The 96,415-nt window shown below is 70.5% G+C and carries 84 protein-coding genes and 2 pseudogenes; 66 read left to right on the plus strand and 20 right to left on the minus strand.

All coding sequences use genetic code 11. The features are described from left to right. Positions 1-500 (minus strand): hypothetical protein (locus AB0L65_RS55425; protein ID WP_364264496.1); only part of this gene is annotated, 500 nt, incomplete at its 3' end. A gap of 253 nt (positions 501-753) precedes the next feature. On the opposite strand from AB0L65_RS55425, the gene AB0L65_RS55430 reads away from it, so the two are divergent. From AB0L65_RS55430 to AB0L65_RS55445, 4 genes are all read left to right on the plus strand, one after another. Then, a complete protein-coding gene (locus tag AB0L65_RS55430; RefSeq protein WP_364264497.1) occupies positions 754-3,603 on the plus strand; it encodes an AAA family ATPase in 2,850 nt (949 codons plus the stop codon). Positions 3,604-3,651: 48 nt separating this feature from the next. Further along, complete coding sequence (locus AB0L65_RS55435; RefSeq protein ID WP_364264499.1) at positions 3,652-4,638, plus strand: alpha/beta hydrolase; 987 nt, start codon at positions 3,652-3,654, stop codon at positions 4,636-4,638. A gap of 104 nt (positions 4,639-4,742) precedes the next feature. After that, positions 4,743-5,699, plus strand: a complete 957-nt coding sequence (locus tag AB0L65_RS55440) for an alpha/beta hydrolase (protein WP_364264501.1) — start codon at positions 4,743-4,745, stop codon at positions 5,697-5,699. A gap of 40 nt (positions 5,700-5,739) precedes the next feature. Then, positions 5,740-6,465: an alpha/beta hydrolase gene (locus AB0L65_RS55445; protein WP_364264503.1), complete on the plus strand. Its 726-nt coding sequence runs from the start codon at positions 5,740-5,742 to the stop codon at positions 6,463-6,465. Between the two features lie 12 nt (positions 6,466-6,477). On the opposite strand, the gene AB0L65_RS55450 is transcribed toward AB0L65_RS55445, so the two are convergent. Both AB0L65_RS55450 and AB0L65_RS55455 read right to left on the minus strand, forming a co-directional pair. Continuing rightward, a complete protein-coding gene (locus tag AB0L65_RS55450; RefSeq protein ID WP_364264505.1) occupies positions 6,478-7,752 on the minus strand; it encodes a SpoIIE family protein phosphatase in 1,275 nt (424 codons plus the stop codon). A 110-nt stretch (positions 7,753-7,862) separates the two neighbouring features. After that, positions 7,863-8,069, minus strand: coding sequence for a hypothetical protein (locus AB0L65_RS55455; RefSeq protein ID WP_364264507.1), 207 nt, complete (start codon positions 8,067-8,069; stop codon positions 7,863-7,865). A gap of 599 nt (positions 8,070-8,668) precedes the next feature. Here AB0L65_RS55455 and AB0L65_RS55460 point away from each other — a divergent pair. The 6 genes from AB0L65_RS55460 (at position 8,669) to AB0L65_RS55485 (ending at position 12,872) form a co-directional block, all read left to right on the plus strand. Continuing rightward, positions 8,669-10,432, plus strand: a complete 1,764-nt coding sequence (locus tag AB0L65_RS55460) for a cellulose binding domain-containing protein (RefSeq protein ID WP_364264509.1) — start codon at positions 8,669-8,671, stop codon at positions 10,430-10,432. 65 nt (positions 10,433-10,497) lie between these two features. Further along, positions 10,498-10,623 carry a hypothetical protein gene (locus AB0L65_RS55465; RefSeq protein ID WP_364264511.1) on the plus strand — a complete coding sequence of 42 codons (126 nt, stop codon included), beginning with the start codon at positions 10,498-10,500 and terminating at the stop codon, positions 10,621-10,623. A 5-nt stretch (positions 10,624-10,628) separates the two neighbouring features. Then, a complete protein-coding gene (locus tag AB0L65_RS55470) occupies positions 10,629-10,853 on the plus strand; it encodes a hypothetical protein (protein ID WP_364264513.1) in 225 nt (74 codons plus the stop codon). Beyond that, positions 10,838-11,290 (plus strand): hypothetical protein, encoded by a 453-nt coding sequence (locus AB0L65_RS55475; protein WP_364264515.1) that lies wholly within the window; start codon positions 10,838-10,840, stop codon positions 11,288-11,290. Before AB0L65_RS55470 ends, AB0L65_RS55475 begins: the two co-directional genes overlap by 16 nt. Positions 11,291-11,398: 108 nt before the next feature. Beyond that, positions 11,399-11,758, plus strand: a complete 360-nt coding sequence (locus AB0L65_RS55480) for a family 43 glycosylhydrolase (protein ID WP_364264517.1) — start codon at positions 11,399-11,401, stop codon at positions 11,756-11,758. A 118-nt stretch (positions 11,759-11,876) separates the two neighbouring features. After that, positions 11,877-12,872, plus strand: coding sequence for a LacI family DNA-binding transcriptional regulator (locus AB0L65_RS55485; RefSeq protein ID WP_364264519.1), 996 nt, complete (start codon positions 11,877-11,879; stop codon positions 12,870-12,872). 654 nt (positions 12,873-13,526) lie between these two features. On the opposite strand, the gene AB0L65_RS55490 is transcribed toward AB0L65_RS55485, so the two are convergent. Beyond that, positions 13,527-14,996, minus strand: a complete 1,470-nt coding sequence (locus AB0L65_RS55490; protein ID WP_364264521.1) for an alpha/beta hydrolase — start codon at positions 14,994-14,996, stop codon at positions 13,527-13,529. Between the two features lie 829 nt (positions 14,997-15,825). Here AB0L65_RS55490 and AB0L65_RS55495 point away from each other — a divergent pair. After that, positions 15,826-17,643: a DUF1996 domain-containing protein gene (locus tag AB0L65_RS55495; protein ID WP_364264523.1), complete on the plus strand. Its 1,818-nt coding sequence runs from the start codon at positions 15,826-15,828 to the stop codon at positions 17,641-17,643. A gap of 92 nt (positions 17,644-17,735) precedes the next feature. Continuing rightward, entirely contained in the window at positions 17,736-18,260 is a 525-nt protein-coding gene (locus AB0L65_RS55500) for a hypothetical protein (protein ID WP_364264525.1), read from the plus strand. Between the two features lie 11 nt (positions 18,261-18,271). Here the strand turns inward: AB0L65_RS55500 and AB0L65_RS55505 are convergent, their stop codons facing one another. Together AB0L65_RS55505 and AB0L65_RS55510 are read right to left on the minus strand one after the other, a co-directional pair. Beyond that, positions 18,272-22,765, minus strand: a complete 4,494-nt coding sequence (locus AB0L65_RS55505) for a hypothetical protein (RefSeq protein WP_364264527.1) — start codon at positions 22,763-22,765, stop codon at positions 18,272-18,274. After that, positions 22,758-23,159: a hypothetical protein gene (locus AB0L65_RS55510; protein ID WP_364264529.1), complete on the minus strand. Its 402-nt coding sequence runs from the start codon at positions 23,157-23,159 to the stop codon at positions 22,758-22,760. Before AB0L65_RS55510 ends, AB0L65_RS55505 begins: the two co-directional genes overlap by 8 nt. A gap of 467 nt (positions 23,160-23,626) precedes the next feature. Between AB0L65_RS55510 and AB0L65_RS55515 the strand changes: the two genes are divergently transcribed. From AB0L65_RS55515 to AB0L65_RS55550, 8 genes are all read left to right on the plus strand, one after another. Next, a complete protein-coding gene (locus AB0L65_RS55515) occupies positions 23,627-24,493 on the plus strand; it encodes an amino acid ABC transporter permease (RefSeq protein WP_364264531.1) in 867 nt (288 codons plus the stop codon). Then, positions 24,490-25,251, plus strand: coding sequence for an amino acid ABC transporter ATP-binding protein (locus tag AB0L65_RS55520; RefSeq protein WP_364264533.1), 762 nt, complete (start codon positions 24,490-24,492; stop codon positions 25,249-25,251). Before AB0L65_RS55515 ends, AB0L65_RS55520 begins: the two co-directional genes overlap by 4 nt. A 19-nt stretch (positions 25,252-25,270) precedes the next feature. Continuing rightward, positions 25,271-25,969 carry a transporter substrate-binding domain-containing protein gene (locus AB0L65_RS55525; RefSeq protein ID WP_364264535.1) on the plus strand — a complete coding sequence of 233 codons (699 nt, stop codon included), beginning with the start codon at positions 25,271-25,273 and terminating at the stop codon, positions 25,967-25,969. Next, positions 25,966-26,442 carry a GNAT family N-acetyltransferase gene (locus tag AB0L65_RS55530; protein ID WP_364264537.1) on the plus strand — a complete coding sequence of 159 codons (477 nt, stop codon included), beginning with the start codon at positions 25,966-25,968 and terminating at the stop codon, positions 26,440-26,442. The genes AB0L65_RS55525 and AB0L65_RS55530 overlap by 4 nt, the downstream gene beginning before the upstream one ends. 51 nt (positions 26,443-26,493) lie before the next feature. Next, complete coding sequence (locus tag AB0L65_RS55535) at positions 26,494-26,652, plus strand: hypothetical protein (RefSeq protein WP_364264539.1); 159 nt, start codon at positions 26,494-26,496, stop codon at positions 26,650-26,652. Positions 26,653-26,716: 64 nt separating this feature from the next. Then, a complete protein-coding gene (locus AB0L65_RS55540; protein ID WP_364264541.1) occupies positions 26,717-27,262 on the plus strand; it encodes a hypothetical protein in 546 nt (181 codons plus the stop codon). Positions 27,263-27,448: 186 nt separating this feature from the next. Then, on the plus strand, positions 27,449-28,357 hold the full coding sequence (locus tag AB0L65_RS55545; RefSeq protein ID WP_364264543.1) for a glutathione S-transferase C-terminal domain-containing protein: 909 nt from the start codon (positions 27,449-27,451) through the stop codon (positions 28,355-28,357). Between the two features lie 144 nt (positions 28,358-28,501). Then, complete coding sequence (locus AB0L65_RS55550; RefSeq protein ID WP_364264545.1) at positions 28,502-29,035, plus strand: OsmC family protein; 534 nt, start codon at positions 28,502-28,504, stop codon at positions 29,033-29,035. Here the strand turns inward: AB0L65_RS55550 and AB0L65_RS55555 are convergent. Then, positions 29,013-29,183: a hypothetical protein gene (locus AB0L65_RS55555; RefSeq protein WP_364264547.1), complete on the minus strand. Its 171-nt coding sequence runs from the start codon at positions 29,181-29,183 to the stop codon at positions 29,013-29,015. The two genes, AB0L65_RS55550 and AB0L65_RS55555, sit on opposite strands and share 23 nt — an antisense overlap. A 191-nt stretch (positions 29,184-29,374) precedes the next feature. Between AB0L65_RS55555 and AB0L65_RS55560 the strand changes: the two genes are divergently transcribed. From AB0L65_RS55560 to AB0L65_RS55580, 5 genes are all read left to right on the plus strand, one after another. Then, positions 29,375-29,977, plus strand: a complete 603-nt coding sequence (locus AB0L65_RS55560; RefSeq protein ID WP_364264549.1) for a hypothetical protein — start codon at positions 29,375-29,377, stop codon at positions 29,975-29,977. A 150-nt stretch (positions 29,978-30,127) separates the two neighbouring features. Beyond that, positions 30,128-31,228 carry a histidine kinase gene (locus tag AB0L65_RS55565; RefSeq protein ID WP_364264551.1) on the plus strand — a complete coding sequence of 367 codons (1,101 nt, stop codon included), beginning with the start codon at positions 30,128-30,130 and terminating at the stop codon, positions 31,226-31,228. Beyond that, positions 31,225-31,902, plus strand: a complete 678-nt coding sequence (locus tag AB0L65_RS55570) for a response regulator transcription factor (protein WP_364264553.1) — start codon at positions 31,225-31,227, stop codon at positions 31,900-31,902. The genes AB0L65_RS55565 and AB0L65_RS55570 overlap by 4 nt, the downstream gene beginning before the upstream one ends. Positions 31,903-31,960: 58 nt before the next feature. Continuing rightward, on the plus strand, positions 31,961-33,439 hold the full coding sequence (locus tag AB0L65_RS55575) for a glycosyltransferase family 39 protein (RefSeq protein ID WP_364264555.1): 1,479 nt from the start codon (positions 31,961-31,963) through the stop codon (positions 33,437-33,439). Positions 33,440-33,448: 9 nt separating this feature from the next. Beyond that, entirely contained in the window at positions 33,449-34,276 is an 828-nt protein-coding gene (locus AB0L65_RS55580; RefSeq protein WP_364264557.1) for a polyprenol monophosphomannose synthase, read from the plus strand. On the opposite strand, the pseudogene asnB reads toward AB0L65_RS55580, so the two are convergent. From asnB to AB0L65_RS55605, 5 genes and pseudogenes are all read right to left on the minus strand, one after another. After that, positions 34,224-35,966 (minus strand): annotated as a pseudogene (gene asnB / locus AB0L65_RS55585) (asparagine synthase (glutamine-hydrolyzing)); the annotation flags it as partial. The gene AB0L65_RS55580 and the pseudogene asnB sit on opposite strands and share 53 nt — an antisense overlap. Beyond that, complete coding sequence (locus AB0L65_RS55590) at positions 35,963-37,162, minus strand: aminotransferase class I/II-fold pyridoxal phosphate-dependent enzyme (RefSeq protein ID WP_364264559.1); 1,200 nt, start codon at positions 37,160-37,162, stop codon at positions 35,963-35,965. The gene AB0L65_RS55590 and the pseudogene asnB, both read right to left, overlap by 4 nt. A 12-nt stretch (positions 37,163-37,174) precedes the next feature. Beyond that, a complete protein-coding gene (locus AB0L65_RS55595; protein WP_364264561.1) occupies positions 37,175-37,993 on the minus strand; it encodes a 2,3,4,5-tetrahydropyridine-2,6-dicarboxylate N-succinyltransferase in 819 nt (272 codons plus the stop codon). 2 nt (positions 37,994-37,995) lie between these two features. After that, on the minus strand, positions 37,996-39,219 hold the full coding sequence (locus AB0L65_RS55600; protein WP_364264563.1) for a diaminopimelate decarboxylase: 1,224 nt from the start codon (positions 39,217-39,219) through the stop codon (positions 37,996-37,998). A 21-nt stretch (positions 39,220-39,240) separates the two neighbouring features. Further along, positions 39,241-39,936 (minus strand): class I SAM-dependent methyltransferase, encoded by a 696-nt coding sequence (locus AB0L65_RS55605; RefSeq protein ID WP_364264565.1) that lies wholly within the window; start codon positions 39,934-39,936, stop codon positions 39,241-39,243. Positions 39,937-40,261: 325 nt separating this feature from the next. Here AB0L65_RS55605 and AB0L65_RS55610 point away from each other — a divergent pair, with 325 nt between their 5' ends. From AB0L65_RS55610 to AB0L65_RS55690, 17 genes are all read left to right on the plus strand, one after another. Further along, positions 40,262-41,098 carry a TauD/TfdA family dioxygenase gene (locus AB0L65_RS55610; RefSeq protein WP_364264567.1) on the plus strand — a complete coding sequence of 279 codons (837 nt, stop codon included), beginning with the start codon at positions 40,262-40,264 and terminating at the stop codon, positions 41,096-41,098. Next, on the plus strand, positions 41,099-42,697 hold the full coding sequence (locus tag AB0L65_RS55615; protein ID WP_364264569.1) for a GMC family oxidoreductase N-terminal domain-containing protein: 1,599 nt from the start codon (positions 41,099-41,101) through the stop codon (positions 42,695-42,697). Beyond that, the gene (locus tag AB0L65_RS55620) at positions 42,694-44,046 is read left to right on the plus strand and encodes a hypothetical protein (protein WP_364264571.1); all 1,353 of its coding nucleotides are present in this window, start codon (positions 42,694-42,696) and stop codon (positions 44,044-44,046) included. The genes AB0L65_RS55615 and AB0L65_RS55620 overlap by 4 nt, the downstream gene beginning before the upstream one ends. Continuing rightward, positions 44,036-45,538, plus strand: a complete 1,503-nt coding sequence (locus tag AB0L65_RS55625; protein WP_364264573.1) for an AMP-binding protein — start codon at positions 44,036-44,038, stop codon at positions 45,536-45,538. Before AB0L65_RS55620 ends, AB0L65_RS55625 begins: the two co-directional genes overlap by 11 nt. Then, positions 45,535-45,765: an acyl carrier protein gene (locus AB0L65_RS55630; protein ID WP_364264575.1), complete on the plus strand. Its 231-nt coding sequence runs from the start codon at positions 45,535-45,537 to the stop codon at positions 45,763-45,765. Before AB0L65_RS55625 ends, AB0L65_RS55630 begins: the two co-directional genes overlap by 4 nt. Beyond that, the gene (locus tag AB0L65_RS55635) at positions 45,762-46,685 is read left to right on the plus strand and encodes an amidohydrolase family protein (protein ID WP_364264577.1); all 924 of its coding nucleotides are present in this window, start codon (positions 45,762-45,764) and stop codon (positions 46,683-46,685) included. The genes AB0L65_RS55630 and AB0L65_RS55635 overlap by 4 nt, the downstream gene beginning before the upstream one ends. Continuing rightward, entirely contained in the window at positions 46,682-47,593 is a 912-nt protein-coding gene (locus AB0L65_RS55640; RefSeq protein ID WP_364264578.1) for a chlorinating enzyme, read from the plus strand. Before AB0L65_RS55635 ends, AB0L65_RS55640 begins: the two co-directional genes overlap by 4 nt. Next, a complete protein-coding gene (locus AB0L65_RS55645) occupies positions 47,586-47,864 on the plus strand; it encodes a hypothetical protein (RefSeq protein ID WP_350734068.1) in 279 nt (92 codons plus the stop codon). The genes AB0L65_RS55640 and AB0L65_RS55645 overlap by 8 nt, the downstream gene beginning before the upstream one ends. Beyond that, positions 47,865-48,779: a hypothetical protein gene (locus tag AB0L65_RS55650; RefSeq protein WP_364264580.1), complete on the plus strand. Its 915-nt coding sequence runs from the start codon at positions 47,865-47,867 to the stop codon at positions 48,777-48,779. Next, positions 48,779-49,234: a GNAT family N-acetyltransferase gene (locus AB0L65_RS55655; protein ID WP_364264582.1), complete on the plus strand. Its 456-nt coding sequence runs from the start codon at positions 48,779-48,781 to the stop codon at positions 49,232-49,234. Before AB0L65_RS55650 ends, AB0L65_RS55655 begins: the two co-directional genes overlap by 1 nt. Positions 49,235-49,238: 4 nt before the next feature. Further along, entirely contained in the window at positions 49,239-50,177 is a 939-nt protein-coding gene (locus AB0L65_RS55660; RefSeq protein ID WP_364264584.1) for a hypothetical protein, read from the plus strand. Next, a complete protein-coding gene (locus tag AB0L65_RS55665; RefSeq protein WP_364264586.1) occupies positions 50,177-50,737 on the plus strand; it encodes a cupin domain-containing protein in 561 nt (186 codons plus the stop codon). The genes AB0L65_RS55660 and AB0L65_RS55665 overlap by 1 nt, the downstream gene beginning before the upstream one ends. Beyond that, positions 50,734-51,969: an ATP-grasp domain-containing protein gene (locus AB0L65_RS55670; RefSeq protein ID WP_364264588.1), complete on the plus strand. Its 1,236-nt coding sequence runs from the start codon at positions 50,734-50,736 to the stop codon at positions 51,967-51,969. The genes AB0L65_RS55665 and AB0L65_RS55670 overlap by 4 nt, the downstream gene beginning before the upstream one ends. Next, entirely contained in the window at positions 51,966-53,192 is a 1,227-nt protein-coding gene (locus AB0L65_RS55675; protein WP_364264590.1) for an MFS transporter, read from the plus strand. Before AB0L65_RS55670 ends, AB0L65_RS55675 begins: the two co-directional genes overlap by 4 nt. Before the next feature lie 88 nt (positions 53,193-53,280). After that, a complete protein-coding gene (locus tag AB0L65_RS55680) occupies positions 53,281-53,733 on the plus strand; it encodes a hypothetical protein (protein ID WP_350734081.1) in 453 nt (150 codons plus the stop codon). Positions 53,734-54,041: 308 nt separating this feature from the next. Continuing rightward, complete coding sequence (locus tag AB0L65_RS55685) at positions 54,042-54,563, plus strand: carboxymuconolactone decarboxylase family protein (RefSeq protein WP_364264592.1); 522 nt, start codon at positions 54,042-54,044, stop codon at positions 54,561-54,563. A 263-nt stretch (positions 54,564-54,826) separates the two neighbouring features. Then, entirely contained in the window at positions 54,827-56,719 is a 1,893-nt protein-coding gene (locus tag AB0L65_RS55690) for a hypothetical protein (protein ID WP_364264594.1), read from the plus strand. 50 nt (positions 56,720-56,769) lie between these two features. Here AB0L65_RS55690 and AB0L65_RS55695 read toward each other — a convergent pair whose 3' ends face one another. Then, a complete protein-coding gene (locus AB0L65_RS55695) occupies positions 56,770-59,637 on the minus strand; it encodes an AAA family ATPase (protein WP_364264596.1) in 2,868 nt (955 codons plus the stop codon). A gap of 85 nt (positions 59,638-59,722) precedes the next feature. On the opposite strand from AB0L65_RS55695, the gene AB0L65_RS55700 reads away from it, so the two are divergent. Beyond that, positions 59,723-59,872 (plus strand): hypothetical protein, encoded by a 150-nt coding sequence (locus tag AB0L65_RS55700; protein ID WP_364264598.1) that lies wholly within the window; start codon positions 59,723-59,725, stop codon positions 59,870-59,872. Between the two features lie 506 nt (positions 59,873-60,378). After that, positions 60,379-62,547 carry a hypothetical protein gene (locus AB0L65_RS55705; RefSeq protein WP_364264599.1) on the plus strand — a complete coding sequence of 723 codons (2,169 nt, stop codon included), beginning with the start codon at positions 60,379-60,381 and terminating at the stop codon, positions 62,545-62,547. 45 nt (positions 62,548-62,592) lie between these two features. Here AB0L65_RS55705 and AB0L65_RS55710 read toward each other — a convergent pair. Then, a pseudogene (locus AB0L65_RS55710) lies at positions 62,593-62,946 on the minus strand (recombinase family protein); the annotation flags it as partial. Positions 62,947-63,246: 300 nt separating this feature from the next. Between AB0L65_RS55710 and AB0L65_RS55715 the strand changes: the two are divergent. The 13 genes from AB0L65_RS55715 (at position 63,247) to AB0L65_RS55775 (ending at position 79,933) form a co-directional block, all read left to right on the plus strand. Next, a complete protein-coding gene (locus tag AB0L65_RS55715; RefSeq protein WP_364264601.1) occupies positions 63,247-64,788 on the plus strand; it encodes a serine hydrolase domain-containing protein in 1,542 nt (513 codons plus the stop codon). A gap of 114 nt (positions 64,789-64,902) precedes the next feature. Next, entirely contained in the window at positions 64,903-65,685 is a 783-nt protein-coding gene (locus AB0L65_RS55720; RefSeq protein ID WP_364264603.1) for a MerR family transcriptional regulator, read from the plus strand. A 354-nt stretch (positions 65,686-66,039) separates the two neighbouring features. Beyond that, on the plus strand, positions 66,040-66,894 hold the full coding sequence (locus AB0L65_RS55725; protein ID WP_364264605.1) for an SGNH/GDSL hydrolase family protein: 855 nt from the start codon (positions 66,040-66,042) through the stop codon (positions 66,892-66,894). 158 nt (positions 66,895-67,052) lie between these two features. Continuing rightward, positions 67,053-68,222, plus strand: coding sequence for a cellulose-binding domain-containing protein (locus tag AB0L65_RS55730; protein WP_364264607.1), 1,170 nt, complete (start codon positions 67,053-67,055; stop codon positions 68,220-68,222). 29 nt (positions 68,223-68,251) lie between these two features. After that, positions 68,252-69,250 carry a LacI family DNA-binding transcriptional regulator gene (locus AB0L65_RS55735; RefSeq protein WP_364264609.1) on the plus strand — a complete coding sequence of 333 codons (999 nt, stop codon included), beginning with the start codon at positions 68,252-68,254 and terminating at the stop codon, positions 69,248-69,250. Continuing rightward, positions 69,247-70,266 (plus strand): LacI family DNA-binding transcriptional regulator, encoded by a 1,020-nt coding sequence (locus tag AB0L65_RS55740; protein ID WP_364264611.1) that lies wholly within the window; start codon positions 69,247-69,249, stop codon positions 70,264-70,266. Before AB0L65_RS55735 ends, AB0L65_RS55740 begins: the two co-directional genes overlap by 4 nt. Positions 70,267-70,406: 140 nt before the next feature. Next, on the plus strand, positions 70,407-72,002 hold the full coding sequence (locus AB0L65_RS55745) for a hypothetical protein (RefSeq protein WP_364264613.1): 1,596 nt from the start codon (positions 70,407-70,409) through the stop codon (positions 72,000-72,002). Next, positions 72,002-72,952, plus strand: a complete 951-nt coding sequence (locus AB0L65_RS55750; RefSeq protein WP_364264615.1) for an ABC transporter permease subunit — start codon at positions 72,002-72,004, stop codon at positions 72,950-72,952. The genes AB0L65_RS55745 and AB0L65_RS55750 overlap by 1 nt, the downstream gene beginning before the upstream one ends. Continuing rightward, complete coding sequence (locus AB0L65_RS55755; protein WP_350734098.1) at positions 72,949-73,848, plus strand: carbohydrate ABC transporter permease; 900 nt, start codon at positions 72,949-72,951, stop codon at positions 73,846-73,848. The genes AB0L65_RS55750 and AB0L65_RS55755 overlap by 4 nt, the downstream gene beginning before the upstream one ends. Further along, positions 73,848-74,483 carry a DUF624 domain-containing protein gene (locus tag AB0L65_RS55760; RefSeq protein WP_364264617.1) on the plus strand — a complete coding sequence of 212 codons (636 nt, stop codon included), beginning with the start codon at positions 73,848-73,850 and terminating at the stop codon, positions 74,481-74,483. The genes AB0L65_RS55755 and AB0L65_RS55760 overlap by 1 nt, the downstream gene beginning before the upstream one ends. Then, positions 74,480-76,393: a beta-L-arabinofuranosidase domain-containing protein gene (locus AB0L65_RS55765; RefSeq protein ID WP_364264619.1), complete on the plus strand. Its 1,914-nt coding sequence runs from the start codon at positions 74,480-74,482 to the stop codon at positions 76,391-76,393. The genes AB0L65_RS55760 and AB0L65_RS55765 overlap by 4 nt, the downstream gene beginning before the upstream one ends. A gap of 66 nt (positions 76,394-76,459) precedes the next feature. Then, positions 76,460-76,687, plus strand: coding sequence for a hypothetical protein (locus AB0L65_RS55770; RefSeq protein WP_364264621.1), 228 nt, complete (start codon positions 76,460-76,462; stop codon positions 76,685-76,687). Between the two features lie 129 nt (positions 76,688-76,816). Further along, a complete protein-coding gene (locus AB0L65_RS55775) occupies positions 76,817-79,933 on the plus strand; it encodes a BTAD domain-containing putative transcriptional regulator (protein WP_364264623.1) in 3,117 nt (1,038 codons plus the stop codon). Between the two features lie 34 nt (positions 79,934-79,967). On the opposite strand, the gene AB0L65_RS55780 is transcribed toward AB0L65_RS55775, so the two are convergent. Continuing rightward, the gene (locus AB0L65_RS55780) at positions 79,968-81,188 is read right to left on the minus strand and encodes a cytochrome P450 (RefSeq protein WP_364264625.1); all 1,221 of its coding nucleotides are present in this window, start codon (positions 81,186-81,188) and stop codon (positions 79,968-79,970) included. Between the two features lie 230 nt (positions 81,189-81,418). Here AB0L65_RS55780 and AB0L65_RS55785 point away from each other — a divergent pair, with 230 nt between their 5' ends. The 5 genes from AB0L65_RS55785 (at position 81,419) to AB0L65_RS55805 (ending at position 87,598) form a co-directional block, all read left to right on the plus strand. Beyond that, on the plus strand, positions 81,419-83,641 hold the full coding sequence (locus AB0L65_RS55785) for a helix-turn-helix domain-containing protein (RefSeq protein WP_364264652.1): 2,223 nt from the start codon (positions 81,419-81,421) through the stop codon (positions 83,639-83,641). A 100-nt stretch (positions 83,642-83,741) separates the two neighbouring features. Beyond that, positions 83,742-84,422: an alpha/beta hydrolase gene (locus AB0L65_RS55790; RefSeq protein ID WP_364264627.1), complete on the plus strand. Its 681-nt coding sequence runs from the start codon at positions 83,742-83,744 to the stop codon at positions 84,420-84,422. 298 nt (positions 84,423-84,720) lie between these two features. Beyond that, complete coding sequence (locus tag AB0L65_RS55795) at positions 84,721-85,596, plus strand: LLM class flavin-dependent oxidoreductase (protein ID WP_364264629.1); 876 nt, start codon at positions 84,721-84,723, stop codon at positions 85,594-85,596. A gap of 161 nt (positions 85,597-85,757) precedes the next feature. Then, complete coding sequence (locus AB0L65_RS55800; RefSeq protein ID WP_364264631.1) at positions 85,758-87,332, plus strand: choice-of-anchor I family protein; 1,575 nt, start codon at positions 85,758-85,760, stop codon at positions 87,330-87,332. 134 nt (positions 87,333-87,466) lie between these two features. After that, complete coding sequence (locus tag AB0L65_RS55805) at positions 87,467-87,598, plus strand: hypothetical protein (RefSeq protein ID WP_364264633.1); 132 nt, start codon at positions 87,467-87,469, stop codon at positions 87,596-87,598. Between the two features lie 60 nt (positions 87,599-87,658). Here AB0L65_RS55805 and AB0L65_RS55810 read toward each other — a convergent pair whose 3' ends face one another. Both AB0L65_RS55810 and AB0L65_RS55815 read right to left on the minus strand, forming a co-directional pair. After that, positions 87,659-88,063, minus strand: a complete 405-nt coding sequence (locus AB0L65_RS55810) for a hypothetical protein (protein ID WP_364264635.1) — start codon at positions 88,061-88,063, stop codon at positions 87,659-87,661. 32 nt (positions 88,064-88,095) lie between these two features. Continuing rightward, on the minus strand, positions 88,096-89,382 hold the full coding sequence (locus tag AB0L65_RS55815) for a DUF6745 domain-containing protein (protein WP_364264637.1): 1,287 nt from the start codon (positions 89,380-89,382) through the stop codon (positions 88,096-88,098). A gap of 193 nt (positions 89,383-89,575) precedes the next feature. On the opposite strand from AB0L65_RS55815, the gene AB0L65_RS55820 reads away from it, so the two are divergent. Both AB0L65_RS55820 and AB0L65_RS55825 read left to right on the plus strand, forming a co-directional pair. After that, a complete protein-coding gene (locus AB0L65_RS55820; protein ID WP_364264639.1) occupies positions 89,576-90,514 on the plus strand; it encodes a TIGR02996 domain-containing protein in 939 nt (312 codons plus the stop codon). Then, positions 90,511-92,394, plus strand: a complete 1,884-nt coding sequence (locus AB0L65_RS55825; RefSeq protein WP_364264640.1) for a hypothetical protein — start codon at positions 90,511-90,513, stop codon at positions 92,392-92,394. Before AB0L65_RS55820 ends, AB0L65_RS55825 begins: the two co-directional genes overlap by 4 nt. Positions 92,395-92,407: 13 nt before the next feature. Here the strand turns inward: AB0L65_RS55825 and AB0L65_RS55830 are convergent, their stop codons facing one another. The 3 genes from AB0L65_RS55830 to AB0L65_RS55840 all read right to left on the minus strand — a co-directional run bounded on the left by AB0L65_RS55830 (position 92,408) and on the right by AB0L65_RS55840 (position 94,687). Then, on the minus strand, positions 92,408-93,472 hold the full coding sequence (locus AB0L65_RS55830) for a class I SAM-dependent methyltransferase (RefSeq protein WP_364264642.1): 1,065 nt from the start codon (positions 93,470-93,472) through the stop codon (positions 92,408-92,410). Positions 93,473-93,660: 188 nt separating this feature from the next. Further along, positions 93,661-94,101 carry a cupin domain-containing protein gene (locus AB0L65_RS55835; RefSeq protein ID WP_364264644.1) on the minus strand — a complete coding sequence of 147 codons (441 nt, stop codon included), beginning with the start codon at positions 94,099-94,101 and terminating at the stop codon, positions 93,661-93,663. A 94-nt stretch (positions 94,102-94,195) separates the two neighbouring features. Continuing rightward, positions 94,196-94,687: a hypothetical protein gene (locus AB0L65_RS55840; RefSeq protein WP_364264646.1), complete on the minus strand. Its 492-nt coding sequence runs from the start codon at positions 94,685-94,687 to the stop codon at positions 94,196-94,198. Between the two features lie 240 nt (positions 94,688-94,927). On the opposite strand from AB0L65_RS55840, the gene AB0L65_RS55845 reads away from it, so the two are divergent. Together AB0L65_RS55845 and AB0L65_RS55850 are read left to right on the plus strand one after the other, a co-directional pair. Then, positions 94,928-95,371, plus strand: coding sequence for an ester cyclase (locus AB0L65_RS55845; RefSeq protein ID WP_364264648.1), 444 nt, complete (start codon positions 94,928-94,930; stop codon positions 95,369-95,371). A gap of 43 nt (positions 95,372-95,414) precedes the next feature. After that, complete coding sequence (locus tag AB0L65_RS55850; RefSeq protein ID WP_364264650.1) at positions 95,415-96,326, plus strand: aminoglycoside phosphotransferase family protein; 912 nt, start codon at positions 95,415-95,417, stop codon at positions 96,324-96,326. Positions 96,327-96,415: the final 89 nt, after the last annotated feature.

Consider the following 96,415-nt stretch of genomic DNA (forward strand, 5'->3'; position numbering starts at 1 on the left):
TCGTTGTTGTAGATCAGGACGGTGCCGTCGTCCTCCTCGACCTCCAGCATGCTGCCCTCGGGGGCGGAGATCGGGAAACGGTACTCGGTCGGCGCCGAGGCGTCCTTGATGATGGTCAGCGCGCGGGCGATCTGGCCGGTGCGCTGGTGGGCGAAGGCCACGCTGGGCTGCTTGGCGGCGTAGGTGACCAGGCCGGGCAGCGGCTGGCTGCCGGCGCCGTCGGCCTCCGGCAGGCCGATGCCGATGTCGGTCTCGCTGACGGTCGCGACCAGCGTACGGTCGGGGTCCGTCGCGATGGCGAAGGGCCGCTGGACGTCGCCGTCCGGGATCTCGGTGGGCGGGGTCGTCCGCGCCTCTTCGACGATCTCGGGCACCACCTGGCTGAGGGCTGCCAGGGCGGGGTCTTCCTGCGCGATGGCCGGGGTGCCGGCCACGGTCGCGCTGCTGAGTGCCAGGGCCGTCGCTAAGGTGACGACGAATGCCCGAGCGGAAATGCGCATGGATGTCCTTCCACGTAGGTGAGAGAACCGCACAAACGCCGCAAACGTAAAGATCATCGGCGACCAATTGGATGATCTTGAATGGCGGGACAGTAAACGTTTGCCGTCTTCCAGGTCGCGCCGGGTTCGGCGGCGGCCTGACGGTCCTTCCGTGTCATTAGCGGACGACGGGACGGCGAACCTCGATAAATCGCCCAAACCATCAGTAACTGGCAGAATAAGGTCGCCGGCATTGGTACGACGGGGGACACACATGGATGAGCCGATGGTCGCCGCCGCTCCGGGTTCTTCCTGGCCGGGGGCGCGCATCGACGGCGGGAGCGAGGAACGCGGGACCCCGCCCGGTCCCACCACCACGCTGACAGGCCGGGGGACCGAGCTCGCCCACCTCGTGGACGCGATCGACGGGCGCCGGAGCGGGCCGCGGACGATGCTGCTGCTGGGGGAGGCCGGAACGGGGAAGACGGCGCTGCTGGAGGCCGCGGCCGACCACGCGCGCGGGACCGGAAGCCTGGTGCTGACCGCCCGCGGCTGTGAGGCCGAGGTGGAGCAGTCGTTCGCCGCCCTGCACCAGTTGCTTCTTCCGCTGCTGCCCGAGACGGACGATCTTCCCGAACACCAGCGGGAGGCGCTGAAAGCGGCGTTCGGGATCGTCGCCGCCACCCGGCAGCACGACCCGATGCCGCTGCGCGTCGGAGTGCTGAACCTCCTGGCCCGCGTCTCCCGGAGCCGGCCCGTCCTGCTGATCGCCGACGATGTGCAGCACTTCGACCGCGACACGCGCGACGTGCTCGGGTTCGTGATGCGCCGCCTGGCGACCCACGCCGTGACGGTGCTGCTCGCGGCACGGGGCCAGACACCCCCGGACGGCCTCAATCCGGACCTGCCCGTGCTGTCCCTGGCACCGCTGAGCCGCCGGGCGGCCGCGCACCTGCTGGACGCCCAGCCGGAGCCGCCCACCGGCCGGGCCCGGATCGACCTGCTCGAACAGGCCGCCGGAAACCCCCTGGCCATCATCGAACTGTCCCGCGCCGTACGAGCGGGGCAGGCGGTGCCCGGCGGCGGGTTGCCGCAGACGCTGCGCATCCAGGAGATGTTCGCCGCCCAGCTGCGCGCCCTGCCGGCCGACACCCAGCGGCTGATCCTCTACGCGGCCGCCTCCTCGGACCACGAGGACCTGGAGACCATCATGGCCGCGGCAGGCGCCGGATCGGATCTCGGGGTGTGGGCGCCCGCGGAGGACGCCGGTCTCATGACCATCGCCGGCGGCCGGGTCGCCTTCCGGCATCCGCTCGTCCGTACGGCTTCGTACGACGGAGCCCCCGCGCACCTGCGCCGGCAGGTGCACACGGACCTCGCGGCCGTCCTCGACGCCGACCCCGCGCGCCGGGCCTGGCACCTGGCCGCCGCGTGCCCGCGGCAGGACGAGTCCGTCGCGGCGGCGCTGGAGGACACCGCGGAGCTCGCCGAACGCCGTGGCGGCTTCTTCGCGGCGGCACGCGCGCTGGAACGGGCCGCCGAGTGCAGCCCGGACGCCGCGGACCGGGCACGGCGGTACGCCAAGGCGCTGCGAGCCGCCCAGAACGCCGGCGACCCCTCGTGGGTACGCGAGCTGTACGACAAGGTCACCGCGCTGACCGAGGACCGGGACCTGCTGGGCGTCGCGGCCTGCGGCGCCGGCATCGCCCTGTCGCTGTCCGGCCACCAGCGGCAGGGGTTCCAGGTGCTGCTGAGCGCGCTGGAGCCGGATCCGCCCAAGGACGGCATGACGGTGCTCGCCCTGGCCGCCGTGCTCCAGGCGGTCGCCTTCCAGTCCGGCCTGCCCGAGGTGCGGCGGCCGATCGCGGCCCTGCTCGACGGGCTCGAGGCCGGGAGCCGCGAGACGCCCTACTCCGAGCTGACGACGAGCGACGCCTTCGAGGCGGTCCGGGCCGTGGCCCTGGCCGGGGCCGACCCGGTCAACGCCCCCGAGCTGCTGCGGCGGATCCGCCGCCGGCCCGGCACGCCGGAACTGCCGACCGGCCTCGCGGACGTGACCCGCCTGCACGCGGCCGGCGCGGTCGCCTGGTACGCCGACGAGTCCGAACTGTTCGTGGAGTCCTTCCGGCAGGCGTACACCCTGCTCACCGCGTACGGCTCCATGGGCAATGCCGCGCCCACGCTCGCGGCGATGGGCTCGGCGCTGATCGACACCGGTCGCTGGGCGGAGGCCGAGGAGCATCTGGAGGAGACCGCGACGCTGGCGGCCGTTCAGAAGCTGAGGCATCTGGAGATCGACGTCGAGGCGCTGCGGATGACCCTGCGAGCCCTGCGCGGGCAGCCCGCCGACATGCCGGCCGATCCCGCCTGGACGGCCGTCGGCCTGGAGGAGAACCGCGCCACCCACGCCCGCCTGCTGCGCGCCGCCGGCACGAGCGCCGCGGCGGCCGGCGACTTCGACGCAGCGTTCCGCCACTTCCGGCTGCTGTTCGGCGAGGACGGCGTACCCCTGCACTATTTCCTGTCGAACCGGTCGGTCGTCGACCTGGCCGCGGCCGCCCAGCGGACGGGCCGGCAGGAGGAGGGGGCGCGCATCGTCGCGGCGGTGCGCGCCGCGCTGGGCGAACGCCCGACCACCCGGATGACGCTGCTCGTGCACCACGCCGCCGCGCTGACCGGCGAACCCAAGGACGCCGAGCACCACTTCCGGCTCGCCACGGTGAACCCGGCGGGGGAGCAGTGGCCGCTGGCCCGGGCGCAGGCCCGGCTCCACTACGCGCAGTGGCTGCGCAGGAAACGCCGGCCCCTGGACGCCCGGTCGCTCCTGGCCACGGCGCTGGAGTCGTTCACCCGGCTCGGCGCCCGCGGTCTGGCCGACGAGGCGCGCGTGGAGCTGCGGGCCAGCGGCGTCGCCGCCGCGCCCGCCCAGGCGGACCCGCTGGCGGAGCTGACCGCCCAGCAGCGCCAGATCGTCCGGCTGGCGGCACGGGGACTGCGCAACCGGGAGATCGCCGAGCAGCTCATGCTGTCTCCCCGCACGGTCGGCTCCCACCTCTACAACGTCTATCCGAAGCTGGGCGTCAGCAGCCGGCACCAGCTCCGCGACCTCTTCGACGACCTGTGACCACCCGCGCGTACGATCGGCACACTCGGCGAGCGAAAGGTGAGGGACGTGGGAACTGACCCCGCCACGGACGGCGGCGCCTGCGAGGGGCCCGCCGTCGTCCTCGATCCCCTGGTCCAGAGGCTCGTCGACGCCTCGGCGGCACCGCCGTACCTGCACGAGCTCGGCCCGGTCGACGGGCGGCAGGCACTGCTGGAGACCCAGGACCACCAGCGCGACGACCTCGACGTGGCGGCCGAGTTCCTGGTGGCGCCGGTGGGGCCGTCCGGGCTCGCCGGCTTCTGGGTGTTCCGGCCGGTCCGGCCGACCGGCCCCCTCCCGGTGGTCGTCTACCTCCACGGGGGCCGCTGGATGCTCGGCGACGCGCGGACCCACGCCCGGATGATCTGCGAGCTCGCCGCCGCCGGTGAGGCCGCGTTCGTGGTCCCCGAGTACACCCGCACGCCCGAGGCGCGCTACCCGGTCGCCGTCGAGGAGTCGTACGCGGTGCTGACCTGGGTGGCCGAGCACGCCGCCGACCTGCGGCTGGACGGCCGGAGACTGGCGGTCGCCGGCGACTGCGCGGGAGCCACCATGGCGACCGCGCTCGCCATGATGGCCAAGCAGCGCGGCGGGCCACGCATCCGGGCCCAGCTGCTGTACTACCCGATGACCGACCCGCGTTGCGACACCGCCTCGCAGCGGCGCTTCGCCTCCGGCTACCTCCTGACCCGCGCCGCGCTGGAGTGGTACTGGCAGCAGTACACCGACGACGAGCACGAACCCACCGCCGCGCCGGCACGGGCGAGCACGGCGGACCTCGCGGGGCTGCCGCCCGCGCTGATCGTCTCCGCGGAGGCCGACGTCGTCCGGGACGAGGGCGAGCAGTACGCGCGCCGGCTGCTGGCGGCCGGTGTGCCGGTCACCGCCGTCCGATACCTGGGCACCGTCCACGACTTCGCGTCGCTGGACCCGTTGCGGGACAGCCCGCCGGCGCTGGCCGCCGTCCGCCAGGGGGCCCTCTTCCTCAAGGACGCCCTGGCCGCCCGGCGTTGACACCAGTCAACTTACTGATGCGTCCGGGGCGGTGGGATTGCGATGCTGACCTGCGTAAGCCGCCCACAGGTGGCACGTACGCGCATGGAAAGAGATCAGGCAGCATGTCCGATATCAAGCCCGTCCTCGAAGAGGCCGCACAGGCGTTCGCCGAGGCGACCAAGAACCCGCCGTTCCTCTACGACCTCGGCCCGGTCGAGGGCCGCAAGGCCGTCGACGGCGTCCAGGACGGCGACGTCCCCGTGCCGGACGCCGACATCGAGGACCTCACCGTCCCCGGCGGCCCGTCGGGCGAGGTCTCCATCCGGATCTTCCGGCCGGCCGGCGCCCAGGGCACCCTGCCCGTGATCCTGTACGTCCACGGCGCCGGCTGGGTGTTCGGCAACGCCCACACCCATGACCGGCTCGTCCGCGAGCTCACCGTACGGGCCCAGGCCGCGACGGTCTTCGTGAACTACAGCCTCTCCCCGGAGGCGAAATACCCCACCGCGATCGAGGAGATCTACGCCGCGCTCCAGTGGATCTCCGAGCACGGGGCCGAGCACGACCTCGACCCGGCCCGCATCGCGGTGGCCGGCGACTCGGTCGGCGGCAACATGACCGCGGCCACCACCATCCTGGCCAAGCGGCGCAACGGGCCGAAGCTGGCCGCGCAGCTGCTGTTCTACCCGGTCACCGACGCCGCCTTCGACACCGGCTCCTACGATCAGTTCGCCACCGGCTACTTCCTCAGCCGCGACGGCATGAAGTGGTTCTGGGACCAGTACACGACCGACCCCGCCCAGCGCGCGGAGATCACCGCGTCGCCGCTGCGCGCGAGCCTGGACGAGCTCGCCGGGCTGCCGCCGGCGCTGGTCATCGTGGCCGAGGCCGACGTGCTCCGCGACGAGGGGGAGGCGTACGCCGCCAAGCTGCGCGCCGCCGGCGTGCCGACCACGGCCGTGCGCTACCAGGGGATCATCCACGACTTCGTCATGGTCAACGCGATGCGCGACACGTACGCGGCGAAGGCGGCCACCCAGCAGGGCGGCGAGTTCCTCCGCGACGCGCTGCGCCCTTGAGCGCCCCGGACAGCCCACCCCTGATCAAGGAGCCCTCCCCATGACGGACAGCACCACTCCTACGGTCGTTCTCGTGCACGGCGCGTTCGCCGACGCCGCCAGCTGGACCGGCGTCATCGCCGAACTGCAGGAGCACGGCGTTCCCGTGGTGGCCCCGCCCAACCCGCTGCGCGGCCTGGCCTCCGACGCGGCCTACATCGCCTCGGTGGCCGCCCAGATCGACGGCCCCGTCGTGCTGGTCGGCCACTCCTACGGCGGTGCGATCATCACCGTGGCCGGCGCGACCGCCAACGTCGTCGGCCTCGTCTACGTCGCCGCGTACGTGCTCGAGGACGACGAGAGCCTGGGCGAACTGCAGGGACGTTTCCCGGAGTCGCCGCTGGGCGCCAACCTGCGGCAGTCGGCCTACCCGGTCGAGGGCGCCGACCCCGCGGTCGAGGTCACGATCGCCCCCGAGGCGTTTCCGGAGATCTTCGCCGCGGACGTCCCCGCCGAGGTCACCAAGATTCTCGCGGTGGCGCAGCGGCCGCTGGCCGCGGGGGCGTTCACCGAGACCGCGGCCACGGCGGCCTGGAGGACCAAGCCCTCCTGGGCCCTCGTCGCCACCGCCGACCAGGCGATCAACCCCGAGGTTCAGCGGTTCGGCGCCAAGCGGGCGGGCGCGACCGTCGTCGAGGTCGAGGGGGCCTCGCACGCCGTCGCGGTGTCCCGTCCCAAGGACGTGGCCGACCTGATCCGCGAGGCGGTCCGGGCCACCTCGGCCTGACATAAGCGGGTTTTACAGCCGGGTGACCAGCAGGGCGACGTCGTCGCCGGCGCCGCTGCTGATGCCCAAGGAGCTCAGGGCGACGTCGGCGAGACAGTCGGGGGTCAGCCGGCTGCACCGGGCGAGCGCGGCGGTCAGGCGCGCCAGGCCGACGTCGATGTCCTCCCCGCGGCGCTCGATGAGGCCGTCGGTGTACAGGACGAGGGTGTCTCCCGCGGTGTAGGGGAGCTCGGTCTGAGGGCGGGTGACGTGGTCGGGGCGGGCGCCCAGGGGAGGGTCGGTGGCCTGGTCCAGCAGCGCGCAGGAGCCGTCCGGGTGGAGCAGGACGGGCGGCAGATGCCCGGCGCTGCTGTAGGTGATGCGGCAGCCCATGGTGTCGATCACGGCCTGGACCGCCGTGGTGGCCAGCGCGCCCTCGAGGGAACGGGCGTACAGACCGACCACCTCCAGCGCCGGGCCCGGCTCCTTGACCGCGCGGATCGCCGCGCTGAGCGCGCTGCGGAGCATTCCCATGACCGTCGCGGCCTCCAGCCCTTGGCCCACGACGTCGCCGACCGCGACGGCGAAACGGCCGTCCGGCAGGTCGACGACGTCGTACCAATCGCCGCAGACGTTCAGCGTTCCGACGGCGGGCAGGTAGCGCACCGCGATGTCGTCGGGGTGGAGGTCCAGGTCGGGGGAGTGGAGCATGGCCTCCTGCAACGCGAGCGCGACCTGGCGTTCACGGGCGTGAGCATGGCGCAGCTCCTCGTTCAGCCGCTGCAACTCCTGCGCCCGTGCGTACAGCTCGGCCTCCATCTCCTGCCCCGCCGACAGGTGGGCGGCGGGCTGCCGAGCGGAGCAGGAGTGGACGAACTCGGTCATGTCCTCCACCTGGTGCAGGATCCACGACACCGTCCCGTCCGGCGCCAGGACAGGGGTGTTGATCGGGGACCACCAGCGCTCCTCGAACGCTCCGGGGCGGTCGGCGAGCGGGACGTCGTACTTCTGCAACACCATCGTGTCCGGTTCCCGGTGGGCCAGCACCCGGTGCAGCGAGGCGCGCAGGCTCTTCACACCCTCTGCGCAGGGGTCGTCGGGGAAAGCGTCGAAGATGTGCCGTCCGATCAGCTCCTCGGCGGTACGGCCGGTCGCGCGCAGGTAGGCGCGGTTCACGTCGACGATCATCAGGCCGGGATCCAGTACGAGGCACGGGCTCGGCGTGGCGGCGAACAGCGCCGCGTAATCGATCTGCGGCGTGCCCGGCTTGCGTGCGCCCTGCCTGCGCGGGCCGGCGATCCTGCCCACGCCATCCACTCTACGAGGTGTTCTGCCCGATCACAGCAAGAGGTTCACCCGTAGTGCGGGGCTTGCCGAGCGTGAAAGCGCCGGATCGCGGCGCTTTCACGCTCGGCTGGTCAATCGAAATAGCACGTGTGGACGGGGAAAGGCTTGTCCGCCGGGACGTCGCACTGGCGGGTGCCCAACTTGTCCCCGTTGTCGGCCCAGAAGTCCACGTCGATCGTGCCCTTCCACCACCATTCACGGAGCTTATTGCAGCGCTGCTGCCGCCGGTCGCCGTCCAGGAAAAGCTCTGGCGAAGCGGCATCGGAGACCTCCGTCATCTTGGGGGACAGGATGCCGAGGTTTTGTGCGCATCCCGTTGCCATTGACAAGAATGCGGGCCGGTCGTTGACGGCACGTGGACAATTGATTTACGCCGAGATCCACATGCCGAAGGCGAAGGTTGTCATGCGGTGGAGCCGGAGGGTCTGGCCTGGTGGCGATCGGCTCCAGCCGTACGTTCGACTGGAGCCGATCGACCCTCGTCCGTCAGCCCACGTGCAGGCTCGCGAGGAGCTGCTGCACCTGATGCAGCAGCGCGTTAAGAAGCGACGCCAGGGCGTTCATGACAACACCGCCTTTTCACTCAGAGTGATGATCTAGTTACTCTAAGCTACATTATGCAGGCCGGTTGTCCCTCGTACTGGATCAAGCGTGTAGGCGTGGCGCGCGCCCATCCTCCTGGCGGAAACCTTTCGGTGTCCTGTCTCTGAAAGTTTCAAGGAGGATGCCTACCTCATCCAGCGGTAAAGCTGGACTCCTGTCCGCCATGGCCGGCACTCGTTGACGTCATGGTTAACGCTAACTACTCTCTGCCGAGAAATTATCTCACCAAATCTCGGAAAACTTTCTCGCCCCAGGAGGGCTCATGAGAGGGTCCATGAGGAGACGCGTCACCCGTCTGATCGCTCTGGCCGGAGCCACGGTCGCGGTCACCGCCGGCTTATCCCCGCTCCCCACCCTGCCGGCAGCCGCCGCCACGACCGCCACCGTCTCGGTCGACGCCGGTCAGACGCTGGCCACCATCCCCGCCGTCGGCGTCGGCATGAACGTCGCCGTGTGGGACGGGCGGATGAACGATCCGGTGACATCCACGCTGCTGAAGGACGCGGGTGTCAAGGCCGTCCGGTACCCGGGCGGCGGCTACGCCGACGGCTACCACTGGCAGACGCACACGGTCGAGGGCGGCGGGTACGTGGCGCCCAACACCGGGTTCGACGCGTACGTGGCCACGTCCCGCGCGGCCGGCGCGCAGCCGATCGTCACCGCGAACTACGGCTCGGGCACGGCGCAGGAGGCCGCCGACTGGGTGCGGTACGCCAACGTCACCAAGGGCTACGGCATCAAGTACTGGGAGATCGGCAACGAGATGTACGGCAACGGCCACTACGGTGCCGAGTGGGAGACGGACAAGCACGCCAGCAAGAGCCCCGCCACGTACGCCACCAACCTGCTCGACTACGTCACCGCGATGAAGGCGGTCGACCCCACGATCAAGATCGGCGCGGTGCTGACGACGCCGGGCAACTGGCCGGACGGCGTCGTCGGCCCCGGCGACACGATGGACTGGAACCGCACCGTCATGTCCATCGCCGGCTCGCGGATCGACTTCGTGATCGTGCACCACTACCCGAACAGCGCCAACGAGGCCGAGCTCGTGACCAAGCCGCAGGCCGAGGTCCCGAGCATGACGAGCGCGCTGCGCGCGCTGATCAACCAGTACGCGGGCGGCAACGCCCCCAACGTCGGCATCGCCGTCACCGAGGACAGCTCCAACTACGCGTTGAACACCTCGCCGTCCGGTCTGTACGCGCCGGACGTCTACCTGACCTGGATGGAGAACGGCGCGTTCAACATCGACTGGTGGAACCTGCGCAACGGCACCGACTGCGGCAAGGTCACCACCATCCAGGGCGCGACGGACTTCAACGACGGCGGCGTGGTGTCCAGCGGGGCGTCCTGCGAACCGGCCGCCAACACGCCGTTCCCGCCGTACTACGGCATCCAGATGATGACCAAGCTCGGCGCCTCCGGCGACGCGCTGGTGCGGACGACCTCCTCCACCGCGATGCTGTCCACGCACGCGGTCAAGCGCGCCAACGGCGACGTCAGCGTCATGCTGATCAACAAGGACCCGAACAACGCCACGACGGTCAACCTCTCCTACAGCGGCTTCACCCCGTCCTCGGCGACGCCGACCGTGTACTCGTACCTGAAGAACGCCTCGTCGATCGGCTCGGCCTCCACCGGGAGCGCCGCCGTACAGACCGTGCCCGCCTACTCCGTCGTGGTCGTCCAGCTGCGCGCGGGAAGCGGCGGCGGGACCGGCGCCTGCCGGGTCGACTACACCAAGAACGAGTGGCAGGGCGGGCTCACCGCGAGCGTGACGATCAGGAACACCGGCGGCAGCGCGGTCGACGGGTGGCGGCTGACCTTCACGTTCCCCGGCGACACCAAGGTGACCACCGCCTGGAACGCGAGCGTGACGCAGAGCGGCGCGGCGGTGACGGCCACCAACGCGTCCTACAACGGCGCCATACCGGCGGGCGGCTCCCAGTCGTTCGGGTTCCAGGGCACCTGGACCGGCAACGACGCGAACCCCACCGGCTTCGCGCTCAACGGGTCCGCCTGCTCCGCCGGCTGACCTGACCACTCGGTGGTCTCCGAGCCGCCGCAGTACGCCTCGATCGGCCAGCAGGTCTCAAGGACGTGCGGTACGGCCGCAAGCCGATCGAGGCCTTCAGGTCCGCGGTCGACACCTGGCGCAAACAGGGCGGGGACCGGCTACGCGGCTTCTACGAAGGCATCCGTGACAAGCACGGCACGGGCGGGTGAGGCGGGTGGCGTCGATAACCAGGAATGACGCGGCCACCCCCGCCAGGAGGAGACCCGATCGCCGGCCCGCCGCCAACGGGATGAGCCGGCGGACGCGGTTGCGGCGCGACCGCACGCTGCTGGTGATGACGGTGCCGGCGCTCGTGCTGCTCATCGTGTTCACCTACGCGCCGATGATCGGCTCGGTCATGGCCTTCCAGTTCTACGACGTCTCGTGCCGCACGACCTGACGCTCGAGTCGTACCGGACGATCTTCACCAACTCCCGGATCGTTCACTCGCTGCTGGTGAGTGTGGTGGTCGCGCTCGCCGGCACCGCCGTCTCCATGGTCGTCACGGTGCTGTGCGCGTACGGGCTGTCCCGGCCGCGCTCCTTCGGCCACCGGACGATCCTCATGGCCCTGGTCGTGACGATGTTCTTCGGCGGCGGGATGATCCCCACCTCCCGCGTCGTGGTGGCGGTGATCACGCTGTTCTACGCGGTCGGCTACTGGAACTCGTTCTTCGACGCGCTGCTCTACCTGCCGGACAACGGCAAATGGCCGCTTCAGATGATCATCTACACCTACACCCTGCAGGGCAACTTCATCCCGGGACCGGGGTCACCAACGGGCAGCATCTGGGACAGCAGGCGCTTGCTCCGCTGTCGCTGCAGATGGCGGTGGTGACCCTCACCCTCATCCCCATCCTGGTCGCTTACCCGTTCGTCCAGCGGCACTTCGTCAAGGGAATGCTGATCGGCGCCATCAAGGGATGACCTCGAGAAAGGAATCCGGATGACCCTGGCCCGTGTACAGGCGACCGGCACCGACGGCTGGATCGACGGCGCGTTCACCAACTCCGTGATCGCCGGCCCGCACCCGGACCCGAGCGTGTGCCGGGTCGGCGACGACTACTTCCTGGCCTGCTCCAGCTTCGAGTACTTTCCCGGCGTACCCGTCTTCCACAGCCGGGACCTGGTGCACTGGCAGCAGATCGGCACCGCCACCGACCCCGCCGGCCCCTGGTCGGAGCCGGTCGGAGTGGGCTTCACCGGACGGGTGATCGGCATGTACGCCGCGTCCGGCACGGTGCCGTTCGACTACGAGCCTCTCGATCACGACACAGGGCCGGAGCAGGTTATCCTTGCGCCGTGAACGGCCCACGACGGGCGACCGGACGGGGCCGATGAGGAGGGGAGCCAGGTTGTCACACGCCGAGTCGGGCGAACCGGTGGCTGACCGGGAAGGCTCGCGAGGCGATTCGTCCAGACCCGTGACGATCTCCTACATCGCGGAGACCGCCGGAGTGTCGATCCCCACGGTCTCCAAGGTCATCAACGGCCGTTCCGGTGTGTCCGCGGACACGCGTGCCCGCGTCGAGGCGCTGATCAGCGAGTACGGATACCGCAGGACCAACCGCAGCAACATGATGGAACTCGTCTTCGACGAGCTCGAGCACATGTGGGGGACCGAGATCATCCGCGGGGTGGAGCGGGTGGCCCGCGAACACCGCGTGGCCGTCGTGCTGACGGAGTTCGGCCCGGAGCGCAACGCGGTCCACTATCCGAGCGAGGACACCCTGGCCCGCCGCCCCGCCTGCGTGGTGACGGTGGCCCAGCTGTCGGCGGAGCAGCGTAACCGGCTGCGCGCCAAAGGCATCCCGTTCGTGGTCTTCGACCCCGCCACCGAACTGCCGGACGACGTCCCCTTCGTCGGAGCGACGAACTGGTCCGGCGGGCGGTCGGCCACCCGCCACCTGATCGAGCTGGGACACCGCCGCATCGCGATGATCGGCGGCCCCGACCGGACCCTCTACTGCCAGGCCAGGCTCGACGGCTACCGCTCCGCCCGGGAGTCCGCCGGGCTCCCGGTGGAGGCCGACCTCGTCGTACGCACCCTGCTCACCACCGAGGACGGCCGCGCCGCCGCGCTCGAGCTGCTGAACCGTCCGGAGCGGCCCACGGCGATCTTCGCCTGCAACGACCTGCAGGCGATCGGCGTCTACCAGGCCGCGCGGACGATGGGGCTGCGGATCCCGGCGGACCTGAGCGTGGTCGGCTTCGACGATCTGCCCATCGCCGCCCTGGTCGATCCTCCGCTGACCACCGTCCACCAACCGCTCACCGAGATGGCCGCGGCCGCCACCGAGCTGGCGCTCGCCCTGGGGCGCGGGGAGGAGACGCCGCAGGCCGGGCTCGAGCTGGCCACCACCCTCACGGTCCGGGAGAGCACCGCTCCACCGGCCGACCGCGAGGGCGCCGGGGGGTGACGGAAGGCCTCACCAGTCGTGGACCGCGCCGTCCTGCAGCCGATTGACCGGCAGGTACGCCGGCTCGTAGGGGGCGCGGATGCCGGCTCCTTATCGAGCTCGTGGGGGAACACCTCATGGGTCAGCGCGGTGTGCCCGGCGTACTCCGCCGGCGGCGTACCTGGCCGACGGGCCGCTCACCATCGCCTGATCCCAGGCGTCCAACAGCCAACGGCTGTTCCTGGGTTCCTCGCCCCCGAGGATGGTCCGGACGCTGAGAGCATCCCCTCGGACGTCCCGCAGACGTCCCTGCCAATGCGGACATCCCCGGACCCGTAGGGCGAGCGGGAGGTGTGGCACGCTGTGATCGCCCCTTGGAGCCTCCCAGCGGCGACGGACGGTGATCGTCGCGGGAATGGCCGCCATGATTGTCTTGAGCACTGCGTGGGGGCCGATGCGGTGCCGTGGCCGACCGGGGTTCGACTGCTGCTTCCCTGCCGCGACGGTCGAGCCCGTGGCCCCGGCGCCCCCCGCGGGCGGCACTCAGGTCACCTCAAGGGCCGAACTCACGCCGGGCTCGACGCTGGTGGCGGCACGGCCGCGCGTCGTGCAGGCGGCGGCCGTGCCGAGCTGCCGGTGCTCTCGATCAGACAGGTGCAGCAGACGCGCAAAAGCTCAGTCGGAGCCTGCTCTTCGGGGCATGATCGAGGGCCGCGCCTCCGGGCAGCGGACGCCGTTGGCCGGGACCGACTGCGAGATCAGGTAGCGGTCGATCGCGCCCATGGTGCACGCGCTCCGGCCGTACACGCTGTGCCCCGAGCCCTCGTACGTGAGCACGCGGGCCTCGGCACCGATCTGCTCGGCCGTGCTGAGCGTCCACAGGTAGCCGGTGGCGGGGTCGTTCAGCGAGGAGGCCAGCAGGATGGGCGAGGTGGCGTCCACACGCAGCCGGTGCTGCGGGTTGGGAATGGGCGTGGGCTGCCCCAGGCAACCGGCGATCCGGCCCAGCGCGGGCGTGCTGTACCTCATGTCCCTGGCCCGCGGCGCCTGCCGGCGCAGGAGTGAGGCGTACTGCGTGTAGTCGGCGACCGGCAGGTGGAAGTCCTGGCAGAACACGGGCGTACTGACCTTCACCTCCTCGTCCTTCTCAACGCTCGCCGCCGGGTACGGGCCGCCCGTGTCGATGGCCACCAGCATCTGGGCGAGTTCCGCCCAATTGGGGTTGTAAAGTCCGGCGAACGCTGTGTCCACCAGCTCGTAGGCGCCCATGGGTACGTCCGGCAGACCCGGCTCGTGAAGCTCCCCGCGGTCGGCCCGCTCAAGAAGTCTCCTCCAGAACGCCCGGATGTCCTTGCCGTTCAGCGCGCACGACGCCGTTGCCTCACACCAGGTGACGAACTGGTCGAACGCCCCCGCCGTTTGGGTGGCCGTGGTGCTCAGGTAGCTCGCGGTGTTCACGCTATGGTCGAAGTTCGAGTCGAGCGCGAGCGCCCTGACCTTGCCGGGGAAGCGCTCGGCGTATGCCTGGCCGATCAGGGTGCCGTGCGAGACGCCGTAATAGGTGAGCTTGTCGTCGCCCAGCGCCGCCCGAAGAGCCTCCACGTCACGCGCGACGTCCAGCGAGCTCACGCGGTCGTACAGCGGTCCGGTGCGCGCCCGGCAGTCCTCCCGCAGCCGCTGGTTGAACGACACCCAGGCGTCCATGTCCGTCTGGTTCTTGATGAGCGGGTGTGGACGTTCACGCACCAGCGCCGCCGAGCAGACCACCGGGTGACTGCGTCCCACCCCGCGCGGGTCGAACCCGACAATGTCGAAGCGGCCGCGAAGTTCGGCGCTGAAGTAACCGCTGCCGTGCACCACGAAGTCGACACCGGAGCTGCCCGGCCCGCCGGGGTTGACGACCAAGGAGCCGACCCGGGCGTCCGGGATGGCGGCCTTGCGTCGGGCCACCGCCAAGTCGACGGTGGCGCCGCCCGGGGCGTCCCAGTCGATGGGCACCTTCAGCGTGCCGCATTCGGCGGTCGTGTCCTCGGGGCACGGTGCCCAGCTGATCATCTGCGAGGAAGCGGCGGCACTGGCGACGCCTCCTGGAAGCAGGCTGATGACCAGGGACGAAACGGCTGCGAGCAAGATGTAACTCTTCATACGATCCTTCGTGGTCGAGACGGGGCCGGTGACTTCAAGATCATGCGACCAGCCACATAACCCCGCCATAACCGTCGGCTCGCCCACCAGCCACCGCATCATCGCCATCAACTGCGGCAGACTCGAGCTCGACCAGTCCACGCCGTGACGCAGGCACTACGACAGGTGCAAGGCGATCCGGCCAGCGCAGGCCTTCTCGGCGTTGAACGCGCGGCCCGCTGCCCGTATGCGCACGCCTCGACATGCAACCCGAGGTCTTCCGCAAGATCGTCGCCGGGATGGCCGCCGACGCCATCAAGGGATGACGTGACCTTTTGAACGTCGGGGAGTGCCGATAATCAGGAGACGCACCTCGCATAGCCACCTGGGGGATGCCGCACGGGCTGCGCGTCTGACCTGCTGGGCGGGTCTGTCGGCCTTCGCGATTGGTCGGCGGTCTCCAGCAGCCGGGCTGCCGCTCATGTGCGGGGTCGCCTACGCCGCCACCGTCCAACCGCCTGGTCGGCGATCACGAACGGCTCCCACCTCGACGTCGATCATCAGTGCGTCCGACCGACTTCGCAGGCGGCCCCGGACAGCGGCGTGATCACGAGCCGATCGCTCTGCCACCCAATGCGGGCTGGCCGCAAGCGCGGCCATACACGTCTGACCAACTTCTACGCGATGTCGAACTTGAGGCGTCGGGCGCGCGTATCTCGTTCTGACGACGGCCGCGACCCCCTTTGTGGATGCCGCCTGATGAGTCTTTTGACCGGGCCGCATCCACAGACGGAGAGAGGGATTTATGAGACATCGACATGGTTCCCGCGTCCGCCGAAGGACGGCGGGTATGCTCACGGCGTTGGCTGTCATGAGCAGCGGTCTCACGGCCGGCGCCGCGGATGCGGCGGCAAGCGGGGCGTCCGGAACGGCTTTCGCGCCGGCCATCTCCTGCCCTTCTGTCGTGGACAGGCTGGGCCAGGTCCCCGCTCGCGCGCAGGCGGAAGTTGAGCGGAATCTGCAGCAGTTGGAGAGCCAGATCGCTGAGGCGAATCGGCGGCTGGCAAGCTCGGCGGGGCAGGGCGGCCCGAATTTCGTGCAGAATGCGATCCTCGGGCCGCTGCGGGACAAGCGGACGGCGACCCTTCAACGGATCCAGATCGCCTTCCAGCGCGCCGGAGCCCAAGCACCGACCGGCCTCCAGGGCTTGGCCGGCTGCACTGTGCAGGACGATGAGACTGGGAACAACAACGGCGATCAGAGCAACGGCGATCAGAGTGATGGTGGCCAGGACAACGGTAACCAGAGCGACGGTGGCCAGGACAATGGTGGCCAGGACAACGGCGACCAGAACAACGATGATCAGGGCAATGGTGACCAGGACAACGGTGGTGCCGCTGGTCAAATCTCCTGTCCTGATGTGGCGGACAGGCTGGGCCAGGTCCCCGCTCGCGCGCAGGCGGAAGTTGAGCGGAATCTGCAGCAGTTGGAGAGCCAGATCGCTGAGGCGAATCGGCGGCTGGCAAGCTCGGCGGGGCAGGGCGGCCCGAATTTCGTGCAGAATGCGATTCTCGGGCCGCTGCGGGACAAGCGGACGGCGACCCTTCAACGGATCCAGATCGCCTTCCAGCGCGCCGGAGCCCAAGCGCCGGCCAGCCTCCGAACCCTGGCGACCTGTGAGCTTCGGAACGGCAATCCGGGCAACGGGAACGGCGGAAACAACGGGAACAACGGGGGCGGCCAAAACAACGGAGATGGCGGAGATGGCGAGAACAACGGAAACGGCGGAGGCCAGGCCCGGGGACCCGTTCCGGAGGACTTCGTTGACATCCGTTCTGTGCAACCGAATGTGAGAACGCCCCGCACGCAGCAGGACGGCTCCAGCGGGACGTTCAGCGTGGACTGCGGACGCAACGAGAAGCGCATCTTCAACTCTGACAACGTCATCGTGGCCCCCGGCGTGTCCAACGGCGCGCAGCACACGCACGACTACGTGGGGAACGAGTCCACCAACAACCAGTCCACCAATGAGAGCCTGCTGGCGGCCAGTACCACCTGCCGCAACGGCGACAAGTCCACGCACTACTGGCCCGTGCTGAGGGCTCTGGGGCAGGAGGAATTCGACGCCAACCGCCGAGGCGGCGGGCTTGACCTGAACGTCGGCAAAATCCTCACCCCGGTCTCGGTGCAGATCACCTTCAAGGGCAACCCGACCGGCAAGGTGGTGGCGGCTCCGCAGTTCCTGCGCATCATCACCGGTAACGCCCGGGTCGGTGGAGCCGAAGCCAACGCCGGGTGGACCTGCACCGGCTTCGAGAACCGCCAATTGACGGACAAGTACCCGCTCTGCCCGCGAGGTAGCAGGCTGGTGCGGGTCTTCGATTTCCAGAGCTGCTGGGACGGCCAGAACGTCGACAGCGCCAACCACCGCACCCATGTCACCTTCCCGCAGGCCGACGGCAGCTGCCCGCAGGGCTTCCAGCCCATTCCCGCGCTGGAGCACCGGCTCGTCTACAACGTGCCGCAGGGCCCCAATTTCGCCGTCGACACCTTTCCCGAGGAACTGCACAAGCCGGTCACCGACCACAGCGACTTCATCAACCTGATGAATGAGCAGCAGATGGGGCGGGTCGTCGACTGCATCAACAGCGGCAGACGCTGCCGCTGACCCTGAATGGAGCAAGGCGTGGCCGGGCGACCGGCCACGCCGTCCTCATCGCCAGGGGCAAGACCACATCAGGCGCGAGAAAGGGCAACATCATGGCTGGCTTCTCCCGCCCGCGACGCGCTCAAGGCGCCGCCCCGGCGGCTGCGGCGCGTCTGACCGGCGCCACCAGGAGGCGAGATCACGGGGGCATCGTTCTGTCGCTGGTCATCGCCTCTGCGCTCATGCTCACCGGATGCGGTGTACAGGCCGAGGCGGCCGATGGGCCGAAATCGGCCAGGAGCACTGCCGCCTCCGGGGGGAACGCACCCCGCACGTACACCGTGGAGCAACTGGCGGCCACCATCGGCTGCACCGCCGAGATCACCCTCAAGGCACTGGACTACCGACAAGGGGAATGCACCAGCGACGGGATTCCGTACGTGTTCCTCGACTTCGTCACGGTTGACGGCCAGCGTGCGTGGCTTGACTACGCCGAGATGTACGGCGGCCTCTACCTCGTCGGCGATCGATGGGCGCTGTCGGCCAAGTCCAAGTCCTTCATGCAGGAACTGAGCACGAAACTCGGGGGCAAGGTCGAAGAGCATGGCCCTGGCGGCGCCGCCCCGTCCCCGAGGTGACAGCGCGCTCTTCAGCATCTGCTGGGATATGGCAGTTCCGGAGCATAGGAGGACCACAGCGCGCGCGTCATTCCCTCACCGTTCAACCTCTCGCACGCCAACGTCGCCACATTGTCGCGCACCCGTCCGACCATGGAGACATCCCACAACCAGAACGAGGAGTTCGTGTGCGCGACAAGAGTTCCGTCGCCGGGCAGGAAAACCAGGGAAACAACCAGCAGATCGTTGGTCGCCATGGCCGGCCCTATTCGATGAACGCGCCCGATATCGGAGATGTCCCACAGGATGATGCTGCCGTCCACACTTCCCGTGGCCAACAGGTCGGCATTCTTCGAAAAGGCCACCGCGGAAACGGGTCCGACCTTCCCGGTCAGGCCTGTGACGATCTTCCTTGGCGCTTCTGGCCTGCTGATATCCCACAGGCTGAACGAAGCGGTGGTGTGTCCGACGACAAAGAATCGCCCATCAGCCGAGAGGCCGACCGATGAACGGAAGGAGCCGATGAGGTCGGTGGGAACGGTCCCGACCTGCCGCGGCGAACGAGGATTGGAGATATCCCAGATCTTGGCGCTGTCATCCACGCCAACACTGACCAGAATCCGCTTGCTCGAGGCCAGCAGGACATCCCTGAGTTCGCCTCCATGGTGGATCGTCACCAACTCGGCAGGAGTCTCCACCCTCCGCATGTCGGTGAGACGCACCGCGCCACGCACGTCCGCGCTGGCAAGCATGGCCCCGTCACCGCTCCAGGCGAGGGACACGACAGTGCCCGTGTGCCCGGAAACCGCGGTGGGCAGTGGTACGAAGCCGCTCCGCCCGGAGGCTTTCCAAATCTTGACACCGAAGTCGCCTGGGCCGCTCGGCGTGGCAAGGAAGCGTCCGTCCGCCGAGAGGGCCGAAGCGTACGGACCGCCTTCGGAGTTCTTGTCCGGTGGCGTCCAGAACCTGATCGTCGGCAGAGCCACCGGCTTGCCCGGGTCGCCGACCTCCCACAGCATGGCCTGACCGTTCTCCGCGCCGTCGGCCAGGATGTCGCCTCCAGCGGACAGCGTCGCCGAAGTCGGTCCCAGAGCGCTTCCCGGCAATTTCTGCTGCCCGGGCAAGGGAACACCCAGGAGATGAGGGCGAGTCCGGGCGTCCGACATGTCCCACAGCATCACCGAACCGTCCTGTCCGGCGGTGGCCAGCAGCGATCCGTCCTTGGACAGCGATATTCCGAGGACCGGCCCGCGGTGGCCGGTGAGTGGAATGTCGGTTCGATCGGGGGACAGGAATCTTTGCTCGGAAAGCTTGACGCCGGCCGGAAACTGCAATATTTGAACCGTGCCGTCCTGGCTGCTGCAAATCAGGCGTGTGCCGTCCGGCGTGAATACCATGGATGTGATCTTGTCGGTCTGGTTGGTGGCCGACGTCGTGTCGCTGACCTTTCGCGGTGACGCCGGATCCGTCATGTTCCAGATGGTCAGGCCGACGTCCTCGGTTGCCATCACCAAGAGGTCGCCATCGGGAGAGAAGGCCAGATCGCTGATAAGAGAGGAGGGGGCCGGAATGGGTTTCCCGAGTCGATGTGCGGCTTGCGGGTCGGCCACGTCCCACAATTGTATTTTCTCTGAGCTGCCGTCCGCGACCACCAGCAGGCGGCCGTCCGCCGACATTGCCAGCGGCGGGTTGTCATGGCTCCCCGCTCGAGATCTGAAGTTGGCGGCGACTTTCAGATCCCCGTCGGGCCGGACCTGCAGGAGCGCGGCATTGGCAGGATTGCCGACCACGAGTTTCTGCCCGTCGGCCGCCCAGACGATGTCGGTCACATTGCTGCCGAGCCCCGGGATCTGGCCCAGCTTCCTTGGCTTGTCCCGGGTCGACATGTCCCAGAACGACACGGAATCCCGGTCTCCGACGACCAGCATCTTGCCATCGGGCCGCCAGGCCAGTGCGGATACCACGTCCTTGAACGTGGTGAGCGGCGAGCCGATCAATTGCGGACGGTGTGGATCGGAGACATCCCAGAGTTTGAGCGTGGCATTGTCGTCGCCGCTGGCCATGACGGCGTCCTTGGGTGACATCGCCACAGATTCCACACGACCCTTGAAGTCGAGAATGGCGCCTGCGTAGCGCGAGGTCGTCAAAGTCTGCAACAGGCTTCCATTCGTGGCCCGATTAGGGTCCAGCCGGTACGCGGCGACCCCCAATTGCAGCGCCAGGCGCGGGTCCGACTCCCGGACCGCCTCTGCGCCGGCGACCATGCTTCGGGCGGTCGCCACCTGTGCCTGGCGCTGTGCCGCCCTGCTCTGCGACCATGCCACGAACGCGCCCGTCGAAGCGATGAGAGTGAGTACGACCAGCGCCGCTATCGCACCGCGCCTGACCCTGCCGCGTTGCCGCTCGTATGCGACGGACGCCTCGAAGAACCGCTCCGAGTTCGATTCGAGCTGGTGGTGGTCGATCGCCTTGGCCACCCGTTCCCTGACCGCGTCGAGCCGTCCGCCCCGGTAGAGCAGAGAGGGATCACGGTCGACCATCCACGCTTTCGCGTCCTCGGCGAGTTCGTCGCGCAGGATCAGCCATTCTCGATTCTCCTTCACCAGGTCCTGAAGGAGTGGCCAGGCCTGCAGCAGCCTCTCGTGACTTATGCGGACGATCTCCCGATCGGTAGTGATCAATCGGGCCGCGTCCAGCGCCTTCACGGACTGCAACGCCGCCTCGGGATCCAGGCCTCGTAGGAGGTCGCCCTGGTTCACCGGTCGTGCTGTGACGATCGGCTCGGTGTCGATGTTCGAGACATCGCCACTGATTTTGATGAGCCTGAGCATGATGCTCTGCGTGGCCAGCTGCGCCGAAGGGGTGAGCGCCTGGTAGGTGTCATCAGCTGATCGCTCGATCGCCCGCTCTATGCCTCCGCTCTCCCGGTAACCTCGCACTGTCAGCCGTCTGCCCTCCCGCCGTTTCCACGTCTCCCAGAGCGAGTGTGAGAGCAGCGGCAGAGATCCGGGTTCAGGACCTTGTGGGCGAAAGGCGCCTAGTTCGTGCAGGACCAGATCCGCCAGCCCTTCGTCCAGTTCCAGGCCCAGCATCGTCGCAGGTTGCTCGATGGCCGCACGTAGCTCTGGCGGCTTCATCGGCTCGATCACGAATTGCCTGTCCTGAAGGGCTGCGGACAGTTCCGGATGCCGGGTCGCCTGGCTGTAGAAATCCGCGCGGAGTGCGCCGATGACGACTGCCGGAGGCCGACCGGTCCGGGGATCGGGAAGGGTCATGGCGTGCAGGCAGCGAACGAACCTGCTGCGCAGTCCCTCGTCCTCGCACAGGGTGAATATCTCTTCCAGTTGGTCGACCAAGAGGATCAGGCGCACGCCCGGGCGGTCGGCGAGCAGATCTGTGGCCAGGTGGCAGGAGCAGTCGGGGTCGGAGAACATCCGATGGAAGGCTGCCGGGTCATCGGGGGCCAGTCGCGCGGCCAATGCTTGAACGGGAGACGATCCCGGGGTCATGCTGATGCACGGCCAGCCGCTGGTGCCGGATACGTTGAGATCTCCACGACGCATTCTCGCGAGCAGGCCGGCCTGCAGCAGCGAACTCTTGCCACTGCCCGACGCGCCGACCAGCAGCATGACCCCGGCGGTGCTCAGCCGATCGGCGATCTTCTTGAGAATCGCGGAAGTCAGCTCGTCGCGTCCGTGGAAGATCTTCGCGTCCTCCTCGCCGAACGGCTGGAGGCTCAGATAAGGGCTGCGCCCCGGTAACTGGGCCTCCTTCTGCCCTGAAGAGATCTCCTGTGAAGCGGATCGATTTGACGACAGGATGATATGGCCGCTTCGTCCTCCTTCCTGCCGGTGAGGCAGCGGGCCGCTTCTCTCCCACATTCTGCGGAGGATGAAATGGTAGGCGTCGTCAAGGGTCAGGAAATTACCGGCGAGGGGATCGCCGTTGTCCAGCAGCGAGATCAGATCACCGGTGAACGTGGTGTATTCCTGGTCTTCCGGCGCCAGCGCGAGTTGTTCGGCGGAACCGAGGAGGTACAACCCATGGGTCGGGGACGGCTGAAAGACTGATTCCGGTGCCCAGGACCCCAGGTCCGTGCGTCCGGAGAAGCAGCAGTCCAGGACGACCACGGTCGAGGCGGTCGGCGAGCCGGCGATGGCCTGTCGCAACATCGATGTCGAGTAGGCCTGGAGTTCCGCGAGGCCAGGTGTGAGCGTGCTGGTGGAAGACGCTGCCAGGTAGAGCTGTCCCTCCGAGCTCCAGAGCCCGTGGCCGATGTAGTAGACCAGCAGTATGGTCTTCGCCTTTTTCGCCTCTTCGGTCACCGCGGATCCGATGGCCAAGGCATTGGGCGGATTCAGCAGCAGGCGAATATGCCCGTCCGGCACACCACACCTGTTCACCAGGCGGTCCCGTAGTGCGGTGATGGTCCGTTCGACGGCGGGCACCGCCGGCAGTTGAGAGTCGCTGTGGTCGGCGGTGCCGATCAGCAGGACACGCACACCCTCACCCGACAGGTCACTCATCCGTCGTCCGCCCCTGGTCGTGTTTCTCCTCCGCTTCGCGGAGTTCACGGAGGACCGACTCCACTTGCTGCCGCAATTCCGCGGGCGAAAGTGCTTTGACCTGAGTCGCGTCGACCTGGATTTGACGACCGTCGGGCAGGTCTACTCGGACCTTGACCGCACCGCTTTGTTGCCGCACCCAGGACAGCAGAGCCGAAGCGAATGCGGTGCCCGCCGCGCCAGAACTAAGAGCGACGACAATGCTTTCCAGAAACGGCCCCAAGGTGCCGGGAGGCGGCGGGGCCGTCACGTCATTGACGCGGCCTTTCAGCTCGGCCGTGCTTCCGATCCAGTGGCGCAACGACTCCAGGTGGCGTGAATCTTCTTCATCTTCGATCGATACGCGTACGTCCATGACGTCCTCCTGGTGGGTCACGTTCGCGTACCTAAGATAGAGCGAAAGTACCCGGAAATCATAAGATCAAATAACTTGAGTCCGAGGTGCGCAACTTACGCCCATTTGTATTATGCAGAAACACCAGGCGACTGAAATGTCAAGACGTCCGAATGGCCAACGCTGCAGGGCATCTCGACGAGCCGGTTGGCTGTCGCGACCGTATCCGTGGGTGGCGTTGCCGCTCGCCGACCTCACTGCGCCGGTGGGGGGTTTCCAGCATGGCCTCGCCCGCAGTGTGGGGCGGCGGATAACTATGTATATCAAGTAGGAAATGTTGACTTTGGGTGATCCGGCTCGTAGCTTCGTGGGCATGAGCCAGGCCGCGAACCTGACCCGGCGCCCGCGCGTGGACCACGGCCACGTCGCCGGCGCGCAGTGTCGCTGATCACAAGATCCCATCCGTCAACCAGAAGTGGAGGCGGCTCGTGACGTTGCCCGAGGTGCAGGAGGTCTCGCGCCAGGACGCGGAGCGGCCCCTGGAGGTGGTCACGGCCCGGCACCCGCTGCGGTGGCTGGCCGCGGCAGGCGTACTCGTCGTCCTCGCCATGGTCGCCAGCGCCCTGATCACCAACCCCGCGTGGGAGTGGCCCATCGTCGGGCAGTACCTGTTCGCGCCGTCGGTGGTGCGCTCCGTGCTGCTCACGCTGGAGCTGACCGCGCTGGGCATCGTGCTCGGGTTCGTGCTGGGCACGCTGCTGGCGCTGATGCGGCTCTCGCCCAACCGGCTGCTGTCGTCGGTGGCCTGGGCATACGTGTGGCTGTTCCGGTCGGTGCCGCTCATCCTGCAACTGCTGTTCTGGTACAACCTCGCGCTGCTCTACCCCAGGCTGTCGGTGGGGGTGCCGTTCGGGCCGGCGTTCTTCGACTTCGGCACGATGGACCTGATCGGGCCGCTGACCGCGGCGGCGCTCGGGCTGGCGCTGCACCAGGCCGCGTACGCCGCCGAGATCGTCCGCGGCGGCCTGCTGTCGGTGGACCACGGGCAGCGGGAGGCGGCGGCCGCCCTGGGGCTGCCGCCGGCGCGGCGGCTCTTCAGGATCATCCTGCCGCAGGCCATGCGGACCATCGTGCCCACCGCGGGCAACGAGATCATCGGCCTGGTCAAGGGCACCTCGGTCGTCTACGTCATGGCGCTGCCGGAGCTGTTCTACCAGGTGCAGGTGATCTACAACCGCAACGGCAGGGTCATGGCGCTGCTGCTGGTCGCGGCCATCTGGTACCTCATCCTGACCACCGCCCTGTCGATCGTGCAGTACTACGTGGAGCGGCATTACGGCAGGGGGCGCGGATGAGCGCCATGGTGAGGTTACGCGGCGTGCACAAGAGCTTCGGCGCCCTGCACGTGCTGCGCGGAGTGGACCTGGACGTCCGCCAGGGGCAGGTGCTGGTGATCCTGGGTCCCTCGGGGTCGGGGAAGTCCACGCTCCTGCGGACGATCAACCACCTGGAGAAGGTGGACCGTGGCTCGGTCCGCGTCGACGGCCAGCTGCTCGGCTACCGGCAGGCCGGCACCCGCCTGTACGAGCTGCCGGAACGCGAGGTGCTGCGGCAGCGCACCCAGATCGGGTTCGTCTTCCAGTCGTTCAACCTGTTCCCGCACCTCACCGTCAGGCAGAACCTCATGGAGGCGCCGCTGTCGGCCCAGGGCCGGCCGCGGGCCGAGGTGGCGCCGCTGGCCGAGCGGCTGCTGGTACGGGTGGGGTTGGCGGACAAGGCCGACGCCTACCCGCGCACGCTGTCGGGCGGGCAGCAGCAGCGGGTCGCCATCGCCAGGGCGCTCGCTCTGGAGCCCAAGCTGCTGCTGTTCGACGAGCCGACCTCGGCGCTGGACCCCGAACTGGTGGGCGAGGTGCTGGACGTCATCAAGGACCTCGCCCGCGGCGGCACCACGATGATCGTGGTCACTCACGAGATCGGGTTCGCCCGGGAGGTGGCCGACATCGTGGCCTTCATGGACGCCGGCCGCATCGTCGAGCTCGGACCGCCCGCACAGCTCCTGGACGCCCCCGCCCACGAACGTACCCGCACCTTCCTCGGCAAGGTTCTCTGATCCCGAAGGACACCATGACATGCGCGCTTCGCTCGCGCGGGCCCTCGCCGTGCCCGCGCTCCTCCTCCTGACCGCCGCCTGCGGCGCCGAGCGGATCAGCTCGTGGGAGAACCTCTTCCTCGCCGCCAGGTCCGGCAAGGACGAGGTGGTCTTCAACAACGTCACGGTCACCGAGGAGCGCAAGGACACCTTCGACTTCGCGACGTACCGGGTCGACCAGCTCGGCTGGCAGGTCCCCGGCAACAGCCCGATCAAACAGATCGCCAAGCCCGCCGACATCGCCGGGCTGCGCGTTTCGGTCGGGTCTGGCACGAACCAGGAGAAGATCCTGCTCGACTGGGACAAGCAGAACAGGGCCGCCGGGCTGAAACCGGTCGAGATCCTCTACTACGAGAAGTACGGCGACGTGCTCCTGGGGCTCAAGTCCGGCCGCGTCCAGGCGTACTTCGGCCCGAACCCGACCATCGCCTACAACATCGCCGTCAGCGGGGATTCCAGGATCGTCGGCACCTTCTCCGGCGCGGGGCCGGGCCTGCAAGGACTCATCGCGGTCATGACGAAGAAGGACAACGGCCTGGTCAAGCCGCTCAACGAGGCGCTCAACACCGTGATCGAGAACGGTAAGTACAAGGAGGTGCTCGACCGGTGGGGTCTGGGCAACGAGGCGATCCCCGAGTCGCAGATCAACCCGCCCGGCCTGCCTCGGCAGGAGTCATGAGCGAGCTCACCGCGGAGGTGCGGCTCGTCCCCATGTCGGACCCGGCCGCCGCGCCGCTGCTGGCCGGGCTGCAGCTGGAGTACACCTCCCGGTACGGGCCCAACGACGAGCTGGCGAGGTATCCGGAGTCCGAGTTCGCGCCGCCGTACGGGGCGTTCCTGATCGTGGTGTCCGGCGGCGAGACCGTGGCCGGCGGCGCGTTCCGCCGCTACGACGCGGCGACCGCCGAGGTCAAGCGCGTGTGGACGCACCCGCGCCACCGCCGCGAAGGGCTCGGCCGCCTCGTCGTACGCGAGCTGGAGCGGGAAGCGCTGCGCCGCGGGTACGGCCGGATCTACCTGACCACCGGGCCGCGCCAGCCCGAGGCCGTGCGCCTCTACCTGGCCAGTGGCTATGACCCGCAGTTCGACGTCGCCGACCGCCCTGCGCAGGGCCCGCTCGCCTTCGTCAAGGATCTGCGTGGATTCCTGTAAAGCGAGTAGGGAAAGTTGACTATCCGCGACGTGTGATCGTACATTACCGGCATGAACGAGGACCGCGACGTGGCCGTCCGCACGGACCTCACGGGGGATACGCACTGGTACGACCTCCCGGACGACGAGGCCGAGCTCGAGGAGCAGCCCTCCGCGCCGCGGCGGCCCTGGTGGCGCCGGCCGGCGTTCACTGACGCCGCCGAGGCGTGACGGCGGCGTTCAGAGGAAGGTCATCGTCCGTGCCCAGCCCCGAGCCGTCGCTGGTGCCGCGGACATGTCGATCGACGAGAACGCCCTGCTCCCCGACCCCGATCGCGCCGTGGTCGCGGTCGAGCCGCCGGTCGCGGTGCTCGAGGCGGCCGACCCGGCGGCGTTCGACGCGCGCTCGCGGGTCACCGTCCTGCCGGGCGATCCGAAGACCGGTGTGAAGGACACGGTGATCGTACGGCGCGACGGCGTCTGGCACCTGTGGGCCTCCTGCCACCCGCTCGCCGACCCGGACGAGGCCGACCAGATGGTCACGGACTACGCCACCAGCGCCGACGGCCTGGAGTGGACCTGGCACGGCACGGCGCTGAGCGGCCGGCCCGGGCTGTGGGACGCGCGCGGCGTCCGGATCGGCGCGGTGCGCTTCGACGGCGACCGCGTGGTGGCGTTCTACGACGGGCGGGTGAGTGCGGCGGAGAACTACGAGGAGCGCACCGGGCCGCGGCGCTGGAGCAGGGCCTCGACCGGCTCGGTCAGGGCGGCGGGACCGCCTCTGGCGGGCGGCCGGCCGTCGGTCAGGAAGAACTTCGGCTCCTTGACGGTGGACAGGTAGAGCTCCGGGTGCTGCCGCAGCGGGCCGCCGTCCCTGCTTTGGGCACACCGGCGATCAGGAAATCAGGCAGGGACACCGTGTTCCTCCTGGCGCTCGTCAAAGTAACCCCATTTTCCTACCAGAAGTATGGGATATCGATTACCCTATAAGCCGAGTAGGAAATAACTCTTGAAACCCGGAGAGCCCGTGTCCATCACCCAGACGCCGGTCTACGCAAGTCCCGTCGACCACGCCGCGTACGGTCATTACGGCCCCGGCCGTCTGCACCTCTCGCCTGACTGGAACCGCCCGATCTACCCCTTCCAGGGCCGCGTCACGGCCGACGGCTCCAGCGGATTCCGCGCCGAGCCCGGTCGCTACCACCTCTACGTCGCCTGGGTCTGCCCGTACGCCCAGCGCGCCGCCATCGTCCGCAAGCTCAAGGGTCTGGAGGACGTGGTCTCGCTGTCGTACGTCGACGACGAGCGCGACGGCCGCGGCTGGGCGTTCAGGGAGCGTCGCGGCCCCGACCCGGTCAACGGCTTCACCCTGCTGGAGCAGGCCTACGAGGCCACCGAGCACGCGTACGGCGGCCACATCTCGGTCCCCGTGCTCTGGGACCGGCGGACGGGCCGGGTCGTCGGCAACAACTTCCCCGACATCACCATCGACCTGGCCACCCAGTTCGAGCAGTGGGCCGACACCTCCGTCGACCTCTACCCGGACTCGCTCCGACCGGAGATCAACAAACTCAACGGCTGGATCTACTACGACATCAACGCCGGCGTCTCCCGGGTGGCCCGCGCCGCCACCGAGGAAGACCGCGAAAGCGAGCGCCACCGCGTCGTCGCGGCCCTGGAACGGCTGGACGAGCGCCTGTCCGGGCAGCGGTTCCTGGTCGGCGACACGATCACCGAGGCGGACGTGCGGCTGTGGGTGACGCTGGCCAGGTTCGACGCCGAGTACAACCGCGGCGACCTCATCAGCGAGCGGACGCTGACCGACTTCGAGCACCTGTGGCCGTACGCCCGCGACCTCTACCAGCGGCCGGCCTTCAGGGAGACGATCGAGGGGCTGCCCGCCACCTGGGACTCCCCGCACGGGCGCGGCCGATGACGCGCGAGCAGGTCCATCCGGCGGTGTCCGGCTCGACCTCCCACCAGGACCGAACCGGCGCCGCGCGCCGTCATCGACACCCCGCTCGACACCTGCTCGACCCCGCTCGGCCCCGTGACCAGCGCTGATCAGACGAGAAAGACCATGAGCACCCTACGCGAGTATCTGTCACACAAACGCACCGCCCTGCTGGCCCGCCGGAAGGCACCCGCCGCCGGGCCGGTCCCGCTGCATGCCCACGTCACCGCCGAAGGCCGCAGCGGGATCCGGCGCATCAGGATCAGGGACTTCCAGATCATCAGCGACAGCGGGTCCGACTTCGCCGGCTACGACCTCGGCCCTACCTCGCCCGAGCTGCAGGCCGGCGTTCTGGGCAGCTGCGTCACGCACATCTTTCTGATCAAGGCGGCCGAACTGGCGGTGCCCATCGACGCGCTGGAAGTGGACGTACAGGCCGAATACGACCCCAGAGCCCAGCAGCCGGGCGGCGGCGACATTCCCGTGTACCCGCACAACTTCACCTATGAGGTGCTGATCGACTCGCCCGCCTCGGACGAGGAGTTGGCGAACCTGCACGCCGAGGTCGAGCGGGTCTGCCCCATCCTCAACCTGATCCGCAACCCACAGCCGGTCACCGGAACGGTGATCCGGACCTCTAACACCGGGACCGCCGGCTGAGCTCGGTGGCGAGGTCGGTGAGGATCTGCACGTAGTCCTCATGATCGAAGGTGAACGGCAGCGCGAACGCGACCTCGTCGATCTCCCGGAAGGCGGCATGGCCGTAGAGCCGTTCGGCGGGCCCGGCGCAGTGCTCGAGGTGGCGCATCGCCGGTCCCATGGGCTTCTGCGGCGGGCAGGAGGCGGTCCCGGTGGGCGCCCGAGCCGCGCTGCCTGACGGTGACCGGTCGTGGCGTGCGCGGTCGCGTGGGGTCAATCGCGGTTGGGCGGGGAGTCCGTACCTCACGGCCGTCGGCGCCGAGATTGATCACGATCGTACGGGTGGTGTTGGATGAAGCGGTGAACCCTGGACCACTGGAGCTGCTGCACGAGGCCGTCGACCGCACCAGGGCCCTGACCCGCAGCCGCCCCGCCACCGGCCGCACCCACGATGACGCCGATCCCGTCGCCGGCAGCCTCGCGACCGACAGCGCGCAGCGCTTCGACCCCTTCCCGCTGCTGCGGGCTCTGGACGCGGCCGGAGCACGGGCCGTGGTGATCGGCCAGGTCGCCGGGATCCTGCACGGCTCAACGGAGCTGACCGGGGACCTCGACCTGCTGTGGGACGGAGCACCGGAGCAGGCCGACACCCTGGCACACGCCTTCGCCGCCGCCGGCTGCACGCTGCTGGACGACGAACAGCGCCCCGTCCCGCCCAGGCCGCAGGCGTTGCTGCGTCCCAAGGTGCAGTTCGACTCCCCGCAGGTGAGCGGCGACTGCTGCACGCCCGACCTGCCGTGGGGAACACTGCCGGTACGCCCTCTGCTCGACCGGGCGCTGACCGCCGTCGACACGGACGGTCTGCGGGTGCGCTACCTGCGCCGGGACGACCTCATCCTGATGCGCCGAGCCCTGGGACGCCCCAAGGACCTGCGCCGCGCCGAAGAACTCGAACGCCTTTGACAAGGGCGCCGACGGTGACCGCAGGCGTGGGGGACGCCACAGGCCGAAGCATTGTGCTCGCCAGGGGGCTCTGTCCTCTGACCGTGGGCAGATGGCGGGTACCACTCCGGGTGGATGCGTACGGAACCCGGCGGTTCCTACGATGGGCGGGTGGTGGTGACTCCCCGCTGGCTGTTACCGGCCGGCCTCGGGCTGCTGATGCTGCTGGTCGGGCTGTCGTGGGCGCAGACGATCACGCGTGGCTGCGGCTGCGGGTGGCCGTTCGCCGGAGGGGGCGCCTTCATCGTTCTCTGTCTCGTCATCGTGCGTACGGCGCCGGGCCGGCTCGCCGAGGTGGCCGGTCTCCTGGCCCCCGCGGCCATAGCGGCGCTCACGGGGCTCGCGGTCAACAGCATCGGCTGGTTCGTCCTGGTGATCTACATCGCGTTCGTCGCGCTGAACCTGCGGCTCTGGCCGGGCGTCGTCATGTGGCTCGCCTCGCTTGCCGTGGTGGTCGCGGCGGCGTTCACCACGCCGGACCCCGGGTGGCCCAACTGGCTGGCCGCCGTGACGCTCGTCTTCTGGAGCGGCTGGGCCGCGCGTTACCGCATCGAGGTCGGCGAGCGGCTGCACCGCGCGGAGAGCACCGCCGCCGCTGCCGCCGCCCTGGCCGAGCGGCAGCGGCTCGCGGCCGATCTGCACGACATCGTCGCGCACACGCTCGCCGTGACGGTGCTGCATCTGGGGGGTGCGCGGCTGGCGCTCGAGCACGATCCCGGGGAAGCGGCGGCGGGGATCGCCGAGGCCGAGCGCCTCGCCCGGCAGAGCATGGCGGAGCTGCGAAAGGTGGTCCGCGTTCTCGCCGAAGAAGGCTCCGACCCGGCCGTGGTCGCCCCCCAGCCCACCGCGCCCCGGCTTCCCGAGCTCTTCGAGGAATACCGGACGGCGGGCCTGGAACTCGAGTCGAGCGTCGACGGCGAGCTGACGGCGGTGAGCCCGACGACCGGGATGGTGCTCTACCGGCTGATGCAGGAGGCACTGGCCAACGCGAGCCGCCACGCGCCGCGGAGTTCCGTCGAGGTACGGCTGCGCATATCGGAGGAAGGCGCCGTACGGGCCACGGTCACCAATTCCCTGCCCGGCAGCCCACCTCGGCACAATGGCGGCATGGGACTTCGCGCGATGGCCGACAGGGTGCGCATGGTCGGCGGCCACGTCACCGCCGGTGTCGAGAACGACCGGTGGGTCGTACGGACGGAGCTGCCCGCATGATCTCGGTGGTGCTCGTCGACGACCAGGAGCTCGCCAGGGCAGGGCTGCGGACGATCCTGCGCCAGCCGTACGGGTTCGACGTGGTCGGCGAGGCGGCCGACGGCCAGGCCGCGCTGGCGGAGGTCGCGCGCGTGCGGCCCGACGCCGTGGTCATGGACATTCGCATGCCGCGCATGGACGGGGTCGAGGCCACCCGCGCGCTGCTGGCCGCGGATCCGGCGTCCCGCATCCTGGTGCTGACCACGTTCGGCGAGGACAACATTCTGGCGGCGGCGCTGCGGGCCGGCGCGTCAGGGTTCTGCCTCAAGGACGCTCCGGCCGAGGACATTCAGCGGGCCGTACGGGCGGTGGCGGCGGGCGACGGCTGGCTGGATCCCGCCGTCTGCGGGCGGGTCCTGCTGCGCTACCGCGCGGATCCGGTGACCGACCCCGACGCGGTCCGGCGGCTCGGCGACCTCACCGCCCGCGAGCTCGACGTGCTCAGGCTCATCGGCCGGGGGCTCACGAACGCGGAGATCGCCCACCGGCTCGTGATCGGCGAGGGCACGATCAAGACCCACGTCGGCCGGATCTTCACGAAGCTGGGGGTGCGCGACCGGGCCGCGGCGGTCGTCTTCGCGTTCGACCACGGCGTGGTCCGCCCCGGGGAGCCGCCGCCTATGCCTGGGGTCTGACTCCGGGTTCTGTTCCCGGCCAGACGACAGACAGCGGGCCATCGGAAACCGTGGAGGCATGCTTCTTCAAGCCCCCCGTCTCCGGGACACCGCTCCCTCGCTCCCGGCGATCGCCTGGCGGACCATCGGTCCCATCGCGGGCGTCGTCGTGGTCACCTTGCTGATGCTGAGCCCGTGGTACGGCTACCACCGCGACGAGCTCTACTTCCGCGTGCTCGGCCAGACTCCCGCCTGGGGGTACTTCGACCAGCCTCCGCTGACCCCGCTCCTCGCGCGGCTGTCCACGGGACTGTTCGGGGACACCATCGTCGGCCTGCGGGTCGTCCCCGCGCTGTGCGCGGGACTGCTGATCCTCCTCGGCGCCGCGATCACGCGGGAGCTCGGCGGCCGCGCGAACGCGCAGACGCTCGCCGCCGCCGGCCTCGGCACCGGGATGTTCCCCCTGCTCGTCGGGCACACCCTGCTGACCCAGTCGGCCGACTTCGTGTTCTGGACGGCCTGCATCCTGTGCGTGCTGCGGGCCCTGCTGCGCGGCGACGGGCGATGGTGGCTGGCGGCCGGCGCCGTCGCGGGCGCCGCCACGTTCAACAAGCACCTCATCGTCCTGCTGATCACGGGACTGGCCACCGGGCTGCTCATCACGGTCGGCATGGCGGTGAAGGGGCCGCGTGCCGTCTTCGGCGACAGGTGGTTCTGGTCCGGGGCGCTCCTGGCCGCGCTCATCGCCGCTCCGAACCTGCTCTACCAGGCCACCAACGGCTGGCCCCAGCTCACCATGGCCGCCACGCTCAGCGAATCCGTGAACCGGATCATGTTCGTGCCCATGCTGGTGGTGCTGCTCAGCATGGGAGCCTTCGCGATCGCCGTCGCCGGGTGGCTCTGGCTGCGCGGGCGGCCGGAGACCCGGCCGCTGGCCATCGCGTCCCTGGTGACGATCCTGCTCGGCTGGGCGTCAGGAGGGCGGGCGGACTATGTCGCCGGGAGCCTGATCTTCGCGTTCGTGGCCGGCTGCGTGCCCGCCGCCGCGTGGACGGAGAGCCGGGCCGCCCGGCGTCGGCTGGTGTGGTGGGGGCTGCTCGGCACCTCGGTCATCGGGATCGCCGTGGCGCTGCCGCTGCTCCCGCTGTCGGCGCTCGGCGCCTCGCCGAACGAGGTGTCCAGGGAGTCGGTGGGCTGGCCGCGCTTCGCCGCCCAGGTGGCCGGGGTGTACCGAACGCTGCCGTCCGGAACGGTCGTGCTCACCGCGAACTACGGCGAGGCCGGCGCGCTGGACCGGTTCGCGCCGGACATTCCCGTCTACAGCGGCCACAACGAGCTGTGGTTCCAAGGCCCACCGCCGGAAACGGCGCGAACGGTGGTCGCCGTGGGGTTGCCGCCGGAGCGCCTGCGGCCGCGCTTCACCCGCTGCGAATCCGCCGGGGCCATCGACCACGGCACCGGAGTCGCGAACGAGGAGCAGGGCCTGCCCGTCACGGTCTGCTCAGGACCGCGGACCTCGTGGAAGACCGCCTGGCCCGACTTCCGGCACGCGAGTTGAGGAGCGATCATGAACACCGTCCTGGTCATCACACCGACCTACAACGAACGGGACACCCTGCCCGGCATCGTCGGCAGGATCCGCGCCGCCGTACCCGCCGCCCACATTCTCGTCGTCGACGACAACAGCCCCGACGGGACGGGCCTGATCGCGGACGGGCTCGCGGCCGAGCTCGACGGCGTGCACGTCCTGCACCGGGAACGCAAGGAAGGGCTGGGCGCCGCGTACCTGGCGGGCTTCCGCTGGGGACTCGACCGGGGCTTCGACGCGCTGGTGGAGATCGACGCCGACGGCTCGCACCCTCCCGAGCGGCTGCCCGCCCTGCTGGACGCGGCCGAGCGGGCCGACCTCGTCATCGGCTCCCGCTGGGTGGCCGGCGGCCGCGTGGCGAACTGGCCGCGCAGACGGGAGCTCCTCTCACGGCTCGCGAACCGTTACGTACGGCTGGCGCTCCGGCTTCCCGTCGCCGACGCCACCGGCGGGTTCCGCGTCTACCGGGCCGCCGCACTCGAGAAGATCCTCCTCGGAAGCGTGGAGTCGCGGGGTTACTGCTTCCAGGTGGACCTCACGCTGCGAGCCGTACGTCACGGATGCACGGTGGCGGAGGTGCCGATCACCTTCGTCGACCGTACGAGCGGGGCGAGCAAGATGAGCTCCGGTGTCCTCTTCGAGGCGCTCTGGCGGGTGACCGTATGGGCCCTCAGGACAGGGACACCCGATACTCACGCACCCACGCGTTCAGCTCGACGAGCTGCACCAGCAGCTGCGCGGCGCTCGCCCCGCCCGGCAGCTGCGCGCGCAGCTCGTCGGCGCCGATCTGTTTCAGCAGGTCGTTGAGGCGCGGCGCGTCGAACATGGCGCGCAGCGGCGACTCGCTCGCGTTCACGATCCACGTCGCCTCGCGTACCAGAGCCTGATCGTGAGCCGGGTTCTGGACGTGCGGGTACGCGCTCTTCTCCCGGGCCAGCGTCGGCGGCGGGAGGATGTCGGCCATCGCGTCCTTGAGCAGGCTCTTCAACCCGCCCGCGCACTTCACCGACCAGGGGATGTTCCAGACGTACTGGACGAGGCGGTGGTCGCAGAACGGCAGCCGCATGTGAAGCCCCTGCGCCGCGCTCATCCGCTCCTTGCGGTCGAGCACGACGGCGAGCGGCCCCGCCATCCCGAGATACAGCACCTCCCGCATCCGCGCGTCCAGCCCTGCCTCACCCGGCAGGCGCGGCACCTCGCCGAGGAGTTGCGCGTAGCGCGCCTTCTCGTCGCCGTCCCGCGCGAGCTCCGGCACGAGGAAGTCGGCGAGTTTCGGTCCGTCCCCGAGCCACGGGAAGGTGTCGCGCCGGATCAGTTCGGCCTTGAAGAGGTACGGATACCCGCCGAAGAACTCGTCCGCCGCCTCGCCGGACAGCGCCACCGTCGTGTCCTGCCGCATCCGCCGGAACAGCAGATACATCGACGCGTCGAACTGCCCCCACCCGGGCAGGTCGCGCGCGCGGCGCGTCGCCGGGATCGCGGCGAGCAGGTCCGGCATCGTCGCCGTGAGCGTGGTGTGCCTGCTCCCCATGTACTCGGCCGCCGCCGCGGCGTAGGGTGCGTCCACGTCCGGGCGCAGCTCGGTCGGCGCAAAGTGCGCCTTGTCGCTGTCGAACTCGACGCAGTACGTGTCGAGCGCGTGCGGCAGCAGCCGCGCCGCCAGCGCCGCCACCGAGGTCGAGTCCACGCCGCCGGACAGCATCGCGCCGCACGGCCCCGACGCGGGCAACTGGCCCGCCACGGCGTCATGGAGCAGCTCCCGCACGCGTTCGGCGGTCTCGGCGGGCGTGTGGTCGTGCGGCTCGCTCGTCAGCCGCCAGTACGCGCGCGAAACCGGCCCGTGGTCGGGTGCGTACGTAATGACATGCGCAGGTTTGACCTCATGCACGCCGACGAGCGGCGTCTCACCGGCGAGCGTGAGGCGCGGCTGCAGCGCGATCGTCATCAGCGACCGGTCGAGAACCGGGGTGAACAGCGGATTCGCCATGATCCCGCTCGGCAGGGAGGCGAACAGGATCCCGCCCGGATAAGGGTGGTAGTAGAGCGGCTTCAGCCCCATGTGGTCCCGCGCCAGCAGCAACCGCCGGTCCCGCCCGTCCCAGATCGCGATCGCGAACGCGCCGACGAGACGGCCGACGAAGTCCGCGCCGTGCGTCAGGTAGGCGTGGAGCAGCACGTCGGTGTCGGTGGCCACGGGGGACAGGCCGAGGGACCGGCGGAGAGCGGCCAGGTTGTAGATCGCGCCGTCGTACACGAGCACGACGGTCCCGTCGTCCGGCGAGGGGCCGCGGCGCGTCGCGAACAGCGCCGGTTGACGGCCTTCGCCGGTGCCCGGGGCCGTGCGGCGGCGATGGCCCAGCGCCGCGTGCCTGGTGAGGTGGACCGCGCCTCCGTCAGGCCCGCGATCGTTCATCGTGTCCGTCATGGCGCGCACGACGTCCGCCCGTTCCATGAGGTCGCGTTCGAGGTCGATCCACCCGATGAGACCGCCGCTCATCTGGTCAGCTCCCCTGCAGTAGTAGTGGGTCTCAGCTCCGTGAGCGACCGCCGTACGCGGGTCAGCGCCTCGCGGGTGCGGTCCGGCGCGTGGACGAGCGCGATGCGCAGGTGACCCGCGCCGGGGTTGGCCCCGCCGTCGGTGGCCGCGCCGAGGTAGCGCCCCGGCATCGCCGTCACCGCTTCCGCCCGCCACAGCAGGCGCGCCGCCTCCTCGTCGTCCGGTACGGGGAACCAGAGGAAGAATCCCGCCTCGGCCCGCCGATAACCGGCGAGATCGCCGAACAGTTCGTCCGCGACGTCCCAGTTCGCGCGCACGGCCGACCGCAGGCGCGCGACGTGCGCGTCATCCGCCCACAACCCCGCCGCCACCGCGCACACCGGGGCCGCGAGCGAGACCCCGCAGGTGCGGTTGTGGTTCGCGTACGCCGCCACGCTCCCCGGATCCCCGATCACGAACCCGGACCGCAGGCCGGGCATCCCGGACCGCTTGGACAGGCTGTGGAGCACCAGGAAGCGGCCCGCTTCGCTCGCCAGGCCGGACGTCAGGAATCCGCCGCCCGCGGACGCGCCGTGGACGAGGTCGATGTAGCACTCGTCGACGACGAGCAGCGCACCGGCCGCCCGTGTCGCCGCGCTGATCGCGCGTACCGTGCCGGGGGTGTGCGTCTCGCCGCGCGGGTTGCCCGGTGAGCAGACGACGACCGCGGCGACGTCCCGCCGAGCGGCCACGGCGGCGGCGACCTCCGACGCGTGGCCGTAGAAGATCGCCCGGCCGCCGGCCGCCGACACCGCCGCGTGGTACGTGGGATAGAACGGATTGGGCAGGACGACCGCCGGAGCGGGAGAGCGGACGTCGGCGGAGACGGCGAGGGCGAGGGCGGCCGCGACGGCCTGCTTCGTGCCGGGGGACGGCTCGATAGCGAGCGACCCTTCACGTACGGCGGCGCCGACGTGGGTGCCGAAGCGGCGTTCGAGCCAGCCCGTGTAGGCGGCGCGGAGTTCAGGGGTGCCGCCGAGCGGGGGATACCGCGTCCAGCCGGCCACGTCAGCCAGGAGCCGGCCGTCCACCGGCGGCGTGACGAGGCGAGCCTCGCCGAGGTGGAGGGGGATCGGGGTGACGCCGGCGGGTGCGGGGATCCCCGCCAGGAGCGCGCGCAGCCGGTCGAAGGCGCTCGGCGATGAGGTTGACGGCATCGATGAAGGGGCTCAGTCGCGGACGAGGTCGTTCAGGGCCGTCTTGCCGCGGGTGCGGTCGTCGGCGTGCTTGACGATGATCGCCGCATACACCGATATATCGGGATTGTTGGCGTCGATGCGGGAGCCCGGGACGACGACCGCGTTCTCGGGGACCTCGCCGTACGTGACCTTTCCCGTGGCACGGTCGACGATGGGGGTGGATCTCCCGAGGAAGACCCCCATGCCGATCACCGCGCCCCGCCGTACGACCACGCCCTCGGCGATTTCCGAGCGCGCGCCGACGAAGACGTCGTCCTCGACGATGACGGGCTGCTCACCGATGGGTTCGAGGACGCCGCCGATGCCGGCTCCGCCGGAGATGTGGCAGCGTGCACCGATCTGCGCGCAGGAGCCGACGGTGGCCCAGGTGTCGATCATCGTGCCCGGGCCGATGTAGGCGCCCACGTTGACGAAACAGGGCATCAGTACGACCCCGGGCGCCACGTACGCGCCGTGGCGGACGACTCCGCCGGGGACCACGCGCAGGCGCGCGTCGCGGAAGACGGCGTCGTCCCAGGTCCCGAACTTGAGCGCGATCTTGTCGAAGCTCTTCGGCTGTCGCGGGCCGCAGGACCCGACCTCGTTCCGGCCGATCAGGAACGACAGCAGAATGAGCTTCTTCACGAACGTGTCGACCACCCACTCCGGCCCCTCCGGCCGCGCCGCGCGCAGCTCTCCACGGTCGAGGGCCGCGAGCCCGGCGGTGACGTGCGGCGCGAGGGCCGCCCGCTCGTCCGCGGACAACGACTCCCGCCGCTCGAAGGCGGTCTCGACCAAGCTCCTGTTCACGATCACGCTCCCCAGCGGACGGTCGCGATGTAGTCGTCGTAGGTCTCGGCCCGCCGGATCTCCACCACGTCGCCGCCGTCGGTGAGCATCAGCTCGGCGGGACGCAGGCGGCCGTTGTAGGTGAAGCCCATGGCGTGGCCGTGGGCTCCGGTGTCGTGGATGAGCGCGATGTCGCCGTCGCGCGGCTCGGGCAGCTCGCGGTCGACGGCGAACTTGTCCAGGTTCTCGCAGAGCGCGCCGACGACGTCGAATCTGCCGATCTCCCGGCCCTCGGCGTAGGGGAGGGAGATGTGGTGGTACGCGCCGTACATGGCGGGCCGCATCAGTGACGACATCGAGGCGTCCAGGCCGACGATCTCGTGACCCTTGCGGCAGCGGTTGATGACGCGGGTGACGAGGACGCCGTGCGGGCCGGTGACGTACCGGCCGATCTCGGTGAGGATGCGCGGCCCGCCGGGGCCGAAGAACTCCTCCCTGGCGGCGAGGATCTCGTCCGCGTACGCCCCGAAGTCGATGGGTTTGTCGTCCTCGTGGTATGGGATGCCGAGCCCGCCGCCGACGTTCACGTACTCGAGCTCGATCCCGACGGCCTCGGCGACCCGCGCGCCGTGCCGGATGACGTCGGCGGCCGCCCGCGCGGCACGGCTGGTGTCGAGCTCGTTGGCGCAGGTCATGCCGTGGATGCCGAACCGTCGCGCGCCACGGGCGACGGCGTCCGCGTACGCGTCGGCGAGCTCGTGCACGGGCACGCCGAACTTGCTGTGCGCCGCGTTGCCCATGAGCGCGCAACCGGCGGCCAGACCGGTGGGGGAGATGCGGAAGGCGACGGTCTCGGGAAGTTCATCGACCTTTTCCGCGAACGACCTGTCGTCGAACGTTATCAGCGCTCCCGCGGCGCGGGCCGTGCGATATTCGGACGGCGCGGTGTTGTTGGAGGTGAACACGATGTCACCGGCCTGCGCGCCGACCGTCCCGGCAAGGCGCACTTCCACCGCCGAAGAGCAGTCGAAACCACTTCCGGCGGCGCGCAGCAACGCCAGGATATTCAGGTTCGGCAACGCCTTCACCGCGAAATATTGCCGGTACGAGGTGTCGCCGAATGCTCGCGCCATCGCCTCGTGGGTGGCCACGATGCCGCGCGCGTCGTAGAGGTGGAATGGCGTGCCGTAATCCGCGACGAGATCGGGGAGCAGCGGCAGCAGTCGCTCGGCGAATTCAGCCGACATTGGCAAGGCGGGATCCGATCGTCAGGGTACGAGCGCGACGCAGATCGTGCGGTTGCGTATTCCGCTCACGGGCCGCAAATACGGGAAATAATAGCTTTCCACCGGCTCGAACCCGAAAGAAATCAGGCTCTTGTGCAGATAGTCCTTCGCGATGAACCAGAACCCGTCCACGTGCTGGTGCGGCGCGAAGTCGGCCTTGGCGTCGCGGGGCGCGTCGTTGGACAGGACCAGGTACGTTCCCGGCCGCAGGTCCAGGTCGCGCAGTTTGCCGAGGGCAGGGGCGAGTTCCCCTGTCGCGTCGAAGAGGTGGCCGAGCAGGCCGTCGGCGTAGACGGCCGAGACGTCGGCGGCGTCGGCGGGGCGCAGGTCGAAGTAGTCGACGGTGCGAGCGTCGACCCCCTTCTTCCTGGTCAGCTCGACGGCTTCGGCGTTGCAGTCGATGGCGCGCACGTCGCGGTCGTGCGCGACGAGGTCGCCTTCGACGAAGCCGTTGCCGCAGCCGAGCGACAGCACCGCCGCCCCGGGCGCGGTCAGCATCAGGATCTTGAGGACGATGTGCGCACGGTATTCGGGGACGTAGGTCGACGGGGTGATGGAGTCGTTGAAGGCGCCACCGCTCTCCCAAATGTCATAGATGCTCTGCGCGGCGGAGCCGACGGAGCGCGGCAGGCAGTAATAGTCGTGAATGCGCGCCAGCTCCGGTCTGGATTGCGGCACCCTTTCCCTCCCTGGGTTGACGGTGTCGAAGCCGTGCCGGCGGAGCGGATTTCTCGCCGTTGAGTTTCCGGTCGTCGGACGAGCGGCAGGAGCGTAACACGCGGCCGACGGCGGGCAAAGGCCTCTGTCCAATTCCGGCCGGAGCAAAGGCCGGCGCGCGATCATTCGTTGGGTGTGAGAAGTTTGTAACATGTAAACTCGCTGGTCGGCGCGGTGCATGGATTTTGTCACGACACTTATCGGGCTCGCTCGCCGGGCCGATTACGGAAAATGAAAGTTTCCCGTGTCCTTGCGCCGCGCGGTGGCCGGGTCGTATGCTCCCGCCGTGCTTGAGTTGATTCCCATCACGGCGGGTATTGGCACCGAAGTCCGCGGGATCGATGTCACCGGTTATATTTCCGACCATGATTTCGAGCGCATCTATCGCGCCTGGATCGACACCACCATTTTGCTGATCAGAGGTCAGGAAATGACCCCGGCCGAGCAGGTGGAGTTCAGCCGCAGGTTCGGTCGGGTGGTCACGTACACCCGGTCCCAGTTCAACGCCGACGACCATCCCGAGATCCTCGTCCTGTCGAACCTGACCCGCGACGGCAAGCCGATCGGCTCGGCGTACAGCGGCCGGGTCTGGCACAGCGACGGCGCGTACCTGACCGCCCCGCCGGCGGGGTCGATGCTGTACGCGCGCGAGGTGCCGCCCGTCGGCGGGGACACCTGGTACGGCAACATGTACGCCGCCTACGAAGCGCTCCCGGACCAGGTCAAGGACCGGATCGCCGATCTCAGGGTCGTCATCAGCCGGGTCCGGTCACGGCCCTACAACTACCCGGACCGGCCGCCGCCCACCGCGAAGGAACGCGAGGAGTGGCCGGACGTCGCGCACCCGATCGTGAAGGTGCACGACGTGAGCGGACGCAAGGCCCTGTACGTCGGCGGCAACGTGCCGTGGCGGATCGAGGGCATGTCCGAGGACGAGAGCCGGCCGCTCATCACGTTCCTCCAGGAGTTCGCCACGATGCCGCGGTTCACCTACCGCCACCAATGGCAGGCAGGCGACATCGTCCTGTGGGACAACCGCAGCGCCATGCACCGGGCCACCTCCTACGACCACGTCAAGCACCGGCGCCTGATGCACCGGACCACCCTCGCGGCGGCCGGTTAGATGCGGGCGGACTACATCATCGTGGGGGCGGGCGCGGCGGGGTGCGTGCTCGCGTCGCGGTTGTCCGAGGACCCCGGCACGCGGGTGCTCCTGCTGGAGTCGGGGTCGCGGCGGCGCAGCCCGCTGCTGTCGATCCCGGCCGCCGAGACCATCCTCATGGGCAACCCCAGATACGACTGGTGCTTCGAGACCGACGCCGACCCGACGATCGGCGGCCGGACCCTGCGCATCCCCCGCGGGCGCCTGCTCGGCGGATCCAATCAGATCAACGGCATGATCTTCGTCCGCGGCCAGCGCGAGGACTACGACGAGTGGGAGCGGCTCGGCAACCCCGGCTGGTCGTGGGCCGGCGTCCTGCCGTACTTCAGGAGCCTGGAGAGCACGGGGATCGGCGGGCCGAGCCGGGGGAGCGACGGGCTGATCAGCGTCGGCCTGCCGCGCGAGCGTGACGAGCTGTGCGACGCGTTCCTGCTGGCCGCGCAGAAAGCCGGATACCGGGACAACCCCGACTACAACTCCGGTGACCAGGAGGGCTTCGGCTACTACCAGGTCAACCACGACCGCGGCCGCCGCTCGTCGGCCGCGGGGACGTATCTCCGCCGTGCGCTGCGGCGGCCCAACCTCATGGTGCTCACCGAGGCGCATGTCACCGGGCTGCGGTTCGAGGGAACGCGCTGCGTCGGCGTCAGCTTCCGCCACCAGGGCCGGGCGCGGCAGGCCGGCTGCGGGCGCGAGGTGATCGTCAGCGCGGGGGCCGTCCAGTCGCCGCAGCTGCTCGAGCTGTCGGGGATCGGCTCCGCCGACGTGCTCGCCGCGGCCGGGGTGCCGGTCGTGCACCATCTGCCCGGCGTCGGCGAGAACTTCCGCGATCACTACGCGACCCGGCTGCGCTGGCGGGTCCGCCGTCCCATCACGTTCAACGAGCGCTCGCGCGGCCTGCGCCTGGCCCGCGAGGTCGCGATGTACGTGACGCGCCGCCGGGGGCTGCTCAGCCTGCCCATCGCGCTCGGCCATGGTTTCGTCCGCTCGTCCGAGGCCGAGCAGCGGCCGGACCTCCAGTTCCACTTCGCCCCGGCCAGCTACGGCGCGGGGGCGACCCGGCGGCTGGACACGGCTCCCGGCATGACCGTCGGCGTCTATCCGCTGCGGCCCGAGTCGGCCGGGTCCATCCACATCCGCTCCGCCGACCCGATGGCCCCGCCCGCGATCCGGCCGTGCTTCCTCGCCGCCGAGGCCGACCGCGCGCGGCTGGTCGCCGGGATGCGCATCGCGCGCCGCGTCGTCGAGGATCCCGCGCTCGACGCGTACCGCGAGTTCGAGCTGATCCCGGGCAAGGACGTCCGGACCGACGACGAGCTGGTCGCCTACGCGCGGGAGAACGGCGACACGTCCTACCACCCGGTGGGGACGTGCCGGATGGGCGCCGACCCGATGTCGGTCGTCGACCACCGGCTGCGCGTCCACGGCCTGTCCGGGCTGCGCGTGATCGACGCCTCGGTGATGCCGACCATGGTCTCCGGCAACACGAACGCCGCGAGCATGATGATCGGCGAAAAAGGCGCAGCGCTCGTTATCGCCGATTTCCTGGAGAACGCATGAGGTTCGACTACGCACGCAACCTGGCCGCCGCCGGGACCTTCCGTGACTGGCGCAGCTCCTTCTGGCCGCCGTCCGACGGCTACCAGCTGGCCTGCCTCGACCTCGCGGCCGAGACCCCGGACCTCGGCGGCGGCTTCCTCGCCGGGCTGGCCGCGCTGAAGGCGGCCGTCGACGCCGACTGGCAGCGGGTCAAGGAGGCGGCGGGGCCGCCCGAGGACGCGCGGGAAAGACGGCGCTTCCACGCCCCGGCGCTGGTCGCCTCCGCCATGCGTGACATCGCCAAGCACCTGCCCGGCGACGCCGACCGGCGCGCGCTCGCGCTGCGCGCCGACGCCGTCGAGCACGGCTACCCGGCCGAGGCCCTGTGCGAGCTGGCGGAGCTGCGGGAGGACGTGACGCTCGTCGCGGGCCATCTCGGCACCTGGTCGGGCAAGGACCCCGGCGGGCTGCCCACGGCGTTCGCCTGCCGCCGCGACGACGTGGGGCAGGAGTTCGTGGCCGCCGCGCTCGCCGAGCGGCACCGGGTCGAGCCGTACCTGCGCGCGCTCATGGCGGACCTCCGGCTCGGCGACCTGCCGGCGTTCGGCGCGACCCGGCTGTTCTTCATGGCCGGGGAGGGCAACCTGCACCCCAAGCACATCGCGTACTTCCTGCCGGAGGACGAAGGGGTCGACGAGTCGCCGTACAAGAAGACCTACTACTTCCGCAACACCCACCGGGCCGTCCTCGACACCGTGTCCGGGCCGCTCTCCGCCCGTTACGCGCGGGTGGGGAACGGGTTCGACCCGGCGGCCGAGCGGTTCGCGGGGATCCCGACGCTCGGGGTGCTCAGCCACGAGTTCGGGCACTTCGTGCACCGGCCCGCCACGGACTTCACGCCACTGTGGACGGCGGACCCGTGGGTCGTGGGGGTGCTCCAGGAGACGGCCGCCGACGTGTTCGGCATCCTCGTCCTCGCCGAGGTGTGGGCCGGGCCGCTCGGGCTGGACCAGGCCGACGTCATCGCGTACTACCTGGCCGAGTGCCTGCGCTACGTGGACCGCGGGCTCGGCGCGTTCCCCGACAGCGACGGCATGTTCCTCCAGCTGTCCTACCTCGCGAAGCTCGGCGCGCTCGCGCTCGACGGCCCCGCTCTCGCCGGTGAGCCGGACGCGGTGCTCGCCGGGCTGCGGTCGCTGGCCCGCGTCCTCGCCGAGACCCTGTTGCTGCCGGACCCCGGGCCCGCGCTCGCCTTCCACGCCGCGTACGGCCCCGCCGACCTCGGGCCTCTTGAGCCGCTGGTCGAGGAGTTACGCCGCAGGCCCATGCGGTCCGTCGAGTACGTCCAGGAACACCTCCATGTTCGTTGACTCCTTGGTGGACAGGCTCGCCGAGCACCCCGGGCAGCGGATGCGGTTCCTGTCGCGCGACGGGAGCACGCTGGTCAGGACGTACGCCGAGATCCACGACGACGCCCGCCGGCTGATGGCCGAGTTGCGCGACAGCGGCCTCGGCGCGGGCGACCTCGTCGGCGTGCTCGGCCCCAACTCCTACGAGTGGATCCTCGCCGACCTCGCGCTGCTCGCCCTCGGCTGCGTCCCCGTCGCCATCCCCGCGGAGAACCGTCACGATCCCGCGGAGATCGGCGCGCTCGTCGGCACGTACCGGCTGGCCGCGCTGCTGGTGACCCGGGCGCTCCCGGGCGAGGCCGGCCTGCCCGCGGCCACCGCGGTCCTCTCCGAGAGGCCGGTCAAGCTCGACCCGGTACGGCACGCCGACGCCCCGGCGCTGCCGCCCGGCGTGCGCACGATCGCGTTCTCCTCGGGCACCGCGGGGACGCAGAAGGGCCTGCTGCTCACCGACGACGGCATCGCCAACACCGTCGAGCTGTCGGCCCGCGCGTGGCAGGTCACGCCGGACGACGACATCGCGATCGTGATGCCGTACTCGAACTTCCAGCAGCGCTACCTCACCTACCTCGCGATCTGGGCGGGCTGCGCGGCCACCGTCGTCCCGCCGGAGATCATGTTCCAGGCCTTCAAGACCGTGGAACCCACGATCATCCTCGGCCCGCCGTCCTTCTTCGAGCTGCTCCACAACCGGGTCATGGCCGCCGCACCGGCCGAGCGCATGGACAGGGGCCGCGGGTGGCTGTCGATGTACGGGTCGCGGGTGCGGCTCATGTACACCGGGTCCGCGCCGGTGCCGCCGGCCATGGTCACCCTGTTCCAGGAGCTCGGCGCGCCGCTCTACGAGCTCTACGGCAGCACCGAGATCGGCTGGATCGCCATGAACGTGCCGGGCCAGGCCAGGGTCGGCACCGCCGGACGGCCCGTGGACGGCATCACCGTCGAACTCGGCGACGACGGCGAAGTCGTCGTGCGCGCCGAGCGGCCGCAGGTCGTCGGATACGTGTACGAAGGCGTCGACACGCAGGACGCGGTCTTCCTCCCCGACGGCAGGATCGCCACCGGCGACCTCGGGGTCCTCGAGGACGGGTTCCTGAGGCTCACCGGCCGCAAGAAGAACGTGATCATCACCCGGAGCGGGGTGAAGATCAACCCGGCCGAGCTGGAGGCCGACGTCGAACGCGCCTTTCCCGGCGTCCGCGCCATGGTGGCCCTGCCGGACGGCGCCGCGCTGCTCGCCTGCGTCGTCTGGGCCGAGGACACAGGTAGGGCGGCCGACATCGAGGCGTACATCAAGCGGAGGAACGCGGGCCGCGAGCCGTCGCACCGGATCGCGACGACTCTCGTCCGCCCGGCGGAGGAGCTCACCGTGGAGAGCGGTCTGCTGACCCGGAACTTCAAGATCGACCGTGGCGCGGTCGCGCGCGCCGTCTGGGGGAGTGGCGACAGGTGACCGAGGACGCGCTCTGCCAGATCATCGCCAGCGTTCTGCCCGGCAGGGACGTGGCGCCGTCCATGAGCCTCAGGAACGACCTCGGCGTCGACTCGATCGGGCTCATGAGCATCGTGTTCGTCCTCGAGGAGCAGACCGGCATCGACGCCATGAGCCGCATGGGGGAGTTCGTCGAGGCCGAGTACGTGCACGACATCGTCGGCATCTGCCTGGGAGCGAACTCATGACGATCATCGACTTCCACTGCCACGTCGCGGCCGAGATGTGCTTCCCGCCGTCGTTCCGCGACGGGGTCATCGACAACATGGCCGCGGCCATGCAGGCGCGCGGCCTGCCCGCGACGAAGGAACGGCTGCGCCGTATGCACGACGCGACCCTCCAGGACCCGCTGTGCGACCAGCTCGTGAAGGAGATGGACGACGCGGGGATCGACGAGGCCGTGCTGCTGCTGCCGGATTTCACGTACGCGCTGAAGGACAGCACGCACTCCATCGAGGAGATCATCGATCACCACAAGGCGGTCGTCGATCGGCATCCCGGCCGCTTCCGCGTCCTGGCCGGCGTCGACCCGCGCTGGGGGGCCGACGGGATCGCGCTGTTCGAGCGGGCCGTCGTCGAGTACGGCTTCGCCGGCATGAAGCTCTACCCGCCGTGCGGCTACCGCCTCGACGACAAGGCGCTCTACCCGTTCTACGAGATCTGCGCGCAGCACCGGCTGCCGGTGCTGTCGCACATCGGCGCGACCTCGCCGGCGCTCGACTTCGAGATCGCGCTGCCCATCTACGTGGACCGGCCCGCGCGCGACTTCCCCGGCGTGGACTTCGTGCTCGCGCACGGCAGCGTCCACTACCCCGACGAGTGCGCGATGCTCTGCAACAACCGGCCGAACGTCTACATCGACGCCAGCGGTTACGAGGCCCCCGACGGCGTGGCCGGGCTCAACCGGTTCTTCCGCCGCAACATCAACCACAAGGTGCTGTTCGGCACCGACTGGCCGATCTTCCGGCTGCAGGGCAAGCAGACGAACTTCGTGGAACGACTCACGGCCGAAGGAGCCTTCCCGGCTGAGATGACCCAGGCCGATCGCGACCTGTTCATGGGGAAGAACGCGAAACGGCTCCTCGACAAGAAGGGCACAGGCAGATGACCACGTTGACCGACGGCCTCACCGCCGAGCAGGTCCAGTTCTTCAAGGACAACGGCTACGTCGGCCCCTTCGATCTCTACGAGCCCGACGAGGCTCAGAAGATCTGGAGCAGGGCCATGATCGAGATGGCGTTGTCGAAGAACAAGCCGCACAACTCGACGGTCATCAACTATGACCGGCACCTGGACTGCGACACGCTCTCCGAGCACATCTCGCGGCCGGAGATCGTGAACAAGCTGCGCTCGCTCCTGGGTGAGGACATCATCTGCTGGAAGTCCAACATCTTCCAGAAGCAGCCGGGTGACGCGGGCACCGGCTGGCACCAGGTCGAGAAGTACATCGTCGGCGAGACCACGACCGCCGCCACGCCGTCGCTGAGCTTCGCGTACGACCGCGACGACGACGCGGTCCTCCAGGACGTCAGCGTCTGGACCGCCTTCTCCCCGGCCCAGCGCGAGAACGGCTGCCTGCGCTTCATCCGCGGCAGCCAGAAGCGCTGGTTCTACGACGAGAACAAGCGGCTCACCAAGGGCCCGCAGCGCAAGACCGACTTCTTCGGCTACGACTACTCCGAGCTCCAGCTCGACCCCGACTGGGACCCGGAGAAGGAGGACGTCGTCGAGATGGAGATGGGCCCCGGGCAGTTCGTCCTGTTCGTCGAGAAGTGCGTCCACGGGTCCCTGCCCAACGTCAGCGACCAGACCCGACTCGGCTACGCCTCCAGGTACGTGATCCCGCAGACCAAGGTGTACGAGCACGTGGACAGGCTGGTCGAGTTCGGCGACGAGATCGCCCTCGATTACCACGGCTGCGTCCTGGTCTCCGGCGAGGACAGGTACGGCTACAACCGCATCTACACCGAGAACCTCAACGGCTTCGCGTTCAAGCGGGTGGCCGCCGATGCCTGACATCGACGACCGGCTGCGAAACTTCGTCGACTTCCTCGGCACGCAGCCCATGGCGCCGGACCTCACCTACGACGAGGTCGCGCAGAGCAGGTCGCGCGCCGAGCTCGGGATCAGCTCGCTCAACATCCTCATCCTCGTCAACAGCTACATCGAGGAGAAGGCGAACGGGCGGATCGCGTTGCGCCCCGAATGGGTGCCGATGCTCGAGGACATCGACGGCATCCTGTCGGTGATCGAGGAAATCGACGCGAGCGCGCCGGCCGAGGTCTGAGTGGCCGGCATCGGGTCCTTCGCGTACGTGGTCGGCGACGCCGAAGGCCGTCCTGAGGACATCCCCGGGTTCGAGGACCTGTGGCGCGCGGTGTCGCCGGACACCGCGTTCACCGCGATGGGCACGGGCACGTACCGGAAGATGACCGGGCCGCTCGTTCCGTACATCGTGGACTGCGTGGCGAAGGTGCTGAGCACGCACGGGGTCCGCGCGGCGGAGGTGGACCGGCTCGTGCTCGCGACCTCCGACGCCGTGCTCGGCCTGCTCGGCAGGGACGTCGCCGTCGAGGTCATGCGCGCCGCCGGGCTGACCGCGTGCGTTCCCGCGATCGTGTCGCTCCAGCAGTGCTGCAGCTCGCTCGAAGCCCTTCGGTACGCCTGGGGCCTGGCCGGCGCGGAGGTCGGCGCGGACGCGCGCAACGTCGTGCTGGTGGCGCTGGACTTCACCCCGGACGACCGCGACCGGGTGAAGTCGTTCGCGCTCTTCGGGGACGCCGTGGCGGGCTGCCTGATCAGCCGTGACCACGGCGGCCTCACGCTCGCCGGGACCGGGCTGGCCGCGGACTTCTCCGGCATGGTCGGGCAGGACACGTTCGCGTCCCGGCAGGCGGTCGCCCGGGCCGCGCTGGACCAGGCGTTCCGCCAGGCGGGCCGGGTGCCGGGGGACGTCACGAAGATCTTCACCTCGAGCCTGTTCGCTCCCATCGTGAGCTTCAACGCGATGGCCGCCGGCCAGGCCCGCGAGCTCCTGCACTTCCAGGGGCCGATGACCCGGTACGGTCACTGCGGTAACGCGGACTGGCTGATCAACCTGATGGACCACACCGACAAGTCCGGCCGGGAGCGAGGAGCGCTCTACCTCGCGCAGGCCTCCGCGCCGGGCTTCTTCGCGTGCGCACTACTGGAGGCAGGGTAATGAAGATCGTGGTCGACGACCTGCGCGGACCGGAGATCGCCGCGTTCCTGGAGGAACACCTGCGGGAGATGCACGCCATCACCCCCGCCGAGAGCGTGTACGCGCTCGACCTCGACGGGCTGCGCGTCCCCGAGGTCACGTTCTGGTCGGTGTACGACGGCGACCGGCTCGTCGGCTGCGGCGCGATCAAGCGCATCGACGACGGGCACGGCGAGATCAAGTCCATGCGCACCGCCCAGGAGCGGCGGCGCGACGGCATCGCGAGCCTGCTCCTCGCCCACATGCTGGAGGAGGCCAAGGCGATGGGCCTGGAGCGGCTCAGCCTGGAGACCGGCTCGACCGAGCACTTCGAGCAGGCGCGGAAGCTGTACGCGAAGTTCGGCTTCGAGCCCTGCGGTCCGTTCGCGGGCTACGGCCCCGACCCGCACAGCGCCTTCATGACCCGGACGCTCTGACGGCATGAAGGACGACGTCTACGACTACGACCAGCAGTTATACGACCGGTCGTTCCTCAACTGCTACCAGCGGCAGGCCATGGTCATGCTCGCCGAGCGGGTTCCCGACCTGCCGCTGGTCTTCTACAACTGCCTGGTCGGCGGCGACGACATCGCCGACCAGGTCATCCGCCTCGGCCGCCCGAAATACGACTTCCAGAGCAGGCTCCTCGACCCCGCCGCCCTCGCCCGCGTCGGGATCGCCCGCGAGTACATCCCGTTCGACACCTACGCGCAGGCGCGCGAGCTCGTCATCGACACGGCCGGGCGCGCCGGTTACGTGATCCTGTTCGTGGACGTCTACTACCTCCCGCACACCCCCGAGTACCGGACCGACCATGTCGTGCACACGATCACGCTCACCTCGTACGCGGACGGGCACTGGTCGATCCTCGACGACAACCGGGCGAGCGTCCTGTGCCGGTACGCCTACCCCGAGGACGTCATCGCCGCGGCGTACGACAACGGGAAGCTGCGGCACGTCAGCTGGTTCCCGGCCGGCCCGTACGACGCGGCGGCGGCGGTGACCGGGGCGTCGGCGGCGTTCTCCGAGGTGCTCCGGACGTACGACGACACGTACGCGCTGATGGAGGGGGTCGCGGACCTGCTGGGGACGCGGTGGATCACGCCGGCGCGGACGATCGCCCTGCTTTATGACGTTTTTTCGGTGTATGAGGGTTCGCGGGCCTGCCTGCGGGAGTTCGCCGCGCGGCAACCGGCGTACGCGGACGTCGAGCCCGCGCTCGCGGACCTCGTCGGCCGGTGCAGGGACATCAGGAACCAGCTGATGATCGGCAAGGCGATCGGCCAGGTGGACGCGTTCCGCGTGGCCACGGCATGCGCGGAGCTCCGCGCGGCGGAGGAGGACACGCTGAAGCGGCTGCGGGGACAAGGGGGAGCCTGATGGCGATCGATCCACGCCTGGTCGTGACCGGGTTCGGCCCGGACGGCGCGGCGGTGATCGTACGTGACACGCCCGTCGCGCCGATCACGGCCCGTGCGCTGCCCGGCCAGGAGATGTACCTGCTGTGGGGCAGCCCCGACGGCGGCGCGACCGTCGGACCGAAGGCCGCCGACCCGATCACGCTGCCGTTCTTCGCCGGAGCCGGCGGGACGCGGCTGCTGCTCGTGCGCTTCCCGCCCGCCTCCGCGATCGTCGGACTGCCGTCCGCGTCGTCGCCCGAGGACCAGGCCGAGATCGACGCGGAGGTCGAGGAGCGGCTCCCCGGGCTGATGGACGTCTTCGAACCCGGCGACCCGTCGGGGATGCACACCACCGACACCCTCGACTACGGCATCTGCCTCGAAGGCGAGCTCTGGCTCGAACTCGACTCCGGCGACGAGGTCCGGCTCACCCCCGGCGCCTGCGTCGTTCAGCGGGGGACCCGGCACGCCTGGCACAACCGCGCCGGGACACCGGCGCTGATGGCGTTCGTCGGCATCGGCGCGGAGCGGCCGTCATGAAGCGGCTCGTCGTCGTGGGGACGGGGCCGCGCCTGTACCGGGAGTTCATGCTGCGCCGGATCGGCGAGCGCTACGACGTCCACCTCGTCATCGGCCGGCCGGCCGAGTGGGAGACGCCGTACGTCTCCGGGGTCAGCGTCGTACCCGGCATGACGGCGGACGGCATCGTGGCCGCCGTCCGTGCGGTCGTGGCACGAGGCGCGACGGACGGCGCCGTCGACGGGGTCATGACGTGGGCCGAGGACCACGTCGTCGACACCGCGCTCGCTGCGGCGGCCGTCGGCCTGCCCGGCCCGGGCCCCGACGCCGCCCGCGCCTGCCGCGACAAGCACGTCACCCGCTCGGCCCTCGCCGCGCACGGCGTGCCGCAGCCACAGTCGGAGCTGGTCGCCGACGTGGCCGAGGCGCGCGCCGTGGCGGAGAAGTTCGGCTACCCGGTCGTCATCAAGCCCAGAGCCGGGGTCGCGAGCCAGGCCGTCGCGCTGGTCCGCGACGGCGAGGAACTGGCCGACCACTTCGCCTCCGCGCACCGTCTCCCGGCCGCCGATCTGCGATCCCCGGACCGCTCCGTGCTGATCGAGGAGTACCTGACCGGGGAGGAGATCGGCGTCGACTCCGTCGTACGGGACGGCCGGGTCCTGCCGGTCTTCGTCTCGCACAAGGAGATGGGCTACGCGCCGTACTTCGAGGAGACCGGCCACTGGACGCGCGGGGACGACCCGCTGCTCGGCGACCCCGCGATCACCCGCTTCCTCACCCGGGTCCACGCGGCCATCGGGTACGCGACCGGCGCCACGCACACCGAGCTCAAGCTCACCGACGAGGGCCCGAAGCTCATCGAGATCAACGGCCGGCTCGGCGGTGACCTCATCTCGTACCTGTGCCACAGCGCCTCCGGCGTGGACCCGGGCCTGGCTCTGGCGGCGGTCTCCTGCGGCGACGTCCCCGACCTCACGCGGACGCGCGCGCTCTGCGCGGGGATCAGGTTCGCCTACCCGCCGTGGCACGAGACCCGCGTCGAGGAGATCGCCTTCGACGAGTCCGGCCTGCCGCCGGAGGCGGACCTGGCCGTCCCGCTCGTCCGCCCGGGAGAGGTCGTCCTGCTGCCGCACAAGGACCTCATGGAGGGCCGCGTCGCCTTCGCCACCGCCGCCGCGGCCACCCGTGAGGAGCTGTCCGCCGCGCTCGACCGGGCGCTGGCGGCGTTGCGCTGCACGTGGAGCCCCGCATGACCGACGTGTCGAAGGCACCCGCCGACGAGGCTCCCGCCGGAGTGATCCGCACGCTCCGCGAGCTGCCGCGGCCGGCGATCGTGCTGCTGTTCGGCATCGCGCTGAACCGGATGGGCAGCTTCGTCGCGCTCTTCCTGGTCCTGTACCTGACCGGCATCGGCTACAGCCCCGCGCAGGCGGGGTTCGTCCTCACCGGGTTCGGGGCGGGGTCGATCGTGGGGACGTTCGTCGGCGGCAGCATGACAGGGAGGTTCGGCGCGCGGGCGGTGATCGTGTGGTCGATGCTGCTGTGCGGCTTCTCCACCGCGGGGCTCGCCGCCGTGACGGCGATCGTCCCGCTGCTGATCGTCAGCTTCGCGGCCGGCGCGTTCGGGCAGATGTACCGCCCTGCCGCGGCGACGATGCTCGCCGAGCTGACGCCGCCGCAGCGGCTCGTGATGACGTCGGCCGCCGGCCGGTTCGGGCTCAACCTCGGCGCCGCCATCGGGCCGCTGCTCGGCGTGTGGCTGGCCGCCGCGTATTCGTACCAGGTGGTCTTCGTCGTCAACGCCGTCGTCGACCTGCTCTTCGCCGTCGTCGTCCTGCTCGTCATGCCGGCCGGGGCCGGGCACCGCGCGAGCGAGGACACCGCCGCACCCGAGGACACCGCCCGTTACCGTGACCTGCTGCGGGACCGGCGGTTCCTGCTGTTCCTCGCCGGGATGTTCATCACGGCGGTCGCCGAGGTCCAGTACCAGTCGACGCTGCCGCTCGAGGTGCAGCAACGCGGCTACCCGACCGCGCTCTACGGCGCGGTCGTCGCGCTCAACGGCGTGCTCGTGATTCTCGTCGAACTGCCGCTGACCACCCTCATCCAGCGCTTCTCCATGCGGGCCACCGTCGCCGCCGGCTGCCTCCTCCTCGGTATCGGCCTGGGCCTGTTCGGCCTGCCCTTCGGCCCGTGGGTCTTCATCCTCGGAGCCGTCGTCTGGACGCTGGGAGAGATCATCAGCGCTCCCTCCATCGGCGCGTATCCGGCCCTCGCCGCCCCGACGCCCGCCTTGCGGAGCCGCTACATCGGCGCGCTGTCCACCTGCCAGACAGCGGGCTGGGCCGTCGGCCCCAGCGTCGGCACGGCGCTGTTCGAGTACGTCGGTGGCGCGGTCTGGGTGATGTGCGCGGGTCTCGGCGTGCTCGCCTGTCTCGGCATGCGCGCGGGCGTCCGCGACCTCGTGCCGCGGTAGTCACGGTCCGCAATTTTGGAGCATGCGCTCTGTTATTCTGAACCTCGGCGTTCTTCATTTGTCGCTCGAGGTAAGGAGTCGACTCCTCGTGCAGCTTCGAGTTGCGGCCATCGCCGTGGCCGCCATGACGGCGGTCCTGCCGGCGCAGGCTCCCGCGTACGCGCAGGCCAATGCATATGACCACCAGGACCCGGCCGAGACGGGCTGCTGGAACTCCGCCCAGGTGGTGCGGACCGGCACGCTCGTCAGACATCAGCCCCGCAGGGCCGCCGGGCGGATCCACCTCTGGTGGTCCCCCCGGTGCAAGACCAACTGGGTCGAGATCAGGACCGACTCCAAGGTGAGCGGCACCATCTACGTGCACACGGTGGACAACAGGAGGGACGCGTACGACTTCAAGCCGGGCAACAACGGCCGTCACTGGGGCAACATGCTCCGAGCCCCCAGAACCTGCGCCTGGGGCAGGGTCGAGGTGGAGTGGAACGCCGGCCGCCGCAGCGTCCAGACCGGCTCCGGCGGCACCGCGAAGGCGTGCGGCTGAGCGGCACTCCGGGGAATCGTTCACGGTCCCGGCCGGCCGGGACGGACCTCTGACCTGTGCGCCCGATCGAGCGCGCCCTCGGTGAGATCCGTGGTGCGAACCGGGGCGGCCGATGTCGCGTATCCCATGCAGTACGGAGGGCGCGCGCAGGGCCCGGTGCCGGGGGCGCGCTCTCGAGCGGGACGGAGAGGGGGACATATCGCCACATCGTCGCTGCGCCCGTCCTTGCTTGAAAGAGCTTCAACGAGCGAGATGAGAGTCACGACATGTCTGTAGCCACGATTGCCCCGCGGATTGCGATCAAGAACGTGACCCCCGAAGTCTCCAGCGCGATGAGCGCCCTGCACGAGGCCGCTCTGGCCGCGGCGCAGGCGGCGGACATCGCGCCGGGACTGCTCCAGCTGATCAAGATTCGCGCGTCCCAGATCAACGGCTGTTCCCTCTCGCTCGACCGGCACACCCAGGACGCGCGGGCCATGGGGGAAGGGGAGCAGCGCATCCGCGAGTTGCGGGCCTGGCGGAACAGCAAGCTCTTCAACGGCAGGGAGCGCGCCGCGCTGTCGCTGACCGAGGCGATCACCCTCGTCTTCGCGGGGCAGGTCCCGAACGAGGTGTACGCCGAGGCGGCGAGGCAGTTCGAGGAGACCCAGCTCGCGGCGCTGATCTGGGCCGCGACAGTGATCAACGCGCACAACCGGATCGCCATCACCACCCGCCTGGAGGGCAGCGGCGCGCCGCCCGACGCGGACGTCCGTGGAGCGGCGGCCGTAGGGAGCCGGAGCATGTGGTGGACGTCCGCTCGGGTGGCGGCTCAAGACCTTCCCGCCTGAGGATCTCCGTGCGATCCCTGGGGCGGTCAGGTGCCGGCACTCGAGGGTGAGCCCACCCTGGTGCCGACGCTTCTCAGGAGGTTGTCGCCTTGGCGGGGGCGGGCGCGAGATGTCGGGGTGGTCGCGCGTACATCACCCGATGTTAGCGCTCGCGCGACGGCGGATGATGCGTGGAGCAATGCCCGTCCCTTTTCGATCGCACGAAACAGGAAGGCATGTCCATGCGACCTCCGCGCCGGTTACGGCGATGGCTCACGCCTTACTTGCTGAGCCTGATCGCGCTCGTCACCGCGCTCGCCGCGGGCGTGTTCACCAGCACCCCGGCGAACGCCGGGATGCCGACGGTGACCACGCCCCCGACCAAGCCGACGATCAAACCCGTCCCGACGCTCCCTCCCATCACCATCGCCCCCACCCCGCCGACGACGCCCACGACGCTCGTCATGGCGGGGCTCGGCGACAGCTACTCGAGTGGTGAAGGCGCGAGCAAGACCAGCGTCTACAAGGGGAAGTCCGACGGCACCGAGGACTACCGGCATCAGTCCGGGCTCGCGCCGATCCATGTGGCGTGGAGCCTCCTGGAGGCGGGCCGCCATCCGGGCAGCCCGTACAAGCTCCTGCCGTGGGAGATCCGTTCCACCTGGGCCCAGGACAAGTTCGTCTTCAACGCCTCCTCGGGAGCCGAGACCAAGCACCTCAAGAACCCGCAGCGGGAAGACGACGACGACCCCAACAGCCCGATCAGGAACCCGCGCCAGCTGGACGGAATCTCGGACGCCGACATCGTCTACTTCGGCTTCGGCGGCAACGACGCCGGCTTCGGCCCGCTGGTGGCCACCGCGCTGGAGATGTTCGTCCGCGGGCGGAACATCTTTCCTTTTGAGTGGAAGGAGTCGCAGGAGTGGGCCGTCAAGCTTGAGCTGAAGCGGTTGGAGCATCGGCTGGGACAGGTCTCGGCGAACGTCGAACAGGCCCTGGTGAACACGCACGCGGGGGCGAGCAAAGCGGCGATCGTCGTGGCGCTCTACCCGCTGGGCGTCAAGCCGTCAGGCAACACCGACTCGGCCCACATCGCCGGCAAGACCATGGACAGGATGTATCCGTTCGCCGTCCGCGTGAACCAGTCGATCAAGGACGCGGTCGCACGCTTCCGCGCCAGGTTCCCCGGCGTCAAGGTCGCCGTGTTCGACCCGAATACGGCCGGGCCGAACGGCACCAGCGTGGTGGCCGGTCACGAGCTCGGCACGGCGGAACCGTACTTCAACGAGGCGAAGTTCCGGGGGAAGGGGTACGCGGCGGCGAACGGGGCGTTCAAGGCGCTCCAGGAGAGTTTCCACCCGAACGAGCCGGGCTCCGTGGCCATCGGCAGGGCGCTGGCGACCTTCATGGCCGGTCAGTTCCCCGAGTGGTTCCCGAACGGGCCCAACTCCTCCGAGGTCACGATCGACGCGCAGGCCTCCGCCGCGGACCCGGACGCCGACCAGGCGCTAGAGGAATGGGTGAAGGCGAATCCTGGGCAATTGTGCGAAGGCACCCACATCGACAGCATCTGCCACTTCATCGGGCCGGACGGCACGATCAAGTTCCCGGTCGACGTGGTGACGGATCCGCTCCCGCTGCCACCGATCGATGAGGCCGTGGTGGTCGGCGGCGGCGGCGTCAACGGCAGTCCTCCGTCACCGGGGACCTGGATTCCCGCCTCCTACCCGTCGGGCGGCGGCGTCGGCGGCGGTACGGGCGGCAGCGGCGGTACGGGCGGCAGCGGCGGTACGGGCGGCAGTGGTGGCTCCGGCGGGACCGGTGGCTCGGGTGGCTCCGGCGGCTCCGGTGATGGCGGCGGCTCAGGCGACGGCGGCTCAGGCGGGACCGGCGGTACTGGTGGCACAGGCGGAACCGGTGGCACCGGTGGTGGTGGCGGAGTGACGAACACCCCCACCGGCGATCCCTGCCAGCCCACCGCCGTGGACCCGGGCATCTCGGGCGGCTGGGCCATGCAGGTCCAGACCTCCGTCATGCGCGGCGGCGGCCTGCAACTGCCCGTCAACCTCGTCTGGGTGCAGTTCTCCGTGCCGTCCCAACCGGCCAACCCCTGCAATGACCCCAGCATCGATGACAACGACGACATCACCGACATAACCGACGAGGAGTGGGCGTAAGGATCAGGGGCTGCCGGGCGGGCTCGCACCGCCCGGCAGCCAGGCCGGGCTCACCCTGCCCCCGGGTTGTCGCCCGGACCGGTCAGCCGTCTGGCCAGCGCCACCCGCGAACGTACGCCGAACTTGCTGAAGATGCGCGCGACATGCGTCTCCACCGTCTTCTGGCTGACCTGCAGGCGCTCGGCCACCTCCCGGTTGGTCAGCCCTTGGCCGACGAGCTCGGCCACCTGACGCTCCCGCTCGGTCAGCTCCGGCGGTCCGCCGATCCTCCACCCCGCGCGCCGGGGGCCCTGGGCCGCGAGCTGCCGCTCCACCCGGGCGAGCTGACCGGCGAGCCAGTCGGCTCCCGACTCCTTGTAGGCAGCCTTGGCCAGGCCGATCTCGGCGCGGCACGGCGCCACCTCACCCATGCGCCCGAGGACGGTGGCGAGCAGTTGATGCGCCAGCCCCCGTTCGACGACGGCGCCGCTCTCGCCGAACCGCTCGGCGGCGACCCGGGCGGCCGCCACGGCCCCGGCCAGGTCGTCGTGGACGTACAACGCGCGGGCGCGGGCGTCGTAGGCCGTACCGAGCTGGTAGGCGAGACCGTCGGCGGCGGCGACCGCCGCCGCCGATCGGGCGAGCGCGGTGCCGACGTCGCCGTCGGCCGCCGCGCGGATCGACTGCGCCGCCAGCCGTTCCACCTCGGTGTCGCGGGAGAGGACAGAGGGGAGCGGCGGAGCGTGACCTGCCTCGGCGCGGCCGGCGGCGAGGCGGACCCTGGCCACGGACACGTGCGCCATCGCCCCCCACCACGGCGAACCCGGACCGGCCTCCGCGACCTGCCCGGCGAGCGTCATGGCGGGACGTACGCCGTGCCGCCACAACACCGGCAGCAACATGACGCTCCGGGCCATCGCCAGGGTCTCGCCGCTGCGGATGTACTCGGAGGCCGCGGCGGCGTGCTCGGCGATGTCGATGGCCTCCGCCAGGCGTCCGGTCCTGGCCCTGTGGTGGGCCTGGCTGATCAGCAGGTACGGCATCGCGTAGCTGCTGCCGGACATCGTCGCCAGTTCGATGCCCCGGCTCAGGTGGCGCGCGGCGTCCCCCGGACGCCCGAGACACGTCTCGCCCCAGGAGAGCGGGGCGACGAGTTCCACGTGGCGCAGCAGGGCGGTGTCCGGCGCGCTGTCCATCAGCCATCCGGCCCGCCCGCTGTGCGACCGCGCGGCGGCGACGTCGCCGTCCTGCAGGCAGGCCAGGGCCAGCAGCGCGTACGCGGCGGCGCCGAGCGCGGGATCGTTCGTCCGCGAGATGTGCCCGATGGCTTCGAGCGCGTGTCTGCGCCCGCCCTCGGCGTCCGCGCGCAGCATCGCCACCGCGGCCAGCTCCACCAGGAACGGCGTCAGCACCCGCGGATCCTGCCCGGCCGCCGGGAACTGCGCGCTCAGCAGGGCCCGCGCCTCGTCCAGCCGGCCCAACAACCGCGAGATCATCGAGGAGAAGGCCACCGCTCTCGTGGCCACCTCGTTCGGGAGGCGGATGACCTCGTGCAGGATGCGCCGGCTCTCGGTCAGCGAGCCCATCACTCCGGTGGCCTTCGCCAGCCCGGTGAGCAGGTGGCCGCGGTACGGCACGAGGTCGTCGCGTTCCGGCAGCACCCGCAGGGCGTCGCGGAGCAGCCGCACCGCGGTCGCGGGCGCCGAGTCGATGTAGGCGTAGCCCGCCTCGCCCAACGTCCTGGCCGCCTCCTCGTCACCTTGCTCGGCGTACCGTTCGGTGTGGTGGGCGAGCAGCGCGAGGGGTCCGCCGCTGCGGCGCACGTACCCGGCGACCCGGGCGTGGGCCGCGATGCGCCAGCTGGGGCCGCACGTGTCGTACGCGGCGGCGCGTACGAGGGGGTGGCGGAAGGCGAACCGCGGGCCCGCCAGCGTTCCGAGCCCCTGCCGGCAGAGCTCGTCGACGGCGACCGCCGCGGTGGCGGCGTCGAGCTCGGCGACCTGGGCGATGACGACGGGCGAGGCCAGCTCGCCGGCGACCGCCGCCGCGTACGCCGCCAGCCGCCCCGCCGGGGTGAGCCGGTCGAGCTCCGTGCGCAGCATCGTCAGCAGCGTCTCCTCCAGGGCGAGCGCCGCCCCCGGGCCGCCGTCGGCCAGCTTCGCCAGGGCGCTGTCGTCGGCGTCGTGCAGGGCCCGCAGGAACAGCGGGTTGCCGCCGCTGATCCGATACATCAACCGCCGGCGCCGGGGGCCGGCGTCGGACGGCATGAGCGCCGCCGCCGTCTCCTCGTCCAGCGGGGACAGGCTCAGCCGGGTAACGTACGCGTCCTGGCGGGCGACGGCGTCGGCCACCGCCGGCGGGATCATCGAGGAGCGGCAGGCGATGGCCAGCAGGAATCCGGTGGCGGGCGGGTGGCGAAGCAGGAACTCGGTCAGTTCGAGCGACGGGGCGTCCGCCCAGTGCAGGTCGTCGAGCGCCAGCACGGCGCCGCGGCCGGTCGCCAGGTGGGTCAGGAGCGCACGAATGCCTCGATAGGCATGGAAGCGATCCAGCCTGCCCCGTATGGTGTCGCTTGTCTCGCCCACCGACAGCAACGTGTGCAGCGCGGACTCCGCGAGGTCACCGGGCCGGCCGCCGTCGACGTGCCCGCCCTGTTCGTCCGCCAGCCGGGTGAAGGCGTCCACGTACACGCCGAACGGGACCAGCCGCTCGAACTCGGTGGCGCTGCCGGCGAGCACGGTCCGCCCGGCCTCGTGCGCCCGCTCGGCCAGGTGCTCCAGCAGACGGGTCTTGCCCACCCCCGGCTCGCCGTCGATGAGGACCAGCCCGCATCCGTCGACGACGGCCTCCTGGATCCTGGCCAGCTCGCCGGTCCGCCCGACCAACTCGGGGCGCAGCGTCCGGACAGATCCCAGCCTCGCCGACGTGCCATCGGTCATGACATCCTCCGGATCATCCAGGCGATCAGGTAAGGATCAGGCGCCGAGTTGATCATACAAATCCGGATGCTCGTAGTCCGGTGGCGTGCGTAACGGTCTGTCGTGGCGGCAGGCGCAGATGCTCTGTGGGCAGGCGGTCGTCGTGGTGCTCGCGTTCTTGCAGACCAAGGCGTCGATCAAGATGACCGCCGACATCCTGCGCGGCAGCGGTGGCCAGGGACCGGGGCCGGTCTGACCGCCTGCTGAGCGTCCCGGAACACGCCCTTGTTCCGGAGGTTGCTCGTCGTGGTTTCCGGTGACAGTGGTTCGCAAGGGCGTCGGGGTGAAATATGGGTCATCTCGACAGGCTCAAACGGAGTAGCGGTGCGTGGAAGTATGAAATGTCCGGACTGCGGTGCGGTGTTGTCCGGGACCGGGTCCCAGGGGCCGGTGTCCAGATGCCCGAGGTGTGCGCTGCCTCTGGAGGCGCCCGCGGCGCACGAGCTCTGGCTGGTGGATCAGGCTCTCGCCGGGCTGAGGGTTCAGCAGGCCAGGCTGCAGGCTCGCCGTGCGGAACTGCTCGGCATCCTGCGCGCCGGCGCGGCGGGTCAGAGTGCGGCAGGAGCAGGAGCAGGGACGGGCGTGGGGGCGGCGAGTCAGGGGGCCGCGGGAGCGGCGCCTTCCCATGCGGGTGTGTTGCCGCCGTATCCGGGGGTGGCGGCCGGGCCTGGAGGTGCGGGGCCCGGTGTTCCGGGGCGGGAGGTGTCTCCGGGTGCCGCGAAGAATGTCCTGCTCATCCTCGGTGGGCTGCTGCTGACGGTGGCGGCGGTGGTGTTCACCGTGGTGAGCTGGGGGCAGATGAGCATGGTCGGGCGGGCGGCCGTGCTGGCCGCGTTCACCGCGCTGGTCATGCTGGCGCCGGTCGTGCTGATCCGACGCCGGCTCACCGCGACGGCCGAGACCCTGGCCGGGCTCGCGGTCGTGCTGCTGCTGCTCGACGGGTACGCGGCCAGGCGGGTGGGCTTCCTCGGGGTGGACGCACTCGACGCGCTGCACTACACGGCGGGGATGTTCGGGCTCACCGCGCTCATTCTGGTGGCTTATGCCCGGGTCACCCGGCTGCGCGGGCCCGCTCCGGTCGCCGTGGTGCTGGCGCAGCCGGTCCTGCCGCTGCTGACGGGTGACCTGCCGGAGACCTGGCTGGTGGCCATGCTGGTGGCCACGGCGGCCTTGGACGTCCCCCTGGTTCGCTATGGCCGGGGAGCGGTGTGGGTGACGGCCGCCGTGGCAGGCAGCGGGGTCGCGACGCTCGCGCTGCTGGTGGGTGCGGCGGACGCGCTCGGGTCCCCTTCCGTCGGTCAGGCGCTGGTCGGGTCGGCGCCGCTGGTCGCGCTGGCTCTGCTCGGGGGGTTCGTGACGTGGCTGCTGGCCAGGCCGGGCAAGGCTCTGGGGGAGACCTGGGCGGCCGTGGTCACTGTCGGGACCGCGCTCACGCTGATCGTTGTCCCGGCGGCGCTGGCGCAGCCGGTGCTGGTCGGGCCGGGGACGAACTGGCGTCCTCTGGCGTACCTCGTTCCCGCACTCGTGGTGGTGCTCGCCGCCGCCTGGCTGCCCTGGCGGCGGGTACGGCTGGCGGGCATGGCCACCGGTGGGCTGGTGGCGCTGCTGACCACGCTGGTGGTGCTGCCTCGGCTCGTGGCCACGCTGGTGGCGCCGCTCGCCTGGCTGGACGTGCTCTGGACGGGCACATGGGACGGACGGCAGTGGCCGCCGTTCGAGATGGCGACCCCGGCGGATGTGGCGGTGCTGGGCACGTTGGCGGCCGGCCTCCTGGCGGTGGCCGTGCGCGGCACCGACGGGTGGCCGATGCCGATGAAGGGGGCGGCGTCCGAGGCAGCGGCGTCCGAGGCAGCGGTGTCCCAGGCGCCGGCGTCCGAGGCAGTGGTGTCCCGCGCGCTGGTGTTTCGGGGGCTGGCGGTCGGGGCGCTGGTGGCCGGGGTGCTCATGGTCGCGGTCGCACCTCAAGCGTTCGCGATGCCCTACCCGGCCGCGGCGGCGGTGCTGGCGGTGCTGGCCGTCGCGCCGGCGGTGGCCGCCACACTCGGCCGGGCGCCCTGGTGGGCGGTGGCCTGCGCGCTCGTCGCCGGTCCGGCCTCGGTACGGGCGGCGGCGTACGCGTTCGGCAGCGAGCCGGCGACGCTGATCGTGCTGCCGATCCTGGCGCTGGCGGCCGCCGCGCTGGCGCTGGTGGCCAGGGTGAAGGAGCTGAGGGTCTGGGGGCTGGGTTTCGCCGCGCTGTTCCTCGGACTGGAGGCGGTGGCGGTGGGGTTCTCGCTGGGCCTGCGCGTCCTGGTCGCGGCGAGCGTGGGATTCGCCGTGGCCGGAGTGCTGGTGCTGCTCATGTCGCTGTGGGCAGGCGGTGCGAGCGGCCTCAGGTACGCCGGCACCATCCTGCTCCTGCTGGCTTCGTGGCTGCGGCTGGGGGCGGACGAGGTGACCGTCGTCGAGGCGTACACCGTGCCGTGCTCGCTGGTGCTGCTGGTATCCGGCTGGTTGCGGCGGCGCGGCGCGCCGGTCTCGTCCTGGGCGGCCTACGGCACGGGCCTCTCCTTCACGATGCTGCCCAGCCTGGTGGTCGTCTATTCGGATACGGAATGGCGGCGGTCGCTGGCGCTCGGCGTGCTGGCGCTGGCGGTGCTGTTCGCCGGAGCCCGGTTCCGGCTGCAGGCGCCCACGGTGGTCGGAGGCGTCGTGCTCGCCGGGGTCGTGGTGCGGGAGCTGGCCCCGTACGTGTCGGAGATGTTCCTCGCGGTGCCGCGCTGGGTGCCGATCGCCGTCGGCGGGGTGCTGCTCGTGGTCGTCGGGGCGACGTACGAGGCTCGCATGCGGGACCTGCGCCGGGTGCGTGACGTTCTGAGGGCGATGGGGTGAACGGCGAGCCGGTCGACCTGGTCGGCCACGGCTGGGGCTGCATCCTCACCGCCCGGGTCGAGTCCCTGCGCCCCGACCTGGTACGCACCTGGGCTTGATCCAGGTTCTACCTGGAGGGGCCCGTGGACGGAGGGGCGTCCGACGCTGGTACTCGGTGGCCGGGTCGGCCAGGGCCATGCTCTCGCGGGTGCGCGTGTGCCCGGGGTTGGCCTCGAACTCGGCGACCATGGCGAGGGTCTGCAGGAACAGCCGCCCGAACGGGTCGTTCCAGTCGTGGACCTTGGCGCCCGGGCCGGGCAGGGCGGTGAGGATCTCGTTGGCCTCAGCCAGGTCGCGGGCGAACCGGTCGAACTTGGTCACGGCGAAGACGCTGCCGTCCCACCCGGCGGCGAGGGCTTGGTCGAGGCCGGCGCTGTTGCGGCGAAGAGGCCGCGGTCGATACTGCTCCGATCCTCGGGGACGCCGAGAGCCAGGAGCTGCCCGGTGTTCCGGTGGGGGATCGCCTTACGGAAGGCTGCCGGACCGTGCGAGATGCGACTGGCACCCGACGGGGACGGCGTCCTGCTCCCGCAGCTGTCTCAACGCCCCAAAGTAGTTGTGAGCTGGATCACGGTTGAGGTTGACCTTGGGTCAGGGTGGAAGCTCGGCGCAGCGGCACGACGCCGACATGGACATAACAGATTCAAAGGACGAACCACCATGACGATCATCCTTTCCGACCAGGACAAGAGCACCCTGCGGATTGCCGCGTACGGCGCCGTGTCGTTGATGGCCGCCGCCGGTGCCGCCGGCAAGCCCCACAAGATCGCCGCCAACGGCAGCATCGCGCTGGGTTCGGCCACCGGCCTGGTCGGGCACGTGCTCGCCGAGTATCCCAGGGGCAAGGACCTGGTGGGCAAGTCCGTGGCCGAGATAGCCGACCGCGTGCTGCCGGCCCTGACCGCGGCCATGAACCTGCTGAAGACGCAGGATCCGGCCGAGGCCGGCAACTTCCGCAGCGCCGTTCTCATCGCGGTCGAAACCGCACAGACGCACCAGGGCCGGCCGAGCCCTGCCACGGCCGAGATGGCCCGCAAGATCACCGAAGCCCTCGACGCCGCCAGGGCGGCCACCGCGGACAGCGGCGCCGTATCGGAAGCTGCGGGCGGGCAGGATCGCCCGGAGCTGCGGAAGGCGATCGAGGAGATCGTCGATGCCGGTTTCGTCGGGGTGTCGCTGCGCGTGCACGATGAGCGGGGTGAATGGGCCGGCAGCGCAGGGGCGGCCGAACTGGGCGGGACCGCCAAGCCACCGATCAACGGACACGTCCGGATCGGCAGCAACACCAAGACCTTCACCGCCACCCTGGTGCTGCAACTGGTGGCCGAGGGCAAGGTCGGGCTGGACCTCCCGGTGGCGAACTATCTGCCCGGGTTCGGGCTGGACGAGCGGATCACGGTGCGGATGCTGTTGCAGCACACCAGCGGGGTGTTCAACTTCAGCGGCGAGGTCTACGAGGACGGGACGGTCGTGCCGGGGATCCCCATCCCCTACGGCGCCACGGGCAAGGAGTGGGTGGACAACCGGCTCAAGACCTACCGGCCGGAGGAACTGGTACGGCTGGCGTTGTCCAAGCCGGCGCGGTTCGAGCCGGGCACGGGCTGGAGCTATTCCAACACCAACTACGTGCTGGCCAGGCTGCTGGTCGAGAAGGTCACCGGCCGCTCGCTGGCCGAGGAGATGCGGCGGCTGATCCTGGGGCCGCTCGGGCTGTCGGACACCGTGGTGCCGGACGCCTCGCCGGAGATCCCCGCGCCCCACGCGCACGCCTATTACCGGTACGAGGATGCCGGCGAGCAGCAGACGATCGACATCACCCGCCAGAACCCCTCCTGGATCTCCACCGGCGGCGACATGATCTCGACCACCCAGGACCTGCACACGTTCATCTCCGCGCTGCTGGGCGGCAAGCTCCTGCCCGCCCCGCTGCTGGCCGAGATGTGCACCCCGCACCCGACGGGCATCCCGAACATGGACTGCGGCCTGGGAGTGTTCGTGGTGACCACGGACGGCGGCGGCACGCTCATCTCCCACAACGGCGCCGCCGTGGGCCACGCGGCGCTGATGTACAGCACCCCCGACGGCAGCAAGACCCTGACCGCCGCGCTGAACTGCGTGGACGACGCCGACTTGTCCATCGCAGCAGCGTTCCAGAAGGCCCAGCAGAGGCTCCTCAACGAGGTGTTCGGCCGACGGGGCTGAGCACCTGTGACCCATACGCCTCAAGGGGCCACGCCGAGCTCGGCGTGGCCCGTCCCCATGCTCGGCTGTGGTCTGCCCGGTCGCCGAGCTCGAGCACAAGGCAGGATTGCGCAGATGAACGGAGTCACGATCGGGCAGGCGGCGGCTTTCGTCGGCATCACGGTGAAGACGGTGCGGCACTACCACAAGCTTGGCCTGGTGAAGGAGCCGGAACGCGACAGCTCCGGCTACCGGCGGTACGGATCGGCCGACCTGTTGCGACTGGTGCAGGTCCGGACGCTGGCCGGCGCCGGGGTGCCACTGGCCGAGATCGGGCCGATGCTCGACGCCGACCCCGCGCTGTTCACCGCCGCGCTCGCCGACGTCGAGCGGCAGCTTGACGAACGGATCGAGGAGCTGATCGCACGGCGTGACACGCTGCGCCGGCTCGCCGACGGGGACCGGGCTCTGCTGCCCGACCGTGCCGTGGTGCTACTGGAGCGACTGTCCGGCCTCGGCTTCCCCGCGGACGAGGTGGCGGCCACCAGGGAGGGCTGGGTGCTGGCCAGGGCCCTGGTCCCCGAGGGCTTCGACGACTACCTCACGCATGTGGAGCACGCCCTCGACGACACCCGGTTCGTCGCCTTGATCAAGCGCGGCGCCGAAGCCGCGGCCTGGGAACCGGACGACCCGCGCCTCGCCGAGCTCGCCACCGCCATGGCCGACCACTTCCTCGCCAACCCCGCACATCTGAAGATCGTGACCGGTCTGCAAGCCCGCACCGAGGCCGCGACCCGGTACAAGCTGATCGCCCTCCACGGCGAAGAGCAGGGATCGGCCGCGGCCCGGGGGGTCTCGCTCGTCGAGACCAAGCTCCGCGCCGCCGGCGTCCATATCCCCAGACCAGACACCCACTGACCGCGCCGTGCTCGCTCGTCGCCGTGGAGACACTCCTCCGCCACCGCCCGCTGCCCGACGCCGCACTCGCCGAGCAACCATGATCGCGGGCATGCCGCATCGCCACCACGGGCACCGCCCAGGCGCAGGCGGCGAAGGTTTTCAAGCGGAACTCCACCGCCGTGCTGAGCATCCGTACGCCGAGGGTCGACCCGGGCTCGATGCCGGTCACCTTGCGGGGGCGAAGTGGGGGATTTGCGTGGAGTGTCCAGCGTAAGCTGATGCATCTCGCTCACGCTGCCGCAGGCGGCCGGTACGGTGACGCGGGGCTGAGGCGGTAAGGCAGGGGGCGATCGCGTGCGGTGGGTGAGCGTCATGCGCGGGCGTCACGGAGCGGGCCGCCGCGACACCGGCATGACCCGGCGGTTCAGAGGGGTCGCGGTGATCGCGGTCCTCGCCGTGGCCTGGAGCGTCGCGCTTGAGACCGTCCCGGTCGCGAGGGTGGCGAGGGACGCGCGAGCCGGTGAGACGGTCACCACCCCGCACTCCGGACCGGCGGCGGTGACCTCCATCGTGGGGCTGGGCGATTCGGTGCCGGCGGGCTCAGCGTGCGACTGCGACACCTTCGTCTCGCTGATCAGGAAGACCCTGGCGACCAGGCAGGGCACCGGCGTCGCCGTCGACAACCTGGCCACCGGGGGGCTCACCTCGCAGGGGTTGCTCGACCAGATGGACGACGGGTCGGCGACGGACGCCATCGTGAAAGCCGACCTGGTGATCATCACCATCGGCGCCAACGATTTCGACAGCGACGCGCTCGAGGACGACGACTGCGCTGCCCGCGCGGGCCTGGCCTGCTACCAGAACGACCTCGCGCGGCTGCGCGCCAACGTGGATGGCATCCTCGGCAAGGTTCGCGCGCTGCAGACCCGCCCGCGCAGCCGGATCGTCGTGACCGGCTACTGGAACGTGTTCCTGGACGGCGACAGTGCCCGGGCCAAGGGGACGGCGTACGTGTCGAACAGCGACGCCCTCACGCGCATGGTGAACCGGACCCTCGCCGGTGCGGCCGCGGCGAAGGGCGCGCGTTACGTCGACGTCTACGGACCGTTCAAGGGGGACGGCTCCCGGGACGACACCCCGCTGCTGGCCGCCGACGGCGACCACCCCAACGCCGCCGGCCATCGGGTCATCGCCGACTCCATCCTGTCCGCCCTCGCCGCGGGCTGATCCCGTGCGGCCGGGATGAAAGGTTCAGCGGTGAGCTCCCTGGTCAGGTGCGTAGGGAGCAGGCGCGGGGTTGACACTTCGGCGGGATCCCGCGAACCATCGTCGTCAAGAGACGGTTTGGGAGCGCTCCCATACGGACCCCGAAGGCGAGCGATGTCATGTCCGGTCCCCACACGCTGTCTGCCCGGCTCTGGGCAGTCGTCGCCTGCGTCGCCGTGGCGATCGGCGGCATCGCCGCCGTGACCGCCCCCGCTTCCGCGGACACCGGGTGCAAAGTGGACTACTCCGTGAACTCCTGGCAGGGCGGCTTCACCGCGCAGGTGAAGGTGACGAACCTGGGGACGGCGCTCAGCGGGTGGCGGCTGCGGTGGACGTACGCCGGGGACCAGCGGGTGACGAGCGCGTGGAACGCGCAGGTCGAGCAGAACGGCCGGGTCGTGACGGCGGTCAACGTGGCGTGGAACGGCGCGCTGGCCACGGGCGGCAGCGCCGAGTTCGGCCTGCAGGCCACCTGGTCGTCGGCCAACCCCGTGCCCACCGACTTCACGCTCAACGACGTGGCCTGCAACGGCACCACGACCCCGAGCCAGACCCCCACCGTCACGCCCACGGTCACCCCGACGGTCACCCCCACGGTGCCGCCCGGCTGCTCGGGGGCGACAGTCTGCTCCGGGTTCGAGGACCAGGCGGGCAGCCCGTCCGGCGACTGGCAGGTCGTCACCCCCAACTGCGCCGGCACCGGCACGGCCGTGATCGACACCGCGATCACGCACAGCGGCGGCAAGTCCGTGCGGGTCAACGGGGGCGGCGGCTACTGCAACCACCTCTTCGTCGGCACCACCCGCGACGTCTCCCGCGTCGGCCCGGTGGTCTACGCCAGGATGTGGGTCCGGCACACGACCGCCCTGCCCGCGACGCACGTCAGCATGATCACCATGGCCGACGCCAATGACGGCAACCGCGACCTGCGCATCGGCGGCCAGAACGGCGCCCTGCAGTGGAACCGCGAGTCCGACGACGCCACCCTGCCCGAGCAGAGCCCGGCGGGCGTCGCGCTCAGCACCGCGCTTCCCGTCAACCGCTGGGTCTGCCTGCGCTACGAGATCGACACCACCAAGCAGTCGATGCGTACGTACCTGGACAACCAGGAGGTCGCCGGCCTGCGCGTGGACGGCACCCCGACGCAGGACATCGACTCCCAGTGGCTGCGCCGCGCCACCGCGCCGCGCCCGGCCACGCTGCGGCTGGGCTGGGAGAGCTACGGCAGCGACCAGGACACCCTCTGGTACGACGACGTGGCCCTCGGCTCGGCACCCCTGGCCTGCTGATCACAAACCGAATGCTGAGAAGTCCTACCGTGACCTACGCTGTTCGCATGCGCGTGACGATGCGGGAGGTGGCCGATCGGGCGGGCGTCTCGATCAAGACCGTGTCACGTGTGGTGAACGGCGAGCCGCACATCCGTCCGGAGAAGGTGAGCCGGGTGCATGCGGCGATCGACGAGCTCGGCTGGGTCCCCAACCGGGCCGCCAGGACGCTCAGGACCGGGCAGGTCGGGGTGGTCGGCATCGCCGTCACCGAGCTGCGCCGCCCGTATCTCGCGGGTCTCGTCGAAGCCCTGGTCACCGAGGCCGATCGGTGGGGGATGCTCGCGGCGGTCGAGCCGACGCACGGCGATCCGGCCCGGGTGGCGGCGGTGCTCGCCGGCCGGGGGAAGACGTTCGACGGCGTGGTGCTGATCGGGCCGGTCGGGCCGGTCGGCGACGGGCTGGACGACCGCCCGGTGGTGGTCGTGCAGGGCGGCGCGGCCGAGGTGGATCGGGTCGAGGTGGATCGCGTTCAGGAGGACGTCGCGGAGGCGGCGGCCCTGATGGCCCGCCACCTCGCCGTCATGGGCCGGTCCCGCCCGGCGCTGCTCGGCGCGCATCAGGATGAGCTGCGCGCCTGTCTCGACCGATCCGGCCCGGTGCCCGTGCCGTGCGCGGATCTCGGCGAGGTGGCCGACCGGCGCGCGGGCGCGCGGGCCGCCGTACAGGTGCTGGAGCGGCACCCGGACGTCGACGTGCTGCTGTGCGTCAACGACGAGGTGGCGCTCGGGGCCCTCGCGGCGCTCGTCAAGCACGGGGTGGACGTCCCGGGACGGGTGGCGGTCGCCGGCTACGGCAACCTGGAGGACGGGCGGTTCTCGACGCCGTCGCTCACCACGATCGACCCGGGACCGGCCCGGCTGGCGCGCAGCGCGCTGGAGCTGCTCGCCGAGCGCCTCGCCGGCACGGCGCCGCGACAGCCGCGCGCGCTCGTCTCGCCGGTCGAGCTGATCCGGCGTGAGTCCACGCTCGGCCGGGACCCGCGGTGAAGCGCCCGACGCTGGCGGATGTCGCCGTGCGGGCCGGGGTCTCGGCGAAGACCGTGTCCAACGTCCTGCTCGGCCGCCCGCATGTCTCGGCCGCCACCCGGGCCAAGGTCCAGGCCGCGGTCGAGGAGGTCGGCTACGAGGCGGGACACGCCACGAGCCAGGCCGGGCGCGGGCTCGCCTCCGGCCGGACCGGCCGGATCGCCGTCGTCGTGCCGAACCTCTACCAGCCGTACTTCGCGGAGAACGCCGAGCGGCTCATCCTCGCCCTGGCCGAGTGCGGGTTCACCAGCACGCTGCGGATCGCCAACGGCGGGGAGCGCGAGCGTGACGCGGTGCTCGGCGTGACGACCGCCGACGTCGACGGCGTCATCATCTGCCCGCACCACCTGTCGGACGAGCTGCTCGCCGGCGCGGCGCCGCGGCGCCCGGCGGTGGCCCTCGGCGGCGCGCCGATCAAGACGCTCGACGGCGTGCTGATGGGGGAGCACGCGGGCTTCCTGGCGATCACCCGGCACCTGCTGGCCACCGGCCGACGGCGGCTCGCGTTCGTGTGGAACGGTCCGGCGGGCGCAGTCCCGACCGGGGACCGCTACTCCGGGTTCGTCGCCGCTCTGGAGGAACACGGCATCGAGCATGATCCTTCGCTCGTAGCCTACAGCTCCGACTGGGACCGCAGGGCCTCGGGCTACGAGGCGATGGTGGGGCTGCTGCGGCGCTCCGGCCCCAGGTTCGACGCCGCGGTCTGCGTCAACGACACGATCGCCGTGGGCGTGCTGAAAGCCCTGCGCGCGCACGCCATCCGCATCCCCGAGGACGTCGCGGTCACCGGCTTCGACGACACGGACGAGGGGGAGTTCACCATCCCGTCGTTGTCGTCGGTGAGCCCCGACCAGGGTGAGATGGTGGCCGCCGCCGTCCACCTGCTCATCGAGCGCCTCGACGGGTACGACGGCGCGGCCCGGCAGGTCCACACCGGTGTGCACCTGCTGGTTCGCGACTCGTCCGGACCGGCCTGACCCACTCCGCACCCCTCGACGCGGTCACTTCTTCCCCTGATTGTCTTGTCATTGACAACGCTGAATGACGGCCCCTAACATCGCTGAAACATTCACCGAGATCTCGGTCACACCCCTCCGTCCCCCCTCAGGAGGACCGCATGGCCACCTCACCGGCTCTGTCCCGCCGGGCCTTCGTCGTCGCGGCCGGCCTCACCGCACTCGCGGGTTGCTCCGGCAAGAACTCCGGCGATCCGAACACGTTGCGGATCTCGGTCAGCAAGCATCCGCTGACCAAGCCGATGAGCACGATGGAGTGGCCCAAACAGCTGGAGAAGATCGCGGGCGTGAAGATCCAGTGGCAGGAGATCTCCGCCGACTGGGACCAGAAGAAGTCCACCATGCTGGCGGCCGGCGACGTGCCGGACCTGATCATCGGCACGAACGCGATCACGAACGCCGACCTGGGCACGTACCGGACGCTCTTCGAGAACCTGGCCGACGACCTGGACGCGCTCCCGAACGTCAAGGCGTTGTTCGCGGCGAAGCCGCAGCTGAAGTCGATGGCCACGCTGACCGGCGGCGAGGTCTACGCGGTCCCGGGCTACAAGCGGTTCTGGCCGACGACCGTGACCCACCAGTACATCAACAAGCAGTGGCTCGACCGGCTCGGCCTGAAGGTTCCGACCACCTGGGACGAGCTCTACACCGTGCTCGTCGCGTTCAAGGAGGAGGACGCCAACGGCAACGGTGACAAGAACGACGAGATCCCGATGGACTGGTCACCGGTCGGCACGGGCGGCTTCGGCTACTTCCAGCCCAGCGTGCTGCTCGGCAGCGTCGGCCTGCCGATCGCGGGCGGCGGCGGCCAGGGCTACTTCCTGGAGGACGGCAAGGTCGGCAACTTCCTCGTCGACGAGCGCTACAAGCAGGTGATCGAGTTCCTCCATCGCTGCTACGCCGCCGGCCTGGTCAGCAAGAACGTCATGACGCAGGACTACTCGGCCTACCAGGCGGTCGGCCGCGGCTCCGGCAAGGTGGCCAAGGTCGGCTTCAGCTGGGGCTGGACGGCCAGCGACCGGTTCGGCGCCGAGCTGGCCGATCAGTACGTCGCGATGGCGCCGCTGCTGGCCAAGGCCGGCCAGACCACCCCGGTGACCTGGACCTACGACTCCAACGGCGAGAACTTCCCGTCGAACCAGATCCTCATGTCCGCCAAGACGAGCAACAAGCAGGCGGCGCTCAAGGTCGTCAACGCCCTCTACGACAAGGAGATGTCGCTGCAGGTGCTGTGGGGCGACCTCGGCAAGTACGTCAAGAAGATCAGCGACAAGGAGTACGAGGTGCTCCCCCCGGCCGACCCCAAGGTCGACCCGTCGACCTGGAAGTGGACCGTCACCATCGCCGACGCCGGCCCGGTCTGGATCCGGGACGACATGGAGGTGAAGCTGCCCGCCGACCTGGACGAGGCCGTCGAGCAGACCGAGCCGCTGCAGAAGGCGCTGGCGAACATGGACGTGGACAAGGACGTCTACCCGTTCCAGTTCATCCAGATGAAGCCCGACGACACCAACCAGCTCGGGCTGAACAACACCACGATGCTCAACACCGCGATGACGAAGTTCGCCGAGTGGATCACCAAGGGCGGCGTCGAGGATCAGTGGGGCCAGTACGTCCAGCAGGTCCAGAACGCCGGCCTGCAGAAGAGCATCGACATCTACCAGCGCTACTACGACGAGTACGTGAAGACGCGCTGATGGCGGAGTCTCTCGTCGCGGCTCGCAAGCCGGCCGGCGCCCGAAAGCCGGGTGCCGGCCGGCACGTCAGGCGGTACTGGCAACTGTGGCTCATGGTCCTGCCGGCCGTCGGGTTCGTCGCCGTGTTCCTGTACGTCCCGATGTACGGGATCCAGCTGGCCTTCCGGGAGTTCGACTTCACCGCCGGGCTCACCGGCGGGGACTGGGTCGGCCTGAAGTACTTCCGGCAGTTCTTCGACAGCCCGCTGTTCTGGCCGCTGCTGAAGAACACGTTCGTCATCGCCTTCACCACCCTTGTGGTGGGGTTCGTCGCGCCGATCCTACTGGCGCTGATGATCAACCAGATCGCCGGCGGCCGGCGCAAAAGGGTCATGCAGACGGCGACGTACCTGCCGCACTTCATCTCGATCGTGGTCATCGTCGGCATGCTGCAGGCGTTCCTCAACTCGTCCACCGGGCTGCTCACCCGGGTCTCCGCCCTGTTCGGCCTCGACGGGGTGAACTTCCTCGGCGACACGGCGGCCTTCGTGCCGGTGTACGTGATCTCCGACGTGTGGCAGCACTGCGGGTGGAACAGCATCATCTACCTCGCCGCGCTCTCGCGGGTCGACCCGCAGCTGTACGAGGCGGCCAAGGTGGACGGCGCGAACCGGCTGCAGCTCATCCGGCACGTCGACGTCCCGAGCATCGTGCCGACCATGGTGATCCTGCTCATCCTCACCATGGGCGGTGTGCTGAACACCGGCTTCGAGAAGGTCTGGTTGATGCAGAACAACCTGAACCTCCCCGTGTCCGAGGTCATCGCGACGTACGTCTACAAGATCGGCATCTTCAGCACGCAGTTCAGCTACGCCACCGCGATCGGCCTGTTCAACACGGTCATCAACTTCGCGTTCCTGATCGCCGCCAACGCGATCGCCCGCCGCGTGTCGAACTGGAGCCTGTGGTGACATTCTTCCGCAAGAAGACACCGGGCGACGTCGTCTTCACGCTGGCGCTCGGCGCGATCTGCGTGGCGGTCCTGTTCGCGGTGGTCTATCCGGTCTACTTCGTGGTGATCGCGTCCGTGAGCAACCCGTCGCTGATCTCCACCGGCGAGGTGTGGCTGTGGCCGAAGGGCGTGAACCTCTTCGGGTACCGGGAGATCTTCAACGACGAGCGGATCTGGACGGGCTACCGCAACACGCTGCTCTACAGCGTCGTCGGGACCGCGCTGAACCTCGTCGTGACCATCCCCGCGGCGTACGCGCTGTCGCGGCCGGAGTTCCGCCCGCGGCGGATCCTCATGCTGTTCTTCGTGTTCACGATGTTCTTCAACGGCGGGCTGATCCCGACGTACCTGCTCTATCGCGACCTCGGCCTGCTGGACAACTGGCTCGTGTTCGTCCTGCCGTCGGCGGTGAACGTCTACAACCTCATCATCGCCCGCGCGTTCTTCGAGCACTCGCTGCCGAAGGAGCTGTTCGAGGCGGCGATGATCGACGGCGTGTCCTACCTGCAGTATTTCGCCAGGGTCGCGCTGCCGCTGTCCAAGGCGATCGTCTCGGTCATCGGCCTGTACTACCTGGTCCAGCACTGGAACGACTTCTTCACCGGCATGGTGTTCGTCCGGGACAACGCGCTGCAACCGCTGCAGATCGTGCTGCGTGACATCCTCCTGTCCAACCAGGCGTTCGCCGGTGGCGTCGGGGCCTCCGGCGGCAGCGGCACCTCCTACGACCAGCAGTACGCCGACCAGATCAAGTACGGCGTGATCGTCGTCTCCAGCCTCCCGGTCCTGGTGCTCTACCCGTTCCTGCAGCGCTACTTCGAGAAGGGCGTCCTCATCGGGTCGGTGAAGGGCTGATGAGACGCGTCCTCACCTGGCACACGAGGGCGGGCGAGATGGGCCTGCTGCTGCTCAAGCTGCACCTGCTGTGGATCGTGTGGACCCTGGCCGGCGGCATCGTGCTCGGCGTCTTCCCCGCGACCGCCGCGGTGTACGGCGTCATCCGCGGCGAGCTCCTGCCTTCGGGAGCGCCTCGCGAGTTCCGACGGCTCTGGCGGCAGGAGTTCCGCACCGCCAACGTGGTGGGCTACGTCTTCGCGGCGGCCTGGGCGGTGCTCCTGGTGGACCGGCGGCTGCTGGAGAGCGCCGACCTCGGCGTCGTCGAGCCGCTGCTCGGCGCGCTGCTCTGGCTGGTCACGCTGTTCGTGTCGTGCATGAGCGCGAACATCTGGATCCTCGCCGCCCACTTCGCCGAGGGGCCGGGGGCGCTCGTCCGCCGGAGCGCGATCCTCGTCCTCGCCCGTCCGGTCCAGGCGCTCGTCACGCTGCTCGTGGTCGGCGTGATCCTCTGCGCGTACTACGTCGTCCCGGGGCTGGTCCCGGTCTTCGGCGTCGCCGTACCGGCCTTCGCCTCCTTCGCCTACGTCTGGGGCACCGCGGTCCTTCCCAGGGCCCCGGGCTCATCTCACGACACCTCGTTGGGAACACCATGACCATGACCTCTGCCGCCGCCTTGCGTCGCGAGCCGCTGCCGCTGACCGCGGTCACCATCGACGACGAGTTCTGGGCGCCGCGCCGCGAGCTGATCCGTACCCGTACACTGCGGCACCAGGAGGGCCAGCTGCGCCGGCCCGGACAGCAGTTCGACGCCCTGAGCCTGTCCTGGCGGCCGGGGGACCCGGACGAGCCGCACATCTTCTGGGAGAGCGACGTCGCCAAGTGGATCGAGGCCGCCAGCCACTGCCTGGCCACCACCGACGACCCCGAGCTCGACCGGGCCGTCGACGAGGCGATCGAGCTGCTGGCCGGCGCGCAGCAGGACGACGGCTACCTCAACGTGTACTTCACCGTCGTCAAGCCGGGGGAGCGGTTCACCGACCTCCGCGACGCCCACGAGCTGTACTGCGCCGGTCACCTCATCGAGGCCGGGGTCGCCCACTTCGAGGCGACCGGCAAGACCCGGCTGCTCGACATCGTGCGCCGCTACGCCGACCTGATCGACACCGTCTTCAGCCCCGACGGCCCCCGCGCCGGCGGCTACTGCGGGCACCAGGAGATCGAGCTCGCGCTGGTCAAGCTCTACCGCGCGACCGGCGAGCGCCGCTACCTCGACCTCGGCCGGCGGTTCATCGACTGGCGCGGGGAGCAGCCCTACTACTTCGAGGCCGAGCTGCGGCGGCGCGGCACCCCCGGCTACTTCGGCACCAGGCTCCCCCGGAAGCCCAGGGACCTGCGGCGCTTCCGCGAGTACAACCAGAGCCACCTGCCCGCGGCCGACCAGGCCGAGGCCGTCGGTCACTCGGTCCGCGCCATGTACATGTACAGCGCGATGACCGACCTGGCCGGCGAGTACGACGACGACCGGCTGCTCCAAGCCGTGCGCCGGCTGTGGGCCAACGTCATGGACAAGAAGCTGTACATCACCGGCGGGCTCGGCTCCGATCCCGGCATCGAAGGCTTCGGACCCGCGTACGACCTGCCCGACGCCCACGGCTACGCCGAGACCTGCGCCGCGATCGGCCTCGTCCAGTGGGCCCGGCGGATGAGCAACCTCACCGGCCACGGCCACTACGTCGACGCCCTCGAACGCGCCCTGTACAACGGCGTCCTCAGCGGCGCCTCCGCCGACGGCACCCGCTACTTCTACGGCAACCCCCTCGCCAGCCACGGCACCGTCACCCGGCAGGAATGGTTCGACTGCGCCTGCTGCCCGCCCAACCTCGCCCGGCTGCTCAGCGAGCTCGGCCGCTACGTCTACGCCCAGGGACCCGGCGAGGCCGTCGTCAACCTGTACGTGGCCGGCACCGCCCGCTTCACCTTCGCCGGCGGCGAGGTCACCCTCCGCCAGGACACCGCCTACCCCCGGGACGGCCGCCTGGCCGTCACCGTCACCCACGCCGACGACGGGGCGGAATTCGCGCTGGCCGTCCGCATCCCCGGCTGGAGCCGGCAGCCGGCCCTCACCGTCAACGGCGAGCCCGTTGACCAGCCTGTCCTCCGCGACGGCTACTGCGTCCTCTCCCGCCGCTGGCGGGCCGGCGACGTGGTCGAGATCGATCTCGGCATGGAGGTCCGCCGGACCTGGGCGGATCCCGCCGTCGCCGCCACCGCCGGCAAGGTCGCACTCGAGCGCGGTCCGATCGTGTTCTGCCTGGAGGGCGTCGACCACGACTGCGCCGTGCACAGCCTCACCCTCGCCCGCGACACCCCCGTCCACGCGGTCCCGGACGAGCGGACCGGCGTCGTCACCCTGAACGCCGACGCCACCGCCGACGCCGAGACCGACGGCTCGCTGTACGGCGACCGTCCTCCCGCCCGGCGCGACGTCACGCTGACCGCCGTGCCGTACTTCTCCTGGGCCAACCGCGGCCTCTCCGACATGACCGTCTGGATCCGGGAGTGAAAAGGAAGCGTTACGGAAGCCTTGGCTGCGACGCTCTTCGCGTCATCGAGCGAAGGCAGGTTCTCCATGCGAAACAAGATCATGAGAGCGCTGGTCCCGGCGGCCGCCCTGGCGATGGCCGCGACAGCCGGCGTCGGCGTGCCCGCGAACGCGGAGGTCCAGGTCGGTTACATCAAGAGCGTCCACCGGACCCTGGCGCAGTGTGAGGCGGCGGGCTGGAAGTACTCCGGGGACCACGAATACTGGGACTGCGACTGGGACAGCCCGTTCTGGGCGCTCTGGGTCCTGAAGTAGCCCCCGGCCGACGGGATCCCGCCTGATCTTGGTGATTGGGCGGGATCTTGCCATCACTCCCGTACCCCCCGTCGTACGATCATCACTCGCCAGCATCACAGCGGGGGAATCGGGACGTGAAGGGGGCACATGGAATCGGAGGTGCGCTTCGCGCTGCTCGGGCCGGTGTCGGTCGACGGGCCTGACGGGCCGATCGCGCTGGGCTCACCGAAACAGCGGACCGTGCTGGCCGCCCTGCTGCTCCATGCGAACCGCACGGTGTCGGACGACCGGCTCGTCGACCTGATCTGGGGCGAGCGGTCGCCGCGTACGGCGGTCTCGCGCCTGCAGGTCTACGTCCACGAGCTGCGAGCGCTGGTCGGCAAGGAGCGCATCGGCCGCGTCGGCGCCGGCTACCGGATCCACGCCGGCGCGGACGAGCTCGACCTGCAGCTGTTCGAGCAGTACAGGGCCGCCGCGCGCGCCGACGCGGAGAAGGGGCGCCACACCGACGCCGCGGCCCGGTTGCGCGCCGCGGCGGGGCTGTGGCGCGGGCCCGCGCTGGCAGGGGCCGGCGCCCAGCTGATCCACCAGGAACGTCCGGGCCTCGAGGACAGGCGGATCTGCGCCCTGGAGGAGCTGTACGACTCCGAGCTGGCGGCCGGGCGGCACGCCGAGATCGTCGGCGAGCTGCACACCACGGTGGCCGAGCACCCGCTGCGCGAGCGGCTGACGGGACAGCTCATGCTGGCCCTGCACCGGTGCGAGCGCCGCGGCGAGGCACTGGCCGTGTACCGGGAGGCGAGACGGCGGCTGGTCGACGAACTCGGCATCGAGCCCGGCCGCCCCCTGCGCGAGCTGCACCAGCGGCTTCTGCGGGACGACGAACCGGACTCGCCGGGGGAGGGTATGCACCCGGCGCCTCCTCCGCCGCGACGAGAATCCCTCGTCGCGCGACCGGCCGAGTTGCCCAGGGACGTGCCCGAGTTCGCCGCCCGCGACGCGGAGCTGGCGTGGCTGAACGAATGCCTGGCCGGCGGCGACGGCGTGTGCGTGCTGAGCGGCACGGCCGGCATGGGCAAGACGGCCCTCGCGTTGCGCTGGGCGCACCAGGCCAAGGACCGCTTCCCCGACGGGCAGCTCTACATCGACCTGCGCGGCTACGACCCGGACCACGAGCCGCTGACCACGACGGCGGCGCTGACCCGGCTGCTGGTCTCGCTCGGCGTCGATCCCGAACGGGTGCGGGGCGGGTTCGAGACCCAGCTCGGCCTCTATCGCTCGCTGCTGTCGGGGCACTCGTTCCTGCTGCTCCTGGACAACGCCCGCGCGGCGGCCCAGATCGAGCAGCTCCTGCCCCCGAACGGCGTGGCGCTCGTGACCAGCAGGCATCGCCTGGGCGAGCTGGTGGCGTTCGCGGGTGCCAGGCAGCACTCGCTCGGCCCGTTGTCCGAGGCGGACGGCCGGGCGCTGCTGGACGGCGTGCTCGGGCCGGCGGGCGGCCCGGCCGAGTCGGACGCGCGCGGCGAGCTGGTGCGCGCGTGCGGCGGGCTGCCGCTCGCGCTGCGCATCGCCGCCGCGAACGCCGCCGCCCGGCCCGAGGACGGCACCGCGGCGGTCGCGGCGGAGCTGGCCGCCGGCAACCCGCTGGCGGGGCTCACCGTGGACGGCGCCAAGGACAGCGCCGTCACCGTCGCCTTCTCCGCCTCCTACCGCGTGCTCGCCCCCGCCGAGCAGCGGGTCTTCCGCCTCCTCGGGCTCGTGCCCGGCCCCGATGTCACCGTGGCGGCCGCGGCGGCGGTCACCGGCCTCCCGCGGGACGCGGCCCGCGCCTCGCTCAAGGCCCTGGCCGCGGCCCACCTGCTCGAACACCACATCACCGACCGCTACCGCTTCCACGACCTGGTCCGCCTGTACGCGGTGGCGGAGGCCGGGCGCGACCCCGAGCGCGAGCCGGCCTGGCAGCGCCTGTTCGAGCACCACCTGGAACTGGGCGCGGCCATCGCCGCCCGGTGCGCGCCCGGCGAGTCCCTGCTCTCCGGCCCGCAGCCGGGCCCGGACGCCCGTGAGCTGCCGTCCCCCGAGGCGGCCGACGTCATCAATCTGCTGGCCGCGCTGAGGCGCGCGATCGAGCAAGATCCCGGCCCGGCCGTCTGGCGCCTGGCCGACATGGTCCGCGCCATCTGCGCCCGTACCGGACGCATCGGTGAGTGGATGGAGATCGCGCCGACCCTGCTGGAGGCCGCCTCCGCGCACGACGTGCCGGCCGTGACCGCCATGCTGCACACCGGCATGGGCGACGGCCTCTTCCGCGTCGGCCGCCGTGAGGAGGCCGTCGGCCATCTGGAGCAGGCCGTCCGCATCGCCGGCGAGAGCGGCGATCGGGAGGGAGAGGCGGCGGCCAGGATGGGGCTGAGCTTCGCGCGGGCGTGGACGGGCGACCTCGTCGAGGCGATGGCCGACAACGTACGGGCCGCGCAGCTCTTCGGCGAGCTCGGCTCGGTGCCCGGCCATGTCCGGGCACTCCAGGCGCTCGGCTACCAGTACCACCACCTGGGCCGGTTGTACCTGGCCGAGGACTACTGCAGGCAGGCACTCGCGCTGAGCCGGCGCCACGATCTGCCCTACGCCGAGGGGGCCGATCTGCGGCAGCTGGGCGCCGTGCTCCTCGACCAGGGCCGCTACGGCGAGGCGGAGACCTGCCTGCGGCAGTCGGTCGCCCTGATCACCTCGATAGGCGGCCACGGCGCGGCCACGACGCAGATCTGGATCAGCCGGCTGCACTGGGAGAACGGCCGGTGGGCGCAGTCGCGGGACGAGGCGCTGGCGGCGCTCGACGTGTGCCGCGGCCAGGGCGACCGGCTGGTGGAGGCGGCGGCGCTGGTCGCGCTGGCCGACGCCGGGGTCCGCCTCGGCCTGACGACAGAGGCCGCGGACAGCCTGGACCTGGCCGACGACCTCATCGGCGCGGGCGGCCTGAACTGGCATCTGGCCTACGCGCTGCTCGCCCGTGCCCGGCTGCTCGAAGCCGTGGGCGACCAGGAGGGCGCCGTCCGCCACGCGCTGCGGGGACACGCCGTGGCGGCCGAGAGCACATACCGGCTGCCGGAGCTGGCCGCGCTGACGGAGCTGGCCAAGCTGGAACGGCGACGAGGCGACCGCGAGGCGGCGGAGCACCGGGCCGGCGAGGCCTTGCGGCTCTGCCGGCAGATCGGACACGCACCCTGCGAGAAGAAGCTCGCGCTGCTGCTGGAGGACGCGAGGTAGGTCTCCTCTCCCAGGATGCGCGCGGACCGGCCCCTCAAGGTGCGACGGCGTCGAACTCGATCATGAGCCGGCGGGGGCCGCGCAGCGCCGGGTTGGGCCGGTACGGCGGCGGGTCCGCGACCAGCCGGGGATTGACCAGCCGGCGGGCCAGCGCGGAGAGCGCCACCTGCGTCTCGCTCCGGGCCAGCGGCGCGCCGAAGCAGTAGTGGATGCCGTTGCCGAAGCCGAGATGCGCATTGTCGGCGCGGCCGGGGTCGAAGCGGTCCGGGTCGGGGAAGCGGTGGGGGTCGCGGCTGCCGGCGGCGAGGACGAGTGCGAGGGGTGAGCCTCGCGGGATGGCGGTGCCGGCGAGGTCGATGTCGGCCAGGGTGCTGCGGCCGGTCAGCATGTGCACCGGTGGTTCGTAGCGCAGAAGCTCCTCGACCAGCGGGATGCTCAGGTCGGGTTCGTGGCGCAGCCGTTCGAGCACGTCGGGGTGGCGCAGCAGGGTGAGCAGGCCGTTGGCGATGAGGTTGACGGTGGTCTCGTGGCCGGCGACCAGCAGCAGCGCGCCGGTGTTGAGCAGGTCGGTACGGGCCATCGGCCCGTGCGGTCCGGTGTCGGTGAGCAGGCCGGAGATCAGGTCGTCGCCCGGTTGGCGGACGCGGGCCTCGGCGAGCGTGTTGAGGTATTCGCCCAGTTCGCGGGTGACCTCGCTTCTCCTGCGCTGGCGCTCCTCGAACGTTCCGGTGGTCGGGTCGAAGGCCTCCACGGTGGCGTCGGCCCAGTGGTGGAAGCGCGGCTCGTCCTCGCGCGGCACCCCGAGCAGGTGGCAGATCGCGGCCACGGGCAGCGGGTAGGCGAACTCCGCGACGGCGTCGATGCGGGTTTTGCCGGCGAAGCCGTCGATCAGGCCGTCGGTGACCCCGGCGAGCCAGGGGCGGAGGGCGTCGACGCGCCCGGGCGACTGAGGCGGCCCGAACGGGCGCATCGCCAGTTCCCGCAGCCGGTCGTGCTCGGGCGGGTCGCGGTTGATGAAGGGCAGGAGCAGGCTGTCCTCGGCCACGCCGGGGCGGCTGCGGGGGTCGGAGCTGACCCGCGGATCGTGCAGCAACGCGACGATCTCCTCGTACGTGCTGACCACGTACGTGCCGTCGGCCTCCCGCGTCACCGGGGTCTTGCGCAGCTCGGCGTACAGCGGGTACGGGTTCGCCCGGTTGGCGGGGTCGAGGATCTGCTGGTAGAGGCTGGCCTGTGCCATGACGATGCCTTTCATGAACTCCGGGCGGGCAAGGTCGCTGTGGCTGCCCGGTGCGCCGCCCGCCGCACCGGAACCTTCCCGCCCCACGCTGTGCCTTGCCTCAGGTACCGGCCAAACCTCCGCAAGCAATCAAGCCTTCGCGTGACTCATCGAGGGCTCCACGGCCGCCCGAGTAGGCTTGCACGCGTTTCCCGCCGCGGAGAAGGAGTGCCCCCATCGCCGAGCCGTCGAACTTAGCCGAGCTGCTGCGCCGTCATCGGCATGCGGCACGACTGACTCTGGAGCAGCTCGCCGACGCGTCGGGGGTCAGCGTCCGGACGCTGTCGGACATGGAGCGGGGACGCAGCAGGGGGCCTCGGCACCGCACCATCACCGCCCTCGCGGACGCGCTCGCTCTGGACGAGGCCGCCCGCAAACAGCTCATCGACCTGGCGCGGGACGGCCGCCTGCGAGATCACTGGACGCGCCCGACCGGGCTGTGCGAGCTGCCCCGATCCGTCGACGACTTCACCGGCCGGGCCGCGGAGCTGGTCTGGACGGACGAGCTGGTCCACGCCGGCGACGCGCCGGGCGCCGCCGGGGTCGGACTCATCACCGGCCCCGCCGGTCTGGGGAAGACCACGTTCGCCGTCCGCGCCGCCCACGCCCTGCGGCCGGACTTTCCCGACGGGGCGTTCTTCCTCGATCTGTTCGGCATGTCCCAGCAGCCCCTCGCCGTCGAGGAGGCCCTGGGGCTGCTGCTTCGCGCGCTCGGTGTCGCGGAGCAGCAGCTGCCTCAGGACCTCCCCGGGCGTGCCTCCTTGTACCGATCGCTGCTGCGGGACAGGCGCGTCCTGGTCGTGCTGGACAACGCCGCGTCGGAGGAGCAGGTCCGACCGCTGCTGCCGGGCGGTGGCGCGGGCAGGGCGCTGGTGACCAGCCGGCGGCTGCTGGCCGGTCTGGAGGGCGTACGCAGACTGAGCATGGGACCCTTGCCGCTGCTGGAAGCCACCGAACTGCTGACCGGGATCGTGGGCGAACGCTCCGTTTCGGACGGGGAACCGGCGCTCACCCAGCTCGCGCAGCTGTGCGGTGGCCTGCCCCTCGCGCTGCGGATCATCGGCAACCGGCTGGTCAGCCGGCCGGGATGGAGCGCCGCCGAGCTGGCCGCCCGGCTGAGGGACGAGGAGCGCCGCCTCGACCAGCTCAGGGCCGGCGACCTCAAGATCGCCAATGCGTTCGGGATGTCGTACGAGCAGCTCGCCGCACCCACCCGGCGGGTCTTCCGCCGGCTCGCCCTGGTGCCCGGCCGGGACTTCGACGCGGCCCTGGCCGCGGTCGCCGGCGGGACCTCGATCGAGGACGCCTGGGATGCCCTCGACGAGCTGGTCGACCTCGGCCTGCTGCAGGACGGCACGTCGGGACGGTACCGCTTCCACGACCTGGTCCGGCTGTTCGCCCGCGAGCGGCTGCACGCGGAGGACGCCGCGGCCGACCGTGACGCGATCAACATGACGACGACGTCGTGGCTGCTGCGGATGGCCACCACCGCCGGGCGATGGTTCGAGCCCGCCTACGGCCGTCCCGAGCGGCCCGACCCCGACCTCGCCGCCCTGTCGTCGCCGGAGGAGGCCGAGAACTGGCTGCGGGTGAACGCGGACAACTGGCTTAGCGCGTTGCGGCAGGCGGCGAGTGGCGGCCGGCACTCCCTCGTTCTCGACTGCGCCGAGTCGATGCACTGGTTCTCCGACCGGTGGATCCACGCGCCGCATTGGCAGGAGGTGTTCACGCTGGGCGCCGAGGCCGCCGCCGCCCTCGGTGATCCGGCGCAGCACGCCACTCAGCTCAACTACCTGGCGTGGGTGCATCTGGTGCCGCCCGCCGACCCGGAGACCACGCTGCGGTACGCGGCGCAGGCGCTGGATCTGGCCACCCGGAGCGGCACCACGGCACAGATCGCCTGGGCCCGCCAGTACGCCTCGGTCGCGCTCCGCCTGCTCGGACGGCTCGACGAAGCCGCCGCGGCGGCGGCCCAGGCGGCGGAGATGTTCAAGGCCGGCGACGACACCGACGCGTACTGTCAGAGCCTCAGCACCTTGGGCGACTGCCTTCGTGACGGCGGGCGTCACCAGGAGGCGCTGGAGCAGTACCGGAAGATGCGCGACCTGCTGGACGACGACCGATCGGGGATGACACCGGGCATCGCGGCCTTCACCCGGCCGCACACGCTGGCCCGGATCGGCCACTGCCTGGGACTGCTCGGCCGCCGGGGCGAGGCGATCGCCGTACTCACCGAGGCGATCGCTCTCATGGAGCAGCTCCAGTTCTCCAACAACCCGCACGCCCGAGCCCTGGAGACGCTGGCCGCCGTCCTGGCCGACGAGGGCCGGACCGAGGAGAGCCGCCGGGCCTACGCGCGCGCGGCCGAGGTGTTCGAGGCGATCGGTGACCCCGAGGCGGCCGGCCGCTGCCGTGACCTGAGCCGCTGAGATTCTGCATGCTGTTCTGCATGGTCCTGCCCGTCGCCCGCGACTTGAATGGAGCGCGCAGGACAGGCGTCGGGCCTGTCCATCCAGGTCAGGAGTGACCATGACGACCATCAGGAACATCGTGCTCGTGCACGGTGGTTTCGTGGACGGATCCGGCTGGCAGGGCGTCTACGACGAGCTCTCCAGGGAGGGTTTCCGCATCCGGATCGTGCAGAACCCGACGATCTCGCTGGAAGGCGACGTCGCCGCGACCCGCCAGGTCCTGGACAGTCTGGACGGCCCGGCCGTCCTCGTCGGTCACTCCTACGGCGGGGCCGTCATCAGCGAGGCCGGTACGCACCCCAACGTCGCGGCACTGGCGTACATCGCCGCATTCGCCCCCGACAAGGGCGAATCGGTCAACACGCTCATCGCCGACCCGCCGCCCGGGGCGCCGGTGCCGCCCATCCTGCCCCCGCGCGACGGCTTCCTCTCCCTCGACCGCGACAAGTTCCACGGCGCGTTCGCCGCCGACCTGCCCGCGCGGCTGGCCGCGTTCATGGCCGACGCGCAGGTCCCCTGGGGTGTGGACGCCCTCGGCGGGGCGGTCACCGAACCGGCCTGGCGGCACAAGCCGAGCTGGTACCTGGTGGCCACCGAGGACCGCATGATCCCGCCTCCCGCCCAGCGGGCCATGGCCGAGCGCGCCGGATCGTCCGTCGTGGAGGCCATCGGCAGCCACGCCGTGTACGTCTCGCAGCCCGCCACCGTCGCCGACCTCATCCGCCAAGCCGCCGCCTGAGCCCGCCGCCGCCGGCACCCGGTCGCGGCTACGGACCGGATGATCCCTGTCCCGCCAGGCTGCCGCGCCGCGTTCGCTGCCGGCGGCCTGGCCACCGCGCCGCGCGGGCCACCCGGATCGGACCGGCCTGGCCTGGTCAAGGAAATCCCTCGTCGCGGGGATGTTTTCGCGCGTCGGTGACCGCCGTCCCAAGGGGCGGAAAGGTTGTGTCCAGAGATGCGGCACGCCGGCATCAGCGGGGGCGCGGCGGGCACGGTGCTTCGGGGTACGCAACCTGCCGCCGGACCTCGGGGGACGCATGAAAGTCGGTCTCGGCCTGCCCGTCGGCGAGCCCGCGGCCCTGCTGGAGTGGGCCCGGCTCGCGGACCAGGGCCCGTTCAGCACGCTCGGCTTGCTGGACCGTCTCGTCTACGACAATCCCGAGCCGCTGGTGGCCCTGGCCGTGCTCGCGGGGGCGACCACCAGAATCCGCCTGCAGACCGAGGTGCTGCTCGCCCCGATCCGCGAGCCGGCGCTGCTGGCCAAGCAGTGCGCGACCCTGGACCGCATGTCAGGAGGGCGCTTCACGCTCGGCATCGGCTTGGGGGCACGCAGGGACGACTATGAGGCCGTGGGCGCGGATGTGCACCGGCGCGGGGCGCGGCTGGAGGAGATCCTGGGGCTGATGCGCCGCGTCTGGTCGGGCGAGCCGTACGGCGAGGGGATCGGCCCGATCGGGCCTGGGCCCGCCCGCCGGGGCGGCCCGGAAGTGCTGTTCGGTGCTTTCAGTCCCGCCGGGATCCGTCGGGCCGCCCGCCTGGGCGACGGTTTCCTGTGCGCGGCGCACCTCGCCGACGCCGAGACTCTGTTCCGGTCCATTGAGACGGAGTGGCAGGCTCAGGGACGCTCGGGCCGTCCCCGGTTGGTCGCCCAGTTCAACGCCGCGCTGGGGCCCGATCATCTGATCAAGGAAGCGCGTGACCGGCTGCACGACTATTACGGCGGCCCCCACTACATGAACCTGCCGGCGGGCTTCGCGGAGGGCGCGGTGGCGAGCATGCTCACCACGTCCGGCCAGATCCGCGACACGGCGATCCGGATGGCGGACATCGGCGCCGACGAGGTCATGTTCTACTGCTGGGCCTCGGACGTGACCCAGGTGGATCGCTTCGCCGGCACGCTCGGCGGCGCCTGAAAGCCGCTGCGGCGGGACACCGACGTCGGCGCCGGGAGCGCATCGTGATGCGCCGACCCATGGGGCCTGAGCTGCGTGGATGAGGCTCTTCCCAGGTGCAATTCACCGCAAAGACATCCTCTGGCGCTCAACTGGTCATCGGCTGTCGTCACGATCGGCGAATGCACCGCTCACATGCCTTCCGGATGACCGCGGCCGCCGCCGGCGCCGCTCTCTCACTCGCCTTGCTCGCCGTTCCCGCCCAGGCGACGATTTCGCAGGACAACGGGACCAAGGGCGTCAGCCTGGCCTTCCTCGGCCGGTTCTCGACCGGGTCGGTCGGCACCGGGGCCTCGGAGATCACCTCCTACGACCCCGCCACCAAGCGCGCCTTCGTGGTGAACGCTCAGGCGGGAACGGTGGACGTCCTGGACATCCGCGACCCGCGCAACCCGAAGCGGGTCACCTCCCTGGCCGCTCCCGGAGCGAACAGCGTCGCGGTGAGCAGGGGCCTGGTGGCCGTCGCGCAGCAGGCGGCGAAGAAGACCGGCCAGGGGAAGGTGACGCTCTTCCAGGCCGGTTCCGGCAAGAAGCTCAAGGAGTTCCCCGTGGGGGCGCTTCCCGACATGGTGACCTTCAGCGAGGACGGCCGCCGGCTGGTCGTCGCCAACGAGGGCGAGCCGGAGTCGTACTGCGCGGGCGCCGTCGACGACCCCGAGGGGTCGGTGAGCGTCATCGACGTGAGGCGCGGCACCGTACGCACCGCGGACTTCCGGGCCTTCAACGACCGGGCCGACGCGCTCCGGGCCGCGGGCGTGCGCATCTCCGGTCCGGGCGCGACGGTGGCCCAGGACCTGGAGCCGGAGTACATCACCGTGGCCGGTGACACGGCGTGGGTGACGTTGCAGGAGAACAACGCGGTGGCGATCGTCGATCTCGGCCGCGCCAAGGTTCAGCGGATCGTGCCACTCGGCCTGAAGGACTTCGGCACGGTGGGCCTGGACGCCTCCGACAAGGACGGGAAGATCGACATCCGTCCCCGGGCCGGCGTCAAGGGGATGTACATGCCCGACTCGGTCGCGCACTTCCGCTCGAAGGGGGAGACGTACCTCGTCACCGCCAACGAGGGAGACGGCCGTGACTGGGACTGCCACACGGACGAGGTGCGCGTGAAGGACCTGACGCTGTCGGCAGAGGCGTTCCCGAACGCCGCCGCGCTGAAGAAGGACGCGGAGCTCGGCCGCCTGACCGTGGCCGCGGACTCGCCGAAGGACGCCTCGGGCGCCTATCGGCAGCTGAACGCCTTCGGCGCCCGCTCGATCTCCGTACGCTCCGCCACGGGCGCGCTGGTCTGGGACTCGGGGGACGAGCTCGAGCAGCTGATCGCCCGGGAGCTGCCCAAGGAGTTCAACGCCGACAACGAGGAGAACGGCTCCTTCGACAGCCGCAGCGACAACAAGGGCCCGGAGCCCGAGGGCGTCGCGGTGGGTCAGGTGCGGGGGAGGACGTACGCGTTCGTCGGGCTTGAGCGGGTCAGCGGCGTGGTCGCCTACGACGTGACCGACCCCCGGCGCCCGGCCCTCGTCGACTATCTCAACACGCGCGACTTCGCCGGATCCGTCGAGGACGGGACCGCCGGCGACGTCGGCCCGGAGGGTGTCTTCTTCGTGTCCGCCGCGGACAGCCCGACCCGCCGGCCGCTGCTGATCGTGGGCAACGAGGTGAGCGGGACCACGGCCATCTACGAGATCCGGTAGACGGCCTCAGCCGGCTCCTGACGCGCCGTATGTCGGGGTTCGCGAGGTAACGTCATCGTCACAGGTGCCGCTCGCGGTGATCTGCGCAGGTCGCGTTCTCGAATGCGCGGCAGAAACCTGACTGGAGGTCGCTCATGGCTCGACGAATCTCCCTCCTGCTCGTCCTGGCCGTCTCGGCGCTGGCGCTGCTCGCCGGCACCGTCGCCGGGCCCGCCAACGCCGCGACGGCCATCGAGTACGGGCTGATGCCCGCTCTGGTGCCCTGAGAGAAGACAGAAGGGCGGATGTCCGGCATCCGCCCTTCCCGGCCCGACGGCGGACGGCCTTCAGTCGGCGACGAGGCGGGTCTGATCGGCCTGCTCGCGCTGGCGGCGCAGCTCGTAGGTGCCCGGCGCGATGCCGGTGAAGGCGTGCTCGGGGTGCGCGAGGTAGGCGGTCGCATCGTCGGCCACGGTCAGGACCCCGAGCACCATTCCGCCGCCGAAGCGCTCCGGCGTGAAGAACGCCTTGCCGGTGGCGAGCAGGAGGTGGGTGTTGGCCCCGCCCTGGCCGCGGACGATCGGGACGCCGGCCTCGGGGACGGGGGTGCGGGCCGGGTCCCGCTTGGCCGGTACGACGGCGACATCGCCCTGGAACTGCAGGCCGGACAGGATGGGGATCTCGGCCTGCCGGTCGAGGTGCTCGTCGACGGTGACGCCGAAGGTGGCCATGGCCTGCTCGATGGTAAGCATCTTCTCTCGGGCTCCTTTGCCGGTGGGCGGGGTCAGGATCGTCGTTGCGCGCCGGCGTACTGTGCCGGGGTGAGGCCGTAGGTCCAGGCGGCGGCCTGGATGGGGTCGCCGCAGTCGGCGGGGACGGTGAGGCCGAAGCGGCGGCGGGTGCCGTCCCGTTCGACGGTGCCGTTGGTGCACAGCAGGACCCGCACGTGCGTGGTGTAGATGTCCTCGGGGACGTCGTGCAGGGTGAGGGTCTGGCCGGGATTGCCGGGGTCGGGTACGGCGGGCCCGATCTGCTCCAGGCCGGCCTCGATGATGAAACGGTCCCAGCCGCGGCGTTCGATGGCGCAGCGGCGGATCTCGGCGTTGGTCTCGCGGAGGATCTCGTCGGTGGTGAGGGTGTCGTCGACGACGGCCCGGGGGACGTGGATGCCGTGCCAGAAGTAGACCCCGAACCCGTCGGACCAGCCGGCGGTGGGGCCGTCGGCGCGGTGCGGCCGGTGCACGGCCCTGGCGCCCTCGCCTACCTGCTCGAGGTGCAGCTCGGCCGGGCGCGGGCAGAGCATGACGAAGTCGAGGAAGGGCCACCACCACCAGCCGGCGGGCGCGGATCCCGCCGGGTCCTGCTCCGCGGCACCCTCCCACGGTCGGTCCTCGTCCGGCGGCGCGACCGTGTCCTGTCCGAGGTCGTGCGGTGGGATCGTGTCCTGGCCGGAGTCGTGCCCTGGGATCACGTCCTGTCTGAAGCGGTCGACCAGGGGGAGCCAGCTGCCGGAACGCTGGAACGCCAGGTGGGCCCGCCACAGCCGCCGTACCTCGCCGCGGATCGTGTCCTGCCGCGCGCCGCCCACCGCCGCGTCCACCGCCGCCCGCACGGCCGCGTTCGACGCGTCGGCGACCAGGTTCAGCACACCGGCGGGCACATTCCGGCTCTCCTCGCGGGCGGGCACGTCCCGAACGGCCGAGGCCAGCGCGGCGTCCATCCTCGCGGAGATCTCGGCGTGCAGGGCGGTGGCCGCCGCGCCGTGCACCGGATCGCTCGCCGCCCCGTCGGCCGCGACCCGGACCGCGGCGCGTACGGCATGGCCGACGCTCTCACCGGCGGTGTCGTCCACCGCCCGGTAGACGGACTCCAGGACGCGGTTGTTGCGGTGGCCGGTGCTCAGGCAGGCCGCGATCGGTGCGGCGAACGCGCCGACGAGCGGCGAGGACACCCACACGACCCGTTCCGGGAACGGGACCCCGATCTCCCGGTAGCAGGCACGGGCGGCGGACTCCCACGCCCGCCGCTCGATGGCGCCGTCGTCGCCCGGCTCGGGACCCGGTGAATTCACGGTGGAGACCTCCAACTGAGGCGGGCCCCCTGGCTCCGCCCGAGAGCGCCGCAACGACACCGTGCCGCCTGGGACACGTCGGCGATCATGTACTCGGCGCAGCACGATACCTGCCCGCGCGGTCACTCGGGGTCCGTTTACAGATGATGTGCGGCGCCTTGACACATCTGTCGATCTCCGTACATTCGTACGAATGCAAGTGACCGCCGTCGAAGACGCGTTGCGGGCTCATCCCGACGACCTCGCCTCGTGGGGTGCCTACAGTGACTGGCTGCTGGAGCAGGGCGACGCCAGAGGCACGCTGATCCGCCTCGAACAGCGCCTGGCACGCACCCGTCCCGCCGACCGCCCGGCCATGGAGCGGGAGATCGCCGGCCTCGTCGCGGAGCACGAGGGCGGATGGGACGACGGGTTGCCGGCGACGGCGCACGTGCTGGCCCGCCGGTACGGCTTCGCCACGGAGGTCGCCGTCCCGTGGTCGGACGACGTCCGCGAGGTCGTGGAGCAGGTGCTGCGCGGCCGGTTCGTCACCACGCTGAGGATCACGTCCCACGAGGCGTCCGACGAGGACGAGGAGTGGGACGACGAGGACGACGACTGGGATGACGACGAGGACGACGAGGACGAGGACGACGACGGCCCGGGAGGCGGGGTTCGCTCCGGGCGCCTGGACATGGAGGCACTCGACGGGCTGGATCTCGGCCGGCTCACCGGGCTCGACCTCTCCTACCTGGACCTCGGTCCCAACGGCGCCGAGCTCCTCACCACCTTGCTCCGCACGGACCGGTTGCGGGCGCTGGAGCTGCGGTACTGCCGGATCGGCGACGCCGGTCTCGCGGCCCTCGCGGCGTCCCCGTACCTCGGCGGACTGCGCCGCCTGCACCTGCAGCGCAACAGGGTGAGCGCCGCGGGCGTGCGCTCCCTGCATCGGTTCACGGAGCTGACCGAGCTCGACCTGCGGTACAACCACATCGGCGAGGCGGGCGCGGGGGCCCTGATCGCGGCCCCGTTCGCCGGATCCCTCGCGCGGCTGTGGCTGTACGGCTCCGATGTGGGCAAGGACGGCGTGCGCAGACTGGCGCACGCCGCGAACCTTCCGTCCGGGCTGCGCACCATGTGGAGGTCCATGTGAGCATCGAACTTCGGGATCGCTTCTTCGTCCTGTCGGCCGGGGACGCGCCCGCCGAGGAGGCCGCCCGGTACCGGGCGGAGGTGGACGCGACCGACGCCGAGCCGGCCGCGACGGTGGACGGGCTGGACATTTCCTGGCATCCGTCGGCGCGGTTCAAGGCGGTGCGGTTCATCGACGCCGAGCGGATCGACGAGCGGGTGCGGGAGCTGTTCGCCCGGCCGAGCGCGGACGCGCCGTACCTGGCGGCGGTGTTCGTGGACCCGCACGAGTTGTCGTTCCGCACCTTCGAGAACATCGTCCCGCTGGACCGCCTGTTCGAGGACGTGCCGCTGGAGGCGGAGCTGGCAGAGCGGGCGGAGCACGCGGACGGGGTGTTCTCGTTCTCGCTGCGGCTGCCGGCCGAGGCCCGGGCCCGCCTGGAGCGGCTGGACGAGCTGAAGCTGTACGTGCCGCCGCTGAACGCCGGGTCCCGGGGCGGTGAACGGTTCATCTTCCACTCGGCGCTGCTGGCCGAGGCGTTGGGCGCGGCGGTGGCCGACGCGTTGCCGCCGGCGACGGCGGAGGGGTTCTCGCACGTGAACCCGGTGTTCAGGTGCAACCGGTTCGAGCCCGGCGACGCGAACTTCCACCGGCACCGGGACACGCCGTACTTCGACGCGGCGCGGCGGCACATCTCCCGGTACACGGTGCTGCTGTACCTGACCGGCGGTACGGGGTCGCCGGCGCTGGACCTGGTCGGCGGCGCCGCGCTGAGCGAGCTCGGCGACTTCACGTGTGTGATCTTCGATCAGCGGTACGAGCACGAGGGCGCCCCCTACCGCGACGGCCGCAAGGTGTTCCTGCGTACCGAGCTCATCTTCACCGCCGACGAGGTCACCGAGGCGCCGGAGATCGGCGAGCTGTTCAGCAAGGCGTGCTACCTCACCGGTGAGAGCGTGTTCGCGCCGGAGCTGGCCCGGCACGCCGACGCGTACTACAACCAGGTGGCGGCCGCCCACTGGAACGGCCTGGGGGAGGGCCCGACCCGCGAGACCTTCGTGCACAAGGAGTTCCGCGGGATGCACTTCGTGGCCAACGGCTACGACTTCTGGTTCGCCAAGAGCGAGGAGCTGTCGCTGGCGGAGTGCGCCGCGATCACCCTGCTCGACTACTTCAACTGCAAGCTCGGCGACACCGCGTTCCGGGCGCTGTGCGAGACGGAGGTGATCGAGTCCGACGACGCCGCCTGGATCCCGGAGTTCCTGAGTGCCAGGCGTGGCGGGTCCGTCATGACGCGGGTGGACAAGTCCGCGTTCTTCCCCGAGCCGGAGGATCCCAACGTCCAGATCTGCTGCCCGTTCCACTCCTCCGGACGCTACGACCCCACGCGCCACGACGAGATCATCGATCTCTACACCGACGCGCAGTCCTTCGCCAAGGCGCACATCCTGCCCGCGCCGATCCTCATGCTCGGCGAGGACGTGGCCCTCGACCCGGACCGGTTCGTCATCCAGGGCGACCTCATCCACGTGCTCGGCAAGGGCGCCCTCCAGCCGGTGAACTTCGCCGCCTGCTGGAACGACGAATCCATCCCCGAGGACTACGTGGTCGTCGCGGCCAAGGTCGGCGTGGCGCAGTTCCTCGTCCCGCCCATCATCTTCACCGAGTCCGACGGTTGCTACCACCTCACGTTCGACTTCTTCCGCAACTCGTGGATGGTCGACCACCAGCGGGCCACCATCCCCATCCCGAGGATCACCGACGAGGATTGGGCCGACCCGGACGAGAGCCGCGCCTGGCGGCGCTACGTGGACGACTCGCTCGTCGACGACGAGCACCCGCTGCCGCCCAGCGACCTGTGGGACGACGAGGAGGACGACTGGGACGACGAGGACGACTGACGCGGCCCGGGAATCAGCGGCGGGCGTCGTAGACGCGGTTGGCGGGGCCCTCCGCGGCCAGCTTCCAGGTACGCAGGCCGGCCTCGTGCGCGATGCGCCGCAGGGCGTCCTCGCCGGCGTGGTTCCCCAGCGCGTACGGCCCCTTCTGGGCCAGCGCCCCGGGCAGGCACAACGTCGCGGACGTCGCGGTGAACGCCCGCCCGAGCGGGTTGATGTTGTCCTGGGGCGCCGCGGCGGCGTTCGGCTCGACGACCAGGCAGGCGCCGTCGGCGGCCAGCGTCGCTGCGGCCCGCCGGAACGCGGCGCCGGGGTCACCGAGGTCGTGCAGGCAGTCGAAGAAGGTGATCAGGCCGTAGTCGCCGCCGGGGAAGTCGCCCGCGCCCGCGACCTCGAAGGTCACCCGATCGGACAGCCCCTGCTCCGCCGCCGCCCGCCGCGCGCTCTCGACGGACGGGCCGTGGAAGTCGAAGCCGTGGAAGCGGGAGGCAGGGTACGCGTGCGCCATGAGCAGCGTGCTGTGGCCGAAGCCGCAGCCGACGTCGGCGACGGACATGCCCCGCTCCAGCCCTTCCACGACGCCGTCCATGGCCGGCAACCACTCCTGCACCAGGGACGCCGCGTAGCCGGGGAGGAAGAACCTGGCCACCCCCTCGTACAGGGCGGACCCGTGCTCCTCCCAGCCCACGCCGCCGCCGGTCCGGTAGGCGTCCACCAGCGCGTCCTCGGTGGCGTAGAGCGGCTGGAGCATGGCGAACGCCCCGGCCGAGTACGCGGGAGAGGCCGGGTCCGCGAGCACGGCGGCGTGTTCGTCGGGGAACACGTAGGTGTCCGTGCCGGGCTCGTAGCGCACGTACTGGCCGGCCACCTGGGAGGCCAGCCACTCCCGTACGTACCGCTCGTCGAGGCCGGCACGGGCGGCGAGCTCCCCGGAGGTCAGCGGCCCGGCCCCGGCCATCGCCTCGTAGAGCCCGAGCCGGGTGCCGATCGACGTGCAGAGGCCCGCGAGCGCGGCACCGCTGTCGATCGTCACGCGTTCCAGGAATTCCTTCACCCGATCCTGGTCAAGCGTTTTCTCCATGATTTCCCCCGTTGCTTTGCGGTCGCAAATCTATATAAACAGTGACAATCACAGCTATATAAACGGTGAAAATCGGCCCAAGCGCACGTCTTTGTTCGAAGAGGCGGGAACCGGGCCCGGTTCCCGCCTTCTTCGTCTTCAGCGCGCGGTGGTGAACAGGAACGCGCCGTTCCGCACGGCCTCCATGGTCATGACCGCGGCGCGCGACGGTCCTGCCGGGCCTCCAGCTCCTGCGGGCTGACCGGGACCAGCATCGGCTGGCCGGGCGCGCAGAACATCGTCACCACGAACGCCGACTCCTCGTCGGCCAGGTGGTTGCCGTCCTGGTAGTGGATCACGTCCCCACCGGGCTCCCAGAACGCCTCACCGGCCCGGACGACCCGTACGGGTTCGCCTTCGAGCTCGAAGTTGATGGCGCCCTTGATCACGTACCCGTACGCGGGGCCGGAGTGCCGGTGCGGCGGCGCGCCCGGGCTGCTCGGCGGCAACGTGACCAGGATCGTCATCGCCTCGGAGCCCTCCGGCGCGCGCGGCGCCCCCGGCACGGTGGCGACGATCTCGATCTTCGGCGGCGGCCCGCTCTGGTCGGGGTTCTCGAGCTGGTGGGCGTGAGCTTGGTCGATGCTCATCAGGCTTCCTTTCACGGGACGTCGGCCGGCTCGGTCCGGCCGTGCACCAGCTCAGACAAGACAGCGTCCCGATGTGTGACAACGCTCTGACCCGTCAGAGGGCCAGCGCGGCCATGAAGGCCATGCTGGCCGCCATTCCGGCCGAGCACACGTCCTGGCCGAACATCCTTCGGTCCGCGTTCCGCTCGGGCAGGACGCGGAGGAGCCGGGCGCAGGTCCAGGCCAGCCCGATGGCCAGGGCCAGCACGGCCGGCGAACCGCCTCCGTGCGGGTGCCCGGCCGTGGCGCCGGCGAGAGGGGGCGAGCCGAACGCCGGCAGCACCAAGAGGATGGACATGACCACGAAATCCTGGATGTGATGGCCGGTCTCGGCGCGGCGGGAGGGGGAGCCGCAGAGCCAGCCGGCGGTCAGCAGCGCGAGCACCGCCGCGGCCAGGAACCAGCCGCCCAGATGCCCGGCCGCCATGCCGAGCGCCATGACGACGTGCGGCCACCTCCTGGTGGGACGCGCGGAGGGCAGCAGGGCCGGGGCGAGGGCCAGGGCGCACCCGGCCGATATCCCCACCGCGTGGAGGAAGGCCTGCATCAGGCGGTCTCGACTTTCACCGGGCAGGCGCTCCTCGTTTTTCCGAACTGGCCGAGATGGTAGCTGCCGGCGCGATGCCGGCACCAGGGTGGTCACACCCTCTGACAGGACAGCTCGGCAACCTGTGACAGGCGTCTCTAGAAAACGACCTATGCCCGATATTTCGGATAACCAACCTGGCATGGCTTATGTACTGAGGGTTGGCCCAATAATTGCCCATTCGACTATTAAAATGAGTCGATGTCTGATCCCCGACGCCCGCTGGACCGGCTGCGCAGGGCCTTCAACCGCCATGACCTGAATGGCCTCGCGGACACCTTCAGCCGCGGTGCGGTCCTCGTCGCGCCGGACGGCGTGGGCCAGGACAGGGACGAGATCGCCTCCTACTACGGCGCGTTCATCGAGGCGTTCCCGGACTCGAGGTGCACCGTTCAGTCGCTCACGATCCTGGGCGACACCCTGGTGGCGGAGTACACCCTGAGCGGCACGCACAAGGGCGCCTACCTGACGCCCGGAGGGGGCGTGGCCGCGGCGACCGGCCGCCCCATCCTCGTGCGCGCGTGCAGCGTCTCGACCGTGGAGGACGATCTCATCGTCAGCCACCGCATCTACTACGACCAGCTGGAGCTGGGCGCCCAGATCGGCGGGGCGCTCCGCTTCGAGGAGGACGAGAGCCCGGCCTGAAAACCCTTTGCACGGCGGCGGTCGCGGCGGCCACACTCTCGGGGTGATCGACAGTGTGCCCCCCGACGGACGTGCCGGGATCGATGCCACGCTGGTCAAGCGGCTGATCGAGGACCAGTTCCCGCAATGGGGCGATCTGCCCGTGACGCCGGTCGAGGTCGATGGCTGGGACAACCGCACCTATCGCCTCGGCGAGGAGATGACGGTGCGCCTTCCCACCGCCGCAGGCTACGCGCCGGCGGTCGACAAGGAACATCGATGGCTGCCGGTCCTCGCGCCGTCGTTGCCGGTCGCGGTCCCCGTGCCGCTGGCCAAGGGCGTGCCGGGCGCGGGATACCCGTTCGGCTGGTCGATCCGCAGGTGGCTGGAGGGGCGGACGGCCACCCTCGACCGCGTCGACGACCCGTGCGCGTTCGCGGAGTCGGTGGCCGGATTCCTCCTCGCGCTGCGGCGCGTCGACGCCGCGGGCGGGCCTGCGGCCGGTGCGCACAGCTTCTACCGGGGTGCGCCGCCGGCGCACTACGACGAGGACACCCGTCGCGCCCTCGCAGCGCTGGACGGTCAGCTCGACACCGGCCTGGCCTCGGCCGTCTGGGACGCCGCGCTGGAGGCGACCTGGTCCGGGCCGCCGGTGTGGTTCCACGGCGACGTCGCGGGCGGCAACCTGCTGGTCAGGGACGGAAAGCTGGCCGCCGTCATCGACTTCGGAACCTCGGGTGTCGGCGATCCCGCCTGCGATCTGGTGATCGCCTGGACGATGTTCTCGGGCGACAGCCGGGAGGCCTTCCGCAGGGCCGCAGGCCAGGATCGCGCCATGTGGGCGCGGGCCCGGGGCTGGGCACTGTGGAAGGCGCTGATCGTGCTGGCCGAGAAGCTCGGCACCGACGAGGAGCAGGCCGCCGTCCAGCGGCGGGTCATCGACGAGGTCATGACCGACCACAAGAACGGCGGCTAGCCCCGTTTTCCGCATGTGAGTGATCTTCAGCGGAGGTCTCGTGGATCGATGTCGAGGAGGTCCAGGAGATCGAGTTGGAGATCGGTGGG

The sequence above is a fragment of the Nonomuraea sp. NPDC052116 genome (assembly GCF_040680035.1).
In the GTDB taxonomy this organism is placed as follows: domain Bacteria; phylum Actinomycetota; class Actinomycetes; order Streptosporangiales; family Streptosporangiaceae; genus Nonomuraea; species Nonomuraea angiospora_A.

Bases quoted from the DNA above. Each gene is read 5' to 3' on its own strand.
- AB0L65_RS55430 (WP_364264497.1), top strand. From the start codon at position 754: ATGGATGAGCCGATGGTCGCCGCCGCTCCGGGTTCTTCCTGGCCGGGG.
- AB0L65_RS55440 (WP_364264501.1), top strand. From the start codon at position 4,743: ATGTCCGATATCAAGCCCGTCCTCGAAGAGGCCGCACAGGCGTTCGCC.
- AB0L65_RS55445 (WP_364264503.1), top strand. From the start codon at position 5,740: ATGACGGACAGCACCACTCCTACGGTCGTTCTCGTGCACGGCGCGTTC.
- AB0L65_RS55455 (WP_364264507.1), bottom strand. From the start codon at position 8,069: ATGACGGAGGTCTCCGATGCCGCTTCGCCAGAGCTTTTCCTGGACGGC.
- AB0L65_RS55460 (WP_364264509.1), top strand. From the start codon at position 8,669: ATGAGGAGACGCGTCACCCGTCTGATCGCTCTGGCCGGAGCCACGGTC.
- AB0L65_RS55480 (WP_364264517.1), top strand. From the start codon at position 11,399: ATGACCCTGGCCCGTGTACAGGCGACCGGCACCGACGGCTGGATCGAC.
- AB0L65_RS55490 (WP_364264521.1), bottom strand. From the start codon at position 14,996: ATGAAGAGTTACATCTTGCTCGCAGCCGTTTCGTCCCTGGTCATCAGC.
- AB0L65_RS55495 (WP_364264523.1), top strand. From the start codon at position 15,826: ATGCTCACGGCGTTGGCTGTCATGAGCAGCGGTCTCACGGCCGGCGCC.
- AB0L65_RS55500 (WP_364264525.1), top strand. From the start codon at position 17,736: ATGGCTGGCTTCTCCCGCCCGCGACGCGCTCAAGGCGCCGCCCCGGCG.
- AB0L65_RS55505 (WP_364264527.1), bottom strand. From the start codon at position 22,765: ATGAGTGACCTGTCGGGTGAGGGTGTGCGTGTCCTGCTGATCGGCACC.
- AB0L65_RS55510 (WP_364264529.1), bottom strand. From the start codon at position 23,159: ATGGACGTACGCGTATCGATCGAAGATGAAGAAGATTCACGCCACCTG.
- AB0L65_RS55520 (WP_364264533.1), top strand. From the start codon at position 24,490: ATGAGCGCCATGGTGAGGTTACGCGGCGTGCACAAGAGCTTCGGCGCC.
- AB0L65_RS55525 (WP_364264535.1), top strand. From the start codon at position 25,271: ATGCGCGCTTCGCTCGCGCGGGCCCTCGCCGTGCCCGCGCTCCTCCTC.
- AB0L65_RS55530 (WP_364264537.1), top strand. From the start codon at position 25,966: ATGAGCGAGCTCACCGCGGAGGTGCGGCTCGTCCCCATGTCGGACCCG.
- AB0L65_RS55535 (WP_364264539.1), top strand. From the start codon at position 26,494: ATGAACGAGGACCGCGACGTGGCCGTCCGCACGGACCTCACGGGGGAT.
- AB0L65_RS55540 (WP_364264541.1), top strand. From the start codon at position 26,717: ATGTCGATCGACGAGAACGCCCTGCTCCCCGACCCCGATCGCGCCGTG.
- AB0L65_RS55550 (WP_364264545.1), top strand. From the start codon at position 28,502: ATGAGCACCCTACGCGAGTATCTGTCACACAAACGCACCGCCCTGCTG.
- AB0L65_RS55555 (WP_364264547.1), bottom strand. From the start codon at position 29,183: ATGCGCCACCTCGAGCACTGCGCCGGGCCCGCCGAACGGCTCTACGGC.
- AB0L65_RS55570 (WP_364264553.1), top strand. From the start codon at position 31,225: ATGATCTCGGTGGTGCTCGTCGACGACCAGGAGCTCGCCAGGGCAGGG.
- AB0L65_RS55575 (WP_364264555.1), top strand. From the start codon at position 31,961: ATGCTTCTTCAAGCCCCCCGTCTCCGGGACACCGCTCCCTCGCTCCCG.
- AB0L65_RS55580 (WP_364264557.1), top strand. From the start codon at position 33,449: ATGAACACCGTCCTGGTCATCACACCGACCTACAACGAACGGGACACC.
- AB0L65_RS55590 (WP_364264559.1), bottom strand. From the start codon at position 37,162: ATGCCGTCAACCTCATCGCCGAGCGCCTTCGACCGGCTGCGCGCGCTC.
- AB0L65_RS55600 (WP_364264563.1), bottom strand. From the start codon at position 39,219: ATGTCGGCTGAATTCGCCGAGCGACTGCTGCCGCTGCTCCCCGATCTC.
- AB0L65_RS55615 (WP_364264569.1), top strand. From the start codon at position 41,099: ATGCGGGCGGACTACATCATCGTGGGGGCGGGCGCGGCGGGGTGCGTG.
- AB0L65_RS55620 (WP_364264571.1), top strand. From the start codon at position 42,694: ATGAGGTTCGACTACGCACGCAACCTGGCCGCCGCCGGGACCTTCCGT.
- AB0L65_RS55625 (WP_364264573.1), top strand. From the start codon at position 44,036: ATGTTCGTTGACTCCTTGGTGGACAGGCTCGCCGAGCACCCCGGGCAG.
- AB0L65_RS55635 (WP_364264577.1), top strand. From the start codon at position 45,762: ATGACGATCATCGACTTCCACTGCCACGTCGCGGCCGAGATGTGCTTC.
- AB0L65_RS55640 (WP_364264578.1), top strand. From the start codon at position 46,682: ATGACCACGTTGACCGACGGCCTCACCGCCGAGCAGGTCCAGTTCTTC.
- AB0L65_RS55645 (WP_350734068.1), top strand. From the start codon at position 47,586: ATGCCTGACATCGACGACCGGCTGCGAAACTTCGTCGACTTCCTCGGC.
- AB0L65_RS55655 (WP_364264582.1), top strand. From the start codon at position 48,779: ATGAAGATCGTGGTCGACGACCTGCGCGGACCGGAGATCGCCGCGTTC.
- AB0L65_RS55660 (WP_364264584.1), top strand. From the start codon at position 49,239: ATGAAGGACGACGTCTACGACTACGACCAGCAGTTATACGACCGGTCG.
- AB0L65_RS55665 (WP_364264586.1), top strand. From the start codon at position 50,177: ATGGCGATCGATCCACGCCTGGTCGTGACCGGGTTCGGCCCGGACGGC.
- AB0L65_RS55670 (WP_364264588.1), top strand. From the start codon at position 50,734: ATGAAGCGGCTCGTCGTCGTGGGGACGGGGCCGCGCCTGTACCGGGAG.
- AB0L65_RS55675 (WP_364264590.1), top strand. From the start codon at position 51,966: ATGACCGACGTGTCGAAGGCACCCGCCGACGAGGCTCCCGCCGGAGTG.
- AB0L65_RS55695 (WP_364264596.1), bottom strand. From the start codon at position 59,637: ATGACCGATGGCACGTCGGCGAGGCTGGGATCTGTCCGGACGCTGCGC.
- AB0L65_RS55715 (WP_364264601.1), top strand. From the start codon at position 63,247: ATGACGATCATCCTTTCCGACCAGGACAAGAGCACCCTGCGGATTGCC.
- AB0L65_RS55720 (WP_364264603.1), top strand. From the start codon at position 64,903: ATGAACGGAGTCACGATCGGGCAGGCGGCGGCTTTCGTCGGCATCACG.
- AB0L65_RS55725 (WP_364264605.1), top strand. From the start codon at position 66,040: ATGCGCGGGCGTCACGGAGCGGGCCGCCGCGACACCGGCATGACCCGG.
- AB0L65_RS55730 (WP_364264607.1), top strand. From the start codon at position 67,053: ATGTCCGGTCCCCACACGCTGTCTGCCCGGCTCTGGGCAGTCGTCGCC.
- AB0L65_RS55745 (WP_364264613.1), top strand. From the start codon at position 70,407: ATGGCCACCTCACCGGCTCTGTCCCGCCGGGCCTTCGTCGTCGCGGCC.
- AB0L65_RS55750 (WP_364264615.1), top strand. From the start codon at position 72,002: ATGGCGGAGTCTCTCGTCGCGGCTCGCAAGCCGGCCGGCGCCCGAAAG.
- AB0L65_RS55760 (WP_364264617.1), top strand. From the start codon at position 73,848: ATGAGACGCGTCCTCACCTGGCACACGAGGGCGGGCGAGATGGGCCTG.
- AB0L65_RS55765 (WP_364264619.1), top strand. From the start codon at position 74,480: ATGACCATGACCTCTGCCGCCGCCTTGCGTCGCGAGCCGCTGCCGCTG.
- AB0L65_RS55770 (WP_364264621.1), top strand. From the start codon at position 76,460: ATGCGAAACAAGATCATGAGAGCGCTGGTCCCGGCGGCCGCCCTGGCG.
- AB0L65_RS55775 (WP_364264623.1), top strand. From the start codon at position 76,817: ATGGAATCGGAGGTGCGCTTCGCGCTGCTCGGGCCGGTGTCGGTCGAC.
- AB0L65_RS55780 (WP_364264625.1), bottom strand. From the start codon at position 81,188: ATGAAAGGCATCGTCATGGCACAGGCCAGCCTCTACCAGCAGATCCTC.
- AB0L65_RS55790 (WP_364264627.1), top strand. From the start codon at position 83,742: ATGACGACCATCAGGAACATCGTGCTCGTGCACGGTGGTTTCGTGGAC.
- AB0L65_RS55795 (WP_364264629.1), top strand. From the start codon at position 84,721: ATGAAAGTCGGTCTCGGCCTGCCCGTCGGCGAGCCCGCGGCCCTGCTG.
- AB0L65_RS55800 (WP_364264631.1), top strand. From the start codon at position 85,758: ATGCACCGCTCACATGCCTTCCGGATGACCGCGGCCGCCGCCGGCGCC.
- AB0L65_RS55805 (WP_364264633.1), top strand. From the start codon at position 87,467: ATGGCTCGACGAATCTCCCTCCTGCTCGTCCTGGCCGTCTCGGCGCTG.
- AB0L65_RS55810 (WP_364264635.1), bottom strand. From the start codon at position 88,063: ATGCTTACCATCGAGCAGGCCATGGCCACCTTCGGCGTCACCGTCGAC.
- AB0L65_RS55820 (WP_364264639.1), top strand. From the start codon at position 89,576: ATGCAAGTGACCGCCGTCGAAGACGCGTTGCGGGCTCATCCCGACGAC.
- AB0L65_RS55830 (WP_364264642.1), bottom strand. From the start codon at position 93,472: ATGGAGAAAACGCTTGACCAGGATCGGGTGAAGGAATTCCTGGAACGC.
- AB0L65_RS55835 (WP_364264644.1), bottom strand. From the start codon at position 94,101: ATGAGCATCGACCAAGCTCACGCCCACCAGCTCGAGAACCCCGACCAG.
- AB0L65_RS55840 (WP_364264646.1), bottom strand. From the start codon at position 94,687: ATGCAGGCCTTCCTCCACGCGGTGGGGATATCGGCCGGGTGCGCCCTG.
- AB0L65_RS55845 (WP_364264648.1), top strand. From the start codon at position 94,928: ATGTCTGATCCCCGACGCCCGCTGGACCGGCTGCGCAGGGCCTTCAAC.